94 protein-coding genes, 1 tRNA gene and 1 pseudogene (1 of these 96 running past the window's edge) are annotated in these 115,343 nt (G+C 47.6%); 21 read left to right on the forward strand and 75 right to left on the reverse strand.

Going from position 1 to position 115,343, the window contains the following annotated elements; genetic code table 11:
• Window positions 1-203: 203 nt before the first annotated feature.
• Together ACFSUS_RS21980 and ACFSUS_RS21985 are read left to right on the forward strand one after the other, a co-directional pair.
• The gene (locus ACFSUS_RS21980) at window positions 204-1,712 is read left to right on the forward strand and encodes a hypothetical protein (RefSeq protein ID WP_381525908.1); all 1,509 of its coding nucleotides are present in this window, start codon (window positions 204-206) and stop codon (window positions 1,710-1,712) included.
• Between the two features lie 12 nt (window positions 1,713-1,724).
• The gene (locus ACFSUS_RS21985; protein ID WP_381525909.1) at window positions 1,725-1,919 is read left to right on the forward strand and encodes a hypothetical protein; all 195 of its coding nucleotides are present in this window, start codon (window positions 1,725-1,727) and stop codon (window positions 1,917-1,919) included.
• Window positions 1,920-1,981: 62 nt separating this feature from the next.
• On the opposite strand, the gene ACFSUS_RS21990 is transcribed toward ACFSUS_RS21985, so the two are convergent.
• From ACFSUS_RS21990 to ACFSUS_RS22035, 10 genes and pseudogenes are all read right to left on the reverse strand, one after another.
• Window positions 1,982-4,300, reverse strand: coding sequence for an N-6 DNA methylase (locus ACFSUS_RS21990; protein ID WP_381526070.1), 2,319 nt, complete (start codon window positions 4,298-4,300; stop codon window positions 1,982-1,984).
• Between the two features lie 12 nt (window positions 4,301-4,312).
• The gene (locus ACFSUS_RS21995; RefSeq protein WP_381525910.1) at window positions 4,313-4,606 is read right to left on the reverse strand and encodes a hypothetical protein; all 294 of its coding nucleotides are present in this window, start codon (window positions 4,604-4,606) and stop codon (window positions 4,313-4,315) included.
• Between the two features lie 5 nt (window positions 4,607-4,611).
• The gene (locus tag ACFSUS_RS22000) at window positions 4,612-6,459 is read right to left on the reverse strand and encodes a hypothetical protein (RefSeq protein WP_381525911.1); all 1,848 of its coding nucleotides are present in this window, start codon (window positions 6,457-6,459) and stop codon (window positions 4,612-4,614) included.
• A gap of 175 nt (window positions 6,460-6,634) precedes the next feature.
• A complete protein-coding gene (locus tag ACFSUS_RS22005) occupies window positions 6,635-8,833 on the reverse strand; it encodes a DEAD/DEAH box helicase family protein (RefSeq protein WP_381526072.1) in 2,199 nt (732 codons plus the stop codon).
• A pseudogene (locus ACFSUS_RS22010) lies at window positions 8,819-9,172 on the reverse strand (type I restriction enzyme HsdR N-terminal domain-containing protein); the annotation flags it as partial. The pseudogene ACFSUS_RS22010 and the gene ACFSUS_RS22005, both read right to left, overlap by 15 nt.
• A gap of 53 nt (window positions 9,173-9,225) precedes the next feature.
• Window positions 9,226-10,623, reverse strand: a complete 1,398-nt coding sequence (locus ACFSUS_RS22015) for an MBL fold metallo-hydrolase (RefSeq protein WP_381525912.1) — start codon at window positions 10,621-10,623, stop codon at window positions 9,226-9,228.
• 55 nt (window positions 10,624-10,678) lie between these two features.
• Window positions 10,679-11,476: a sulfite exporter TauE/SafE family protein gene (locus tag ACFSUS_RS22020; protein ID WP_381526074.1), complete on the reverse strand. Its 798-nt coding sequence runs from the start codon at window positions 11,474-11,476 to the stop codon at window positions 10,679-10,681.
• Window positions 11,477-11,590: 114 nt separating this feature from the next.
• Window positions 11,591-13,096: an APC family permease gene (locus ACFSUS_RS22025; protein ID WP_381525913.1), complete on the reverse strand. Its 1,506-nt coding sequence runs from the start codon at window positions 13,094-13,096 to the stop codon at window positions 11,591-11,593.
• A gap of 174 nt (window positions 13,097-13,270) precedes the next feature.
• A complete protein-coding gene (secDF, locus tag ACFSUS_RS22030; protein WP_381525914.1) occupies window positions 13,271-16,363 on the reverse strand; it encodes a protein translocase subunit SecDF in 3,093 nt (1,030 codons plus the stop codon).
• A gap of 138 nt (window positions 16,364-16,501) precedes the next feature.
• Window positions 16,502-16,903, reverse strand: a complete 402-nt coding sequence (locus ACFSUS_RS22035) for a hypothetical protein (RefSeq protein ID WP_381525915.1) — start codon at window positions 16,901-16,903, stop codon at window positions 16,502-16,504.
• A 139-nt stretch (window positions 16,904-17,042) separates the two neighbouring features.
• On the opposite strand from ACFSUS_RS22035, the gene nadC reads away from it, so the two are divergent.
• Window positions 17,043-17,891 (forward strand): carboxylating nicotinate-nucleotide diphosphorylase, encoded by an 849-nt coding sequence (gene nadC, locus ACFSUS_RS22040; RefSeq protein ID WP_381525916.1) that lies wholly within the window; start codon window positions 17,043-17,045, stop codon window positions 17,889-17,891.
• A gap of 18 nt (window positions 17,892-17,909) precedes the next feature.
• Here the strand turns inward: nadC and ACFSUS_RS22045 are convergent, their stop codons facing one another.
• Window positions 17,910-18,269, reverse strand: a complete 360-nt coding sequence (locus ACFSUS_RS22045) for a hypothetical protein (RefSeq protein WP_381525917.1) — start codon at window positions 18,267-18,269, stop codon at window positions 17,910-17,912.
• Window positions 18,270-18,463: 194 nt separating this feature from the next.
• Entirely contained in the window at window positions 18,464-19,444 is a 981-nt protein-coding gene (locus tag ACFSUS_RS22050; protein ID WP_381525918.1) for a pyruvate dehydrogenase complex E1 component subunit beta, read from the reverse strand.
• A 316-nt stretch (window positions 19,445-19,760) separates the two neighbouring features.
• Between ACFSUS_RS22050 and ACFSUS_RS22055 the strand changes: the two genes are divergently transcribed.
• Window positions 19,761-22,250: a TonB-dependent receptor domain-containing protein gene (locus ACFSUS_RS22055; protein WP_381525919.1), complete on the forward strand. Its 2,490-nt coding sequence runs from the start codon at window positions 19,761-19,763 to the stop codon at window positions 22,248-22,250.
• A gap of 153 nt (window positions 22,251-22,403) precedes the next feature.
• Here the strand turns inward: ACFSUS_RS22055 and ACFSUS_RS22060 are convergent, their stop codons facing one another.
• The 5 genes from ACFSUS_RS22060 to ACFSUS_RS22080 all read right to left on the reverse strand — a co-directional run bounded on the left by ACFSUS_RS22060 (window position 22,404) and on the right by ACFSUS_RS22080 (window position 27,382).
• Entirely contained in the window at window positions 22,404-22,964 is a 561-nt protein-coding gene (locus tag ACFSUS_RS22060; RefSeq protein WP_381525920.1) for a nucleoside hydrolase, read from the reverse strand.
• Window positions 22,964-23,365: a nucleoside hydrolase gene (locus ACFSUS_RS22065; protein WP_381525921.1), complete on the reverse strand. Its 402-nt coding sequence runs from the start codon at window positions 23,363-23,365 to the stop codon at window positions 22,964-22,966. The genes ACFSUS_RS22060 and ACFSUS_RS22065 overlap by 1 nt, the downstream gene beginning before the upstream one ends.
• Before the next feature lie 27 nt (window positions 23,366-23,392).
• Window positions 23,393-24,376, reverse strand: a complete 984-nt coding sequence (locus ACFSUS_RS22070) for a phosphotransferase (RefSeq protein WP_381525922.1) — start codon at window positions 24,374-24,376, stop codon at window positions 23,393-23,395.
• 86 nt (window positions 24,377-24,462) lie between these two features.
• Window positions 24,463-26,652, reverse strand: coding sequence for a type IX secretion system anionic LPS delivery protein PorZ (porZ, locus tag ACFSUS_RS22075; RefSeq protein ID WP_381525923.1), 2,190 nt, complete (start codon window positions 26,650-26,652; stop codon window positions 24,463-24,465).
• A gap of 106 nt (window positions 26,653-26,758) precedes the next feature.
• Window positions 26,759-27,382 carry a thymidine kinase gene (locus ACFSUS_RS22080; protein ID WP_381525924.1) on the reverse strand — a complete coding sequence of 208 codons (624 nt, stop codon included), beginning with the start codon at window positions 27,380-27,382 and terminating at the stop codon, window positions 26,759-26,761.
• Window positions 27,383-27,552: 170 nt separating this feature from the next.
• Here ACFSUS_RS22080 and ACFSUS_RS22085 point away from each other — a divergent pair, with 170 nt between their 5' ends.
• Together ACFSUS_RS22085 and ACFSUS_RS22090 are read left to right on the forward strand one after the other, a co-directional pair.
• Window positions 27,553-28,818 (forward strand): hypothetical protein, encoded by a 1,266-nt coding sequence (locus tag ACFSUS_RS22085; RefSeq protein WP_381525925.1) that lies wholly within the window; start codon window positions 27,553-27,555, stop codon window positions 28,816-28,818.
• 195 nt (window positions 28,819-29,013) lie between these two features.
• Window positions 29,014-31,104, forward strand: coding sequence for a ComEA family DNA-binding protein (locus ACFSUS_RS22090; protein WP_381525926.1), 2,091 nt, complete (start codon window positions 29,014-29,016; stop codon window positions 31,102-31,104).
• 4 nt (window positions 31,105-31,108) lie between these two features.
• Here the strand turns inward: ACFSUS_RS22090 and ACFSUS_RS22095 are convergent, their stop codons facing one another.
• Both ACFSUS_RS22095 and ACFSUS_RS22100 read right to left on the reverse strand, forming a co-directional pair.
• Window positions 31,109-31,855, reverse strand: coding sequence for an ABC transporter ATP-binding protein (locus tag ACFSUS_RS22095; RefSeq protein WP_381525927.1), 747 nt, complete (start codon window positions 31,853-31,855; stop codon window positions 31,109-31,111).
• A 51-nt stretch (window positions 31,856-31,906) separates the two neighbouring features.
• Complete coding sequence (locus tag ACFSUS_RS22100; RefSeq protein ID WP_381525928.1) at window positions 31,907-32,638, reverse strand: MlaE family ABC transporter permease; 732 nt, start codon at window positions 32,636-32,638, stop codon at window positions 31,907-31,909.
• A gap of 158 nt (window positions 32,639-32,796) precedes the next feature.
• On the opposite strand from ACFSUS_RS22100, the gene ACFSUS_RS22105 reads away from it, so the two are divergent.
• Together ACFSUS_RS22105 and ACFSUS_RS22110 are read left to right on the forward strand one after the other, a co-directional pair.
• Window positions 32,797-33,471, forward strand: coding sequence for an SDR family oxidoreductase (locus ACFSUS_RS22105; protein WP_381525929.1), 675 nt, complete (start codon window positions 32,797-32,799; stop codon window positions 33,469-33,471).
• Between the two features lie 130 nt (window positions 33,472-33,601).
• Window positions 33,602-34,516 (forward strand): ROK family protein, encoded by a 915-nt coding sequence (locus ACFSUS_RS22110; protein WP_381525930.1) that lies wholly within the window; start codon window positions 33,602-33,604, stop codon window positions 34,514-34,516.
• 52 nt (window positions 34,517-34,568) lie between these two features.
• Here ACFSUS_RS22110 and murB read toward each other — a convergent pair whose 3' ends face one another.
• Window positions 34,569-35,594 (reverse strand): UDP-N-acetylmuramate dehydrogenase, encoded by a 1,026-nt coding sequence (gene murB / locus ACFSUS_RS22115; RefSeq protein ID WP_381525931.1) that lies wholly within the window; start codon window positions 35,592-35,594, stop codon window positions 34,569-34,571.
• Window positions 35,595-35,715: 121 nt separating this feature from the next.
• Here murB and ACFSUS_RS22120 point away from each other — a divergent pair, with 121 nt between their 5' ends.
• Together ACFSUS_RS22120 and gmd are read left to right on the forward strand one after the other, a co-directional pair.
• Window positions 35,716-36,312 carry an SPOR domain-containing protein gene (locus ACFSUS_RS22120; protein WP_381525932.1) on the forward strand — a complete coding sequence of 199 codons (597 nt, stop codon included), beginning with the start codon at window positions 35,716-35,718 and terminating at the stop codon, window positions 36,310-36,312.
• A gap of 80 nt (window positions 36,313-36,392) precedes the next feature.
• Complete coding sequence (gene gmd / locus ACFSUS_RS22125) at window positions 36,393-37,505, forward strand: GDP-mannose 4,6-dehydratase (RefSeq protein ID WP_381525933.1); 1,113 nt, start codon at window positions 36,393-36,395, stop codon at window positions 37,503-37,505.
• 103 nt (window positions 37,506-37,608) lie between these two features.
• Here gmd and ACFSUS_RS22130 read toward each other — a convergent pair whose 3' ends face one another.
• The 5 genes from ACFSUS_RS22130 to ACFSUS_RS22150 form a co-directional block, all read right to left on the reverse strand.
• On the reverse strand, window positions 37,609-39,132 hold the full coding sequence (locus ACFSUS_RS22130) for a Do family serine endopeptidase (RefSeq protein WP_381525934.1): 1,524 nt from the start codon (window positions 39,130-39,132) through the stop codon (window positions 37,609-37,611).
• Window positions 39,133-39,356: 224 nt separating this feature from the next.
• The gene (locus tag ACFSUS_RS22135; RefSeq protein ID WP_381525935.1) at window positions 39,357-39,806 is read right to left on the reverse strand and encodes an Hsp20/alpha crystallin family protein; all 450 of its coding nucleotides are present in this window, start codon (window positions 39,804-39,806) and stop codon (window positions 39,357-39,359) included.
• 235 nt (window positions 39,807-40,041) lie between these two features.
• Complete coding sequence (gene rnc, locus ACFSUS_RS22140) at window positions 40,042-40,803, reverse strand: ribonuclease III (protein WP_381525936.1); 762 nt, start codon at window positions 40,801-40,803, stop codon at window positions 40,042-40,044.
• A gap of 3 nt (window positions 40,804-40,806) precedes the next feature.
• Window positions 40,807-42,057: a beta-ketoacyl-ACP synthase II gene (gene fabF, locus ACFSUS_RS22145; RefSeq protein WP_381525937.1), complete on the reverse strand. Its 1,251-nt coding sequence runs from the start codon at window positions 42,055-42,057 to the stop codon at window positions 40,807-40,809.
• Between the two features lie 187 nt (window positions 42,058-42,244).
• On the reverse strand, window positions 42,245-42,484 hold the full coding sequence (locus ACFSUS_RS22150) for an acyl carrier protein (protein WP_080237456.1): 240 nt from the start codon (window positions 42,482-42,484) through the stop codon (window positions 42,245-42,247).
• A gap of 413 nt (window positions 42,485-42,897) precedes the next feature.
• Here ACFSUS_RS22150 and rhaT point away from each other — a divergent pair, with 413 nt between their 5' ends.
• Window positions 42,898-43,932, forward strand: a complete 1,035-nt coding sequence (rhaT, locus tag ACFSUS_RS22155) for an L-rhamnose/proton symporter RhaT (protein ID WP_381525938.1) — start codon at window positions 42,898-42,900, stop codon at window positions 43,930-43,932.
• 15 nt (window positions 43,933-43,947) lie between these two features.
• Here the strand turns inward: rhaT and ACFSUS_RS22160 are convergent, their stop codons facing one another.
• The 8 genes from ACFSUS_RS22160 to nadA all read right to left on the reverse strand — a co-directional run bounded on the left by ACFSUS_RS22160 (window position 43,948) and on the right by nadA (window position 51,189).
• The gene (locus ACFSUS_RS22160) at window positions 43,948-44,796 is read right to left on the reverse strand and encodes a TIGR01459 family HAD-type hydrolase (RefSeq protein ID WP_381525939.1); all 849 of its coding nucleotides are present in this window, start codon (window positions 44,794-44,796) and stop codon (window positions 43,948-43,950) included.
• Window positions 44,797-44,802: 6 nt separating this feature from the next.
• A complete protein-coding gene (locus ACFSUS_RS22165; protein ID WP_381525940.1) occupies window positions 44,803-45,843 on the reverse strand; it encodes an aminoglycoside phosphotransferase/kinase family protein in 1,041 nt (346 codons plus the stop codon).
• Window positions 45,844-45,948: 105 nt separating this feature from the next.
• The gene (locus ACFSUS_RS22170) at window positions 45,949-47,334 is read right to left on the reverse strand and encodes a glutamine synthetase family protein (RefSeq protein ID WP_381526076.1); all 1,386 of its coding nucleotides are present in this window, start codon (window positions 47,332-47,334) and stop codon (window positions 45,949-45,951) included.
• A 391-nt stretch (window positions 47,335-47,725) separates the two neighbouring features.
• On the reverse strand, window positions 47,726-47,926 hold the full coding sequence (locus ACFSUS_RS22175) for a nucleic acid-binding protein (protein ID WP_381525941.1): 201 nt from the start codon (window positions 47,924-47,926) through the stop codon (window positions 47,726-47,728).
• Between the two features lie 19 nt (window positions 47,927-47,945).
• On the reverse strand, window positions 47,946-49,565 hold the full coding sequence (gene nadB, locus ACFSUS_RS22180) for an L-aspartate oxidase (RefSeq protein ID WP_381525942.1): 1,620 nt from the start codon (window positions 49,563-49,565) through the stop codon (window positions 47,946-47,948).
• Window positions 49,566-49,575: 10 nt separating this feature from the next.
• Entirely contained in the window at window positions 49,576-49,962 is a 387-nt protein-coding gene (locus ACFSUS_RS22185; protein WP_381525943.1) for a type II toxin-antitoxin system VapC family toxin, read from the reverse strand.
• Between the two features lie 2 nt (window positions 49,963-49,964).
• Complete coding sequence (locus ACFSUS_RS22190) at window positions 49,965-50,183, reverse strand: DUF2281 domain-containing protein (RefSeq protein WP_381525944.1); 219 nt, start codon at window positions 50,181-50,183, stop codon at window positions 49,965-49,967.
• 16 nt (window positions 50,184-50,199) lie between these two features.
• Entirely contained in the window at window positions 50,200-51,189 is a 990-nt protein-coding gene (gene nadA / locus ACFSUS_RS22195) for a quinolinate synthase NadA (protein WP_381525945.1), read from the reverse strand.
• A 148-nt stretch (window positions 51,190-51,337) separates the two neighbouring features.
• On the opposite strand from nadA, the gene ACFSUS_RS22200 reads away from it, so the two are divergent.
• Window positions 51,338-52,399 carry a 2Fe-2S iron-sulfur cluster-binding protein gene (locus ACFSUS_RS22200; protein ID WP_381525946.1) on the forward strand — a complete coding sequence of 354 codons (1,062 nt, stop codon included), beginning with the start codon at window positions 51,338-51,340 and terminating at the stop codon, window positions 52,397-52,399.
• 14 nt (window positions 52,400-52,413) lie between these two features.
• Here ACFSUS_RS22200 and udk read toward each other — a convergent pair whose 3' ends face one another.
• The 4 genes from udk to atpD all read right to left on the reverse strand — a co-directional run bounded on the left by udk (window position 52,414) and on the right by atpD (window position 55,818).
• A complete protein-coding gene (gene udk, locus ACFSUS_RS22205) occupies window positions 52,414-53,034 on the reverse strand; it encodes a uridine kinase (protein ID WP_381525947.1) in 621 nt (206 codons plus the stop codon).
• 114 nt (window positions 53,035-53,148) lie between these two features.
• The gene (gene atpC, locus ACFSUS_RS22210; RefSeq protein WP_381525948.1) at window positions 53,149-53,394 is read right to left on the reverse strand and encodes an ATP synthase F1 subunit epsilon; all 246 of its coding nucleotides are present in this window, start codon (window positions 53,392-53,394) and stop codon (window positions 53,149-53,151) included.
• Window positions 53,395-53,476: 82 nt separating this feature from the next.
• Window positions 53,477-54,181, reverse strand: a complete 705-nt coding sequence (locus ACFSUS_RS22215) for a hypothetical protein (protein WP_381525949.1) — start codon at window positions 54,179-54,181, stop codon at window positions 53,477-53,479.
• Between the two features lie 110 nt (window positions 54,182-54,291).
• Window positions 54,292-55,818: a F0F1 ATP synthase subunit beta gene (gene atpD / locus ACFSUS_RS22220; protein ID WP_381525950.1), complete on the reverse strand. Its 1,527-nt coding sequence runs from the start codon at window positions 55,816-55,818 to the stop codon at window positions 54,292-54,294.
• 374 nt (window positions 55,819-56,192) lie between these two features.
• On the opposite strand from atpD, the gene ACFSUS_RS22225 reads away from it, so the two are divergent.
• A complete protein-coding gene (locus ACFSUS_RS22225) occupies window positions 56,193-59,213 on the forward strand; it encodes a tetratricopeptide repeat protein (RefSeq protein WP_381525951.1) in 3,021 nt (1,006 codons plus the stop codon).
• A 174-nt stretch (window positions 59,214-59,387) separates the two neighbouring features.
• Window positions 59,388-60,110 carry an ABC transporter ATP-binding protein gene (locus tag ACFSUS_RS22230; protein ID WP_381525952.1) on the forward strand — a complete coding sequence of 241 codons (723 nt, stop codon included), beginning with the start codon at window positions 59,388-59,390 and terminating at the stop codon, window positions 60,108-60,110.
• A gap of 85 nt (window positions 60,111-60,195) precedes the next feature.
• Here the strand turns inward: ACFSUS_RS22230 and ACFSUS_RS22235 are convergent, their stop codons facing one another.
• The 3 genes from ACFSUS_RS22235 to ACFSUS_RS22245 form a co-directional block, all read right to left on the reverse strand.
• Complete coding sequence (locus tag ACFSUS_RS22235) at window positions 60,196-61,374, reverse strand: Gfo/Idh/MocA family protein (RefSeq protein WP_381525953.1); 1,179 nt, start codon at window positions 61,372-61,374, stop codon at window positions 60,196-60,198.
• A gap of 134 nt (window positions 61,375-61,508) precedes the next feature.
• The gene (locus tag ACFSUS_RS22240; protein ID WP_381525954.1) at window positions 61,509-61,991 is read right to left on the reverse strand and encodes a GyrI-like domain-containing protein; all 483 of its coding nucleotides are present in this window, start codon (window positions 61,989-61,991) and stop codon (window positions 61,509-61,511) included.
• 116 nt (window positions 61,992-62,107) lie between these two features.
• Window positions 62,108-62,833, reverse strand: coding sequence for a YqjF family protein (locus ACFSUS_RS22245; protein ID WP_381525955.1), 726 nt, complete (start codon window positions 62,831-62,833; stop codon window positions 62,108-62,110).
• Window positions 62,834-62,938: 105 nt separating this feature from the next.
• Here ACFSUS_RS22245 and ACFSUS_RS22250 point away from each other — a divergent pair, with 105 nt between their 5' ends.
• Window positions 62,939-63,211, forward strand: coding sequence for an acylphosphatase (locus ACFSUS_RS22250; RefSeq protein ID WP_381525956.1), 273 nt, complete (start codon window positions 62,939-62,941; stop codon window positions 63,209-63,211).
• Window positions 63,212-63,264: 53 nt separating this feature from the next.
• On the opposite strand, the gene ACFSUS_RS22255 is transcribed toward ACFSUS_RS22250, so the two are convergent.
• The 31 genes from ACFSUS_RS22255 to pbpC all read right to left on the reverse strand — a co-directional run bounded on the left by ACFSUS_RS22255 (window position 63,265) and on the right by pbpC (window position 103,357).
• On the reverse strand, window positions 63,265-65,064 hold the full coding sequence (locus tag ACFSUS_RS22255) for an acyl-CoA dehydrogenase family protein (protein WP_381525957.1): 1,800 nt from the start codon (window positions 65,062-65,064) through the stop codon (window positions 63,265-63,267).
• A gap of 219 nt (window positions 65,065-65,283) precedes the next feature.
• Window positions 65,284-66,462 carry an acetyl-CoA C-acyltransferase gene (locus ACFSUS_RS22260; RefSeq protein WP_381525958.1) on the reverse strand — a complete coding sequence of 393 codons (1,179 nt, stop codon included), beginning with the start codon at window positions 66,460-66,462 and terminating at the stop codon, window positions 65,284-65,286.
• Between the two features lie 105 nt (window positions 66,463-66,567).
• Window positions 66,568-67,434: an alpha/beta hydrolase family esterase gene (locus ACFSUS_RS22265; RefSeq protein WP_381525959.1), complete on the reverse strand. Its 867-nt coding sequence runs from the start codon at window positions 67,432-67,434 to the stop codon at window positions 66,568-66,570.
• A gap of 73 nt (window positions 67,435-67,507) precedes the next feature.
• Window positions 67,508-68,062 (reverse strand): NADH-quinone oxidoreductase subunit J family protein, encoded by a 555-nt coding sequence (locus tag ACFSUS_RS22270; protein ID WP_381525961.1) that lies wholly within the window; start codon window positions 68,060-68,062, stop codon window positions 67,508-67,510.
• A gap of 36 nt (window positions 68,063-68,098) precedes the next feature.
• Window positions 68,099-68,665, reverse strand: coding sequence for a NuoI/complex I 23 kDa subunit family protein (locus ACFSUS_RS22275; protein ID WP_381525962.1), 567 nt, complete (start codon window positions 68,663-68,665; stop codon window positions 68,099-68,101).
• Between the two features lie 59 nt (window positions 68,666-68,724).
• Entirely contained in the window at window positions 68,725-69,894 is a 1,170-nt protein-coding gene (nuoH, locus tag ACFSUS_RS22280) for an NADH-quinone oxidoreductase subunit NuoH (protein ID WP_381525964.1), read from the reverse strand.
• A gap of 27 nt (window positions 69,895-69,921) precedes the next feature.
• Window positions 69,922-71,004, reverse strand: coding sequence for a 2Fe-2S iron-sulfur cluster-binding protein (locus tag ACFSUS_RS22285; protein WP_381525967.1), 1,083 nt, complete (start codon window positions 71,002-71,004; stop codon window positions 69,922-69,924).
• A 65-nt stretch (window positions 71,005-71,069) separates the two neighbouring features.
• Window positions 71,070-72,410, reverse strand: coding sequence for an NADH-quinone oxidoreductase subunit NuoF (nuoF, locus tag ACFSUS_RS22290; RefSeq protein ID WP_381525968.1), 1,341 nt, complete (start codon window positions 72,408-72,410; stop codon window positions 71,070-71,072).
• Window positions 72,411-72,417: 7 nt separating this feature from the next.
• A complete protein-coding gene (gene nuoE, locus ACFSUS_RS22295) occupies window positions 72,418-72,918 on the reverse strand; it encodes an NADH-quinone oxidoreductase subunit NuoE (protein WP_381525970.1) in 501 nt (166 codons plus the stop codon).
• Window positions 72,919-72,934: 16 nt separating this feature from the next.
• Window positions 72,935-74,173, reverse strand: coding sequence for an NADH dehydrogenase (quinone) subunit D (nuoD, locus tag ACFSUS_RS22300; RefSeq protein WP_381525972.1), 1,239 nt, complete (start codon window positions 74,171-74,173; stop codon window positions 72,935-72,937).
• Window positions 74,174-74,253: 80 nt separating this feature from the next.
• Window positions 74,254-74,754, reverse strand: coding sequence for an NADH-quinone oxidoreductase subunit C (locus ACFSUS_RS22305; RefSeq protein ID WP_381525973.1), 501 nt, complete (start codon window positions 74,752-74,754; stop codon window positions 74,254-74,256).
• 65 nt (window positions 74,755-74,819) lie between these two features.
• Complete coding sequence (locus ACFSUS_RS22310) at window positions 74,820-75,365, reverse strand: NADH-quinone oxidoreductase subunit B (RefSeq protein WP_381525975.1); 546 nt, start codon at window positions 75,363-75,365, stop codon at window positions 74,820-74,822.
• A 64-nt stretch (window positions 75,366-75,429) separates the two neighbouring features.
• Window positions 75,430-75,801, reverse strand: a complete 372-nt coding sequence (locus ACFSUS_RS22315) for an NADH-quinone oxidoreductase subunit A (protein ID WP_381525977.1) — start codon at window positions 75,799-75,801, stop codon at window positions 75,430-75,432.
• A 202-nt stretch (window positions 75,802-76,003) separates the two neighbouring features.
• Window positions 76,004-78,154, reverse strand: a complete 2,151-nt coding sequence (locus ACFSUS_RS22320; protein ID WP_381525979.1) for a T9SS type A sorting domain-containing protein — start codon at window positions 78,152-78,154, stop codon at window positions 76,004-76,006.
• 172 nt (window positions 78,155-78,326) lie between these two features.
• Complete coding sequence (locus ACFSUS_RS22325) at window positions 78,327-81,302, reverse strand: T9SS type A sorting domain-containing protein (RefSeq protein WP_381525981.1); 2,976 nt, start codon at window positions 81,300-81,302, stop codon at window positions 78,327-78,329.
• A 67-nt stretch (window positions 81,303-81,369) separates the two neighbouring features.
• On the reverse strand, window positions 81,370-82,377 hold the full coding sequence (gene obgE, locus ACFSUS_RS22330) for a GTPase ObgE (RefSeq protein WP_381525983.1): 1,008 nt from the start codon (window positions 82,375-82,377) through the stop codon (window positions 81,370-81,372).
• 53 nt (window positions 82,378-82,430) lie between these two features.
• Window positions 82,431-83,009 (reverse strand): adenylate kinase, encoded by a 579-nt coding sequence (locus tag ACFSUS_RS22335; protein ID WP_381525985.1) that lies wholly within the window; start codon window positions 83,007-83,009, stop codon window positions 82,431-82,433.
• Window positions 83,010-83,171: 162 nt separating this feature from the next.
• Window positions 83,172-84,950 carry a tetratricopeptide repeat protein gene (locus ACFSUS_RS22340; protein ID WP_381525987.1) on the reverse strand — a complete coding sequence of 593 codons (1,779 nt, stop codon included), beginning with the start codon at window positions 84,948-84,950 and terminating at the stop codon, window positions 83,172-83,174.
• Window positions 84,951-85,037: 87 nt separating this feature from the next.
• A complete protein-coding gene (locus ACFSUS_RS22345) occupies window positions 85,038-85,970 on the reverse strand; it encodes a PstS family phosphate ABC transporter substrate-binding protein (RefSeq protein WP_381525989.1) in 933 nt (310 codons plus the stop codon).
• Window positions 85,963-86,184, reverse strand: coding sequence for a hypothetical protein (locus ACFSUS_RS22350; RefSeq protein ID WP_381525992.1), 222 nt, complete (start codon window positions 86,182-86,184; stop codon window positions 85,963-85,965). Before ACFSUS_RS22350 ends, ACFSUS_RS22345 begins: the two co-directional genes overlap by 8 nt.
• 7 nt (window positions 86,185-86,191) lie before the next feature.
• A complete protein-coding gene (locus tag ACFSUS_RS22355) occupies window positions 86,192-87,016 on the reverse strand; it encodes an energy transducer TonB (protein WP_381525994.1) in 825 nt (274 codons plus the stop codon).
• Between the two features lie 4 nt (window positions 87,017-87,020).
• Window positions 87,021-87,557: an ExbD/TolR family protein gene (locus ACFSUS_RS22360; RefSeq protein ID WP_381525996.1), complete on the reverse strand. Its 537-nt coding sequence runs from the start codon at window positions 87,555-87,557 to the stop codon at window positions 87,021-87,023.
• A gap of 82 nt (window positions 87,558-87,639) precedes the next feature.
• Window positions 87,640-88,266 carry an ExbD/TolR family protein gene (locus ACFSUS_RS22365; protein ID WP_381525998.1) on the reverse strand — a complete coding sequence of 209 codons (627 nt, stop codon included), beginning with the start codon at window positions 88,264-88,266 and terminating at the stop codon, window positions 87,640-87,642.
• Between the two features lie 40 nt (window positions 88,267-88,306).
• The gene (locus ACFSUS_RS22370) at window positions 88,307-89,140 is read right to left on the reverse strand and encodes a MotA/TolQ/ExbB proton channel family protein (RefSeq protein ID WP_381526000.1); all 834 of its coding nucleotides are present in this window, start codon (window positions 89,138-89,140) and stop codon (window positions 88,307-88,309) included.
• Window positions 89,141-89,706: 566 nt separating this feature from the next.
• A tRNA-Pro gene (locus ACFSUS_RS22375) sits at window positions 89,707-89,780 on the reverse strand.
• A 105-nt stretch (window positions 89,781-89,885) separates the two neighbouring features.
• Window positions 89,886-92,297 (reverse strand): M1 family metallopeptidase, encoded by a 2,412-nt coding sequence (locus tag ACFSUS_RS22380; RefSeq protein ID WP_381526002.1) that lies wholly within the window; start codon window positions 92,295-92,297, stop codon window positions 89,886-89,888.
• 165 nt (window positions 92,298-92,462) lie between these two features.
• Window positions 92,463-93,077 (reverse strand): HupE/UreJ family protein, encoded by a 615-nt coding sequence (locus ACFSUS_RS22385; RefSeq protein WP_381526004.1) that lies wholly within the window; start codon window positions 93,075-93,077, stop codon window positions 92,463-92,465.
• A gap of 64 nt (window positions 93,078-93,141) precedes the next feature.
• Window positions 93,142-93,657 carry a gamma carbonic anhydrase family protein gene (locus ACFSUS_RS22390; protein WP_381526006.1) on the reverse strand — a complete coding sequence of 172 codons (516 nt, stop codon included), beginning with the start codon at window positions 93,655-93,657 and terminating at the stop codon, window positions 93,142-93,144.
• Window positions 93,658-93,765: 108 nt separating this feature from the next.
• Window positions 93,766-95,049, reverse strand: coding sequence for a hypothetical protein (locus tag ACFSUS_RS22395; protein ID WP_381526008.1), 1,284 nt, complete (start codon window positions 95,047-95,049; stop codon window positions 93,766-93,768).
• A 191-nt stretch (window positions 95,050-95,240) separates the two neighbouring features.
• Window positions 95,241-100,814 (reverse strand): alpha-2-macroglobulin family protein, encoded by a 5,574-nt coding sequence (locus ACFSUS_RS22400; RefSeq protein ID WP_381526078.1) that lies wholly within the window; start codon window positions 100,812-100,814, stop codon window positions 95,241-95,243.
• Between the two features lie 179 nt (window positions 100,815-100,993).
• Window positions 100,994-103,357, reverse strand: coding sequence for a penicillin-binding protein 1C (pbpC, locus tag ACFSUS_RS22405; RefSeq protein ID WP_381526009.1), 2,364 nt, complete (start codon window positions 103,355-103,357; stop codon window positions 100,994-100,996).
• 152 nt (window positions 103,358-103,509) lie between these two features.
• Here pbpC and ACFSUS_RS22410 point away from each other — a divergent pair, with 152 nt between their 5' ends.
• On the forward strand, window positions 103,510-104,919 hold the full coding sequence (locus ACFSUS_RS22410) for an MBL fold metallo-hydrolase RNA specificity domain-containing protein (RefSeq protein WP_381526011.1): 1,410 nt from the start codon (window positions 103,510-103,512) through the stop codon (window positions 104,917-104,919).
• Window positions 104,920-104,980: 61 nt separating this feature from the next.
• On the opposite strand, the gene ACFSUS_RS22415 is transcribed toward ACFSUS_RS22410, so the two are convergent.
• Window positions 104,981-105,184 (reverse strand): hypothetical protein, encoded by a 204-nt coding sequence (locus ACFSUS_RS22415; RefSeq protein WP_381526012.1) that lies wholly within the window; start codon window positions 105,182-105,184, stop codon window positions 104,981-104,983.
• A gap of 97 nt (window positions 105,185-105,281) precedes the next feature.
• On the opposite strand from ACFSUS_RS22415, the gene ACFSUS_RS22420 reads away from it, so the two are divergent.
• Both ACFSUS_RS22420 and aroC read left to right on the forward strand, forming a co-directional pair.
• Window positions 105,282-106,736, forward strand: a complete 1,455-nt coding sequence (locus ACFSUS_RS22420) for a BatD family protein (protein WP_381526014.1) — start codon at window positions 105,282-105,284, stop codon at window positions 106,734-106,736.
• Between the two features lie 36 nt (window positions 106,737-106,772).
• Complete coding sequence (aroC, locus tag ACFSUS_RS22425; RefSeq protein ID WP_381526015.1) at window positions 106,773-107,852, forward strand: chorismate synthase; 1,080 nt, start codon at window positions 106,773-106,775, stop codon at window positions 107,850-107,852.
• A gap of 69 nt (window positions 107,853-107,921) precedes the next feature.
• Here aroC and ACFSUS_RS22430 read toward each other — a convergent pair whose 3' ends face one another.
• Window positions 107,922-108,119 (reverse strand): hypothetical protein, encoded by a 198-nt coding sequence (locus tag ACFSUS_RS22430; RefSeq protein ID WP_381526017.1) that lies wholly within the window; start codon window positions 108,117-108,119, stop codon window positions 107,922-107,924.
• Window positions 108,120-108,214: 95 nt separating this feature from the next.
• Here ACFSUS_RS22430 and ACFSUS_RS22435 point away from each other — a divergent pair, with 95 nt between their 5' ends.
• A complete protein-coding gene (locus ACFSUS_RS22435) occupies window positions 108,215-109,171 on the forward strand; it encodes an FAD:protein FMN transferase (protein ID WP_381526020.1) in 957 nt (318 codons plus the stop codon).
• Window positions 109,172-109,182: 11 nt separating this feature from the next.
• Here the strand turns inward: ACFSUS_RS22435 and ACFSUS_RS22440 are convergent, their stop codons facing one another.
• Entirely contained in the window at window positions 109,183-110,532 is a 1,350-nt protein-coding gene (locus ACFSUS_RS22440) for a Gfo/Idh/MocA family protein (RefSeq protein WP_381526022.1), read from the reverse strand.
• 385 nt (window positions 110,533-110,917) lie between these two features.
• Between ACFSUS_RS22440 and ACFSUS_RS22445 the strand changes: the two genes are divergently transcribed.
• Window positions 110,918-113,923, forward strand: a complete 3,006-nt coding sequence (locus ACFSUS_RS22445) for a TonB-dependent receptor domain-containing protein (RefSeq protein ID WP_381526024.1) — start codon at window positions 110,918-110,920, stop codon at window positions 113,921-113,923.
• Window positions 113,924-113,998: 75 nt separating this feature from the next.
• Here the strand turns inward: ACFSUS_RS22445 and ACFSUS_RS22450 are convergent, their stop codons facing one another.
• Window positions 113,999-114,649, reverse strand: a complete 651-nt coding sequence (locus ACFSUS_RS22450; protein WP_381526026.1) for a hypothetical protein — start codon at window positions 114,647-114,649, stop codon at window positions 113,999-114,001.
• Window positions 114,650-114,804: 155 nt separating this feature from the next.
• Here ACFSUS_RS22450 and ACFSUS_RS22455 point away from each other — a divergent pair, with 155 nt between their 5' ends.
• A protein-coding gene (locus ACFSUS_RS22455) for an APC family permease (protein ID WP_381526028.1) crosses the window boundary here: on the forward strand, window positions 114,805-115,343 show its 5' portion. The gene runs 934 nt beyond the window's last position; the window shows 539 of its 1,473 coding nt (coding positions 1-539); its start codon is at window positions 114,805-114,807; its stop codon lies off the right edge, out of view.

Consider the following 115,343-nt stretch of genomic DNA (forward strand, 5'->3'; position numbering starts at 1 on the left):
TGGAAGAGCTAACAGTAATTGTTTTGGAACAGATTAACCTACTAGAGAAGAATCGAAAGTTAATCCAAGTCTTCTTCCGAAAGAAGGAAGTCGCTTTCTTTACAGACTAATTCACGGATCAATAAGTATGCTTTTGGTTACTTCCATTTTTTAACGTTGAACAAGGTGTAAATTTTGTACACCACTATCTACCCTAACCCTTTATGTTTATTGAAACACAAGTTTTACCAATACATAGTTGTGTTGAACCCATTACCGATTTAGCCGAACGCTTCTTTGAACTCAATGCCGAACAATGTGATGATTTTCGTCGGGTATTACAAAGCCACATCAACCGATTAAACGATTCGCTTTATGTTTTTGTCGAAGGGCCTTACGTGGATAGGGTGTATCGGGATAGTTATTACCATTATTTTTCTACAAAATTAGGTAGTTATCCCAAACACTGCCTTCGCTTGTCATTCTTCAGCACAAAGATTGACGGCGGTTCATTTCGGGGCAGTGTTGATAAAAATTCTTTGCAGAAGCACTATCTGGGCTTTGTTGTGTTGCGGCCAACTATACCACAGGTGATAGGTCGAAGTGTTTTATCGCCCCATGCGTTGAAGAATCGTAACCTGAACATTTGTGTAACGGACGTTCCGGTAACGGTTAATGCGATTAAGCTAACGGCAACCGGATTTCCCCACTCTTCGCAAGATACCGAAACAATTACCTGCGCCGAAACCACCGTCTGGGCTCTAATGGAGTACTTTGGTCATCGCTACGCAAACTACCGGCCGGTACTTCCTTCTGAGATTATATCTGTGCTGCGTTCGCAATCATACGAGCGGCAGTGGCCGTCTAAGGGATTAGCTGTTGATCAGATTTCATTCGCCCTGCGCGAGTTGGGTTTCGCCACGCGCATCTACTCTAAGCAAGCACACGGGTCTGATTTTTATGAACTCCTCAGTTGCTATGTTGAAAGTGGTATTCCAATTGCTGTAACGATTGATAATCACGACGGCATTGCTCATGCTCTGCTGTGTATTGGCCGCGAGCCAATTAACGCCAGTCAGGTACCCACTACGCCACCGCGTGTATTAGGTCGTTCCATTCGTATTGTCGATAATGACCGGATTGCGCGAAATTTTGTGTTCATTGACGATAATATGCCCGCCTATGTAAAAGCGGATCTGACGCTACCGGCTGCTAACTACCCTAACGAGGATTGGCAACGATGCGAAATCGATTACTTCATTGTGCCTTTGTATGGCAAAGTCTACCTGGAGGCCTTTGAAGCTAAACGACTTGTTGAAAATTTCCTGGTGGTGGGTCCGTACCCCTTGCCGGAGGGATACGAACTGTTCTTACGCTTTTATCTCACGTCGAGTCGTTCCTACAAGGAATACGTAGCGACGCAGGCCGGTATGCAGTCTGAACTACAGACGCTTATCCTGGGCATGGCACTGCCGAAATTTATATGGGTAGCGGAACTGTCCACGAATGAGCTTATTGAACATAGCCAGGCGAATGGCGTTATTATATTGGACGCTACAGAAGCTAACGTGCTCTATTACAAGCCTATGGTGTTTGCGGCTTACCAGAACAAATTGTTTACCTTTGCCGAAGAGAACACGAATGCCACTCGTATTCAGGCAATTAATTTTGAATTGACGACGTTCTCTATTTACGAGAATAACTTGAAACCCTTTTCCGACCAGCCTTATTGACCAACCATTACGATGCAGGACACGAACGAACTGAAACAATTGATGGAGCGGTTCCGGCAGGAAGACCGAATCCAACCGCTCGACCCGGAGGTAGCGCAGGAAGCAACCCGGCAGATGAACATGCAGATGGAGGAGGTCCGTCGTGAGTATCGTCGCCGTGAACGGGAGTCGCAGATAAATGCGGCTAAGGTCGTCTTAACCGCTTAATGTATCTCGTTATAAAGAGGAACGCCCGACCAATTGGCCGGGCGTTCCTCTTTTATCATCAATCATTCTTCTGCCACCATCGCTACTTCCTCATCGACAAGGGCGTAGGACATCGGCACTACCGGCGTTTCGTTGGCTTCCGGCTTCTTGCCCCAGACAGCCGCAACCCGGTCTTTTATTTTTTGCTCAAACAGCGAAATCAACTCTTTATTGGCGTTTACCAACGCCTGCTCCCGTTCGATCTCGGCTACAATTTGCTGCTGCGTTTTGAGTGATGGAAGAGGAATTTGAATAGATAAATACTCTTTTTGATAAAGTGCTGCTACACTTGTGGTTCCCGCTACGAGACTACTAATCTTAGCTTTTCCAGCGGGAGAATTCATGTAATAATTAGCGTAGTCGGCTATCAAGTCGTTTGTGAATCGAATTCGGAGAATGTTATTATTAAACAGAAACTTATTTGGTTCGCCATGGAAAACCGTAGACTTACCAACTAAGTTAGGTGCATTTCGAGTGTTGTAAATAAAGTCACCGTCCTTCAATGTATTTCTGGAAAGTTCATCAGCTGTTGACTCAACGAAAACCACTTTATCCAAAAGCAACTGGCCATCGTAAGTGATGTTTTCCATTTTAATGTATGGAAACGTATTTTCGGTTACTTCAATACCCTGCTCTCCTTTTCCTTTAGTCAATCCAAGTTGAGTTGATTCAACACAGTTTCCCAACGCCACCATTTCCCAACTTGGGTCAATTTGAATTTGGGGTTTGTAGGCTTCGACGACCTGCCGCGCTCCGTCGATGATGCGCTGATAACCCTCAATCTCGGCCACAATCTGCTGCTGAACGGCCAGCGGAGGCACGGGGATTTCGAGATTAGCAACATAATCCTTTGCAACGCGCTGTTGGCCTGCCGAACCGGTCATGTTAAACTTACCAATTCGTTTAAATTCATGGGATGATATGAAGTAGTATACCCATTCAGGCAAAATCTGGTCGCCTGGCCGGATAACGTAATACTCCGTTGAGCCGAAACCGATGCCATTCTTCAATCCACGAGCAATACCAGCTTTTCCGTTTTCAAAGCAAGGGGTGATTTTGGCCAGTAGCACATCATTATCTCTGAAAAAAGTATAGCCTTTCATTACCTCGTGTAATTGGCGAATTTCCTTTGGCTGGAAAGTCATACGGTTCTCCTGCAAATCACTCATTGGTAGAAAAGTGACTTCTGTTCCAGGTTTAAAATTTCTTAATTCAGCTTTTCCCGGATTAATTTCGCAAACATCGCCCAAACGTACTTTGGGATAGTCGCTTGATTGGCTGGCGATAGCAGCCTTGTACCGTTCCCCACTCAAATTATATTCCCCGCTTCCGACAATACGTTCCTTCTCAACCACAAGGCCCATATCGTCATGGACGACAAACTCACTGCTTACGTTGGCAACTGTGCCGTTTTGGATGGTTTGTCGATAAGCGGTCAACAGTTTAAGCGCATTCGGCAAATCGTTTTTGTCAATCGGGCGTCGTTGGGCACCGAGGTCATAACCATCGGCTTTAACCTTCACAAACAGCACCGAATCAGTTTTCGGCGCCAACGTCCGGTCGAGCAGCAGTATACTCGTTTTTACGCCCGAGTACGGATTGAAGACACCCGCCGGCAGACTAACCACCGCCCAGAGGTACTTGTCTACCAGCAACTTTCGCAAGGCTTTGTAAGCCGTGCCGCTCTGAAAAATAATCCCTTCAGGCACAATCACAGCCGCCCGGCCACCCGGTCGTAAGTGCTCGGCGATGTAATCAAGAAATAGTACTTCGGAGCGGTTGCTCTGGATACTAAACCGGCGGTGAGGCTTAATACCGCCTTTAGGCGACATGAACGGTGGATTCGCCAGAATTACGTCGAACCGCTCGTTCCAATTGTCTTCACTCGTCAGCGTATCATATTCCACCACCTGCGGGTTAGTAAAGCCATGTAGATACAGGTTCACCAGTGACAGGCGAACCATGTCCGGGCTAATGTCATACCCTTTTATGTTCTCAACCAGCCGTTTCCGGTCGTCGGGTGTTAGTAAATCACCTTTGTTTTTACTCGTATTCTGGTTGCGGATGTAGTTGTACGAGGATACTAAGAAACCAGCCGTGCCACAAGCGGTGTCTGCTATGGTTTCGTGCTTCTGCGGCTGCACCACGTTCACCATAAAGTCGATGATGTGGCGTGGTGTACGAAACTGTCCGGCATCGCCCTGGCTACCCATCACCTGCAATAGATATTCGAACGCATCACCAAGGTCTTCGGAGTGATCATAGGCAAAGCCATTAATCGTTTTCAGAAATAGCTTCAGCGTTTCGGGGTCGCGGTACGGCAGAAAGGCATTCTTGAAAATATCACGAAATAGTTACGGAATATTGGGGTTTTGGTTCATCCGCACGATGGCCTCGGCGTAAAGCGCCAGCACTTCATGTCCGCCCAATTGCGGGGCAAACAGCTTCGACCACGCGTATTTATCGAATTCTCCGGCAAAAAAGGTTGGTTCGCCCCCAAACTCAATGGCCTCCTTGTCCATATCATCCATGAACTTATAGATCATGGCAATGGTGATTTGCTCAACCTGGCTTTTGGGGTCGGGTACTTTACCTACCAGAATATCGCGGGCGGTGTTAATGCGTTGTTTCGTTTCGGTTGTCAGCATGATTGTTAAGAGCCAAATACTTCCGTAGCACTTTTAACAGCCAAAAGTCCAGCCAGCGGATACTGGCTACGTTCAAGGCTTTTAAATTTTAGTTCTTGGCGAATGAAGAAGTCGTCAATAGTTATTCTTCCGTCCTGGTCTGAGTCAATCGGCTGAGAGGCCAAATAGTCAAGCAGGCTGTTCAATACAAATGTCAGGTAGTAGCGTAGATTACCCGTTACGACTTCGATGTTGCTATTGATGGCAGCTTCATGAACAATCTCGTTGCGGATACGGTAGCAGCGTGTCAGGTGCCGCGTAAGATTTTTCTGGTGTTCTACGATGTACGTCTGCGGCTGCTTAGTCCCGAAGATGCGTTGCTTATACTGATAAGCCCGATAACCTAACAGTGGGTGAGTCTCCATAAAGTGTTCGATGACGAACACATATGTAGCTTCCCGGCTTAGATACACTAAATCATTGTTGTAACCTGGGACTCGTTTATACACCTTGGCTCTTTTCAGCAGGTGATGAAATTCGAGCAGATTACGTTTTACATAAATAAGCGCATGACAATTTGTAAAATGTTCCTTCATGCGGAAGATGGTCCGTTCGGTGATGTCATAGTTTGAAAAAATGTATTCCAGGCCAATCCAATAGTTCACATATTTCTGCTCCAGTTCAAGTGATTCACTACCTAGACGAAGATAACGGATGGCCGACGTGATCTTATTACGTGTTTCTTTAGCTATATCTCGGTTTTCCTGAATAATGGCTACTTTTTGAGTAAGGTCTTCGTAAAGTGTTTGGGCGTTCTTATAAAAACCATCCTCTTGATACATCATTCGATGGACTTGTGTTTTATCAGGTTCCAGGGTGCCGCATACCAAAGCATCATTGTAGACGTTCAGGTTTGCTTCTGAGAATCCTAGATGTAAACGATCCAACTCAGCATTTAGCTGTCGGCGAGCCTTCTTAAGTACGGAAAAATAGTCCAGCCCCTCTACCTGTACGTATACAAGCTGAACCTTAGGGTCTATTTCAGTAAGAAATCTTTCCGCCTGCGCATTGGTTGTGCATAAGCTGCCTTTCACCTCGTCGGATAGCAACAGAGAGCCATTTAGGTTTATTTGATGTCCACCTGAGATTTTTATCTTGAATACAACCTTATAGGCTTCTGCCTGTCGGGTGCAAAGTTGTTCAACGAAATTAAGGGCGTAATCAAAATCGGTCTGTACATCTTTGCCAAACAGCTTCTGTCTTACCAATGGGTAGAGATAGGACTTAGCGTAACCCTGCTGGAGCAACTCACTAACTGCGTGTTCGGTCAATCGGCTCAATGTATCGAGATTACCTGGCGAATTTTTTATGTCGGTATCCTTTAGACGTAGTATCTCATTACGTATGCTGGCCACGAGCGAACCGGCGTACAATTCGTTGTCTTTAAGCACAATTCGCAGGGCATATATTAATTGGTTAGTGGCGATTAACTTTCGTTCTTTAACTGCATCTATGCCCGTACCTTCAGCCGCGTCTGTTTTGCTTTTCTGCGAAGGTTTACCTTTGTGGCCTAGGTACTCACCAATTAGCGAGGTTAAATAACTTTTACTAATATCACTGAATACAAGTTCGTTGTCTACTTTCAAAAGAGCATCCGCTTCCTCTAGAAGAGCTTCGATGGTAGTAAAATTTTTAATCTTATTTTGAGTAGAATCAATCAGAACCTGGCTTAATTCTTGCAATATACTTCGAGGGTTATTCAACCTTACACGAAACGAGTCGAGTGTCCGTCGGTGAGTCAGTTCTAAGAATTTCTCTTTAAAATAGCGTTGACTGATGCTTAATAATTTAATCGGCGTAGCGCTTGAATTCATGTAAACTTTTAATACGTTTGCAACGTTTTTGCTTTAGAAGACAACAATTATACTGATATACTGAAAATATTGGAAGGAGAGTACTGGCAGATTGGCAAGAGACTTCATCGTCCGCCTTCTGTTTCCCCTCTCCTGACAGTGACAAAAACCCGGCTCACGAGCCGGGTTTTTCTATTTAGGCCATGAATTGGTTCAATGAAATGTTATCCTTAATGTATTCCGGTATCTGTTTGCGCAGCTCGGGCGGCAGATGCCGGAATGAGTCACCGTTGGGATTCGTGTTGAGTAGGCTGTACTTGCGAGTCTCAATAATTTCGCGCAGGTCGCCATCAGTGACGTAGCTCTTGAAGAAGTTTTTCGCGGCCGTGAAATACTCCTCGTTGGGCAGGTACCGGCTGTCGAATTTATCAAATTCGTCTTCCAGCAATTCTTCTTTCGACTTGAAATACGGAATCAGACCCAGCACCTTCTCAACAATCTCACGCAGGCTAATCCGGCGGTCTACCTGAGCCGCCCGCCGAAGCTTGTCCAGGTTGTAAAACTCGGCTGGCTTATCGAAATACGTATCAGCTACGTAAGCCAGCACGGTGTCCCAGTCGCCGGTTTGCAAAGTATTTTGCACAACGGGGTCTTGCTTAACACGCTCCTCAAACTGGTCGAAGTACATGCGGTCGATCTTCATCCCATCCAGGCCAACAATCTGCTCCTGCACGGTATGAATGCGGTCGGTCGACTCATTTTCGTAAGCTCCTACGTCGGGTAAAGGCGTCAGCAGCCCACCTGTCGGGTCAGCATCGGGCTTGTTGATGGCGGGCAGCTTAATTACTTCGTCATAGTTAAACTTCTCTTCGAAGTATTCGCAGTTGGCAAAGAAATCGAACAGTTTGAACGTCGTCTTCTCTACATCACCGAGCTGGTTGGCCAGTGTTCGGTCAGCCAACGTGTCGCCGGTAAAATTGTGTTTTCGAGTACCTCGCCCCTTCATCTGCACAAATTCCGAAGGCGAGAACACCGGCCGCATTAGGCATAAGTTCAGCAGGTCGGGGCAGTCGTAACCAGTGGTCATCATACCAACCGTTACGCAGACGCGTGTTCTGCTCGTCCGGTAGTCTGGATTGTAGTTGCCCGAACCACCCAACTGATTGTTGGCAAAATTGATGGTCATCTGCTGGGCATCGGTTACGTTCGATGTCACCTGCACAGCAAAGTCAGACCGATAACGGCCCGGAAATAGCCGGTGTGCCTGCTCATTAAGTAGTTGCGTTACCCTGGCCGCGTGGTTCTGGCTAACGCAGAAGATGATCGTTTTCCCAACCTCGCCACTGACCGGATCGCGTAGCGCGTTTTTCAGGAAAGTCTCGCAGAAGACGTAATTGGTCGTTTCAGAGAAAAACTTTTTCTCGAAATCGCGGTGTACAAACGACGCTTCGGTTTCATTACCATCTTTGTCCTCTACCAGCACGGCATATCCTTCCTCAGACAAGAGCTGCGTGGTAATGCTCGTCCGGGCATCAACAACGGTTGGGTTAACTAAATACCCAGCCTTGACGCCATCCAGCAATGAGAAACGAAAGGTAGGGATACCGTTCTCACAACCAAACGTCGTATAAGTATCTAACAGCATCCGGCGTTCCAACTCGCGCGGGTCACGTTGCTGAAGCTTCGCCGTATTTACCTTCTTAAGGTAATCTTTCGGAGTTGCGGTTAGTCCGAGTTTGTAGCCGACGAAGTAATCAAACACGGCCCGGCTGTTACCACCAATAGACCGATGCGCTTCGTCGGAAATGACCAGGTCAAAATCGTCGGGCCGAAACAGTCGCTTGTATTTGTTGTGATGAGAAAACGATTGCACCGTCGAAACCACAACTTCTGCCTTACGCCAGTCGTCGCGTTTTTCTTTATAGATGACGGTGATGTAATCAGGCTTCAGGTACTTGTCAAAGTCTTTCTTCGCCTGATTTTCCAGCTCAAGCCGGTCAACCAGGAACAGCACCCGCCGGGCGTTACCTGTCCGCAAAAACAGCTTTACTACGGCCGCTGAGGTTAGCGTTTTTCCCGTTCCGGTGGCCATCTCGAACAGAAACCGATCTTTGCCGTCGGCCACAGCTTCCTGCAACTTTTTAACAGCTTTTAGCTGGTAATCGCGCAGGAAACGAAGGCCCGATTCGCGTTTGAAGCGTTCCCTTTGCGCTTCATAAATCCAGCGTGGGTCGGCCTGGTAGTCTGGCCTTTGGGTCAGCGCAATGTAATCAACGTCAAGCGGCTCGTTGGCTAAGCGTTGCGGATCGGCATGAAAGGCGTTGAGATGCTTGAAGCTATCCGTCGTAGGAAACGTTTGAATAGGTTGCGGATTTCCTCGCTCTAAATCCCACAAAAAATGCAGGTTACCGTTCGACAAAATAACGTAGCGACAGTTTTGGCTGACGGCATATTTGCGCGCTTGTTCCTTGGCGCTGAGTGGGTGGATGTGCTCAGCTTTAGCTTCCAGCACCACTAACGGAAAACCTCGACCGTCAAGTAGTAAGAAGTCGAGAAACCCACTTTTAGTTTTCTCAAAATTTTCACCTAAATCGTTAAGTTCCGTCGTGCTGATTTTGGTATGGTGTTCGAGCGCAATATTAACCGGGCCATCGTCAGTGTCGAAGAAGCGCCAACCTGCTTCTTCGAGGAGTTTGTTAATCTTAATTCGTGCTTTCGCTTCTTTTTGTGCCATGTGTCGAGCAAACCGACTGGCAAGATAGGCACATAACGCAGGTCTTGCAATGCTTACGCCCTAGCTTCCTGGCTAACCGGTACGGCTGTTTTTTTGATGGCGGCAATACCGCCTTCTACATTAATCACATTATCGAAACCGCGCGCTTTCAAAATAGAATTGGCCACCATTGAGCGATATCCACCGGCGCAATGCACGTAGACTGGTTCGTTACGGGGCACTTCAGCCATGTGATCGTTAAGGTTATCAAGTGGTAAGTTTTCTGCGCCTTGGACATGTTCAGCCGCGAACTCACCGGGTTTGCGGACGTCCACAACAGTTAACAATGGATTGGCTTTCCATCGTATAGAAAACTCTTCGGCGGATATAGATTCAATATGATCTACTTCTTTGCCCGCTTGCTGCCAGGCGGTAAAGCCACCATCGAGGAAACCAATGCAGTGGTCATAACCGACGCGGGCGAGCCGTAGGATGGTTTCTCCTTCCTGACCAGCCGGCGTAACGAGCGCAATTGGCTGCATCAGATCGGGAATTAACGCGCCAACCCAGGGAGCGAACTGGCCATTCAAACCAATGTTAATAGAATTCGGAATAAAGCCTTTGGCAAAGTCAACCGCTTCGCGAACATCAAGCACTAATGCGTCCGTTTCGTTGACCGCAGTTTCAAACTCTTCGGGCGATAGAGCCTGACTACCACGCTGTAAGACCTGATCAATCGGCTCATATCCTTCTTTATTAAGCCGGGCGTTTTCCGAGAAATAAGCTGGCGCCGTTGTTAATCCATCAAGTATTTTCTCGATGAATTCCTCTTTTGATTTAGCCTGAAGCGCATAATTAAAGCGCTTTTGATTACCGAGTAAGTCCGTTGTCTCTTTACTCATGTTCTTACCACAGGCTGAACCGGCGCCGTGAGCCGGATAAACAATTATCGTATCGGCCAAAGGCATAATCTTCGTTTGTAGGCTGTCGTACAACATACCGGCCAGATCATGTTCTGTCAGATCGCCTTTGATCGCAAGGTCTGGTCGTCCGACGTCGCCAATGAAAAGAGTGTCGCCGGTAAAGATGGCATGATCTCTTCCGGCCTCATCAATAAGCAAGTAAGTTGTCGATTCAAGCGTATGACCTGGCGTATGTAGCACTTTGATCAATACGTTACCTACTGCGAACGTCTCGCCGTCTTTGGCATGATACACGTCGTAACTCGTATTGGCATTGGGACCGTAGACGATTGTAGCTCCTGTCTTTTTCGCTAAGTCTAGATGCCCCGACACGAAATCGGCGTGAAAATGTGTTTCGAACACGTACTTAATTTTAGCACCGGCTTTTTCAGCTTTTCGAATGTAGGGTGAGGTTTCGCGAAGTGGGTCAATGATCGCAGCTTCACCAGCACTCTCAATGTAGTAGGCTCCTTGCGCCAGGCAGCCTGTGTAAAGTTGTTCAACAGTCATAATGTAATGCAGGTGGAAACCCACTATTTATGAGCAAATGCGGTTTTTACCCGCATTACAGCAGTTCTTTGATAATCATGTACCCTGCCACCATCAACACAAACCAGCCAAAACCTTTTTTAAGTTGGTCGGGAGCTATGTAACGGGCTAAGTACATGCCCATGAAAATTCCAATGATAGATAAACCCGTAAACGGCAAAAGAAAATTCCAGTTGAGCGTACTGTGATGAATATCACCAAGGAATCCCACAAATGAATTAACCGCAATAATTAATACTGACGTTGCTACAGCCCGCTGTATGGATAAACCGGCTAGTAGTACAAGCATAGGAACAATCAGAAAGCCACCGCCTGCTCCAATGGTTCCGGTCAATAGGCCAACGGCTAATCCGTCAAGGGCCAGCGTTTGATAACGTGGGCGACCATCTGCGGCTTCTCCCTGCTCTGGTCGGTCGCTACGGATCATAGCCCGAGCGGCCAGAATCATGACTATGGCGAAGAAATACAGAACAGCATCGCTTTTCGACAACGTAAACTGCTCAACTTGGAACATAGGATCGGGTAAGGCCGGGACTAAAAAGCGCCGGCTTAGATAGACAGATATGAACGAGGGTAAGGCAAACGCTAGGGTTACCGGGAGGTCAACTCGTTTCTTCCAAACATGATTAATCGAACCAACTAACGACGTTGACCCAACTACAAACAGCGAGTATGTGGTTGCCATTACGGTTGGAATGTTAAAGACGTACACAAAAATGGGCACTGTCAGAATTGATCCACCGCCACCAGCCAAGCCAATGACTAAACCTACTATAACCGCTGACGCATACCCTAGCAACTCCTGTCCACTCATTGAGGACAAAGCTACAATTGAAAGAATAACTTTTTGATAACCTCGAGTAGTAACAAACGCAACGGCCCCCAGCAGAGTGCCAGGGGCCGTTGTGGAACAGTTAAACGAGAATTTCTATTCTTCTGGATTATTCAAATTGCTGTGCTTCCGGCTGTACAAGAAGTACACAATGATGCCTAGCGTACACCAGATAACGAATGTCAGTTTGGTATCGTCGCGTAGGTTGTACATTAGATACAGGTTAGCGCAAATACCCAAGGTTGCAATTACGGGCAAAGCAGGCGTTTTATAAGGCCGATCCAGATTTGGTTCACGAACGCGTAGAAGCCATACCGCTCCACAAATCATAGCAAAAGCAAGTAGTGTACCCGAGCTACACAATTCTGATACCTTATCGATCGGCGTTAGCGCTGCTACTGTTGAAACAATGCCGCCGACTAAAATCGTGCTTTTCCAGGGGGTTTTAAACGTTGGGTGAATGGCCGCAAACAAGTTCTTGGGTAACAAGCCGTCCTTAGCCATACCCAGGAAAATACGGGTTTGCCCCAGCATCATTACCAGCATAACGGAGGTTAAACCGGCAATAGCGGCAATTGTAATCAGATACACGGCCCAGGTAAGTCCCTGGTCAGCAAAGGCTTGTGCTACAGGAGCTTTGAGGTCAAGAGCGTCAAATCGTACCATACCAGTCAATACCAGTGAAACCAGAATGTACAAGGCCGTACAAATAACCAACGATGCAATAATGGCGAACGGTACGTCTTTACGAGGGTTAATGGCTTCCCCTGCCTGCGTTGAAACCGCGTCAAAGCCGATGTAAGCGAAGAAAACAATACCCGCTGCTGTTACAATGCCATCAAAACCATAGTGAGTCTGCCCTGATTTGTCAACAATCGGGTCTGGAATGAACGGTGTCCAGTTTGCCGTATCAACATAAAACGAGCCGGCAATGATGACGAAAATTACCGTAGCTACTTTCAGAATTACAATCAGGTTGTTGGTGCTGGCAGCCTCTTTGATTCCTTTGACAAGTATATAGGTTACCACCCAGACAATTAAGAAGGCGGGTAAATTAACGGCGAACGTAAAGTCTGGAATAGACTGTCCGGCAGCTCGTAAGGCTTCGGCTTTTTCCTGGGCCGTTACGGGGTCATTCATTAGCCACAGGGGAGGGTCAATGCCAAACAGGTGCATCAACTTCTCAAAATAACCTGACCAGCTGACGGCTACCGTTGTTGCCCCCATCATGTACTCAAGAATGAGGTTCCAGCCGATGAGCCAGGCAAACACTTCGCCAACCGTACCGTATGAATAGGCATACGCAGAGCCTTCAACGGGTAGGATAGACGCAAACTCAGCATAACATAAAGCTGCAAACGCGCAGGCAACTCCAGCCATCATGAACGATAGCGCCAGTGCCGGACCCGCCCACTGATTGGCGGCAATGCCCGTTAGCACGAATACGCCCCCGCCAATAACGGCCCCGATACCAAGCGAGGTGAGCCCCCAACGGGTTAATACCCGTTTGAGTTCACTTTTTTTCATATCAGCTTCGTAAGCTGCAAGGGGCTTCTTACGCCATATGCTGGTTGTATCGGCAGGTCTTACTTTTGTTTCCATGTAGGAAATAATAGTTTGGTGATTAGGTTTCTTAGAAAATATTCTTGGGTAAAATGCAGTGAAAGATACGAAATAATAAAGAGTGGAAAAGAAAAAAGAGCGAAAGAGTGAAACAGCAAGACACTACCACGGGGCCTATACTCTTTCGTTCTTCCGCTCTTTCACTCTTTTATATTACGACTGCGATGGACGAATTAGGGGCGTTTTTGCCTTCTTCTCCTTCTTTGCAGTAAACTCCTCAGGTGTTGCCGGAGCAGCACTGGTAAAGTCGGCCGGAACAGCGTCAAAGCCCGTCTTCTTTTCGGCGCTTGTACCGGTCGGTGTGCCAGCGTCTTTCTCCTGATCGCGGCTTAGTGAGTCAACCACAATAGGCGTAGCGACGAACAGGGACGAATACGTACCAACAATGACGCCAATCAGCATCGCGAACGAAAAGCCCCGAATGGTTTCGCCCCCAAAGATAAAGAGGACTAATAACACCAGAATCGTCGAGAAGCCCGTTACGGCTGTGCGGCTCAAGGTGCTGTTGAGGGCGTTGTTGATAATCGTCGGAATGCTTTCTTTCTTACCCCGGTTTTCATTCAGGTACTCACGCACTCGGTCGAAGACCACAACCGTGTCGTTCATAGAATAACCCATAATCGTAAGCAAGGCTCCCACAAACGCCTGATCGACGTCGAGCGAGAAAGGAAGCAGGCCGTTAAAGATTGAGAAGATAGCCAGGATAATCAGTACATCGTGGAACATAGCGACCACGGCACCATAACCAAACGCCAACCGCTTGAACCGAATCAGAATGTAAACGAATACCACGGCAACGGCCAGCAGAATTGACCACAGAGCCGATGTCAGAATATCATAAGCAATGGTTGGTCCTACTTTTTGCGAGCTCTGGATACGAGCAGGGTTACCCTTCAGGCTTGATAAGCCCTTGTAAATTGTTGCTTCTGCCCGCTTATCGGCCGTAGGTGAATTGTCGTCGATCAAATATGGTGTCGTTACCTTTACCTGATTGGCACCGATACCCGTACCACCATACGTTTTTACTTCCGGAGCGCTGCCCAGCACACTAGCCAGCGAAGTACGGACATCATCCGTGCTAACCGCTTTCTCAAAACGTACCACATACGAGCGGCCCCCTTTAAAGTCGACGCCTAAGCCGAACCCTTTAAAGATGATTGAAATGATACCTAAGCCAATAATTACCGATGAAACCGTGTAGTACAGCTTCCGACGTGATACGAAGTCGAAGTTTGAATCTTTGAACAGGTTCTTCGCCCATGACGATGAAAAGGTCAGCGTCTTACCATTCCGGATATAGTACTCCAATATCAGCCGGGTGATGAAGATGGCTGCAAACAACGAGGTCAGAATACCAATGATCAGTGTAGTAGCAAAACCCAAAATCAGACCCGTACCGAAAATGAACAGGATGATACCCGTCAGGAAGGTCGTTACGTTCGAGTCAATAATCGACGAGAGCGCGTTCTTGAAGCCATCGCCAACGGCTTGTTTAAAGCCTTTACCTTCAGATAGCTCCTCTTTAATACGTTCGAAAATCAGTACGTTGGCATCAACCGCCATACCGATGGAAAGAACGATACCGGCAATACCGGGCATGGTTAACACCGCACCCAACGAGGCCATTACGCCCAATAAGAAGAACAAGTTTACGAACAGAGCCAAGTCGGCAATCAGACCAGCGCGGTTGTAATAGAACACCACAAACGCTAACACCAGCAAGATACCTACTACCGACGACAAGACACCCGCGCTCACGGCTTCAGAACCTAACGTGGCACCGACAACGCTTTCTTCAACAATGTTAGTTGGAGCGGGTAATTTACCGGCTTTCAAGACGTTAGCCATGTCTTTGGTCTCTTCAACGGTGAAGTTACCCGAGATGCTCGAACGGCCGTTCGGAATTTCGTTCTGCACGTTTGGCGCCGTATACACCAAGTTATCAAGCAAAATAGCTACGGGCCGACCAACATTGGCAGCCGTTAAGTTTTTCCACTTACGGGCACCCTCCGCATTCATGTTCATGGTTACCTCGGGACGACCCCGATCATCGTAATCGTTAGAAGCATCCGTGATTACTTCACCTTCAAGCGGAGCGCGACCACCGGGCTTCTTCAGGAAATAGAGCGGTAAAATCTCTTTGCCATCCGTTGCCTTGAATGTCTTACGATCCCAGGCAAACACGGCATCCGCCGGGAACAGGCCCCGTACCTCAGGAGCGTTCAAAACGGCCTGCGCACGAGCCGTATCTTTTAGGTACACACCCAGTTGGTCCTGGCCAATTGGCAAGAAAAGCTGAGTTAGGGCAGTGCCCTGGGCCGCTGCAGCAGCCGTGTCTTTAGCGGCTGTCGAATCCTTCTTACCACCCTGTGCTAATTGCGACTCCAGGCTGTTGTTTGCTTTTGCCGCTGAGCCTGAAGCCGGAGCTGTGGTGGTGCCGGTTGTTTTCAGAGCAGCTTTGCGGGCGGCTTCCTGAGCAACGAGATAGGCGCCCATACCTTCAATAGCTGGTGCTAATTCATTTAAGCGATAAACTTCGGTAAACTCAAGTTTAGCCGCTCCGGTTAACAGACGACGTACACGCTCGGGATTGTCAACACCCGGTAATTCAATCTGAATCCGGCCCGAACCTGGTAAACGCTGAATGTTTGGGTTTGCCACTCCAAATTTGTCGACGCGAGCCTGAATGATCTGGTAAGCGCGGGCGATGGAGCCTTCCACTTCATCGTTCAGCATTTTCCGGACTTCGGTGTCCGAGGACTGATAGTTGATCTTGCTCCGATTAGCACTCGTTGCAAATACGCTGGCCAGCTTAGTATCCGGCGCGATCTTCTTGAAGTTATCTGCAAACAAGTCTACAAAGCTTGTGTTGCTTGTCTTCTTGTCTTCGGCGGCTTGCTTCAACGCCTGATTGAATTTTGGATCGCGGTTGTTACCCGACAAACCCCGCAAAATATCGGCGGGCGACACTTCGAGTACGACGTGCATACCCCCTTGTAAGTCTAGGCCCAACCCTAATTCGCGTTCAGAAACTTCCTGAAGTGTGCTACCTAAATAAACAGGCTCTTTCCAGAGCGAATCAAGGTAATGTTGTTTTTTATTCCGGTCAACCTGACCTTGCTTGTTAGTGGCGTAAGCCTCCGCATCGGCTTTAATGCTTCGGGAGACGAACGTAAACGACAGAAAGTAGATGCAGATGGCTGCAATTACACCCGTCAGAATGAGAATACCAGTTCGGTTTTGCATTACAAGTGTACGGGAAGAAAACCCGTATTAGGGAATAATGAATATGAAAGTTAAATATTAGAAAGCTTTGCTCGATGGCAAAAGCATGGTGTGTAGTGCACGGCAATTATCCGTGTTCGTACTTGGCCGTAGTAAGACTTAAGGCGCGTTGGGCGCTATGGCATGACCAAACACATGCCTGAAATAAGAAAAGTAGTAATGGGGGAGGGTAAAATGCCGTAGTAAAGGAACGCTCAGCAGCAACAATAGGATGAGCGTTGGCGCTGGCAGCAAAAACGCGGTTTGACTACCTACGTCAATTGTCGTGGCTGGAGTAACAACAGCTTCAAACTGGCTGGCGCTCAGTTGCGCATCCGACGAATGAGAGTCTGTGGCCTTACCCGACTTTGTTGATTTGGCTACAATGCCTGACTGAACCGCTTTTTTTGTCAGCGACGCCCGTTGCTGGAGCAGCCCTCCTTGTCCCCATGTTGCCGTGAACAGCAGAAGGGTTGCCAGGAGCAAGCTCGAAAAACGTTGTATGACACGCGGTTGCTTCATAAATTTCCTTAGCGGATGACAAATTTCGTACCATTTTTGGAAGAATGCAAGTACTTCTAGCCTACTATTTTTATAGATATTTTACGTAAGCGAAAAGCTTCCAGCGTATCATTTTGTGAGAAAGGCTTAACTTTCGCCCATGAATTTAAACGAGTTTATTCAACTAGCCTTAGCCGAAGACATCGGCGATGGTGATCATACATCCTTATCTACCATTCCGGCTGATGCGCAAAAACGCGCCCGCCTGCTAGTTAAAGAACCAGGAATCGTGGCCGGCGTTGATGTGGCCAAAGCCATTTTTGCCGTAGTAGATTCGACGTTCACTGTCGACGTGCTGCTACCAGACGGGGCTAGTATCATACCAGGCGATATAGTGTTGACTGTTAGCGGGAATGCCCGTAATATCTTGACGGCAGAACGGTTAGTGCTCAACTGCATGCAACGCATGAGCGGCATTGCCACCTACACGCGCCAGTTGGTCAACTTGCTGGAAGGAACGAGAGCTAAGCTGTTAGATACCCGGAAGACCACGCCTAACTTTCGCATTTGTGAAAAAATGGCGACCAAGATTGGCGGAGCGGTCAACCACCGCTTTGGCCTGTATGACATGATCCTGATCAAGGACAATCATATTGATTACGCGGGAGGCATAACAGCCGCTGTTACGCAGGCAAACGCTTATTTGAAAGAAACCGGTCGGTCGTTGCGGATCGAGGTTGAAACGCGTAACCAGGCTGAAGTAGAAGAAGTGCTTCGTATAGGAAAAGCCGAACAGACGCGGGTAGACATAATCCTGCTGGACAACTTTAAGCCAGAAGGTATTCGCGATATGGTTCGACTGATTGACGGCCAGTTCGTAACCGAAGCATCAGGTGGTATAAACGAATCAACATTGCGTGCCTACGCTGAGACAGGTGTTGATTATATTTCAGCGGGGGCGTTGACGCACCAAATCAAAAGCCTTGATCTAAGTCTGAAAGCATACTGATATCGAGCTTTTAGTAGGCTATGGTGTCGGATTCTCGTCAATGCCTAGTCTTGGCAGTGCTGGATTCAACACACGGGGAACAACCTTGATTCGGAAAACGCGCGTTCCGGCCACTTCAAAATCGCAGCTGTAAAAACCTCGTTGCTTCACTCCTCGATAGACGGCTGTGTAGTTTACGCGGGGAGGCCAGTTGTTCAGGGCTAACTCAGCGGTAATAGCGTCTACAGCTTTACGTAGGTTTGAAAAAAATATAACTGAAGGTTCCCGTTGTCGGAGCGCGTTTAATGAACCGACATGATGAACCGTAATTTCATATATAATCCGGCCACTTAACCGGATTCTAGGTTCTTTTGCTCTAATATCAGCTTGCTCGTTCATTCACAACAAAAATATGGAAAATAATACCGCTATTTTTCATTTTATAAACTAAAAGATAGTAACAAGCGTTTACACAATAACTACGCCAACAAAAGCTCGGTCACTCCAGTGGCTGAGCTTTTTTCATATAACACAAAAAGCGTCGGCTACTTTCGGTGGCCGACGCTTTTTGTGTCAATCAGTACCATACAGTGCTATTTCTTATACATGACTGTATCTACAGCTTGTAAGGTACGCTTCACGTTTGGAAGGATAGCCTCAATCAAGGTTGGCGCGTACGGTAACGGCAAGTCCATGCTGTTTACCCGAACGACAGGTGCATCTAGGTAATCAAATGCATTACGCTGAATATTGTACGTTAGCTCAGAAGAGATAGCTGCTAATGGCCAGGCTTCTTCAACAATAACGCAGCGGTTAGTTTTCTTAACCGAGTTAATGATAGTTGCATAGTCAATCGGCCGGACCGAACGAAGGTCAATAACTTCCGCAGAAATGCCATTCTTTGCTAATTCGTCGGCAGCTGCCAGAGCTACCTTCATAATTTTGCCGAAAGACACAATTGTTACGTCATTACCCTCGCGAACAAGGTTGGCTTGGCCAATAGGAATCAAGTACTCTTCTTCTGGAACCTGACCTTTATCTCCGTACATTAACTCTGACTCCATGAAAATAACAGGGTCATTATCGCGGATACAAGTTTTAAGGAGCCCTTTGGCGTCGTAAGGGTTCGAGGGCACAACTACTTTCAGGCCAGAGGTATTGGCAAACCAATTCTCAAAGTTCTGGGAGTGCTGCGAAGACAGCATACCGGCATTGCCAGTCGGGCCTCTAAACACAATTGGGCAGGAGTATTGCCCACCCGACATTGACATCACTTTAGCCGCTGAGTTGATAACCTGGTCAATGGCGACGAGCGAGAAATTGAAGGTCATAAACTCAATGATAGGGCGTAAGCCATTCATGGCCGAACCAACACCGATACCAGCGAAACCTAGTTCGGCAATGGGGGTATCGATGACGCGCTCCGGTCCAAATTCGTCTAGCATACCTTGGCTAACTTTATAGGCACCGTTATATTCAGCGACCTCTTCGCCCATCAAATAGACTTTAGGGTCCCGGCGCATCTCTTCCGACATGGCCTCTCGCAGGGCTTCGCGGAACTGTATCTCTCTCATGCTGAATGCGTTAAAGTTCGTTTATTGCCCCTCTTAAGGGCAGCTTGTCATTAGCCTAATTCGCTAAAAAACAGCCAAAATTAGGTAAAATGAGCTGATTCATCAAACGACAGGTCGTTCGTAGGCGGCAACTTATCCGACGCTTCACTTAACATAAATAAAATATGAAGCCAATGCAACCCGAACCTAAGCCCCTGCATCATTACGTAGTGTGCGTTTTGTCCACGAGCGACTGCTTCTGTTAAATACTCTTAACTGCTCATTCTCCGGAAAATCTCGCCTTAGTTTTGCCTTCGGAACCTAAATCTTCCCTTCTATGAAATTTTTACTCTACGTTATGCTTTGCCTTAATGCATTCGTGGTAGGTGCTCAAACTACATCTGGTTCTGAATCCACTCCTCCAGCGGAGCGGTCCGGGGCAGCCATGGTGGGACGAATCAGCGGAGTCCTTGCCGATTCGGCAACCGCTAAACCTGTTCCTTTTGCTACAGTTGCCCTTCAAAGCATCGATGGCAAATTAATTACCGGTGCTACTACGGACGACAAAGGGGCATTTATGCTGGAAAAGATTGCGGTTGGATCATACAGACTGGCTATTTCGTTTGTTGGTTATCGAACCAGAGTAGTTGACAAAGTAGTGATTTCCGCCGAAAAGCCGGAGCTTGAACTCGGGCGGATTGTGGTTTCGGCGGATAGCCGAAACTTGAAAGAAGTGGAGGTGGTTGGCCAGAAGACCTTAATAGAAGATAAGGGGGATCGCTTGGTGTACAACGCCGAAAAAGATATCTCTAACGCGGGTGGTACGGCCGTTGATGTGTTACGTAAGGTGCCGATGCTCACCGTTGACTTTAACGGAAATGTGCAAATGCGGGGTAACAGCAATATTAAAGTGCTGGTGAATGGAAAGCCATCATCCATAATGGCTCGCAATCTGGCCGACGCTTTAAAGCAGATGCCAGCCAACATCATAAAATCGGTAGAGGTAATTACGAGTCCTGGCGCAAAATATGATGCAGAAGGAGCGGGTGGTGTCATTAACATTATTACTAAGAAGGCGTTGCAGGGAGCCAATGGAACCGTAAATGCAACGGTTGGTAACTTCAACCGGGGGGTAGGGACGAGCCTGAATCTTAAAAAGAAAAAAGTCGGCTTATCGCTGTCGACCAACGTATATCAATACCGGAATATTCAACAGAATCAGTCAACACGAACAGCGCTGGTAGATGGCGCGCCAGCTAGTATTCTGACGCAACGAACCAGCATGGACAATACGGGCCTGGGCGGCTATGGCGAAATGAGTTTTGATTATGATCCGGACTCAACCAGCCGTATCAACTTTGCCGCGAACGTTTGGGGGGGGAATTTTCCTAATAACAGTACCGTAATTAATCGGTTGACTAAACCTGACGGTGAAGAACTACAGGCGTTTCGTAACGAAACTCGCTTTCGCAATCCCTATGGTAACGGTCAGCTCGACCTGGGTTACACAAAGACCTTTAGAAAGTCCGGCGTGGAGTCGCCGGAGCAGGAGTTCTCGTTTCTGACTCAATATAGCCGTATGCCCGATAACTACTTCTATGACACCGACCGCTATGCAATGTCGGAAGTCGTTACGTATCGTGAGCGTAGTACCAACTACAGTCGCAATAATGAATTTACCTTCCAATCTGACTATACGCATCCCCTCAAGTTTAACGGCCGAAAAGATACCACTAGTCTAAAGTTAGAGGTAGGCGCAAAGGCGATCTTACGGTATATTGGAAGCGAATTTCGTGTCGAGCGTTCTGACGATGGAGGGCCCGGGTTCACACCAGCTCCGGAGCTGTCGAACGATTTTACGTATACGCAAAAGGTGTATTCGACCTACGCATCGCTTCGGTTAGATACTAAGCGCAAATGGGGTTTAAATGCCGGGGCAAGACTGGAGCGTACCGATATTCAGGGCGATTTTGTAACGACGCAAACGGCCTTTACCAGTAATTATAATAACCTTATTCCAAGCATAACGCTGTCGAAAGGGATTAAAACGCACACGGTTAAAGTAAGCTATACGCAACGCATTTCACGGCCGTTGATCTGGTATCTGAATCCCTGGGTCAATGCGGCTGACCCTAAAAATTTAACCACTGGTAATCCCTTCTTATCACCGGAGCTAAGTCATAACACCGAATTATCGCACAGCATTACCACTAAGAAAGGCGTCTCCATTAATTCGTCGTTATACTGGCGGCAAACGAATAATGCGATTGAGTATCTGTCGACAGTAAACGCAGAGGGCGTATCAACAACAAAACCCCAGAACATTGGTCAGCGGGCCAATTACGGTTTGAGCCTAAACGGATCGGGTCAGCCCAATAAAGACTGGAACCTGAGCGGTGGCATCGATTTACGTTATGTCGACTTCACAAGCCCAGCGCTCAATTTGCGCAATAGCGGTTGGATATGGAATGTCAATATGAACACCAGCTATAAGCTGCCTAAGAACTACACCATCCAGGTTAACGGCAATTATGGTTCAGGCTGGATCAACTTACAGGGCAATTATTCGGGCTGGTACTGGTATGGAATCTCGGCTAAGCGTGAGATCTGGGACAAGAAAGCTAGCTTAACCTTGGGCATGAACAGTCCGTTTAATCGGGGAGTCCGGCAAACTGGGCGGCAGATAGCTCCGTCATTTACGTCGGAATTTAATGCGCTCAACGTAACGCGAGCCGTGCGGTTGACCTTCGAATGGCGCTTCGGTCAAATGAGCAGTGGAGGTGGTAAGCAAACCAAAAAGATTAATAACGATGACCGCAGTCGGTAGGTATTAGGTGTAGCCTGGACGGCCACGTCCGGGAGTAATATTCTTTATCTTACCCGGACGTGGCCATCCAGGCTACGTTTAGCCAACACTGAGATCTGGTATCTTTTTACTGACCACTAGCAGGAGAGGGAAAGATGTAAAAGTAAAAGGTCTTCACTCAGTGCGGTTTCTCATCGACGCCCGCTTTATATCCTCAATGACAATCTCTTCAAAGCCGGGTAACGTTTTGTAGGCATACGTTGCCCGCCAGTTTGTGTCTGTATAATCGTAAGAAACCTCTAAATAAGGTTTGTCGCCAGTGGTGTTTTCGGCGTCGTTTTCCCGCATGTTTATCTTAACCGGGATGTCGTGATAGTATTTAAAATAATTAGGATGAGTCAAATAACCCAGGGGAGTTGTGTCCCAGGGCACGAAACCGTCAACGCCAAACAGCTCTTCGTTGAACTGTTGCCAGGCACGTAGCTGAGTATACACCCATTGGTCAGACTCGGTTGAGTTGTTCAAGAACTCGATGTCTGTCTTGCCCAGAAAGGTGTAGATGCTGCACTCGTAGCCCGAAAGAACCATTCTGATACCTGCATCGAATAGAATACGGAACGATTCTGGGTCCATTTCGAAGTTGTAGTCGCCTACTGAAAGCAGTTCTAACCCTGGTCTGAAAGGTAAGCCTGGCGTTCTACCTGCGCAAACGACTACCTCTTCAATCTGTGACACTAATTCAGAATGGTTTTAACAACTGTCGCTACGTTGGTAACGGGCCCAATGGCCAAAATTGGCATTTTCTCGTTCCGTAGTGCATTTGCTAAAGCCCGAGTTGCGTCGTTTTCAGTACCAACGTCTTGAGCTGTATCTGAGCCACGATATACAGGAATTGACCGACCGGTTTTGTTATACCAGTGCAAAATCTTTTGGGCTACTTCATAACTGTACTCGGCGTACGTAATAGTACTAATACCTACCAGCTCGACTTTGTCAGGGTGTTCGAGCGCCATAATAAGCGCGATGGCGTCGTCTACTTCACGCGGGGTTTTGTCGTTCATACCGATCATAATGTCGGTGTCGAGCCATATGCGACGGGGTTTAGGCGTGTCGGGCGCGAGGATAGGTGAAGTCATGGAAACCAGCAGGCGGAAGGGTAAGATTTATTGTAGCATGGCATGAGCCTCTTTGAGCAATGACTGCTTTTGTTCGAGTGATAAACTTAACGGCAGTTGGGCTAACCCAATGAGTCGACGCATTATCTCAACACCCGTAAACTGTTGACGAAGCGTTTCATCGAAGCCGTCGGGCTGTTCGTAATTTGCTTTAACCAGTGCTAACACCGACGATGGTTGCTGAGCTAGCAGAAGGTGAGCCATCATGACACCCAGGTCAAATTCAGCCGGGCCATAAAAACAGAACTCGGGATCAATCACCTTGGCGCCAGTGGCCGTTTTAAGCCAGCTTCCCGGGTAATAGTCGCCATGAAGCAGCGTTTTGCCGTTAGCGAGGTAATGAGCCCCCAATCGATTGACTACTTTTCTTAAGTGAGCATCGCTTTTGTAAGGTATAGCTAGCTCCTGCAAACCAGGTTGTACAGCGTTTAAGTCGACCCCATTTTCGGCCAGGAATGGGTAATTGAAAATATGCTCGTAATTCAACGCCCGCATCTGATGGTTTGCAAGAGCGGGTTCAGGCGTTTCGGTTGTAAACTGGTGATGAAGCTCAGAGAGGTAAGCCGTTAACGTCTGAGCATCCTCTTCATCGAATAACTGGCCAGGTTGATACAGGAACGTGTAGTCGCTGGACTTTCCTAAATCTTCAAGAATTAAAATGTTGTTTTCTTCATCCGTGCCGAGTAGTTGAGGCATATAGTTCGCTAGCATCGGAACGGCCTGCGCTTTCTTGTAAAAACGACCTTCAATAACGGCTCGATCGGCCGGGGCTGGGATGGTTGGGTATTTTTCTACGTAAGCGCGTGACTGCTTTATGATAAGCGTCCGCAGGGGGGTGGTAACACGAAGGGTATAATTCATGTTGCCTTCTCCCGGTTTCTCGACCGAAGAAACGACTTCTTCGGTATCGAGCCAGCCTCGTCGGCGGAGATAATCTTGCAGAGCGTTAGTTTGTTGACCGTCTAGAAGCATGGATTTAATAAGCTAGTGTGGTACGTATACGCTACGTAAAGATATGCAGATTGTAATCTGAACCTGTCAGGTTCCAATTAATGTCCCTAACGAACTACGGCTAACTTACCAACGATCCCTTCTACGCCATCGGCAGTGACGGCGACAACCAAGTAAACTCCCGTTTGTGCAGACCGGCCCCGGTAGTCGCGAAGGTCCCAGGTAGCTGTTCCTCCCTGCGATCGTGTTTCGTAGACTAATTGCCCGCCCGCGTCGAGAATTTTCACTGTTACGTTTTCCTTTAGGCCGTTGATGCCGACTGTTCCTATAAAATCTGGCCGTACCGGATTGGGGAAGATGGTTAGCTTACTGAGTGTTTCAGCCGGTTCGGTGGCCGTTCCGCCGTAGGAAACCAGCTTATCCGGATAATCTTGTGGTCCAGTCAGAATAAATACTCGGCCACTGGTTGGCTCAATGGCCAATTGTTGAACGTTGTTATCTGGCAATGGGCTATTCGCCGAGGTGAACACATTGAGCAGTTGTGATCCATCGGGAGAAACCTGATACAGTCCGTTTGCCGTACCCAGCCATTTGCGGTTTCCGCCATCAACGGCAATGGCTTTTATAACTTCGCTGCTTAGTAGTCGACGACCGTTTTGTAAGGGGGCCTGAGGGGTAAATCGCGTATCGAATGCATCGGCGGGGCTATCAAATACCAGAGGGCCACGATCGGTACCAATCCAGACAACGCCCGTTCTATCTGTTGCCAATGACCGCGGAGAGATGAAAAACGACCGTCTGCGGTTTGTCTGCGGATCGAAGACAACCAGTTCATTGCTAAGGGAAATCAGCCAGATGAACCCATTGTCGTCAGGTATCACTTGCGTAACTCCATACTGATTAGCGCTCAAGTATCCTTCAACTGTTCCGTCGGCCCGCCGAACGTACAAAGCAGGCCGCTGGCCGTTGCTACTTCCGGTTCCTATCCACAAGTTGCCCTGCTGGTCGGTTGCTAGACTAGTAATATTCAAGTTGAGTCCTATTGTACTGGGCAGTGAAACGGGCGTGGGCAGTTGTCCATCCGCTTGACTCCACAAGCCACTAGAACCACCTAAATACAGATGTTGATCAGTGGCAAGATACGCGGCTGTATTAAAAGTGGTAGACTGAGCGCCTACCTTTACATGCTGCCAACGGCCATTAGGTACTGAATAAAATTCTAAGTTAGGGCCGTCAGAAGCCGACGACGGTAAAGCCACAAGTGTTTGTGGATAAGCGAATAAAGTCTTGAGTCGCTCTTGTGTAGGTCCTTCGGGAGTAATTCGTTCAAACTGACTCATCCTGCCGGCTAGCAGGCCACTTTTAGCATCCGCGACCCACACCCCATCCCCATCTACTAGTACTTCTGAGGGATCGGTGAGTAATGGGCCGACAATTGTTGCTGAATTGGGCAACGTAACGGCTTGCTCAGTGGCTATTACAAGCCCCTCCGAAGCCGGAAACAAACGGACGGCTTTGTTGGGTACCGCTCGTGTCAACACCCAACTACCATTTTGGCGTTCATAAACGCCTTTGTTGTCAACGGATACGTACAGGCGGTTCCGGTCAGAAACCAACGAGCGCATGAACACATCGGGCTCCGGTATTGGCCGCCAACTGGTGGGAGCTGCAATGTTGACGTTCGGAGCCAGCCGAACGGCCCGGATTCGATACCGAAACTGATAGTCTGAATTACTGCCTGTCGGACTTGTAAGGGCGTATAAACTGTCATTTGCGACGGCTGTGGCGTACGTAACAACTTCGGGCTCGGTGAAGTAGGTGTCCCGGATTTCATCTCTCGTAATGTCGAGCACGACTAACCCAAAACTGGTACTTAAATAGACCAAATTGCCAACGCGGTTGAGGTGATTAATAGCACGGCCTGCGGGCAGGTTTGGCGCAGTAACAATCGTGTTAAAATTCTTAACAGCACCCGGTTCGCCAGCCACTGATAACGTAAGGAAGTCAATGTTGCCTGACCTATAGGCAATCAGTAAACGGTTCTGATCGGCAAGGTAGAGCAGACGGCTGATGCCAATGTCGCTCAGGCCGTTCTGCTTGGCCAGTGTGGTTGTTTCGTTCGTCTCTTTGTCGTAGCAAAAAAAGCCATTATACGTAGCACAATAAACTTTATTACCCGCCACTGCTACTGACCGGCCTGACTGATAACTAAAGTGCGATTGCCAGGTGTTGAGTTGGGCAAGCGCAGAGGGCCTAAGGCAAAGGATAAAGAGAAGTAAGCATAGGGTGAGGAGCATGGGGCGAAGGGTCGAGGACAGAGGAAAGGTAGAAATATCGCCTTGCGCGCTGTGTGTAGCCCAATACCTTTTGCCCTTAGCCCCTAGCCCCTGGCCCTTCGCCATCCTACTCATCTTCGTCTTCATAGACCCATTCCTTCTGCCCAGCTTCATCGCCCAGGTTAAAGCAGCGTCGGCAGCGAGCTTCGTAACTATCTGTTTCACCGAGCAGAACCCGCTCCTGCGAAGGTACCAGGCGATATGAATACTGAGCAATGTCGCCACAGACCACACAAATGGCGTGAACTTTGGTAACGTATTCGGCGATGCTCATCAGTTGGGGCATACAACCAAAGGGTTTACCGGCAAAATCCATGTCCAGCCCGGCTATAATGACACGCTGCCCCTGATTAGCTAACGTGTTGCAAACTGCCACGATTTCCTGGTCAAAAAACTGAGCTTCATCAATACCTACCACATCACAATCGCCCGCCAGCGCCACAATTTGGCCCGCTGTTTGCACAGGTGTAGAGTGAATCGTCAGCGCAGAATGAGAAACAATGTCTTCTTCGTGATAACGTGTGTCTAAGGCAGGTTTGAAGATCCTAACCTTAAGCCTGGCGATACGGGCACGAGTGAGTCGGCGAATCAACTCTTCAGTTTTTCCGGAGAACATAGAGCCGCAGATAACCTCAATCCAGCCAGTGCGGAGGTGGGGCGGTTCGCGTCGTCGCGTAGGTTCAATAAACATAGGTGTCGTCGGGCCGCTTGGGCGGTTGTTCAAAAGGCTGGTTGCCTGCGCTGGAGACCGCCAGCCATTGGCTTGATTTTCTGCCGCAAGCCGCTTTTTTTGATTTATTTATAACCAAAAAAAGGTTTACAGCTGAAAGCTATATCTTTACAAAACAAAGACTTTTCCTGATGTCGAACAAGTTTAACGCCAACGCTCTTACCGAATATAGCAGGTCCTATGCTCGTCGGGTAGCAGCCGACTTTTACCAGCAGCATTCTACAATTAGTGGCCAGCAAATATTATCCTTGACGCCAATAAGTCAGGTTAATTTGTTTGTCATCAGTAGTTTGTCTGATAAGTGGCGAGCCGACGCGGAGAAGTTTCGTAGCCCCTTCTTTGACTTCTCAAATGCCGACGTGCAGGAGGCTTTACAAAATTTCATGAACATCGTGTCGCAGCACATTTTTGTTCGACGCGAACACCTCGAACCCTTGCTGGCTGATGCCGTCCGGCGAACGATCGTCATGATCTTTGACCCGCGGGCTTACTTTGACGAAATTTTGCGAAGCCAACCCGAATTCACGCTGACTGGTGAAGCTCTTAAACAAATTACCCGCTACACGAAAATTAACCAGTACATTCCGTTGCATATAGCACAACGGATGAATGGGCGGCCATTTGTTTATGTTAACCAGGCGTTGAATTATTTAGACGAAGCCTTAACGCAACGCGGTCACGAATTAGAGCACTACGACAAGTTTGTTGGCTTATTTTCCGAGAAAGTCCCCATGGATGTGTCGGCTTTGCTACGTAGCCATGTACCGGACAGTATTCCGCCAGCACCCAATCGATCGTTTTTTGACACGGCAACGGAGCCTAGTATTCCGCCAGCGCCTTTAGTGCCTGCAGACGCGACTCCGGAAGCGGTGGCCCCGGCTATTCCTCCGCAACCTGATCCTACACTCAAGCCTACATCAGAAGAGGACATGGCTTCTGGCGGACCAATGTTTCTAAACGGAAGCGCTGGCGCTGGTCCGGAACCTGTTGCGCCCGTTAGTCAACCATCGCAATTGCAAACGGGGGCTATTAGTCAGCCATCCATTACAGATACGGATACGTCAAGTGGCTTGGTTGATACTGCTCCCTCCTTAAACGATACATTACGTGAGTCAGCTACTGCCGAACCAGCCACCATTGCTGAAACATTCCATCGGGCGCCTATCGAAAGCATTGCTCGCAGTATTTCACTAAATCAAAAGTTTCGGTTTATTAACCAGCTCTTCAATGGCAATACGAGTGCGTATAATCAGGCCATCGAAGAGATTGATACATTAAATAATTATGGGCAGGCTCTCGACCTGATTTCGTATCGTTATGCCTCGCAGTATTTGTGGGACATGAGTAGCGATGAGGTCAGTGAGCTGGTTGAGATCCTGAAACGCCGATTTTCTTAACGTTAGAACCGGGATTTATATGATTTGAAGGATTAGCAATATTTTGTTTTCGAGACGCGAACTGCAAAACCCTATTAGTCTTTTAAATCCCACAAATCTCGGTTCAGACAATCAACGTTCGTAAAAACTTCTTTTCAACCGAGCTGAATGCCCCGGTTAGATAATGGCATTCCCGTAACTTGAAAGAAGACGATTTTGCGTACTGTTTACCTGTTAGCAGTGGCCGGGTGGCTCGCTGCGCTTCCTACATTTGCCCAGAGCGATACCCCCTCAAGTGGTGCAGACCGCTCTGCCGACATTAGCCGTTATTTGCAGGATCTCTTTCCGGTGCAAACAGAAGGCATAGACTATGAATCGGTTTACGATGCCTTAACGCAGTTATACGCAAATCCGCTTGACCTAAACACCGCTTCTCGAGAAGAGCTAGCTGCTACGTATTTACTGACCGAACGGCAACTGAGTAGTTTGTTGACTTACCGTACAGATTTCGGCGAGCTGTTGTCCGTTTATGAACTACAGTCGGTACCAGATTTTGATGTGCCTACCATTCGAAGGTTACTTCCTTTTGTAACGGTTGCGGGCAACACGCGTTTGTTAGGAGCGCTTCCTACCCCAACCGACAATTACCTTATTGTACGCTATGAGCAACTTATAGAAGAACAAAAAGGCTTTTCGGAAGCTACACCCGATAAAAAGGGTAATTTACCAACCCGCTATTTGGGCAGTTCCGGTCAGTGGTACGCCCGCTATCGATTTAGTCGCCCCCGCGCGTTTAGCCTTGGCCTGACGATAGAGAAAGACCCCGGCGAAACAATAAGCTGGTTACCATCGAAGCGTCGTTTTGGGGCAGATTATGTGTCGTTTCATGCACAAATACAAAACAGAGGTCGGTGGCGTAACATCCTGCTGGGTGATTATCAGTTGCAGGTAGGGCAGGGGCTAGTGTTGTCGGCCGGCTTTGTATTAGGGAAAAGTGCCGAAACAGTACAAACTGTTCGACGTCCCACACTGGGTGCCCGGCCGTATACTTCCTTGACGGAACATGGTTACTTTCGGGGAGCCACGGCTACGTATGGGCTCCGTCTGAATCTGGACGTAACGTTGATGGCGTCCCGGCTCCGGCGTGATGCTAACACAACTGAGGGCAGCGAAGAAGGTACAATTGCAACCTCACTGCAAACGTCAGGCCTGCATCGTACGCCATCTGAACTTGATGATCAAGCTAGTTTACTCGAAACTAACCTTGGTGGCCACGTGCTTTATCATAATCGTCAGCAGCTACAAGTAGGGCTGATTGTTCTTCACACGGTATTTGACCAGTTTTTTCGCAGGCGCAATTTGCCTTATAACGAATACGAGTTTACTGGAAAGCAGAATACCTTAATTGGAGTACACGGTGGTTATGTCTGGCACAATTGGAATATATTCGGAGAGCTAGCCCGAAGCGCAGGTTCGCAGACAAACAGTGGCGGTATTGGCGCCGTAGGCGGAGCACTGATCAGTATAACAAAAAAGATAGATGCAGCGCTTACGCTACGGCATTACGACCGAAACTTTCATAGTTTTTATGGCAATTCGTTTAGCGAAGGAAGCCGAACTATCAACGAAACGGGTGCTTATGTGGGCCTGAAGTACACCGTTTATAGAAGGCTTACGCTAGGCGGCTTTGTCGACTATTACCGCTTTCCCGGGTTGAAGTACCTGGTCGACAAACCATCAAGTGGATTCGATTATCTGCTGCAGATTCGCTACACGCCTAATCGACAAACGGCGTTCTACGCCCTTTATCACGAAGAACATAAAGAAAAGAACTTGCCCAGCAGCAAGACAAAAGAAGTGGTCGGAACTACGCGCCGGAGTTACGCCCTCAATGCAGAATATTTGTTGGTACATGGGTTGTCCCTGCGTTCCAGAGTGCAGTGGGGTGGATTTAGCTACGCCGGCCAATCAACATCGCGGGGGTTTGCGCTAGTGCAGGATGCTACGTTGGATTACCGACGATTTAGCCTGAGTGGACGTGTGGCCCTGTTCGGCACAGATAATTATGATAGTCGTCAGTACGTTTACGAGCGCGACGTGCTCTACGCGTTTTCGTTTCCGGCCTATTTCAACCGGGGTGTCCGACACTATTTGTTAATACAATATAGCGTTAGCCGCCATTTAGACATTTGGGCCCGCTGGGCCAGAACCGACTTAACCAACCAGGAAACAGTAGGATCAGACCTCGATCAAATCAGCGCTCCCCACAAATCAGAAGTAAAAATACAAGCGCGCTGGCGATTCTGATGGTTTACTTTTCCATTTCCCGAATCAGTTTGTTGGCGTAGATGAATTCGTTGAGCTCTTTTACATTCGAGTGAGTCAGCGTGCCGCTGTCACCTTCCCAGAGCTTGTGTCCTTTGTAGAGAAACATGATTTTCTCGCCAATCTCCATCATCGAGTTCATATCGTGGGTGATTACAACCGTCGTAATCTGATATTCATCCGTAATTTCTTTGATAAGTTGGTCGATTTTGATTGATGTCAACGGGTCAAGACCCGAGTTGGGCTCGTCGCAAAACAGGTATTTCGGATTGAGTACGATGGCCCGGGCAATGCCAACCCGTTTTTTCATGCCTCCGCTAATCTCTGACGGCATTCGATCGGTAGCTCCTTCCAGACCTACCCGACGCAGACATTCCTGCGCCCGGTCTACCTTCTCGCTTTCTGACTGCTCCGTAAGCATATCAAGTGGAAAGCGCACATTTTCCAACACCGTTTTAGAGTCGAATAAGGCCGAGCCCTGAAATAATACGCCCATTTCGCGTCGGATGGCTTTCTGATCGTCTATATTACTAGTCAGAAAATTACGTCCGTTGTAAAGAACTTCACCCGAATCAGGCTTAACAAGGCCAATCATGCACTTTAGCAATACGCTCTTCCCCGTACCGCTACCGCCAATGATTAAACTTGTCTCGCCCGGTTTAAATGTACCATCAATACCCGCCAGCACTTGACGGTCACCGAAGGTTTTAGTTATATTTTTAATGCTAATCATGCGAATTGAGCATTTGATTATCTAAGAGGATGCTACTGAGTAACTCAACAATTACGTCAGCAATACTTGAGTTAGGATGAAATCGGCAGCTACAATAGCGATACAACTGTTGGTAACAGCGGCTGTTGAAGCATTACCTACTTCGAGTGCTCCCCCTTGTACATTATAGCCCTGATATGCCGAGATGGTTGATACAAGAAAGGCAAATACCACTGTCTTGATAAGCGCAAACGTTACGCCAAAAGGTTTATAATCCAGGCGAAGACCGGATATGTACTCTTCTTGCGTAACAACCCCAGACAAAACGCCGGCAATATAGCCGCCCAGAATGGATAGAAAAGCGGCCATGATAACTAGTAAAGGAACCATCAGCATAGCTGCAATTACCTTTGGCAGTACCAGGTAGGAGCTTGAATTGATACCCATAACTTCCAAAGCGTCAATCTGCTCAGTGATCCGCATAGTGCCTAACTCACTGGCAATGTTCGAGCCAACCTTGCCGGCCAACACAATGCAGGTAAGTGTTGGAGCTAGTTCCAAAATAGAGCTATCTCGTACGATCAGGGAGATTATGCTTTTAGGAACAAAAGGGTTCGTGAGGTTATAGGCTGTCTGAACGCAGGTAACGGCCCCGATAAACGAGTTGACAAGCGCCACAATAAAAACCGAACCGACACCGATAGATGTGCATTCATTCAGAATAAGACTTAAATAAACCCGTAATTTCTCTCGATTGCGAAAGAGTGTACCCAGGAAAATGAAGTAACTACCTAATCGTGACATATAAGCGCGTAGCGAGACGAACGGCTACCCACAAAACGAGTATCCATTTGGGAGAACCCCGGCAAAGATAGAATGGTTTCTGGCGTAACTTGCGCCGTTTCCTAAACCATACCGTTCCTTGGCGCTTATAGGAACAAGAGTTATAAAACGTATACAGAATGAATCCATTAATGGTTGTAACAGGCGGGACAAAAGGCATTGGGCGTGCCATTGCAGACCGGTTTGTTACCGAAGGCTTTGATGTTGTTATCTGTGCACGCTCGGTTGAGGGCGCTGAAGGGCCTGGCTTGTTGCCGTTTGCGGCAGACCTTTCTGACCGGGCAGGCATAAACGCGTTGCTTGAGTATGTGCATTCCCTTGGCCGCCCTGTGGAGGTGTTGGTTAATAACACCGGTGTTTTTCAACCGGGTCAGATCCACAACGAAGCCGAGGGTGTATTCGAGCAACTGATAAATACTAATGTTGCTAGTGCCTACCATCTGACACGCGGTCTGGTTGGCAAGATGATCGACCGGCGGCAGGGGCACATTTTCATGATGTGTTCTACGGCGAGTATCACAGCTTATACAAACGGAGGATCGTATTGCATCTCTAAATTTGCATTATTGGGCATGAGTCGGGTATTACGTGAAGAGCTTAAGCCGCATGGCGTGAAAGTAACGGCTATTTTGCCGGGGGCAACGCTTACGGCGAGCTGGGAAGGAACCGACTTACCCGAAGAGCGTTTTATGAAGCCCCAGGACGTAGCGGATAGTGCCTGGGCTGCCTATGCGCTTTCTAAAAGTGCGGTTGTTGAGGAAGTGCTTATCCGCCCGCAATTAGGTGATTTATGAGCAAAGAACGTTGTCACGAAGCGTTAGCTTATTATACGCTCTTTGTCGTTTGGTCTTTGGCTTTGTAACTTGCGGCTCATTTCATCCGCCCCAATAGTAAATTACAACTCGTAAATCCTACATCAAGTACATGTCTTCCGTTGAGTATTTGGGTATCGACGTCGGCGGCACGAACGTCAAAATGGGTATCGTTGACGCCACTACTGGCAAAATCTCCAATTTTTATAGCCACGACACAACCAGCTGGCGACAGTCGGGACACTTCGTCGAGCGCTTTGGCGATGCCGTTGCCTTACAGCTGTTTTCTAATAAAGATGTCAAGCAGGTAGGTATTGGTTTACCCGGTATGCTGAATCGGGAGCGTACTGTTCCGCTAGAAATTACGGCCATTCCCGAAATCAACGGGGTTCCTATGGTGGAGCTGCTGATGAAACGCTTTCCCGGCATCCAGTTTTTTCTGGAAAATGATGCAAATGCCGCAGCGCTGGGCGAGTATTACTTTGCAGAAGAGAAAATTACCGAGAACTATATCTTCATTACCCTGGGTACGGGGGTAGGCGGAGCCGCTATCATCAACAAGCGCATTTTCACCGGTGGTGATGGTAACGCAATGGAGCCAGGGCACATTCCATCACGGAACGGCCGGGTACTGGAACGGAACATTGGTAAGAAAGAACTGCTCGACTTAGCGAACGAACGCCGGAGCGAATATCAAGGTGAAACGCACCTGCCTGGCGATGGGAGTATTTCGACAACGGGGCTTGTAGCCGCAGCGGCCGAGGGCGACGAACTAGCCTTGCAAATTTGGGCCGAAGTAGGTGAAATCTTAGCCGAAGGCTTAGCGTCTCTCATCAAGATTCTGGACATTAAGCAGGTGCTAATTGGCGGAGGATTATCGGCTTCGTTTGATTACATCTTACCTGCTGTCAACAAAACGCTCGATTACTGGCTTAATCCTTACTATAAAAATGGATTGAGTATTAAACGAGCTACCCTAGGTAATGACGCTGGTTTGTTGGGAGCAGCATCTCTTTGCTTTGAGTAACATAAGCGGAAAAGCAGAGAAAGGATGCACATCGATACCATTCTTTCTCTGCTTAAATGACATTAACCTCAGGTGTAATTATCACACCGAACTTATCCAGAACCGATTCTTGTACTCGTTTAGCCAGTGCCAGGATGTCAGGACCCGTAGCACTGCCATAATTAACCAGTACCAAGGCTTGTTTGGTATGAACTCCAGCATCGCCTGAGCGGTACCCTTTCCAGCCTGCCTGTTCAATTAACCAGCCCGCCGGAACTTTCACTTTGTCTTCGCCAATGGGATAGCCCGGTAACGACGGATATTCCGCTTTTAGCTCATCAAATTGTGTTTTTGCGATCTCTGGGTTTTTGAAAAAACTGCCCGCATTGCCAATCTGTGCTGGATCGGGTAGCTTGCTGCGTCTTATACGAATGACCGCCTGACTGATGGCGCTGATAGATAAGTTTTCGTCGGTTACCCCCATTTCAGCCAGTGTTTCCTGAATAGCTCCATACCGAGTATGGAACGTAGGATGTTTATCTAATTGGAACGTAACGCTAGTGATGATATACTGCCCTTTGAGCTCGCGCTTAAATGCACTCTCGCGGTAGCCAAAGGCACAGTCGCTGTGCGTAAACGTCTTCTGTTCGCCGGTTGGAATATGAACTGCGGTAAGAGATTCAAACACTTGTTCAAGTTCAACACCATAAGCACCAATGTTTTGCATGGGTGCTGCCCCAACGGTACCCGGAATCAAAGATAAATTTTCTAAGCCTGCGTAGCTGTGAGTGACGCAGAACATAACGAATTCGTGCCAATTAACGCCCGCTCCAGCCCTTACGTAGATATGATTTTCATCTTCTCGAATAACATCAATCCCCTGAATGCTTATCTTAACCACTAATCCATCAAAGTCGTGGCACAAAAGGACATTACTGCCACCGCCTAGAATCAGTTTCGGTGTATCAATAAATTCGGTTAACTGAAGAAGGGTTTTTAAGTCTTCTTCGTGGCTGACATCGACCCAATATCGAGCGTTTGCGTTAATGCCGAACGTATTATAAGACTTAAGCGAAACGTTGCTTTCCAGATTCAACATGTACTGTTCGTAATGAATGCTCAAATTTAGCCAAATCCACGTTGGGTTTGAGCGTTCATCCACTTGCTTCCTGTATAAGAAAGACAAAATGGTTATTTTTGTTAGCTTATTCAACTTCAACATGCGATTCCAACTTGGCTGGTCTTTAGTTTGGGCGACTCTTATCCTGGCGGGCTGCGCAAGTAGTCGACCTGCTGCAACTACTTCTGGGCGATCCGCCGTGGATTATAATAGCTATAATGAAGATTTGTCTTCAACTCGGCCGGTTTATAATGCTCCACTAACGAATGTAACTCCGGTAACTCGTTCTGCTGCTCCATCAGCCACAGCACCTGCTCCTACAGCCACCCGTAAAAACGAAATACGCAAGCCAAACCCTCCAATTGAAGCATTGCACGTTAACCGGGAGCTTGACCTTATACTCGATACTATTGCTATAAAAAATCGCACCGTTCGATATGCTCCAGGATTTCGAATTCAAGTGTATGTAGGTAATCAACGACAAGACGCCGATGCCGTGAAGCTGTTGATCTATCAGAATTTCCCTGAGCTTAGTCCGTATTTAAGTTACAACCAGCCAACGTATAGACTTAAGGTTGGCGATTTTATGCGTCGCATTGATGCTGAGCGGTACTACGCTTCTATCCGGCGGCTGATCTCGTCGGCGCAGTTGCAAGCCGATAAAGTTGATATCCGTAGAAGCCTATTAATAAAATAAGTTATATAATTTGGCAGTAATAAGTTACTTTTGGTTGTTTTAATACAACTAAGGCGTTTCCTTTATACGTATAGCCTTCTATGAAAAAAGCGTTGATTACCGGCATAACCGGACAAGATGGGGCTTATTTAGCCGAATTACTGTTAGAAAAAGGATACGAAGTACACGGCATTAAGCGCCGAAGCTCACTGTTCAATACGCAGCGCATTGATCACATGTATGAAGATCCGCACGAGAAGAATGTGCACTTCAAGCTGCATTATGGTGATCTGTCTGATTCAACGAACGTTATACGTATTATTCAGGAGGTGCAGCCTGACGAAATTTACAACCTGGGCGCCATGTCGCACGTGCGGGTTAGTTTCGACGAACCCGAATATACCGCTCAGGTAGATGGTATTGGAACGCTTCGTATCCTGGAAGCAGTGCGCCTACTAGGCTTAATCGAGAAAACCCGTATTTATCAGGCGTCAACGTCGGAGCTGTACGGTGGTGTGCAGGGACATGCTCAATCGGAAACAACACCGTTTTATCCCCGCTCGCCTTACGCTGTTGCTAAGCTTTATGGCTACTGGATTACGGTTAACTATCGCGAAGCGTACAACATGTATGCCTGCAACGGTATTTTGTTTAACCACGAATCACCCTTGCGGGGTGAAACGTTTGTGACGCGTAAAATTACTCGCGCCGTAGCCCGGATCGGGCTGGGCCTGCAAGACAAGGTGTACATGGGTAACCTGGATTCATTGCGCGACTGGGGCCACGCTAAAGACTATGTCGAAGCTATGTACCTGATTCTACAACAAGAAACCCCTGAGGACTTTGTGATTGCGACGGGTGTAACAACCAGCGTGCGGGATTTCATCCGGATGTCGTTTGCTGAAATCGGTGTTGAGTTGGAATTCAGCGGTGAAGGCGTTTCTGAAGTTGGCCGAGTGGTCAGTTCAACGAATCCAGATTTTCCGGTAGAAGTTGGCAAAGATGTTGTTTGCATCGATCCGCGTTATTTCCGTCCCACAGAGGTAGACCTGCTGCTGGGTGATCCAACGAAAGCGATGTCAAAGCTGAACTGGAAGCCGAAATATGATCTGCCAGCGCTGGTGAAAGACATGATGAACGCTGATATTGAGCTTTTCCGTCGTGATCAGTTCCTTGCGAAGAGCGGCCATCAGATTCTTAATTACTTCGAATAAAGCTCTATTTGGCTTTTATATTAACAAGCTGATTAGATAACATACCAAAAAAGCCACCAGATGTCTGGTGGCTTTTTTGGTATCAATTGTATGGTATGCTGAATTACACAGGCACAGCATAGTAGTACATCCGCGAGCTGTTAGGATACATTCCAATCAGCATCAGGCCTTCGCCTTCTTTCACCGATGACATAATAGACTGCAGGTCTTTCGTTGTCTTGACGTTCTTACCGTTTGCTTTCACGATAATAAAGCCTTCTTCAACGTCCGTTTCGGCTAGTTTACCGTCTACAATTTTCTTTACACGAACGCCACCGCTAACACCCAGTTGTTTAGCATCTTGTGCACTAAGTTCTTCAAATTCTGCACCGAGGGTACTCAACGCTGTATTAGAGGCCGTAACGTCTGACTTCTTAATTACGTCGCGACCGCCATTACGATTGCGAAGCTCAACTTTAAAGTCGCGCTCGGTGCCATCGCGGTTTACGGTAATCGTTACGGCATCCCCCGGACGACGGCGACCAATGATTTCACGCATCTGCGCATCTGAATCAAGGGGCTGGCCTTCCATCTTCACGATAACGTCACCTTTCTTCAAACCGGCTGCTTGAGCCGCACCGTTTTCAACGACTTCGTCAACATAGATACCCCGGCCAACTTTTGCGTTTTTTTCCTTGGCAACTGAGCTGTTTAACTCAATTGGCCGGATGCCGATGTAACCACGCTGTACATTGCCATACTTAAGAAGGTCTGCTGACACTTTTTTCACGAGCGATACTGGTACAGCAAAGCCATAACCACTATAATAACCAGTTGCCGATGCAATAGCTGAGTTAATACCAACTAGTTCACCACGCAGGTTTACCAACGCACCGCCCGAGTTACCAGGGTTGATAGCGGCATCCGTTTGGATGAACGCTTCAATTGGTGTATCCGCTTTAGGGTCGTTTTGCTTTACATTCTGGTTCAGGATACCGATACCCCGGCCCTTAGCGCTCACAATACCAGCGGTTACCGTCGATTCAAGATCAAGGGGATAACCAACCGCCAATACCCATTCACCTAATTTTAAAGCGTCTGAGTCACCAAGGGTGATGGCAGGTAAGTTGTTAGCCTCTACTTTGATTACCGCAAGGTCAGTCAGAGGGTCCGTACCAATTACTTTAGCTTTGAAGCTGCGCTTATCGGTCATAATAACTTCTACCTCGTCGGCATCTTGCACAACGTGGTTATTCGTTACAATGTAGCCATCTTTGCTAATGATAACTCCTGAGCCAGAAGCCTGGCCTTGTTGCCGACGTGGTCGCCCCTGGCTTCCACCAAAGTCATCACCAAAGAAGTCCCGGAAAATATCAGGTACTTGTTGCTGGCGCACTGTTCGGGTTACTGTTGTGCGAATGTGTACAACGGTGGGCGTTACGGCTTCAGCTGCGGTAGAGAAATCTCCTGGGGCTGCCGTTGGGCCATTGCCAGTCAAAGCTGCCAGGCGACCCGTAATCGTCGGGGTTGGCGACGACTCGTTAAAAATCACGTCCCGCTTATTGAAGCCGAGCAGGTTGTAAGCGGCCAGCGTCACTACACTTGAAAGAAGTGCCATTAACGCCAATAGTTTCCAGTTGCTTTTCATGGTTAGATGGAAAAAATCAAATTTGCTGTCTCTTGTATTGAACGGGGACTTATAAGTCTGCCAATATAACGGAAAGTAGCTTGCGAAAAATCCGGTCTATGTCCGTCCTTAACAAAATTTAACAGGCCTTTGTTAGGTGGTTTTTTTAAGCCGGAAGCCCGTAGCAGATGCAATACGGGCTTCCAGTAATCTGATGCGTAAAAGAAAGATAGCTAACAGATTGTTTAGCCACCAATCTCGATCTGACGAGGAGGTTTTACTTTAGCTTCTTCCCGCTTCGGAATCTCAATTTTCAGTACGCCATCGGTGTAGTTGGCCTGAATGTTATCGGCATCTACTGATGTGGGTAATGTGAATGTCCGTTGGAACGATGAGTAGCTAAACTCGCGACGAGTGTACTTCTCATTGCTCTTATCCTGCTCTTCTTTCTGAGTTTCCTGATAAGCGGAAATTGTCAGGTTGTTGTGGTTGAGGTTCAGTTTAAAGTCTTCTTTCTTTAAACCTGGTGCTGCTACCTCAATTCTGAAACCATCATGATGCTCCACTACGTTCACCGCTGGAACATTACTGATGGCAGGCGCATTGCTGTTAAAAAAGTCGTTCATGTCGCGGCCAAAGAAATTTTCAATTAGCGACGGAAGTTGGTTGTTGTTTGAACGAATTAACGAGTTCATAACAGTAAGTTGGTTTGTGTTAGAAAATAAGTTAACAGGTTCTATGCACTGTTTTTCAATTTCTGTACCAAGCCGCTTCTGAGCCCCAATTAAGACACAGTGTCATTGTTTGTCATAGCTTACACAAATAATTATGACAAGATGTCGCATTATAAACAGAGAGTCCTTACCTCTATCAGCATAGGTAAGGACTCTCTGTTTATAATAAAGCACAAAAGCTGTAAATGCTTATAACTTATTGCGCACTAATAATCTCTAAAGCCTTCTCGGCGGCTGCTTGTTCTGCTTTCTTTTTGCTGTAGCCGCTGCCTGTTGCGAACGGCTCATCGCCCATCATAACCTGGGCAATAAACTCTCTAAAATGACTATTGCCCTTTTCAGAGACAATCTCAAAGCGCACGTCTTTGCCCTCGCGTTGTGCCCACTCTATTAAGCGGCTCTTAAAGTTACCGTTATTCTGCACTACCGACTCAATGTCATAGTGCGATAGCAAGTCTTTCAAAATAAACTGGCGCGAGAACCGAAACCCTTTATCCAGATAAACCGCTCCGACTAAGGCTTCAAGAGCATCGCCGTACATAGAGGTACGAGCAGGTAGGCTGCGTGTCCGACTGCCATCATATTCAATGAGCTGATCGAGGCCTATCTTTCGGGCAATGCCGTTTAAAGTTTCCCGGTTAACAATTCGAGAACGGATCTCGGTGAGAAAGCCTTCATCTTTGTAGGGATACTTCTTGAAGAGATATTCCGCGATAACCATTCCTAACACAGCGTCGCCTAAATATTCGAGTCGCTCGTTCGATTCCCGAAAGCCTTCGATTGCCGTTGCTTTGGATGCAGAAGTATGCCGTAAAGCTAACTGGTATAATCCTAAGTTAGACGGGCGCGCTCCGATAATATGCGCAATGGAACGGCGCAAATTCTTACGCGGATCAGCGTTGCCAGGCCGGAACCAGTCAAGAGGGTTAAACAAACTACGAGGCAGAGCGAGTTGCACGGCTCAGCTAAGTTTACGAAAGATTACAATAGCATTGTGGCCCCCAAACCCGAACGCATTGCTCATAACAGTCGTTAGCGAACGGGCCTGAGCCGTATTGAATGTTAAGTTAAAGCGCGGATCAATTTCTTCGTCATCGGTGACGTGGTTAATTGTCGGTGGCACCAGCTGATGTTCGATCGCTTTAATACAAGCAATGGCTTCAACGGCTCCAGCCGCCCCGAGTAAGTGCCCCGTCATGGATTTGGTTGAGCTAATATTCATCCTGAACGAATGCTCACCAAACAATTGATGAATGGCTTTCAGTTCCTGGGGATCTCCGATCGGAGTTGAGGTGCCGTGCGTATTAATATAATCGATCTCGGTAGGAGAGATACCTGCATCGTCGAGTGCATCCTGCATGCCCAGAAAAGCCCCGAGCCCATCGGGGTGAGGAGCCGTAATATGGTACGCGTCTGACGACATACCACCTCCGATTAATTCAGCGTAAATCTTTGCACCCCGTGCCTGAGCATGCTCAAAATCTTCCAGGATCAACGCTCCCGCTCCTTCACCCAACACAAATCCGTCGCGGTCTTTGTCGTACGGGCGGGATGCGGTTTCAGGAGAATCATTACGTTCCGATAACGCTCGGTTGGCATTGAAACCGCCGATGCCGGCCCGCGTAACGGCGGCTTCCGAGCCACCCACCACGCACATGGTCATGCGCCCTAATCTGATGTAATTGAAAGCGTCGATGATGGCATTATTGGTGGAGGCACAGGCTGAAACCGTTACGTAGTTTGTGCCACGGAAACCATAGCGCATTGAAATCTGACCCGATGCGCTGTCGGCAATCATCCGAACAATGAAGAACGGATTAATGCGGGGAGTGCCGTCGCCTTTGGCATAGTCAATCATCTCGTCTTCGAACGATTTCAGACCGCCAATGCCGGAGCCCCAGATTACGCCAACTTTATTTTTGTCGATTGTATCAAGATTGACTTCCGAGTCCCGAATGGCTTCATCCGTAGCGATGAGCGCATAATGGGTGAAGGTATCCATTTTGCGGGCTTCCTGCCGGGGAATGTACTGGGTGACGTCTAGCCCTTTTACTTCGCAGGCGAAGCGCGTACGAAACTTGCTTGCGTCAAACTTTGTAATGGGACCGGCACCGCTTACGCCTGCGGCTAAGTTGCTCCAATAAGTGGACACATCATTACCAATCGGCGTCAATGCACCAAGACCGGTCACTACTACTCGCTTGAGTGTCATACAGGTTTACTGCGTGATGAAAAAAGAGAAACAACGCCGAAGCTTACTTCTCGGCGTTGGCTTCTGGTGTAATTAAGAGCTATGCCAGTTATGTCAGGTTTCGGTTTACTCAGGGGTATTTATGACCTGCCGGCAATCGTTAACTGTTGACGCACTAGTAATAGCTATGAAGACAATGTGTCTGGGTTTACTTACCGATGTGCTTTTCCAGATACTCGATGGCTAAACCAACCGTAGCAATTTTCTCAGCCTCGTCGTCAGGAATTGGCAGATTAAATTCTTTCTCAAATTCCATGATAAGCTCAACTGTATCAAGTGAGTCGGCGCCTAAGTCGTTGGTGAAGCTTGCTTCTGGCGTAACTTCTGACTCTTCAACACCTAATTTCTCAACAATGATATTCTTTACTTTCTGTGCAATTTCCGACATTTTAGTAGTCCGTTGGGGTTAAAAAACTGCGCAAAGAAACAGATTTACCTTTGGATTGTCAAACAATTTTTTGGGCAGAGGCACCTTCAGAGAGGTAATTAACTGCTACATAAATTGTTGTTAGTCAAAAAATTACGCTACTAAAGATATTTATATACAGTTTTTGTAGAGAATTGCTTCTGCTCCTGCTTACTGAGACGGAATGGTAACAAAAAGCCTAAATATTAATCCAACAGTACGAGGATTGTGCTTCAAACGCGGCTTAATGAAGCATTACATAAATGGGACAAAAAGTAAAATTAAGAAGTATGAACAAAGCGCACTATTGGCCAATTGTGTGGGAAGGTATGGGTAAGAAGTAACAGACAGTACGCTTTAGTTTGTTTGTACTAAACCATTCTATAAAAAGCCTCATGGCAGTTATTTGGGGAGTTGTTCTACATGCTCTGGGCGGTTTCGCTTCGGGGAGTTTCTACTTGCCTTATCGCAAGGTAAAAGGTTGGGCCTGGGAAAGTTATTGGCTTGTTGGCGGTTTGTTCTCCTGGTTAGTTGCCCCTTGGGTGTTGGGGTATTTAACCGTTCCGAACTTAGGAAGGGTGCTGGCCGAAACACCTACTGAGACACTGGCCTGGGTATATTTTTGGGGGGTCTTGTGGGGAACGGGCGGTCTGACGTTTGGGCTGGCGATGCGATACCTCGGGCTTTCGCTGGGCATGGCCGTTGTGCTGGGACTATGCGCCGTGTTCGGTACGCTGGTACCACCGATCTGGTCGGGCCAATTTGGACAGTTGATGAGTACCTTGTCCGGGCAAGTGATTGTAGCAGGTCTGGGTGTATGCGTCTTAGGCATCTGTGTCTGTGGAGTTGCGGGCATGATGAAAGAGAAAAGCTTGCCCGAGGCAGAAAAGAAAGCAACAGTAGCCGAGTTTGACCTACGGAAAGGTTTCCTGGTGGCCGTATTCTCCGGTGTGATGAGCGCCTGTTTCTCGTTTGGCTTGACGGCTGGGCAATCGATCTCTGATCGAGCCGTCAAATACGGAGCCGACCCGCTATATATGAATAATGCTGCACTAGTGGTCATCCTGCTGGGCGGCCTAACGACTAATGCCATCTGGGCAATTTACCTGAACATTCGTAACCGCACGTATACTGACTATACCAACGTATCGACGCCCATCCTATGGAACATCCTCTTTTGTGCCATGGCAGGGGTAACCTGGTACTTTCAATTCTTTTTCTACGGCATGGGCGACAGCAAAATGGGCGAGTATCGCTTCTCAGGCTGGACGCTCCACATGGCGTTCATTATTGCCTTTAGCAGCTTCTGGGGACTGTACCTGCACGAATGGCGAGGGGCCAATCGGCCAACCATGCGGACTATTACGTTGGGTATTCTGATCGTTGTGTTTTCAACTGTGATTGTGGGAATAGGTAACTACTTAGCGTAGTTACCTGGTTATCGCTTAAATAACCACAGATTCACACACGTAAGTTGGAATGATGCCGGTGCTCTGTATGCGAAGTTCGGCTTCTTCGGCGGCTATGTTACCCGTTAAGGCCAGCACCGTGTCTAAGCCAAATTTATTACCGCCAAGAATGTCGGAGCGGAGCGTATCGCCAACCATGACGATGTCGCGCTTGCTAATTGTTGGTAGCTGTTCTTGTACCCGTTCGTAAGCGAACATAAACAGCTGAGCGTCGGGCTTGCCGAAGCGAATGAACTGCTTACCAACAATTGATTCGAGCATATCGGCGATGCCACCAATGGCAATGGCCAGGCGGTTTTTCGATACGGGATACGTAGCATCGGTGTTGGCGACAATGACTGGGATATTGCGTCGGCGAAGCAGATTAACGGCTTTGTTAATGTCAGTATTCCAATCGAATCCTTCATCGTCCAGAAGCACAAGAGCACTCACTTCGGCAATGTTTTCTAATGTGAGTTCACTGATTGATAGCGTTCGAAGGCCAGCTGACTCAATGTAATGGGCCGAGTTTTCGGTACCTAAATAAGCCACAGTTCCCTGAGTAACCTTCAGTTGTAAGTACTCTCGCGCTAACATACCCGATGAAATAATCATATCGGGCGTAATGTCATGTAAGCCAAGCCGCCAGTAGGATTCGGCCAGTTGCTGCGGGCTGCGCGATGCGTCGTTCGTTAAAATGTAAACCGGTTTTTGCTGTTCTCGCAGGTAAGCAAAGGTGTCGCCTACGCCCGGAATCAATCCTTTGTAGTTTTTCAGTACGCCGAACGCGTCGAAGAAAAAGACTTGGTAACGATCGGCGATTGTTGCAAAAGGTTCAAGTTGCATTAGGTTTTACAAGTTAAGATGGCGCAGGATCTTCTCCGCGTCGAACTGCTCAATGGAAGGGAAATACGTCTCGTAAGCCTCGCGCTGAAGCTTTGTAGCGTAGGTTCGGTGGAAAAAGTATCGACCGTATTTTATGACGTAGTTGAGAATAAAAAACCGGTATGCTTCGGGCAGAAACCGAATTTCGCGCTCAGTTAACGGATAAATTTTGTGGTACTCTTCCAGAAACCAGCCGAAGCGCTCTTCCATGAGTGGCCCAATTATATAGGAAAACACAGTTCTGTCACCCACATCGGAACAAACTCGACTGAAAAAATAAAAATCCATTACCCGGTAACTGATCCTGAACCAGTCGTAATCCCAACGGGAGAAAAGCTTTAAATCATCGGTAACGGAAAAATTGCCAATGTTCCAGTCGACAAAGACAGGCATCGTTTCGACAACTTTCGCCACCAGCTTTTGCCGGTTTTCTAAGAACAAATGGCATTGACGTCGCAGCTCGGTAACGTGTTGCCTGTGTTCGTATTTGCCCGTTTCGGTATCCAGTAAATCGAGCAGCCCCTGAATGTCTGAGCGCAACGTTTTGGCATATTTCGGCAAAACGGTACTCGCGCGAGAGCAAGCCAGGTGAAACCGGGCCACTTCGGCACCGAGCTTCCGAATGTGCACTTCGTCGAGTCGGCGTGGTAAGCGATTTTGTGTCCGGATCGGATTATAGAAAACTACCCAAGCGTCGACTGCCCCTTCCTGATGTCGATAGGTGAAAACCTGCCCATTCTTCGACAGCGAACGCGCCAGTACGTTCTCAAAAGGATAAAGCAGGTTATTGGCCAAGGCTTGAATAATGCGGTGATCATCACGAAAGTGCTCAAACTTGCCGAAATAAGATAGCTTGGCAATAACCCGATCGCCCGAATCTAACGTTATCCGAAAGACGTGGTTCGTTGAAACGCGAGCGCTGATGTCTTCGACAGACTGTACCGTTTGGCTAGGATCGAAAGCCGCCCAGGCGCTACGTATTATACTGGGGTAATCAATTAAACGCATAAGTAAGTGGACATTCGATAGGCATTGGTGGTCATTCAGAGTCATTAATTATAACAAACGACAAATGACACGGAATGACTACTTAATGACCATTGAATGACAGTTCTATATAATCTCAAAATAGCGCTTTAGCTCCCAGTCGCTGACCTGCCGGGCGTACTGTCGCCACTCCCAGTCGCGGGTACGGGTGAAATGGTCGACAAACTCGGTCCCGAATAGCTCGGCGGCTACTAATGAAGTGGCCATTGCCTGTGTTGCTTCGGCGAGATTGGTTGGTAGCACGCCATTTCGTTTATCGGCATAACCATTGCCAACGGATGCGGGTATGTCTAATGTTAGTTTATGGCGAATGCCATACAGTCCTGACGCCAGCGCAGCTCCAATTGCCAGATAAGGATTTGTGTCGGCCCCCGATACCCGATGCTCAACCCGCGTGTAAGCTTCTCGTTGGTTCAGCACACGTATCGCCGTTGTCCGGTTATCGAGCGACCAGGTTACGGTCGTAGGAGCCCAGGCGCCTTCTACCAATCGCTTGTAGCTATTGATTGTCGGCGCAAACATGGGTGTGATATGAGGCAGACAATACAATTGGCCGGCTATATATTGTCTCATCAACTCACTTATGTGGTTTGGCTGCGCAGTATCAAAAAACAGGTTTTTCGTCTGCTCCAGGTTCCAAAGGCTTTGATGAATATGACCGCTGCAACCAGGCAGATCGGCATTCCACTTAGCCATGAACGTAGCCACTAAGCCATGACGATACGCTATTTCTTTAACAGCCGTTTTAAACAGAACGGCTTTGTCGGCGGCTCTAACGACTTCATCGTGCATAATAGCTGCTTCATATACGCCTGGTCCGGTTTCGGTGTGTAAGCCTTCGAGCGGTACGTCGAACTGGCTCAGCAGATCAAACAGGTCGTGGTTGAAGGCGCTTTCAAGCGACGGGCGCAGAATCGAGTAACCAAACATACCCGGCGTTAGCGGCTGGAGCTGCCGGAAGCCCTTTTCCTGTAAGCTATCGGGCGTTTCCCGGAAATTGAACCACTCAAATTCCTGGGCAAACTCAGCATGGAAGCCCATTTCACGGCATTGTTCGGCAACCCGTTTGAGTAAACTGCGTGGGCAGGCGGCCAGGCCATAATCCGGTTGATTTTCGTTTGTTTCGTTCCGTTGGCTGATACTAAAATCGGCCAGAAAGAAGGGAATATTGTCTTCCCAGGGCAATTGCCGAAACGTGCTTATGTCAAGCCGGACTGGGGCGTCTGGGTAACCCGAGTGCCAGCCCGTGACGCGTCCATTGTCGTATGGCGTATCGGTCGAATCCCATCCCCACACTACGTCGCAGAAGCCAAAACCATCGATCAAACCATCTAAAAACTTCTGGCGGTGAATAATCTTACCTCGTAGAACGCCGTCAATATCAGTAAATGCATACTTGATTTTCGGGTTGTCGCTCTGATTGATAAAGTCAATGATGGCTTGTTGATTCATGTGATCCATAGTAAGAATCGGCTCGTTGGCCAAACGGTCTGGCAAAGCTACTTATTCTTCATTGAACAGGCGAAGATCAAGTTCAGAGCCGGCGCTTAATTCACAGACTTCAGTAGTTTCTTCCCAAGATGGTGAAGACTAGATGAGAATGAGTTGCAGTAGGTAGAACCTAATGGAAACTACCTGACGTTTGAGGAAATCAGAAAGAAAACGCTGATCTACACAACAATCAGCCAACCTGCCGCCAGTGAGCAATTTATGCGGGTGCGCAAATCGAGTGCTGTTTCGCTCAGACGCATCGAGAGATCGAGCGTCATCAACTCACATTGATAAGAGACAAATTCTGCTTAACGGTTCTTAACAGGGTAAACGCCAGGATTGGATAAAATAGTTAGCGATAGCCTTTCTGCCAGTATTTCCAGAGCCGAGTAGCATCTTCAATGAAGTGTTCCACATAACCGCAGGTACCGCAAACAGCTACCCGTAGTTCGGCGCTCTCGTTGGCGCGAAACTGTAAGGCGCTGGTTTTCGGTTCCGTAACTTGTACAAATGTATAGCCTGCTCCTCCTGTGAGCAGCCGCAATGGTGTCATGATGTTAGTTGAATCGCACTTAGGACATTGAGTCATCTTGCTTTACGTTATCCAGGTTAAAATGCAGACCCCGGTTATCGCGCCGGGACATAGCAGCTTTAATGACTAAGTAAGCCACTTCAATCATATTGCGGAGCTCGCAAATACGTACCGATACCTTCGATTGGCGATATAATTCTTCGTGTTCCAGATACAGCAGTTCGAGCCGGTCCATTGCCCGCTTCAACCGTCGGTTCGACCGGACAATGCCTACGTAATTGGACATGATGGCTTCTAACTCCCGCTGAATTTCGGTGACCAGAATCAACTCTTCGGGGTGGCTGGTGCCCGCGTCGTTCCAGTCAGGAATGTTATCTGGCACGGCCGATTGGTCGAGTTTTTCAAGCGTTTTTAAATAGGCCCGGTGACCAAATACGACCGCTTCTAATAGCGAGTTGCTGGCCAGACGATTGGCCCCGTGTAGGCCAGTACAAGCGCATTCGCCAACCGCGTATAGATAATTAATGTTGGTTTGCCCCCATTCGTTTACCCGAACACCCCCACACATGTAGTGCTGTGCCGGAACCACCGGAATAAAATCCTTCCGTAAGTCTAAACCAAGGTTGTCGCGGCAATAGGCTGTGATGTTAGGAAAGTGCTCCACAAAGCGTTCATAATCGCAGTGCGTTACGTCGATGAACACGTGAGGGTCACCCGACTTCTTGATTTCGGAGTCGATCGCCCGGGCTACAATATCGCGGGGAGCCAGCGACAAGCGAGGATCGTAGTTCTCCATGAAGGTCTCGCCCTTCATAGTCTTGAGTACCCCGCCAAAGCCCCGTACTGCTTCCGATATAAGGAAGTTTGGTTTCTTGCCCGGTTCATAAAGCGCCGTCGGATGGAATTGAATAAACTCCATATCCTTGCAGATACCTTTAGCACGGTAAGCCATTGCAATACCGTCACCCGTGGCAATGCTGGGATTGGTTGTATTCTGGTAGACGTTGCCAATACCACCCGTTGCCAAGAGTGTAGTGCGGGCCAGAAACTTTTCGACCTTGCCTGTTTGCGTATTCAGCACATATGCCCCATAGCAGACATTATCGGTATCATACCGATGAACGGTTTGACCGAGATGGTGACGCGTAATAAGTTCAACGGCGTAGAAGTGGGTGAAGATCTCAATTGACTTCAACGAGTGCGCTTTTTCGAGCAAAGCCCGCTCGATTTCGGCACCAGTGATGTCTTTAAAGTGCAGAATTCGGTAGTCAGAGTGACCTCCTTCTTTAGCCAAATCATAATCTGTACCGTCGTGCTCTTTATCGAATCGAGTACCATATTCGATCAGTTCGCGAATCCGGCCTGGGCCTTCGTTCACGACTATTTCGACAATATGACGGTCGCTCAAAAAGTCGCCCGCTATCATTGTGTCTTCAATATGCTTCTCGAAAGAGTCATCTTCCGACCACACAGCGGCTATACCACCCTGTGCGTATTTGGTATTCGTCTCATCGGCCTGCACTTTCGTAATGACGCCAATGCGAACCGGGGCCATGTTCGACGACTGTTGTTGGGCTTCGAAATACATTGCCAACTTGGTGGCATAACTTAGGCCCGCAATGCCGGAGCCGATAACTAAAAAATCGAATTGGTGGGGCATTTTTACATTATCAACTCCACAATATCTCTACAGGATATAATGGGAAATTGGTGTCTTTGCTGACGATGATATAACTTTCTACTAATGCCTGGGCAATAATAATACGGTCGAACGGATCTCTGTGATGAAACGGTAACGTTTCAACACGAAGGACATGGTCCGGCGTAATGGGTAATAATTCAATGGACAGTTTAGGCAATTCGTTAACGAGAACTTGAGTCGGTTGGTTTATATCCAACTTACCCAGCCCGCGTTTAATAGCTATTTCCCAAATACTAGCCACACTTACCTGAAGTCTACTCGCCGGGTCCTTTAATAGGGATAAGGTCGCTTTGGGTAGTACTGATTCGTCGTTGAGCAACCACAACAGCGTATGAGTATCCAGTAAATACTGCATTTCTACATGTATTCCTTAAAGTCGTTAAGGGGAGCGTCAAAGTCATCGGCCATATATGTAATTAGGCCCTTTAACGTTCCAAATCTCCTTTCATGCGCTTGATCGTTGGGTAGAGCAGTGTCTAGTTCCAGGACCTTCTGAATACGTCTACGCTGTTCTGAAGGCAGCTTTTTTATGGCTTCTACCAATTCATCAAACCCAATCTCAACGGTTATCTCCATGTTCTGAATGTTTTCCTTACTTACTCATCTCCAGCATCCGCGCTACTGACTCGTATGCCTTTAACCGTACATCTTCTGGCACAATGATTTCGGGCTGCTCATACAACATACAGTTGTACAGCTTTTCGAGTGTATTCATCTTCATGTAAGGGCATTCCGAGCAGGCGCAGGTATTGTTCTGGCTGGCCGGAGCTGGAATAATTTTCTTGTGAGGCACAGCTTGGCGCATCTTGTGCAAGATGCCTGCTTCCGTACCGACGATGAATGTTTGCTCTGGGCTATCTACTACGTACTTGAGCAAAGCCGTGGTTGAACCAACGTAATCGGCCTGGCTCAGTATGTGTTCCTGACACTCGGGATGCGCAATAAATTTCGCATCAGGATAATCGTGACGAAGCTTATTGAGTTTATCCAGCGAAATATCAATATGGACAATGCAGGCACCGTCCCACAGCACCATGTCGCGGCCAGTTTTCTTCGATACGAAGCGACCCAGATTGGCATCCGGCGCAAAGATAATCTTCTGGTCTTTCGGGAGACTCTCCACAATTTTCAACGCATTCGACGATGTCACGATGATATCGGACAAGGCCTTGATGTCAGCCGAACAGTTGATGTACGAGAGCACGATATGGTCAGGATACTGCGCCTTGAAAGCTGCAAACTTGTCGGCCGGAGCGGAGTCAGCGAGTGAGCAGCCCGCGTTTAAGTCAGGTATGACTACTTTCTTCTCCGGCGATAGAATTTTAGCCGTTTCTCCCATAAAGTGCACGCCACAGAATACAATCATATCGGCGGGCGTAGCAGCCGCTTGCTGCGACAAGCCGAGGCTATCACCGATATAGTCGGCTAGGTCCTGAATGGCTCCATCTACGTAATAGTGGGCTAGAATAACGGCGTTCTTTTCTTTCTTGAGCCGGTTGATTTCGGCTACTAAATCTATATTGTCAGCGACCGGTTCGTTAACATAACCTACACGCTGTACTTCTTCCAGTAATGCTTCCATTAGTTATTGCTTGGCAATTTTTAGATAAACAACGAACAGGCAGTAAATGTCACAAATCCGGTTGCCAACGGGCGAATTTCAATAAACGTTTCGGGGTTTCAAACAACGACGGGTATTTGCTTTGTTTTAACGACAGACCCTTCTTCTAATGACTGACGACTACTTAAAACTTCGCGTTACTCATATCAAACAGGAAACACCTGACACGAAGAGCTATTTTCTGGAAAGTTTGGATAAACAACCTGTTACCTATCGAGCCGGTCAATTTTTGACGCTCATCATCCAGCATAACGACGGAGCAGGTACGGTTTCTCAATTGAATGTTCATGAGGTTCGTCGTTCATACTCTATCAGCTCTGCACCGGGTGAGCCGTTACGTTTAACCATTAAGCGCGTTCAGAACGGCGAAATCTCTCGCTATCTGCTTGACACCCTGCACATCGGTGATGTACTTAAGTGTCTACCCCCAGCCGGTCGATTTACACTCGATGAAACGTCCGCAAACTTAGTTCTGTTAGGGGCCGGGAGTGGCATTACGCCTTTACTTTCTATTTTGAAACAGGCTTTACAAACAGGCCGCCAGGTAACCCTTTTGTATAGCGCTCCCAGCGAACGGAATACTATTTTCCGAGAAGAGCTAGAAGAACTTCATCAACGATTTAAAGAACGTTTTCGGTTACTATACCTGTTAAGTAACCCCAGCGAGGACTGGAATGGCCTACGAGGCCGGTTGAATAACGTAATGCTGGAGCGGCTTCTACCAACGCTCGTCGGCGACTCAGACCGAGAAAGCCTGCAGTTTTACGTATGTGGCCCCGGCGATTACATGCGTATGGTGCAGTTTACCCTTGTCTTTAGCGGAATTCGTCCGGAGCAGATTCGCCGGGAAAATTTCGTGATTACCCCCGTTACACTGACTCCTCCGCCTGCACTGGCTGTCGACCGAACCGTGCTGCTGAAGTTTCGTAATCGTGAGGTCGAAGTACAAGTACCTGCTTACAAGTCTATTTTGCAGGCCGCTTTGGATGAAGGGGTGCATTTGCCGTATAGTTGCCGTGGTGGGCGTTGTTCAACCTGTATAGCCCGTTGCCGCTCGGGCAGTGTTCACATGACCATTAACGATGTCCTGACCGAACGCGACTTAGTCGAAGGCTGGGTGCTCACCTGTACAGGTTATCCAGAAACTGATGGGGTTGTAATTGAAGTTTAGAGACTGGCTACTCGTTACTGAATTTTTGTCTTTAAGTAGGCAATTAGAACATCCAGCCCTTTTTTATAATGAACATTATTGGGAATGACCAAGTCGGCTTCGTCTTTATGTGGTTTCACGAACTCCCGATAGGCGGGCCGGACATGATTCTCCCACTGATATTGTATCATATCCACCGTTAGCCCCCGCTCGGCTTGATCACGAGTAATGCGTCGGTTGAGTTTGACTTTATTTTTAGCCGAGATATACACTTTCAAATCTAGTTGACTCGCTACGTCGGGGAAATGAAAGACAAACAACCCTTCGACAATGATGATAGGCGTAGGGCGGTAAATCAACGTTCTAGGGATAGCGTTCGGATTATTGAACGTGTATTCAGGGGTTTCAACGGTTTGTCCGGCATGAAGCTGATTCAGATGCTCGGCAAACCGTTCGTGATTTATCGTTTCCGGTAAGTCAAAGTTGTATACACCGTTTGAGTCTTTTGGAACGTACTCAAGGGTTCTGTAGTAATTATCCTGCGAGATAAGACAAATCTGATCGTCAGTAAATGCATTGAGAACACCCTTTAAGAATGATGTTTTACCTGAAGCGCTGCCGCCAGTAATACCGACGATAAACGGTTTGTTGATCATGCCTGCAAAGGTACGGAGGAAAGCAAAAAGGAAGAATTAAACGGGCGTATTAGCCATATAAAAGCGGTCCGCTTAGTATAAGCGGACCGCTACATTTCTTAATGTGTATAGTTCCTAGGCAACCACTGCCTCAGCCAACACCAGCACTTTGTTTTTAAGTACTTCGACTACGCCACCATCCACAGTAAAGCTTTGTTGGCCCGAAGCCGTCTGAACAATGATTGGGCCACGGGCTAATGTACTTACTAACGGAGCGTGATCGTTGAGAACCTGAAATTGACCTTCGCTGCCTGGAAACGTAACAGCACTGGCTTCGCCGGAGAAGACCTTGCGGTCGGGGGTAATGATATCTAATGTCATGTATTGATGTGCGAGTTACGCATTACGATTTATTGCCGACGCACAATTCGCAAACCGTACATCGTAAACTGTAATTCAAACCTCAGATCGCTTTTTTTACAAAACTAAGGAGGCTACCTATCTCAGTCTTAACGGCGGGTTCAGCGGCTTTAGCTACCACACCGCCCTGATCTAACTTACCCACGGTTGACAAGGCGGTCGAGATTAGCGATTTACCCGCTGACTGCGTACCTCCACCCAACGCCGACATAGCACTACTTAGGCCGGATAAGCCACTCGTTAATTGACTGGCCTTACCAATTAGAGACCCCGCTGAGATTAAGTTTTCCAGCCGACCGGCACCCGAGGCAAGCTTAGTTAAACCAACCGCTTTTCCTAAGATACCAGCTCCCAGGCCACCACCTGTAATCAGAGGGAGCAACGTTTTTAGCTTGCTTACCTGACTAAGTATCTTGTCTTTGAAAGAGCTGGGCTTTTTCTGGACCTCAGCTTCCAGGCCTGAAATGCCCGTTTGCAACTCTTGCGCTGAAGCAGTTTTGTCGCCTTTTTCTAAGGCCGCAACTGCTTTGTCTAAATGACTATCCGGCAAACTATCGGTGGCTACTGACGTAGCGCTGGTTGCCGATACTCCTGGTGTGATCGACGTATCTTTAATGGCACCCATTGTAGGGGTTTCCATTGGAGCTGTCGGCGTTGATGGTGTGGTTACCTGCGCTGTTGCGACCGTTGCAGCTAATAGCAGAAGCGCTACCCAGGCTGCTTTCCACTCAAATCGAATTGTTTTCATAAAAACAGACGTTTTTGCAAACCGTAAAGATTGAGTGAATTATTTATGAATATACGGTTTACGGTTAGTCCTGTAATAACTCTATAACCGTAAACCGTATACCTAAAACCTTACTGTCCGGCTTCTTTCAGCATCCGCTCACCTTTGGCAACCGCATCTTCAATCGTACCAACGAGGTTGAAGGCCGCTTCGGGTAGATGGTCGTATTTACCATCAATGATTTCGTTGAATCCTTTAATGGTGTCTTCAATCGGAACAAGAACGCCTTTCAAACCGGTGAACTGCTCAGCCACGAAGAACGGTTGCGACAAGAACCGCTGTACCCGACGCGCCCGGCTTACGATCAACTTATCGTCTTCCGACAATTCTTCCAGACCAAGAATAGCAATGATGTCCTGCAATTCTTTGTATCGTTGCAGAATTTCTTTCACGCGTTGGGCAGTGTTATAATGCTCATCGCCAAGAATTTCGGCGGTCAGAATTCGTGATGTAGAATCAAGAGGGTCAACAGCGGGGTAGATACCTAGCTCGGAGATTTTCCGGCTCAATACCGTCGTTGCATCCAAGTGAGCAAACGTTGTGGCCGGCGCAGGGTCAGTTAAGTCATCGGCCGGTACGTAAACCGCCTGTACCGATGTGATCGAACCCCGCTTGGTCGACGTAATACGCTCCTGCATTACACCCATTTCGGTTGCCAGTGTTGGCTGGTAACCCACGGCTGATGGCATACGACCCAGCAGAGCTGATACCTCTGAACCGGCCTGTGTAAAGCGGAAGATATTATCTACGAAGAACAGGATGTCGCGGCCAGCGCCTTCGCCATCCCCATCGCGGAAGTGCTCGGCAATCGTCAGACCTGAAAGCGCTACCCGAGCACGTGCTCCCGGTGGCTCGTTCATTTGTCCAAACACGAAGGTCGCCTGGCTTTTGGTCAGCTCTTCAGGATCTACTTTAGTCAGATCCCAGCCGCCTTCTTCCATGGAGTGCTTGAATTCGTCGCCGTAACGGATGATACCCGCTTCGATCATTTCACGAAGTAGGTCATTTCCTTCACGTGTCCGTTCGCCTACACCGGCAAATACAGACAGACCAGCATAAGCTTTAGCAATATTGTTGATCAGTTCCTGAATCAATACAGTCTTTCCTACACCAGCACCACCGAAGAGGCCAATCTTACCACCTTTTGCGTACGGCTCAAGAAGGTCAATCACTTTGATACCCGTGAAAAGTACCTCGGTTGAGGTAGCCAGGTCTTCAAACTTGGGAGCTGATCGGTGGATTGGCAGTCCAGTACCGGTAGTTTTAGGTTGAGGAATGCCATCGATAGCATCGCCAACCACGTTGAAAAGACGGCCACGAATGCCTTCGCCGGTCGGCATGGTAATTTGGTGACCAAGATCCGTAACGTTCATACCGCGGAATAATCCGTCGGTTGAGTCCATGGCAATGGCTCGAACGCGGTCTTCGCCAAGGTGCTGCTGAACTTCCAGAATCACCTGTTGTCCATTAGCTTTAGTTACTTTGAGGGCGTCCAGAATGGCGGGAATCCGCGAGCCTTCGCCCTCGAAACTCACGTCCACGACCGGCCCGATTATTTGCGTAATCTTACCTGTATTGACTGCCGTTTCCGTAATCATTTGTATGTGATGTAGCTGATTGAAAAGTTGCCCATTGTTTGGGACTGCAAAAGTAGGAGAAAAACAGCGTAAGGTCAAGGATGCCCTTGCTCATTTTATGGAGGGTCAAACATGGAATTAGTTTGGCAGTAAGGTTTTTAGGCGTTCGGACGGAGCTATGCAGTCTATAGTAGATTTGTACAAAATGTAGTTTGGCATCTTATTGTTGAACCGATATTCGTCATAACTCTGCCATTCAACGAACTTGATTAAAAAAACGATTTATACTTAGGCCCTAAAGAATAGGTCTATAATGAATATGTTGAATGCGAGAAAGATAGATCTCCGTACTAAGTGAAAAGGCACTAACCCGCTATCCAGTACGTTTCTTTTGCATGTCACCTCTATTATTCTGGAAAGAATGGAGCCGCGTTTATCGGCTTACCTACTTAATCTGTCTTGTCTTATTTGTTTGTAGTCTTATCTTATTTGCTATTGCCTGGGCGCAGGGCTTAAATAATGTTGTTCGGTGGGATGTTCTGAGCGAATTAAACGAGTTACCCATTACTCTTCACACCTTTACTGACGGCCTGCTCGATTATGCAGTCAGCGGCAAAGCCTATGCCGTTTCCGAACAGTTTGTTGCCTCTGGCATGCAAGTACGTCCTGGCGTTGCCAATGCATTTCTGGTTGGTGTAAGTGTTGCGTTTGTATTATTGATGAGCGCTATTACAGCATTTGATCGGATACGCTATTTAGTCGGTATGATCGCTTTGATCGTAGGATTAGCCTTTTTTCGTTGGGAGATGCTGGAAGTGCCGGGCCTGGAGGGTAACTACTTATTCCTGGTGTTAACATTCCTGTTTGGGTCAGTTAGTTATTATTTCCACGCGTTTCGCCCTGACTTCTCATTTCCAATACGGATGGTCGCATTTGGGTTATTAACAGGTTTGGTTGCTACGGGGCTACGTGTATTATCACCCGTACTGTTTCCTGGCTTAACACTTGTTAGTTACGGAATGCCCGTATTACTGGCGTTTAGTGTCGGCTTCATCTTTTTTATTGCGGCCGAAATTATTGCCGCTTTAGTATGGCTTACTTCAACCGGCCGGTCCAATGATGACGCTTCGCCAGATGGTTCACGCCGGGCATTGGGTATCAATAACTTTTTGCTTATCAGCGCTCTATATCTAATCAATCTGACGCTGATCTGGCTGAAAAACACGAAATCGATTGATTGGGATGTGCTGGCGATTAGTCCCTTTCTAATCTATCTTATTTCTATCATAGTAGGCATCTGGGGATTTCGGCGGCTCGTAGAGCAGCAGGACGTAGTCTCATTTCGAGATTCTGGGGCTTATCTGTATGCCGGGCTAGCGTTGCTCACAACGCTGACGATGGCTTATGCCTTTGCAACAGCCAACGACCCATTAATAGAGATGTTTGAGGACGTTATTGTGTACACCCATTTAGCGATGGGCTTGTTCTTTGTCGGGTACATACTGCTAAATTTTTGGCCGATGTATCGTCAGAACCTACCCGTTCATCGCATTATGTACAAGCCCAAACGGTTAGAGCTGAGCTTATTCAGAGTAGCAGGCGTCTTTGGGGTAGTTGTTCTGCTGGCATCTGGGGGATTGATCACTTTCAGGCAGGCCGTGGCTGGTTATTTCAATGGTCTTGGTGATTTATATGTGGCCAGTAATGAGCCGGCGTCAGCCAACGCGTTTTACCAGCTAGCGCTCGAACAGGAGTTTCAAAATCACAAGTCGAATTATGCGCTGGCCTCGTTAGCGCTGTCACAGAACAATCAGACGGCAGCTGCTTTTTATTTTCAACAGGCCACGTTGAAGCAGCCTAATCCACAGGATTATATCAGCCTTAGTCAGACGTACTTACAAACGGATCTATTTTTCGAAGCCGTCAAGACGTTGCAGCGGGGTATTCGCGTGTTTCCTAACAATGGCGAGTTGCAAAACAACTTGGGGTACCTTTATGCCCGGACAAGTGTTGCTGATTCGGCTTATTATTACCTGAAATCAGCGACGGGTAATACGTCTCGTGACGAAGTGCCAGAGTCAAATTTACTGGCCTTCTACGCGCGTAATCCAAAGGTTTTGGCGACTGATACAACCTTGGCGACGAACACCTCTCGGTTTACGTATGAGTCGTATCAGGCTAATGCTTTGGCGCTTCGACTACTCGTCAATGCCGATACAACTCAACCCAGCCAACCCGAGTGGTTAACAGGTGATCGAGCTAAGGATGGTCTAAGTGTTGGGCGATTTGCCAGCCTTTATAACTATGCACTTGCTACCCCAAGGCCCGATACCATTTTGACAAGTACGCTACAACGTCGGTCGGCTGAACCGGTTAACCAGGATTTTACAGATGATCTCTTATTAGCACGCGCTGTTGCTGAATATAACTCGCACAACCATCAAAATGCATTCGGGCTGATTAGTCAGCTAGCCGAGGGCGATGAACAAAATGGTTCGGCTTACCGCTCTATTGCTGGGCTCTGGTTACTCGAGCAAGGGTTGTATCGCCTGGCCGCCGAGCAATTTGGCAACAATACCGATACTACGTCTACATATTACCAGGCCCTGGCTTTAACAAAAGCGGGCGATCCAGCCTTGGCGCAGTCGCTTTGGGAAACGGCCTCCAGAAATGATCCGGCTGTGGGTGCTTTTAAGCAAGTGCTGTATGATGAGCGCAAGCCACAGAGTGATCTGGAAAAAGCCTTTTATGTGACTTATCGACCTGATGATCCCAACCGGGGTGCTTACTGGGAAACAATACAGGATGCAAGTTTGAAAACCGTTGCTGGCGTTGCGCTGGCCAATGTGTATCTCGACCAGTTACAATGGCGAAATGCTCAACTAATGCTGTCCGGCTTACCAAATACAGGACAGATAAGCGATGTTGCCGTTTCGTTACGTAACGTTGCTGCCGTACGATTGTCCGCTTTTCGGCGGAGTGTCGGGTCGGCTGAAACTATGGCTAAACAGCCTATTCTGCCACAATACGAAGCGCTGCGGACTTATTGGCTTGGCCAGGCTTATGAGCGTACCCGACGGATTGGCGAGGCAAAAGCAGCTTATCGTCAGGCTTTGCAATTGGCTCCTCTAAATGCTCAGATAGTAACGGCAATTGCACAAATAGAACAGCAGCAGAAACAAGCCAAACAAGCTTATGACTTAGTATTGACAGCCTTACCATTCAATGAAGATAACGCTGACTTATTAAAAATGTACATTTCGCTGTGCCTCGATCTGAGTTTACCCGATTATGCCAGTGATGCACTTGGTAAACTACGGGCAGCTACAACTCCCGCCGACTATCAGGCGTTTATGGCAACTTATCAGGAAAAACTGGCGTCGATCGAAAACAGTAGAGAGAAGTTTCTCCAATAACTTAGCTTTGTTTGTGGGCTTACGTTCAGTGTACCGAGTAGAAGCTAATTTGAAAGCTTAATTGGTGAAAAAGCCACAAATAAGGTCTACAATGTTATATTGGCAGACCTGTTGTCCGAAGTTATTTCCAACGTCATCAACTCGCTACATAGCCGTTAGCTAATCAATCGTAAGATGAATATCATTGAAACCCGCAATATCGCTAAACGATACGTAATGGGTACGGAGGTGGTTGACGCCCTTAAGTCCATTACAATCAACATTCAAAAAGGCGAGTACGTTGCGTTTATGGGGCCATCGGGTTCTGGGAAGTCCACCCTGATGAATATCGTTGGTTGTCTTGATTCACCAACGTCGGGCCAGTACATACTCAATAATCAGGATGTAAGTGGTATGGGCGAAAATGAGCTGGCTGAAGTTCGAAACAAAGAAATTGGGTTTGTGTTCCAGACGTTTAACCTGTTACCCCGTCAGACGTCGTTGGAGAATGTGGCCCTGCCCCTCATTTATGCTGGATTTAGCAAGGCCGATCGTACCGAGAAGGCGATGCTGGCCCTGAAGAACGTTGGGCTGGAGAACCGGGCTGGGCACCGACCGAACGAGCTGTCGGGGGGGCAGCGACAACGGGTAGCGGTGGCACGGGCGTTGGTCAATGACCCTAGTATTCTCCTGGCGGATGAACCCACCGGTAACCTCGATACGAAGACGTCCTACGAAATTATGGACCTCTTCGACCAGATTCATAGTAAAGGCAATACGGTGATTATGGTTACCCACGAAGAAGACATTGCCGAATACGCCCATCGTATTATCCGCCTTCGCGACGGCCTGATTGAAACAGACCGGGCCAATACTAACATCCGCAAAGCCAAAGCGTTGATGCAGTCAATCGAATAACGGGTTACGGTATTCGGTTTACGGTATTGCGCTGACAGGAAGCGCCAGCCCACCGTAAACCGAGTACTGTAAATCATTCTTACCCTTACGCTTTCAAATCAATCTTCCGGCCGGTTTCGGCGGCTCTGTAAATGGCTTGAAGGAGTCGAACGTCGCGCAGGCCTTCTTCGCCCGTGATGTGATCGGGCAGCTTTTTGCCGTCTATTAAATTTTTACAAACGCCATCCATGTGCATAGCCTGGTGATTCACGACAGGTTGCTCAATGGGACCTTTGCTGGTACGTCCCTTAAGTGGGCCGTAACCAAAAGCAGGCGACAGTTCAAACCAACCATTCTGGCAGGAAGCGTAAAGTCGTTCGACACCCGCTGTGTAGCTGGTTGTCGAATTGCAAACGGCTCCGCTCGGAAACTGAAACTGCCAGAACAAGGTCTCTTCAACATCTTTAAACTTCTGAGGTTCGGTTTTAGGCGAGAATTGAGCCGTGACCGAAATGGGTTCTTCTCCCGTTACGTAACGGGCGCCCTGAACGGCATAGATACCTACGTCCATCAAAGGTCCGCCACCTGCAAACTCTTTCTTCATACGCCATTGGGTCGGGTCGCCAATTCGGAAGGCATCACTACTTTCCATGAACTTAACCGGACCAAACACTTTCTCCTGGCCCAAGCGCATTACTTCTTTGGTGAATGGTTCATAGTGTAGCCGATAACCAATAGCCAGCTGTTTGTTGGCTTTTTTGCAGGCGTCAATCATGGCCTGGCAATCCTTTTCGGTAATGGCCATTGGCTTTTCGCAGATGACGTGCTTGCCTGCCTGAGCTGCTCTAACAACGTACTCGCGGTGCATCGAATTCGGCAGAACCACATACACTACGTCGATGTCTTTGTTGTCAGCAATACGGTCGAAGGTTTTATAATCGTACACATTCTCTTTCGGAATGTTGTACTTCTTCATCCATTCCTCTGCTTTTGATGGTGTTCCCGTAACGATACCAGCCAGGCGGCAGTTTTGCGTTTGCTGCAAGGCTGGAGCCAGCTGATTCTTGCTGTAGCTACCCAGGCCAACTAACGCAATGCCTAGCTTGCGGCCGGGCTGGAATATACTTGTTGATTCGGGTTTTGCTAGTAATGAATGGATGCGGGCGTACTCGTCCTGATACCCTTGGGCGCCTGCCGAGCCAATCAGGGGTATGCTCGACAAACCAGCGCTGAGGGCTGAGAGCCTTTGTATAAAATCTCGGCGAGAGAAGTCAGTGTTTTTCATGAATAGGAAATGAGCGTGTAGGAGACGCGTAAAGCTACAAAAAATGTATTACGCACCAGGGCCATAAAAAAAGTACCGAAGACAGGCTTATCCTAGGCTTCGGTACGATGTTATGGATTGCTGATTGGGGAATCCTATGTAATACTAATCTGAATTTCGGTTACGCAATTTGCCGGATCTTCAAAATCAACAACAGTGTAAACCTCGCGAACGATACTGCCCCCCTTATACCCTTCCCGATGAAACTGAGCGAACAACATGTTGTACAACGCAGGAAAGTCGCTCCAAGGGCCAACGTGGGTATATGAAACGCAGCGAAATGACCTAAATGTGGTGTACGTAAAGCCATTTGGGATTCCCTGCGTATCACTAACGGGCAAAGCAATGCTCAATTGGAATGCATGGCCAGAGTCGCCGTTTACATCTGTATAGATGTATTGAATGGCACCTGTAGGGGTAACTCCTAGTCGCTGGGCCTCATTGTAAAGTTTTTCAGGAACCGAGTTGTACTGTTCTAAGGTTTGGAGCGTTGCCTGCGTAGTAAAAGTAAGGGCTGTAAACGGTGTTACGTCTTTACTAATTAGGTCAATAGCGAGAGCTGTTTGCTGCGTTGTCATGGCTTGTTGGGGTTTGATGAATGACCATAACAAAGATCAAAGTCAGTAGTGACAGCTGTATGTCAGTAGGCTTTGGACTATTGATCAGTTAGCTAGAAGTGTAGTAGTAAGGTAGGTTACAGCCGCAATTTTCTGGCGATCCTGATAGTGACATCCGACCCATCGGCGTAAAAAGCGGAGTAAGGCTGTGCGCGTAGATAAGGGCTAAATGCCTCACCATACAGAGCTGTTACGTCAGCGTCAAAGAAAGCGTTGCTCGTATCTGCGATCTGCCAGGAAACGTGCTCGACCTGATATTCATGGGTAGTGCGGCCGCTTAGTTTATTATACCCCCAATAGTGCTCAAAAATGAACGCTTCAGCGCTGTCTGGCAACATCGGCCGGAGAGTGTTGCTGATAGTCGCGCCTAAAGCGTTCCAATGCCCTTTATACTTCCATTCATAGAGAACACTTGTGCTTTGGTCGTTCAGACGAGAAATATCGTGCCGTACGGGCATGGTTTTGTAGCGCTCGTTATACAATGTGTTAGCGACAAGGGCAATCATTGGTTTTGGAACGATCTCACTAACAAAGACCGCTCCTCGTTTCCAGGTCGCCCCGTCGAAATGCCGGACGTAGAAGCGAAGATTAACCTCGTCGAAATTAACGTGCCAGGGCCACTTTATGCCTAAGACTTTCGTCTCTAGAAACCGGAAGCCTACCATGCTTACTAAGGCTTTGCCCTGCCACAAATCCAATTCAGTGGTCGGTGGGAGATAGGGCTGCAGGATGCTCGGGTCTACTTCGTAATTGAGCATTAATAGATTTCGCCACTGGGCTGTCAGGAAGCTACGTTTTTCCATAAGTGGCCAACCACCTGTAGTAGTCAGAGGTTTTGTCTGCCATCTTAAACCTCGTCTTCCAATCTGGAGTTAACCCATCAAGCAGTAAACTAAAGACAGCCGACAATGAAAAAGAACCACATAATATATGTAACCGGGCAGTTGGGGGGTACGCTGTTTCGTCAAGAAGTCCGACAGCACGCTGAGAAACTCGGCTTAATGGGCGTTGCCCGTATTCAGTCGAATGGTGAACTACGCATTGAAGTAGAAGGCGAGGAAGAAGCACTCGAAGCGTTTGAGAGTTGGTGCAAGATCGGTCCCGAAGGCACAGATGTTCAGAGTTTTGATGTACAGGATGGACCTGTGCAAGAATACGACCGCTTTATGGAAATGCGATAAACAAAAGAGCCAGCCTTATTTTAAAGCTGGCTCTTTGCATTTTACTACTTGAATTAAAAAATGTATTTATTCTCGGCGATCATTGCATCTGCAATTTGTCGTCGCGCATCTTTAAGGTTCATCGGATCAATCTTCGTGAAACGCTTCAGACCCATTAACATACCACGTAGTTCGTCGCCTTCGGCAAACGATGTAATGGCCGCCTTACCGGCGCTGTTGACCTTCTCAACGGCTTCGTGTAAATACACCAGTGCCATCTGCTTCTGCAAGGTAACCGCTTCTTCGCCTTTGATGCCAATTAGCTTCTCCACACGGAGCAATACGGATTCCGCTACATAAATCTCGATAACCATGTCTGCAATGTTCATCAGAATCTCCTGCTCATTGGAAAGGTTCGTCATAAACTTTTGCACAGCCGCTCCAGCAACCATCAACGCTGCTTTTTTCAGATTACGTAAGACTTTCTTCTCCGTAACAAACAAGCCTTCTTCCTCTTCTGTGTTGAAGTCGGGAATCGACATGATCTCTTTGGCAACCGCCATGGCTGGACCCATGAGGTCTAATTCGCCTTTCATGGCGCGCTTTAAGAGCATGTCCACAACCAGCATTCGGTTGATCTCGTTGGTACCTTCGAAGATTCGATTAATCCGGGCATCGCGGTAAGAGCGATCCATAGGAGCATCGGCCGAGTAACCCATACCTCCATATACCTGGACGCCTTCGTCGACAACGTAATCCAGCGCTTCGGAGCCGTGAACCTTCATCATGGCACATTCGATAGCAAACTGCTCCAACGCCTTCAGCTTGGCCGGACCATCTTCCATGCCTTTCTCCTTTAGATCCTGAATCAGATCATCGATGTTCTGACCGGCGCGATACGAAGCTGTTTCCGAAGCATAGACTTTAATCGCCATTTCTGCTAGCTTGTGCTTAATAGCGCCGAATTGCGAGATTGGCGTTTTAAACTGCTTCCGTTCGTTAGAATAGCGGATGGCGTTGTTGATTACCTCTTTCGAACCACCAACGGCCGCTACACCGAGCTTAATCCGGCCAATGTTTAAGATATTCACGGCAATCTTAAAACCATTGCCCCGCTCAGATAACAGGTTCTCAACCGGCACTTTTACGTCATTAAAGAAAATCTGACGCGTATCAGACCCTTTAATGCCCATCTTGTGCTCAGGCTCATTCATCGTAATGCCTTCGTAGCCGCGCTCTACAATAAAGGCTGACAAGTTTTTATCGGTGTCTACCTTCGCAAAAACAATGTAGATATCAGCAAAGCCACCGTTGGTGATCCACATTTTCTGGCCATTGAGTACGTAATATTGGCCATCCTCGCTTAATGTAGCTTTCGTTTTACCGGAGTTAGCGTCCGACCCGGAATCTGGCTCCGTTAAGCAGTAAGCGGCCTTCCATTCTCCATTGGCTAACTTGGGTAAGTACTTCGACTTTTGGTCGTCATTACCATAATATACAATTGGTAACGTACCAATGCCGGTATGAGCTGACAGTGCCACTGAGAACGAATGTCCAGCGCCAGTCACCTCGGCTACAAGCATTGATGTATTGAAATTCATGCCAAAACCACCGAACTCTTCAGGCACCGATGTGCCTAATAAGCCAAGTTCACCAGCTTTGTCCATCAATGACGAAATCAATTCTGGCGATTTTGCATTGTCAATCTCATTTAAACGCGGCCAGATCTCACGCTCCAGAAATTCACGGCTGCTGGCCGCAATCATCTGCTGCTCTTCTGTAAATTCTTCAGGAATAAATACTTGGGCAGCGTCGGTTTCTTTAATCAGGAATTCGCCACCTTTAATAGAGGCTTTCGGTTCTGTCGCAATCATAGATAAGATCGTTTGTTATGCTTGCATACTATTTTGTAACAAAAGAAATACATAAAAAAATAGTATGCAAGCATACTAATAACATTTTAATTGGCAAATTAATCTTGGATACTTTACAATTTAATAATGCGCCGGACCAGCAGTTTCAACTCATTTGCCGACAAACGAAAAGCGGCCAGAAAAGTCTGGCCGCTTTCCAAAAATAGTTTGACAATATCGTTAATTAATACGTTCGAAAATTCCGGCTACGCCTTGTCCACCACCAACGCAGGCAGATACCATGCCGTATTTCTGGTCGCGACGGCGCATTTCGTTCAACAGCTGTACTGATAGGCGAGCACCTGTTGAGCCCAAAGCATGGCCAAGGGCAATAGCTCCGCCGTTTGGATTAATCTTATCCCGATCAAGGCCAAGCTCTTGAATGACTGCCAACGACTGAGCGGCAAACGCTTCGTTAAGTTCAATCAGCTCAATGTCGTCCTGCTTCATACCGGCTTTCTTAAGCGCAATGGGGATGGCGGCTACTGGTCCGATACCCATAATCTTGGGCTCTACGCCAGCGGAGGCATATGATACCATACGAGCAATTGGCTGCAAACCCAGCTCGTTGACCAAGCGCTCAGACATGACAATAACGAAAGCCGCGCCGTCCGATGTCTGAGACGAGTTACCGGCCGTAACGGAGCCACCGGCCGCGAATACAGGCTTGAGTTTAGCCAAACCTTCAGCACTCGTGTCTTTACGTGGACCTTCGTCTTGTGCAACGCTCCATTCGCGGGTTTTCTTTTTGCCCGTTTCGGCATCAAAATAGGTTTCGCTAACTTTAATAGGTACTATCTCATCGGCAAATTTACCCGCAGCCTGAGCCGCTAAGGCTTTTTGGTGAGACTCATAAGCAAACTCATCCTGAGCATCGCGGCTAATATTAAATTGTTGAGCTACTTGCTCAGCCGTGAGGCCCATACCTATGTAGTAATCAGGATGTGCTTTAGCAATTTCGTAATTCAAGGCTGTTTTCCAGCCCATTACCGGTACCAGCGACATTGACTCCGTGCCTCCCGCAATCATACAGTCAGCCAGACCAGCGTGAATCTTAGCGGAAGCTATAGCAATGGCTTCCAGACCAGAGCCGCAATAGCGGTTAATGGTCATCCCGGGTACGCTTTGAGGTAAGGAAAGCAATGATATGTATCGTGCGATCTGCATCCCCTGTTCGGCCTCTGGTACGGCATTACCAACAATAAGGTCTTCGACCCGTGCAGGATCAAGGTTAGGGACTTGGCTCAATAAATGCTTGATTACTTCAGCCGCCATGTCATCAGGGCGGGTTAAACGGAGACCACCACGAGGGGCTTTGCCCACTGCAGTGCGATAACCGGCTACAATGTATGCGTCCATGTTAAGACTGTTGGTTACTGGTTAAGCAAAAAACTCATTGCAATAACTTATTTTTTGCGGGAATAATTACAGAAGGAGCATAAAATATTATGCAAGCATACTGTTTTACGGATTCAGCTGTCTTTGGAAAAATGCCCATGATTCTAGATAAACGTTTATGTCGTTTGGATAATCATGTTTACCACCCAGTACTTTCAGAAGCGTAATCTCGGGTTTGCCTTTTTGCTTGTATGTGTACTGTTCAATCGTTTTGCCATCTGCTGGATCAATATCCGGAAGTTTCTTTACGGCTAGCTTGTTAGTATATCCTGCCAGATTGGCCCAATAATGAAATGTTCGATCCGTTGACCGTACTAAGCCTAAGCTGATATTACCAGTAATGACCTCTCCTCCATTATATGGATTAACTTTATCGTCGGTACCGTTCGTGATCATGACAGGAATGGGTACCCGCTTTTCAGGGCAATCTATATTGTTGGTATCTGGTAAATTGGCAATTATGGCTGATATAGCCCGAAATTTTTCTGGCATGGTTAAAGCCAATTTATAAGCCATGTGGCCACCGCCTGATGTGCCAATGGCAAAGACCTGCTTTGGATTAATTTGATACTGGTTCTGGAAATAGCGTATCATACTCTCGAAAAAGGCATTGTCATTTATGTTTTCGAGATTGGCGGCCGAGTTAGCTGTCTTACGACACTCATTCCAATAGCGTTTGTAGCCGTCTGGATACACTAGCAGGATGTTTTCTTCAGGAGCTATGTCCTCCAATTTTTTAGCTCCGCTTCTAATGCCCTCTCCATTGCCGCCTGAGCCATGAAGAATAAAGATTAAGGTTGCCTGTTGCCGGGCTGGTTTCAAAAAATGAAACGTTCGCTGATGCCCTTCAATAAGCACAGAATCGTTGATCAGTTGAGCACTGGTGGATCTCACCGCGATTGTGAATAGGAAGAAAAGTAGGTATCGCTGCATAGACAGAAATAAGAAAGCCGCTCATTGAGCGGCTAAAAAAGGTCAAAGTCAAAGATAGTCAAACATATTTTGGTTAAAAGTGCCGATCCCCCGCTTCTCGCTTGCCTAGCATGACGGCCCCTACCATCGCTACTAAAAATAACACAGAAGCTAGTTCAAATGGTAGAATATAATCACTATACAGTAGCCTTCCTAAGTTTTCTACCAAACCTGTCTTTGCATTAAACGCCGTTGGGCTATAGGTTGGCACTTGCGCGCTTTTGGCTCTGAAGATAGTAATCAGCATAACCATCAACATACCGCCAACAACTACAGACGCCATTTTGGTAAGGTTCGTTTTCGACTCCTCATCTTCCTTACGCAAGTTCAGGAACATAATGGTGAAGAGAAATAATACCATAATGGCTCCCGCGTAAACGATAATGTTGACAGCGGCCAGAAACTGAGCGTTTAACAAAATATAATGACCCGATAGGCAGAAGAAGGTGCCGATTAAGCCCAGGACGCTGTATATCGGATTTCGTGCGGTAACTACACTGATAGCGCTGAACAGTGTCAAGGCTGTAAGCGCTAAAAATAAATACCCAGTGGGTGTGAGTGTCTTAAAAAAACTTAAAATTTCATTCATGGCTTGGTCGAATGGTGAACGCGAAAAAAGTTTGGGCTACGTTGCCGCCCGTGTTAAACTAGGTTCGGTTGGCGTAGCCTTTACCTCTGAATTGGCAACACGAACGTAGCGATCATCCATCTTCTCTACCAGACGATCTTTGCCATAAATCACTTGGTCTCGTTCCTGGAACACGGGAACCATACGGTCATGTCGCAAGTAAATTGCTTGTTTAGGGCAAGCTTCTTCGCACAGGCCGCAGAAAATACAGCGCAGCATGTGAACTTCGTACACGGCTGCGTATTTCTCTTCTCGGTAAAGGTTTTCTTCTCCCTTTTTGCGTTCCGCGGCAACCATTGAAATAGCTTCGGCTGGGCAGGCAACGGCACATAAGCCACAAGCGGTACACCGCTCACGACCTTGCTCATCCCGTTTTAGAACATGGTGGCCACGATAGATCGGCCCCAGGTATTTTTTTACTTCGGGATATTGTATCGTTGGCTTTTTACGGAGAAAGTGGCGAATTGTAATAGCCAGACCACTAACAACGGCGGGCAGATACATCTTCTCCGCCAGCGTCATCTCTTTATTACTGACTTGTTTGGAGCGATTAGTTAATTGCATGTTTTTCAGTTTTCAGCTCTCGGCCGTAGTTTCAAGCTTATGGCCGAGAGCTTGTTAACTTAAACTGTTTGCTGTGGGACGACTCGACGTTTGGGTGCACGAGCCGTTGACATAACAGCCAGTACGATCATTACGATGGCAATCAGCCAGGTCGAATACTTGAAATCGAAGAGCAGACCAGCGCCGGTTACCACAACGTTTAAGATAGACAATGGAATAAACGTCTTCCAGCCTAAGTTCATAAGCTGATCGTAGCGGAAACGGGGTAATGTCCACCGCACCCACATGAAGAAGAATATGAAGAAGAAGATTTTCCCGAAAAAGACTACTACACCAATTGCCGTTGCTACGTTATGACCAGCGACTGCTCCCAGTGAGCTCTCCAGGGCACCGTTTACTAGATTCATGAATGGGTAGTGAAAACCTCCGAAATAGAGCGCTGAAATAAAAGCAGACGACACAAACATGTTGATGTACTCTGCAAACAGGTAAAAGCCCAGTTTCATGGAGCTGTACTCAGTGTGATACCCTCCAACGAGTTCAGTCTCACATTCGGGTAAATCGAATGGGGTACGGTTACACTCAGCAAAGGCACAGGTCAGAAAAATAACAAACCCAAGTGGCTGCGTAAAGACGTTCCACTCGAAGAAAGTAGCCTGTTCATTAATAATAGCCCGTAAGGAGAGCGAGCCCGTCATCATCAGAATTGTGATTAACGACAGGCCTAAAGCGATTTCGTAACTAATGTTTTGAGAAGCAGCCCGAATGGCGCCTAGCAGCGAAAACTTGTTGTTAGACGCCCAGCCGCCCACCATGATACCATAAACACCCAGTGAAACAACACCAAAGATGTACAGGACACCGATGTTAATTTCGATAGCCTGGAAAGGCACTTCGTAGTTAACATTGTCCCAGGAAAATCGAATGCTATCGCCAAACGGAATCACCGCACTTGACATCAGGGCAGTTAATATGGCTAGACAAGGGCCAAGAATGAAAAGCCACTTACTGGCCTGTGCTGGAATAAAATCTTCTTTAAAGAACATCTTACCCGCATCAGCGAGGGGTTGTAATAAACCCCACGGGCCTGCCCGGTTTGGACCGAGCCGGTCTTGCAAAAATGCAGCTACCTTACGCTCTGCGTAGGTAGAGTACATCGCAATCAGGAGCGTTATCCCAAAAATGACCAGGATAATAATTCCTTTAGTAATTAATACGGTTAGATCCACTTTAATTTAGTAGTTGAGGTTCAATGTTCATGGTTCTGGCTCCATAGCCGAAGGAAGCTTAGCGAATCGCTCGGGTGGTAGCTGCTGAATGCCTAGTTGCGACGTGTCTCGTTCGTCGTGAATGGGCTTGTATTCAGCAGCAGCTAACCGTTTGCCAAAGCTAGGCTTAATCTCATCTTGGCGGTATTTATTTGCTGAAATGACCGAGCTACGCGAAACTTTGGTTGGGCCTTCAATTACCCAATCGCTGGTTTTCTTTTTGTCGAAGCGGCAAGTGTTACAAATAAACTCAGTAACCTCGTTCCACTCATTCTTGCGGGCCGTTACGCGAATAACTTCTTCGCCACGGTACCACAGCGTTACCTTACCCGAACAGGTTGGGCAATCGCGATGAGCGTCAACCGGCTTAGTGAACCATACTCGGTTTTTGAAGCGGTATGTTTTATCCGTTAATGCACCGACAGGGCAAACATCAATAACGTTTCCGGAGAAGTCATTGTCGATAGCCTTCTCAATGTACGTACTGATTTCAGAAGCATCGCCACGGCCTAGCACGCCGTGAACACGTTTTTCGGTGATTTGATCGGCGGTATACACACAGCGATAGCATAAAATGCACCGCGTCATGTGTAACTGAATGTATGGACCGATGTCGCGTTTTTCAAACGTACGCCGGTCTTCTTCGTAACGTGTGGTCACCTTGCCGTGGTCGAAGGCAAAGTTTTGCAAATCGCACTCACCCGCCTGATCACAAACGGGACAATCGAGCGGGTGATTTAGCAGGAGAAATTCTACTATGCCGTTACGAGCGTCAACCACTTGTGGGTTTGTCGTATTCTCAACCACCATACCATCCTGTACAGCTGTTAGGCACGAAGCAACGAGCTTCGGCATTGGTCGTGGGTCTTTCTCAGAGCCCGCTGCTACTCGTACGAGACAGGCCCGGCATTTACCACCGCTGCCTTTCAAGGGTTGGTAGTAACACATTGCTGGCGGAGCTACTTCAGGACCTATTTTACGAGCGGCCTGCAAAATAGTCGTCCCCGGTTCCACCTCAACCTGGATACCGTCAATGGTAACTTTTAATAATTGCGGCTTTATGTCTTCCATATATCGTAGTGCGGCTGGAGAGCCGCAAGTCAGTCTCAACTAAGCGGCTTCTCTGCCGCACTATGTTAAACCAGTGCCATATCACCCCGATAAACTGCACCAGGTTGTGTAGCTTCGGCTGGGTTGTCAATATGCCACTGAAACTCATCGCGGAAGTGACGGATAGCGCTGGCAACTGGCCAGGCAGCAGCATCACCCAGCGGACAAATGGTATTTCCTTCTATTTTCTTAGCAACGTCAACTAGCAAATCAATATCCTGCTGATGGCCGTGACCGTACTCAATGCGGTGCAGTACCTTCTCCATCCAGCCTGTACCTTCGCGGCATGGACTGCACTGACCACAGGATTCATGATGGTAAAAGCGTGAGAAATTCCAGGTGTTACGTACAATGCAGGCTGTTTCGTCAAAAACAATAAAACCGCCCGACCCCAGCATAGTACCCGTCTGGAAACCGCCTTCTGATAATGACTCGTACGACATAAGCCGCTTATCACCGTTGGCTAATGTCAAAGCGAGATTGGCGGGAAGAATGGGAACTGACGAACCTCCAGCAACTAGGGCTTTAAACTTATGCCCTGGCCGGATACCTCCGCACCACTCATCAGCGTAAATAAAATCTTCAACCGGAACGCCTAACTCAATTTCATAGACCCCCGGTTTGTTAATGTGGCCAGAAGCTGAAATTAGTTTTGTACCTGTGCTACGGCCGATACCAACGGCGGCATAGGCATCGCCCCCATTGTTAACGATCCAGGGGGTTGTCGCAATTGACTCTACGTTGTTTACTACCGTCGGGCATTGGTAAAGCCCTTTCACAGCCGGAAATGGTGGCTTATTACGTGGATTTCCCCGCTTGCCTTCCAGTGATTCGAGTAACGCGGTTTCTTCGCCACAAATGTAAGCACCACCACCTGGCTGAACGACCAGTTCTAGGTCATACCCACTCCCTAGAATATTTTTTCCTAAAAATCCTTTGGCGGTAGCTTCGGCAATGGCTTTTTCGAGGATGTGAATGACGTACATCAGCTCCCCCCGAACGTAGATGAATGACTTGTTAGCCCCCAATGCGAACGATGAAATAATCATCCCCTCGATAAGCAGGTGAGGAATGTTTTTCATCAAGTAATGGTCTTTAAACGTACCTGGCTCAGATTCATCGGCATTGCAGACCAGGTAACGAGGAACTCCCTCTGGCTTGGCCAAAAAGCTCCACTTCATACCCATTGGAAAGCCCGCTCCTCCACGACCGCGAACGCCTGCTTTTTTTACCTCTTCGACAATGCCCTCAGGAGTCATTGTCTTTATCGCTTTTTCGACGGCAGTATAGCCGCCTTGTTTCCGATAAACATCAAAGGTGTCGATGCCTGGAACGTCGATGTGTTCGGTTAATATTTTGATAGCCATGAGTGAGTTATTTTGACAACTCGTCAATAATTTCGTCCACGCGCTCGTTCGTCAGATTCATATAATATTTTTCTCGAATCTGAAAAACAGGTCCCATCCCACAAGCTGCTAAACATTCGACTTCCTTGAGGGTAAACTGACCATCTACTGTTGTCTGTCCTGTATCGATGCCGAGTCGCTGCTTTAAGTGGCTCAGCACCTCTTCAGCTCCCATCAAGCAGCAAGGGCCCGTCCGGCAATATTCGATCACGTGTTTACCGACCGGCTGTACGTGATACATTGTGTAAAATGTAGCCACCTCATACACTTCAATGGGCTGAATATCAAGTAGGCGAGCTACGTAATCCATGCCCTCAGGACTTGTCCAGCCTTCCTGTTCCTGTAAAAGATGAAGTAATGGTAACAAAGCGGACTTTTGACGGCCCTCCGGATAACGAGCAATGATTGCCTGTGCTTTTACCAGGCGTTCGGGCGTGAATTGTATGGTGTTATTCGTTTCGGTTGTCATACGTTTCGGCGAGTTTTTATGCGTCCAGCTCTCCAGCAATTACATTCATGCTGCTCATGATCACGATAGCATCGGAAAGCGTCAAGCCCTTACACATCTCAGGATAGGCCTGGTAGTAGATAAAGCAAGGACGTCGGAAGTGTAACCGGTATGGTGTGCGGCCGCCATCACTGATGAGATAAAAACCTAATTCGCCGTTGCCTCCTTCTACAGCATGATAAACTTCGCCAACAGGAGCGTCTATTTCGCCCATTACAATCTTGAAGTGATAGATGAGGGCTTCCATGTTTTTATATACCTCCTGCTTCGGCGGTAAATAATATTGAGGAGCGTCGGCGTAGTATGAACCCTCAGGCAGGTTGTTGATAGCCTGCTCAATAATCCGGAGACTCTGCCACATCTCTTCGTTACGAACCATAAAGCGGTCATAGGTATCGCCACTTTGCCCGACTGGAATATCGAACTCAAAGTCTTGGTACGAAGAGTATGGGTTCATTACCCGGACATCGTAGTCCACGCCCGCAGCACGAAGATTAGGACCGGTGAAGCCGTAACTAAGCGCCCGCTCGGCCGAAATGGCTCCAACATTCACGACGCGATCCATAAAGATTCGGTTACGGTTGAAGAGGTTTTCAAACTCCCGCAATACTTTCGGAAAGCGCACTAACAATTCTTTAATCTTACGAATGGCAGTAGGGGAGAGGTCGCGCTCCATGCCGCCAATACGACCCATGTTTGTGGTCAAACGAGCTCCACATATTTCTTCGTAGATCTCATATATGTTTTCCCGCTCCTGGTATACGTACAAAAAGCCAGTAAACGCGCCCGTATCAACCCCGAGAATGCCATTGCAAATCACATGGTCGGCAATACGAGCCAGCTCCATCAAAATCACCCGAATGTATTGAGCCCGCTTAGGTACCTCGATGCCTAATAGCTTTTCTACTGTCATATGCCAACCCATATTGTTAATGGGCGACGAACAGTAGTTCATTCGGTCGGTTAAGGTCGTGATTTGGTAAAACGGCCGACGTTCGGCTATCTTTTCAAACGCCCGGTGGATATAACCGATGGTCTGCTCGCCCGAAACAATCTTCTCGCCGTCCATCTGAAGAACGTTTTGGAAGATACCGTGGGTAGCCGGGTGGGTCGGCCCAAGGTTGAGCGTCGTTAATTCGTTGACGTACTGGACAGGGCCGTTATCGTTACGGGCCGGTACGTTCTTGTTGGCTATATCGAGTTCTTCGGAAACCATATTCAAAGAGTGAAAGAACGAAAGAGTAAAAGAGTGTTAACGGCCTAATTATCGCTCACTCATTTGCTCTTCCCCCATTTTTATCGTCCAAATAGCGCGTCAATTTTATCTTCCCGCGTTTCATCTTCGAGAGGATACTGCTTCCGCATAGGGTGGTAATCCATCTCCTCCATATTCAAAATGCGACGGAGGTCCGGATGGCCGTCGAATACGACACCAAACAGATCAAACGTTTCGCGTTCCATCCAGTTCGCGCTAGCGAAAAGAGGGGTTACTGTTGGGATATGGATATCGTCTTCTGACAGATAGACCTTAATACGTAAGCGGAGATTGTTTATTAAGCTATGAAGGTGATAAACTACACAAAACTCGCGGCCTGGTGAGTCAGGGTAATGTATAGCTGTAATATCCGTTAAGAAGCCAACTTGTAACGTTTTATGCTCTTTTAGATATTGAATCAGCGGAATGATTTGCTCCCGGCTGGTCGTGAAGGTCAGCAAGTCATAAGGGTCGTCAAAATCCCCTACCGCTTCGCCAAACTGATTAATAATTGTCTGCGCAACTTCTTCGTTGATCAGCATTGTTGAAAAGTGAATGGTGAACAAGCAAAGCTGAATCAGCAAGTTATTCAGCTTATTAAACGCAATTATTGAATGCTATACGAGTTTAACAACTTCTGGTACTCGTCTGTATTACGACGGCGTAGTGACTCATTTTTGGCTAGTTCCTGTATTTGCATCACTCCATCTAAAATCTGTTCGGGACGAGGTGGGCAACCGGGTACGTAAACGTCAACAGGAATGATACGGTCAATGCCCTGCAGAACACTATAAGTATCAAAAATGCCGCCACTTGATGCGCAAGCTCCAATGGCTACTACCCATCGTGGTTCGGCCATTTGCAAATACACTTGCTTAACAATCGGCCCCATCTTTTTGGCAATTGTACCCGCTACGAGCAGCATGTCGGCCTGACGCGGAGAAAAGCTAGGGCGCTCTGATCCAAATCGTGCTAAATCATAATGCGAGGCCATGGTAGACATGAACTCAATGCCGCAGCAGGAAGTCGCAAAAGGAAGTGGCCAAAGCGAATTAGCCCGGGCCAGACCAATGATTTTATCGAATGAAGTAGCTGAAAAACCAGGACCGTCGTAACTCGCCGGAGCTTCAGCCAGCTTGATATCAGTTGCCATAAAATACGTTGTAGTTGCTTAGTTTAACAACGAATATGAATGTTTAATAATTCATTTGTTAAACCTATTCCCATTTCAGAACACCCTTACGTATGATGTAATAAAACCCAGCAAGGAGCAAACCCATAAACAGAACCATTTCAATGAATCCGGTCATGCCTAACCCCTTAAAGTTAACCGCCCAGGGGTACAGAAAAATCACTTCGACATCGAACAGCACGAACAGAATAGCAATCAAAAAGTATTTGATTGAGATAGGTGTACGAGCGTCACCTTGTACTGGAATACCACACTCGAAAGGATCGTCTTTCTTTTCACTTTTGCGCTTAGGGCCAATTGAATGAGTAACGATCATTGTCGTTACGATAAATCCTAAAGCTAAACCGAGCTGAATTAGTACCGGCAAGTAGTCGGCCGGTAAGTATGATGTATTCATACAGTTGGTTGAAAATGACGGTGCAAAGGTAGCGATAAAACAAATAGACCAATGAGGTTGAATTAGTTGGCTATCTGCACCAATTGTATTTCAAAGATACAATATACACCTTGTTTTATCAACAGTTGCTGATTAGGCGTTAGACCAAAAAAGCGTCTTCCCGGCTGGAAAGACGCTTCTGTGAAATACTCTGTGTAAACCCTTACCGATTGATGATGATACGTCTTGATATATCAAAGCCCGCTGAGCGTACTCGTATGATATAAACTCCTTGGGCTAAACCAGAGAGGTCAACGGTTTTGCGCTCATTTAACTCAGGAATTTTAGTGGAAAAGAGCTGTTGGCCGCCTAGCGAAAAGACATCTACATCAGCGTTGTTGAAGTTTTCAATTGTTTCAATGGTAACTGCTCCGTCGCGTGATGGATTCGGGTAAACACTTAGTCCTCCGTTCGATTGGTCAAACGTAAATGCTTTTGGAGAGCTAAAGTCCGAATAGCAAGTCAGACTATTGGCGTTATTTACAGTAAACGTTGTTTTAGTACGGGCCGAATAAGTAGACGTCACGATGACCTTAACTACGGCGCTGTTCTGCGGAATCAATTCCGCTCCCCGTCGCCAGTCAAACAAATCAGGTTGCCCTCCTGTAGGCGTTGGTAATACGGCTTGTAAAGTGTACGTACCAATTTGTTCAATAGTGGGTGCTGGTACTCTGGGACGAACCGTTAAAGTAATAGCAGACGACTGCCCCGACTTACAGCCATACACGTTTACCGCTTGCAACGAGTAGCTGCCCGATTGATTTACAGTAAGGGACTTGCTGGTTGCGCTGGTGCTCCATACACCAGTGCTGTTTGCAGACGTGTTAGCCACTAATAACAGCGAGGAATCGGCACAAATCTGCTGCTGATTAGCTGCTGCTACCGTCGGTTGACTCGCTAGCGCAATGGTTGGTGTTGTCGGCTGAATAGGATCTGATACGTTGACCGTAGGCGATAAATAGGTGTTACCATTTCTGTCCTTAAGAATGGCCCGATAAGTACCCGGTCGGGTGGTTGTTATGTTTTGCGTAGTTTGCCCAGTGTTCCAGGTATACGATTTATACAAGCTAGGCAGGCTCATTGTCAACGAATTGTTGCTGGGTGCGCAAGCAACTGTCAGGGTTGGTGGGGGTAGTGGTGGCAAGGGTCTGGAGCTAGCAAAGAAGACAGCATTCAAGCTTTCGAACCATGCCTGTCCTAATTGTTTGAGCCCCTCACCACCAAAATGCACATCGCCTTCGTATCGCGGAATTTGAATGTTATCCGTGAAGGGACCAGAAAATACGTTGTTATTATAGGTATTAATGACATCATTCTGAGCCAGGATAATGTCTTGACTTATCTGACCAGCGTTATACGACGATTTTGCCAAAACCCAGGCTGGATAGCGCTCAGTATCAGCCCGTGTTTTATTAATGATATACTGCATGTCATTCGCGTAGGCCTGCCGAGTAGAGTGTAAGGGTACGTTGTCATTTTCACCCTGCTGCCACAGTACAGCGCGTAAACCTTGAAGGGAACAGTAATAACGAAGGGCGATGATTAAATTTGCATAAGGCATACCAGCCGGAAAGTTCTCGTTTGGCGTGCCCATAGCGAAAATGTTTTTGGTAATCACACCATCCGCACTTTCACGCCAGTTCTTGATCACAGTTGCCTGCCAGGCGGTGTTAATGAAAAGAACTGGTACCTGATATTGCTTCACAATCAGATCACCTAATGTACCCCAGCACCAGGCACTTTGCCCTCGTGGCCCAATTAATGCATTAGCGCTTAACTGCTGAAAAGTAGGAGCTGGAGGGTCATTTAGTGAATTTGCCGTACTATTATCGTACGACACGCAATTTACTCGATCGTCGGTAGCGCCTGCTCCACCAAAATTTTGAAATCCCTGCGCGTTGGATTGGCCAGTAATAATAAATACTTCACCTATTCCAACTTTACGAATTTCATCGCTTCCAATCACTACGCCACCAGCTAGTACCTGTACTTGAAGCCGATACCAACCTCCTTTCGCGCGTAACGAGCCTTGAAAAATTCCACCTTTGGGATTCCGCTGAATCGTTACCCAATCAGTGGCAAAGCCTTGGCCTGCCTCTTCTACTTGCACCCTCGCCTGAACACTGTCGGTAGGTTGGCTGAAGTTGCCAGATAAATAAATCGTGCTCGTATTATCCGTTTCGCGCTGAAAAACTGCCCGGCTCTCAGGATATGTAATCTTAACTACCTGCCCGTTACTTTGTGCTGATACCTGAAGACTGGTAGTGATTAAACAAAAAACTAGCAGTCGAAGTCTAAAATAGTGATTCTTCATTCGTTGGACATTAACAACCAATTCGACCAAATGCTATTCATTTAATAATAAGTAGCATTAAGCACAAAAATTAAACCTTTTCAACTTCTACTGAAGAGAAAATGCACGGTTCTAGGTAAAGTGCAAATTTAAGGCTAATTTCTATGATTGAACGGTCAGTTTGGGGTTAATATTACAAACCAAGAAGGATTCGTTTAGAAACGTCAAAATTAGCGGCATTAACACGAATAATGTAAGATCCCGAAGACAACCCAGTTAGAACTAGTTGTTTTCGCTCATTAAATTCAGGCACTCCTACTGTCAGGACTTGTTGGCCATTTAAGGTGTAGATTGTTACAGTTGCATTCAAAAGATTTTCTTGTGTTTCGAGCAACACAATCTTGTTCGGATTGGGATTTGGATAAATGCTTAACCCTCTGTTATTCGGATCAATTGTAAACGCAATAGGCGCAGACGGCAAGGAGAAACATGTGAGTGTTGGCGAATAAATGATTGATGAGCGGGCCGTGTAGTTACCTGACTGATTGGCTTTAATGATCGACGTTTGTACGGCAAGAGAATCGCTACCGCGGTACCAGCGGAACACAGTACCGTTCGTTGAGCTAACGGCTTCTAGTGTGTATGTGCCAATAGCATTGATCGTTGGAGCTGGAGGAAGTGGCCTTAGTTCAACAGTTGTTGAGCCTGCCTGTGCTGATATACACCCATTTACATCGCGTACTCTGGCTGAATAATTACCAGCCGATCCCGTGGTGATACTTTGGGTAGAGTCGCCTGTATTCCAGAAAACTGTATAAGGGCCATCAACTCTTAATGCAATTCGGTCTCCTTCACAAATAATTGGCGGCCGATTGGAGAGAATCGTCGGGGTAGGTGGTAACGGATTAACCTTTACCGCAATGATCGACGAGAAAGGTGACAAACAGCCATTTTGATCCCTAGACTGTACCGTAAAGTTCCCCGATGTTGTAACCGTAATTGATTTTTCAGTTTGCCCACTTGACCACAGCACATCTAAAGGGCTGCTTGCGTTCAAGGTAACCTGATTCCCGTCGCAGAAGGTTGTTGCGCCAGCGGCTGAGACAGAAGGGGTTTGTGGTAAAGGATTGACTGTAAGGCTAACCGCATCGGATTGGGGAGATGTACACCCAAACTGATTAGTGGTCCGTACCGAAAAACTACCTGACTGGTTTAGAGTAAGGCTGCGGGTTGTTTGGCCACTGTTCCATTGATAGGTGGCATCTTCTGGTGCTGTTAACGTAATAGTACGGTCAGCGCAAAAGGTGGTTGGCCCACTGGCAGCAATGACAGGTTTAGCCGGCACAGGATTGGCGGTTACCACAATCGTATTGGATTGAAGAGATGTACAGCCATTCTGGTCTGTGACAGTCAGAAAGTATGAGCCAGACGCACCAACCGTAACTAATCGATTCCGTTGGCCATCGCTCCAATTATATTGAACATTATTACTCTCGGTTCTCAATATAGTGTTATCACCCTGACAGAAGGTAGTAGGTCTGTCATTGACAATGCTAGGGGTAGGCGGTAATGGATTGATTGTGACATTAACTACATTCGATGTAAAATCACAATTACTAACGTCTCGATAACGAACAAAATAGGCACCCGCTGTTGTCGTTCTAAATGTTCGCGTGGTCGCTACGTTCGAATTATTTTGTTGGTTAATCCAGGTAACATTGTCATAGTTAGCTGTTAACCCAAGATCGCTTCCAATGCATACTGAAGGGGGCCGGTTGTCGACTACTGAGGCTACGGGGGCATCCGGAACACGAATCTGACCCGTAAATAATGTATTGCCCAAAGCGTCTTTTACTTTAGCGCGATAGGTACCTCCCCCTTTAGTGATACTATTTCCTGACTCGCCGGATTCCCATTGGACATTGGCAAAGCTGCCATTCACGGATAAGGCGAGGTTGTTATTAGATGCGCATGCTACCGATACGGTAGGGGAACTAGCCGGGCCTACTGGCGTTGAACCTTGGAAAAAAGCATCCGTTAAGCTGCCATTCCAGGCATTCGCAACTTCAATTAAGCCATCAAAGTCAAAGTGCAAGCCGTCAACATCGTTAAGAGGGGGACGCTTACGTGGTACCTGGATATTGTCCGTAGACGGCCCTGCAAACACGTTGGGGGTACTAGCAATCACTTGATTTTGTGCTCCAATAATTGCTGGATCCGTACCCCCAATAAAATCTCCATAACTAACTCTAGATACTACCCAAGACACATTCCGGCCATAATCTTGACGGCTTTGGTTGATAACAAACTGAAGTTCATTTACGTAACGGCTTGTTTCCGTATTAATCAGGTTATCAGCTTCCCCTTGATGCCAAAGCACCGCCCGAACACCTAATTGGTTAGCATAAAACTGAAGGGCGATTTTTAGATTTATGTAAGGTTGTCGTCCAGCATAAGCTTCTCCAGTATATACACCATAAGCCGTACCGCCCTCTGGAGCACTTTCTCGCCAGTTCCGAACAGCTGTTCCTGTAAAGGCTGCGTTAAAGAACATGATGGGTACATTCAGGCGTTTTACGAGAAGGTCGCCTAGTTGCCCCCAACACCAGCTGCCTACTCCTCTAGGCGCAACTGTAAACCCTGGAGTATTGTCTAACTGAGTAAATACAGGTGTTGGTGGATCGTTAGGAAAGCCATTGTCAGGATATCTGTAATTAACACAGTTTACGCGGTCATTGAGAGGGTTAGGGGCATTTTGGTGAACACCCTGCGCATTAGACTGCCCAGCAATTACAAACACTTCGCCTACACCTACCCGTTCAACAGGAAAGGTATTACCCACCTGCTGGTCACCGTTCATGCCGCGTACTTCTAAATTGTACCACCCACCTTGACCAGTAATGTCTCCCGCAAATACACCACCCGACGGATTTCCTTGGATAGTGGCCCAGTCAGTTGATGCCCCTTGCCCATCGCGTGCTAACAACCTTGCCTCAACGCGAGTTATCGGCGATGTGTAATAGCCTGTAACCCTAATGGTGGCCTGGTTAGCATTATTTCTTTGAAATACAGCTCGGGTGGTTGGAAATGAAACCTGAATCTGTGCCAAGGTTAAGAAAGGGAGCAATAATAAAGCTGCCGTACTAGAAACTACGGAAAAGTATTTCATGATGTTTTTATATGTAGTCAGCCGAGCTTTTTGACTACATATGTGTATTGATTATGTATTGATTCTACTAGGCTGGCTCGGGAGTAGCCGTTAGATTTTGCCAAATTATATCTTTCAATTCATCTAAGCCGCGCTGGCTAACCGACGAAATAAACGCAACAGGTACTTTCTTAGGTAAATTCTTTTTGATCGATTCTAATGTAGCCTCATCTACTAAATCAATTTTAGTGATGGCTAGTAGCCGAGTTTTATCCATTAGTTCTGGATTAAACTCTCGCAGTTCATTTAATAGTGTATTGTATTCCTGTTTAATATCGTCACTAATGGCCGGAACTAAGAACAAAAGCACAGAATTCCGTTCAATATGCCTAAGAAACCGTAATCCCAAACCCTTACCCTGCGATGCTCCCTCAATTATACCAGGAATATCGGCCATTACAAACGACTTAAAATCTCTATAAGCTACGACCCCTAAATTAGGTACAAGGGTTGTAAAAGGATAATCAGCAATTTCCGGTTTGGCTGCTGATAAAACTGAAAGTAATGTAGATTTTCCTGCATTTGGAAAGCCTACTAAACCTACATCCGCTAATAATTTAAGTTCTAATACTACCCACTCTTCAACCCCTGGCTCACCAGGCTGAGCGTATTGAGGAGCTTGCAGTGTGGGTGTTTTAAAGTGGTCGTTCCCTAGTCCTCCACGCCCCCCTGGAAATAAAATTACCTCCTGGCCGTCTTCCGTAATCTCAGTTAACGTTTCGCCCGAGTCCGGATTACGAGCAATTGTACCCAAAGGGACGTCTAAAATGACGTCTTCACCCTGCGCCCCACTACGTCGGCCACCTTCACCTGCAACGCCGTTTCCGGCTTTTACGTGCTTTCGATATTTTAAATGAAGTAATGTCCAAAGCTGAGCATTACCTCGCAGAATAATATGACCTCCACGCCCTCCATCTCCTCCATCGGGTCCACCCTTGGGCGTATGCTTCTCCCGGCGAAAGTGAACCGAACCCGCTCCTCCTGCTCCTGAGCGGCAATTTATTTTTACGTAATCAATGAAGTTTGATGAAGCCATAATTGTTCTTTACCTCGTCCGCTATGAACTCGTTAGCCCATCAGTAACGTGTCTTAATCTTTTGATTCTTCGATGCGTTGACATATTGCGTTAAAAATGTCGTCAATATCACCAATGCCATCAATCGCTGTGTACTTATCTTGTAGACTGTAATAGTCAGCAACCGGTTTCGTCTCTGTGTTATACACACTAACCCGTCGACGGGCTGTAGCTTCGTCTCTGTCGTCAGGGCGCCCTGACGTCTCACCTCGTTTTAGTAGTCGGCGAATTAGCTCTTCATCGTCTACGACTAATGCTATCATTGTCGTAATTGCGGTGTCATACTGAGCTAAGAGCTGGTCTAAAGCTTGTGCTTGAGGAACAGTACGGGGAAAGCCGTCAAATATAAACCCTGCGGCCGATTGGTTTTCCCGCAGTTTGTGATCAATCATCCCGATAACGACTTCATCTGGTACCAATAGCCCTTGATCCATCAATTGTTTGGCTCGTAAACCTAGCTCAGTACCGGCTGCTATCTGAGAACGTAATAAATCTCCGGTTGACAAATGGACTAGGTTATACTGATGAATCAGTTTTTCGCTTTGGGTTCCTTTCCCGGCACCCGGCGGGCCAAACAGTACAAGGTTAAGCATACGGCTTTTTGAGGGTAGTGTCGTTCAGTCAAAAAATTGCGCCCGCAAAGTTACAACACCCCTCGAAAAATAATAGCTACCGCTGTTGACAGTCACAGGTTTTTATTTTTAGGTAAAAAAAAAGCACAGGCTGTAGCCTGTGCTTTTCGTGTGAGATTAACGTCACCTACTGGCAGTTGCTTTTTTAGCGGTCGCTTTAGGAGCGGCCTTAGTACCAGGTTTGGGCGTAGGTGTAGCCGCTTTGGGCCCTTCTAGCGCTTTAAGAACATCAGGGTCATTTGGATTTATCTCCAAAACTTTGTTGAAATATTCTTTAGCTTTTGCGTCATCTTTCTTCGCCAAATTGTAAGAGGCTAAGAACTTATAAGCAGTAACTAAATTTTTCTGATAGCTCTGCTTTTTAGCAGCATCAGGCTCAGCGTTAGCCAGTTCTATAAACTTCTCGTAATAGGGTACCGCTGTTCCCGTTGACAAAGACACTGTTGATGGATAAGCATAGTAATTCGATTGAGCACGATAGTAATAAGCAAGCGGATACGTCTCTCCAGCCGTTTTTTCTACCTGCTGCGCCATCTGAGCGAAAGCTGAATCAGCGCGTAAGAAGTACTGCTGCTTAACCAAACGAATTTGTGCCGTATCTGTAATAGGGTTAAGCGAATCACGCCCTACTCTAAAACCATACTGATAATTAGATAAGCCATTGTACAAGAAATCGTTATTAAGTGGCTTTTTATCATTTTGAATGGTCTTAGCATAATAAACAGCTGCCTTGTCATACCGTTTGGTATCATAGTATTTCTTGGCAATCTCACGATACAAGTTTTCAGTTGTATCATTTGGAGCTGCTTTCTCCAAGTTTACGATGCTCAGCGAATCGCCTTCTGGAGTACCTAGCTGGCCATAAGCCCGGCCCAAATATTTGTAATCGTCAGGGATAACTTTTTGAGGAGCATCTTTTGTAAATTGCTCCAGTGCTTGAACAGCTTCGTTATTCTTACCAAGAGCGGTATACGCCCAGCCGTACATCCGGTTGATGATTGGGTTGTTAACTTTACCTTTCAACTGATCAAGATAAGCTGTTGCACCTTGGTAATCTTCTGCTAAGAACTTATAACGAGCTACATCCAATAACAATTCTGGGTCCTGCGTACCACTTTTCTGCACATACAGTTCGTAATTTTGAGCGGCACTCTTGTAAGCCCGAGAGTTGGCCAAAGCATCAGCATACGCCCGATATGTTGGAGCAAACTCCGCGTCATTCTGGATCGCTAGCTTAAAATACTCCTGCGCTTTTGCATAGTTCTTGCCACGTAGGTACAAACGGCCAATCTTGTAATTTGCTTCGGCAAGATTCGGGCTGATAGCAAGCGCGTTTTCGTATTTTGAGATAGCGTTACCACCGTCGTTTTTCAAGAAGTATGCATCGCCCATCAACATTTCGATCTCGGCGTTTTCGTTCTTCTTATCCTTCTCATCGGCTATAGTCAATAGCTCCAATGCTCTGGCCGGATCGTTGGTCTTTTCCGATAGGGTGAACATCTCGGCTCCCCGAATCAGCACATCCTGATTTTTGTTCTTTGTGGCAGCAACGGCGTTATTAATAAGCGTAGTACCACCTGCCCGATCGCCTTTCACTAAAGCTACACCACCTAACCCCACGTTGTTAAGCTGGTTTTTGGCATCAGCCGCTGCGCCTTTTTCAAACGCGGCTTTGGCCTGGTCAACTTGTCCGCTTCTGAGATAGTAGTAACCAAGGTAAAACTGATTCTCAGCCGTTGGCGAACTAGTCGCTAACTGTGTGAGAGTTTGTCCTGCTTTGGTGAACCGCTCGGCCTCTATGTCCTTGATAGCTGTTGGAAGGTCCTGCGCCTTTAAAGGAGCAAGAGCGGTTGCTCCAACGAACAGGATGGTCAACAGCGATTTCTTCTGATCGTTCATCATGTATTTCAGGTTGGAAATTGAGAAAATTGTTAATGCTTATTAAACAGTCGACAAAACTAAAAAATTGCAATTAAACCAAAAAATTGCCTAATCTGTAAGATTGATCTCCCTATTATATGGGATTGCAGGCCATAAGCCTAATTTTCTAATGATAAGTGAACCAGCATCACGCGCCACATAATTAATCAACCCTCCTCCCAGACCAGGGTGTGCTTCTCGACTCAGAATATACACTGGTCTCCTTAATGGATAACGCTGCATCCCTAAGTCCTCCTGAAACGGTTGAAAATAATCATCCCGTTTGGTTGGGTTTTGTTTAGGCGACACGCCCATTACGCGTAAGTCTTTGGCCAGTTCAACTGAAAGTGGTTCGTCACCATCACTGATCCAATTAACGCCTATAAACCCAAGTGCTGAAGGATTCTTCCTAACAAACTCAATAACCTCACGGTTTGAGCGCGTTGTGAAGATTCGTAGCCCTTTTACATCGTCAACATTAAAAGTTTTTAATACAAACTCTAAATTGCTGGAATTGTTATTGTCGAAAACGAGGGTGATAGGGCCACCCTGATTGCCCCCTTTTAACTGAGACCATTGTGTAATCTTTCCACTAAAAACGTCGCGTAGCTCATTCATTGTAACCAAACTATCAACATTTGCTTTGTTGATAATGAGAGCTACTCCATCATTCGCAATCTTCTCCGTCGTTCCTTTAATTTTACGCTGGTTCAATACGCCTTGCTCTTTTGGGGTCAGCTTTCTTGTTACAAAGGCTAACCGGGCGCTATCTCTGAGCATCATGTTGATTGCTTCCTGCTCTGGCTTATAAACGACTTTAAAATGAGCGTCGGGGTATATGCCTGAATAAGCCGAAGTTAGCTGAGTGACCAGTGGTTGAAACGATTCATCGGCTGCGATGACAATACTACCCCGGGCTGGATTGTCCAACGGAGGTTTATCGCTACCACAGCTCAGCAGAGTAATGCTTATACCTGCTATCCAACTAATTCGTTTAATCATTTTCTTGGAAACGTTGATAAGCACGGTACGCCCGAAAACTTCCATAAATCAACAGCAATGCTGCCAGTCCGTACCGAAGCACACCTGGTTCAGGAAACACGCCAAAAGACTGAGAGGAGGCAATCAGTGCGATGCCTCCTCCCAAGTATGCCAGCGAAGCCAGTACTGAAATATACAGTGTCAGCTGCGCCGGACCTCGATTTTGTCCGCGCATAGATAAATTACTCCAGCGTGAAGTTGATCGGTAGATTATATTTCACCCGAACAGGTCGGCCTGACTGCTTACCAGGTCGCCACTTTGGCATGCTCTTGATAACACGGGTTGCTTCTTCGTCAGTACCAAAGCCAAGGCCTTTGAGCACTTGTACATCCTGAATACTACCATCCGTATTAACTACGAAGCTGACGAACACACGGCCTGAAATGTTAGCTCGCTGAGCAGCCGCTGGATAACGCAGATTCTTACTCAAGAACTGGCTCAGTGCTGCCATACCACCGGCAAATTCAGGCTGCTGTTCTACCACCGTAAAGATTTCTTCTTCTTTCGGGGCTGCTTCAACGGCAACTTCTACCTTACTAGGGCCTGCTGAGGCTTCTGGAGCGGCAATTACTTCTTCCGCGTTAGGGTCGCCTTCCTGCGTTTTTTCAGCAGCAACCGCTTCTTTCAGTTCCTCAACGGCTGGTGGTGGCGTTTCTTCCGGCACCTCTTCGTCAGGCTTTACTTCAGGCGGTAAGAATTTCACCGTGTTCACCTTCGGTACTTCAACCGGTGGCGGTGGTGGCGGTGGTGGTTCATTAGGGTCAATAGGTGGCGGTGGAAGCTTCATTAAATCCACCTCTACCATTGCCTGTTCTTCTGGTTCCGGAGTCAGAGCCGTAATGATGGTCGGAGTTAGTACGCCAAGCGTAAACAGAATGCCACCAATGATAAGGGCTCTGGTTACAGTCTTAGGATACTCTTTCCGTAGCGAATAGGCACCATACGCCTGGTTCCGGTTCGCAAACACGATATCATCGAGTGTTGCGTTTTGAGGAGTTTCTGCCATGGTGTTATGCGTCAAATTTGGCTTTGTCTTTCAAGATCTTCTTCTCATCCGGCGTTAGCTGGTCGACTAAGGCGTATCGCTTGGTCTTCGTAATGGCCATTTCGTCCAGGACATCCACCATATTTTTGTATGTGGACTCTTTTGTGGGCTTTATGACAACAACGAATTTGTCACCAGGAACCTTACGAGCGTTTTCTTGAATGGCTTTACGGAACTCGTAGCCGTAGCCAACAGTCTTAAGTTCAGGATCTTCGTTGGCAGCCTTACCAAATATGTAATGTGCCTTATTATCCTTCCCTAGAAAGACCGTCATTACGTTAGACGCCTTGATAGGCTCCGTTTCTTCTTTCTTAGTTTTGTCTGGCACGTTGAGCGTCATCGAAGATGGCTTGCTCAAGGTAGTGGCCAAAATGAAGAAGGTAATCAGAAGGAATCCAAGGTCTACCATCGGCGTCATATCAACGCGGGTAGACTGCTTCTTGGACCGTACCTTACCACCGTCATGTTTACCACCACCACCGCCAGTGTTAATTTCTGCCATAGCTTTAGTGATTTACGATTTACGAATTACGATTTGCTAGTGATGGCAGAGCCAATCCGTACATCGTAACTCGTAAGTCAGATTAGTCGGCTTTCCAACCAGCTGGAGGGGCTTCTGTGCCCGTAATCAGGTTGAATTTGTTGATATTCTGCGCTTGAAGCGTTGCCAGTACGTTCTTGAAATTTGGGAATTTGGCTAGGTTATCGCCTTTCAACGCAATTCTCAAGTCGTTATTGGCCTTCCGAGAGTTAAATACCCATTCTTTCAGTTCGTTCGTTGCACCAGCTCCAGTCGAATCGGTTGGAATACCAGGCTGTTTGATTTTTGCCTGTTGTTCCTTCGGCAAGCTGAGGTACGACTTCAACTGATTGATTGGCAGACCAAAGTTGGACATAAGAGCGAACTCTTTTTTCTCCTTGTCTGAGAAGGTGATGCCTTTGGCTGCTGCTACGTTATCCAGCATTTCCATACGTTCTTGCTGGTTATCGATGCCAAAGTAAACTTTACCTTCCTTATCCAGACCAATGGTCATGATGTTCTTATCAGGCACTTTGATGCCGGAGATAGATGAGGGCGTTTCGATAGCTGCCGCATCTTGAGCCCGGAACTGGGCCGTCAGAATAAAGAACGTCAGCAATAAGAACGCCACGTCAGTCATCGCCGTCATGTCCACTGAAGAACTCGCGCGTTTAATTTTAACTGCTGGCATACAAATAATCGTTTCTGTGAGCTTGCTTCAAGCTCGTTAATTAATAGTGAGCAGCAAAGTTCTGCTGGATGCTCAGGCCGATTTCGTCGATGTTGTATGTTAACACGTCAATCCGGCTGGTGAAGTAGCTATACATAATCGTTGCGATAGCGGCTGTACCGATACCAAGGGCCGTGTTTACAAGAGCCTCAGAGATACCCGTTGACAGAGCAGCGGTGTCAGGCTGACCGGTAGCACCCATGGCTGCGAAAGCCCGGATCATACCAAGTACCGTACCAAGCAGGGCGATCAGCGTCGAAACCGAAGCTAGCGTAGCAATGATTGTCAGGTTCTTTTCCAACATTGGAAGTTCCAGCGTCGTTGCTTCTTCAACTTCTTTCTGCAGAGCAACTAACTTCTGCTCTTTGCTGAGTTCTGTATCAGTCGATAGTTGCTGATATTTTAACAAAGCAGTTTTCACAACGTTACCGATCGAACCTTTCTGACGATCGCACTCTTGAATAGCACCCGCTACGTCGTTACGATCGAGTTGGCCTTTCACTTTGCGAACGAAGTCATCGATTGAGCCCGAACCGTTGGCCCGGCCGATGGTAATAAAACGTTCAATCGAGAATACCAACACCGTCAGGAAACAGGTAAACAGGATAGGTACGATGAATCCTCCCTTGTACACGGTACCGAAATAGTCGCCGGGGATGGGTTCTTTCGTGTTATCTCCGTCCTGAAAATGGCTACCATCGCCGAAAACGAACATGTACGTAAGAATTCCAATCAACAATAAAACGGGAATTACTAACGCTGGGTTCAGACCGCCCGACTTCTTCTTAGGTGCCGCTGTTTTGGCTGGTGCTGGAGAGGGAGTTTGTGTTTTCATTGGAACTGGACTGTAGGGTTAAAATTAAAAGTTGGTTTGCCCGGTAAAAAAAGTGAAAAATTTAGACTCTTTCGGTTTGTCCATCTAAAAATTTGATGGAAACGCCTTGAAACCTCCACAAAACTATGGCTTTTCTGGCTAAAACCACACAAACCGATACGCCAAATCTTTCGTATTCATGGCAATCCATTAATAATAAGTTGGATATATCTGACTCTGCTAGTTTACCGCTTTACGGTAACTGCGTAAGATAAACCCTTGTTTTTCAAGTGTCCCGTAGAAATCCTCTCCTGTCGGCTCTGGGTGCAATGGCTAATGCTATGGAGGTGCGTTGCTCATAAAATTATTGTTAATGTTATTTAATAGATCAAAATGCGTCGGAAATTCGATTCTGAATAGTAGATGCATTAAGGAAATAAAATGCATAAAGAATAGGCTAAAATTTCTTAGCTGAATGAAAGCAAGGTATGTACTCCTTAGCTTAGACATGAGAAAGCCTGCTCGATGAAGCAGGCTTTCTCATGTCTGAAAAATGAAAGAGCTGACCAATTTGGCCAGCTCTTTTGTCGGGAAGGCGGGATTCGAACCCACGACCTCTTGCACCCCATGCAAGCACGCTACCGGACTGCGCTACATCCCGAGTGGTCTGCAAAAATAGTGTATTAAATACAATGAACAAGGCGAGCACACTAAAAACCTTTTTTTATGTGCTCGCCTTGTTCATCATCCTAAGCTACTTTATCAACTAGTTTCTACCACTACCCTGCGTAGCAGGTGGTTGGTTGGTTCGTCGTTGCTGTTGCATCGGGTTTTGTCCCTGCGTAGCAAATGGGCTTTGGCGTTGTTTAAACAATTGGAATCGCGTTGGTTGCGATTGACGAGGGAACGAGTTGTTCTCTGTGTCAATATCAGCGATTTCGTAGAATGGGTCAAGCGTCCACTGTGTAACTTTCTTACTAGTGGCAATGACTTTCTTAATGGATACGTCGTTAAACCGCCAGATCTCAGCCGGAAAACGAGCAACTGAATCTGTTCCATCTTCAAACTGCATACGCACAATCACTGGCATTGGTACACCGCCCTTATTCTTTAAGGAGAGGGTATATAAGTTCGTACCAGCGCTTGTTTCAAGGGCTTTACGTTCATCTGGGGTTAGGGTCGCCAAATAATCTTCATACTTCTTGCGGTCGGCGTCTGTAACAGCGTATGGGTCATAGCCGTTATAGAAATCTTTCATCGTAGAGTCTTTGGCTACCACAGTTTCTGCTTGAGTAGCAGCATCACGTTGTTTGCTAATCGTACCTGCACGACGCTTGGCTTCGGCCCTAGCCGCTGCTTTCGTAGTTTCTGGGTTACCTGAGTCAACCTGATACCAGTCAACTTCTACCAGATCCTGATCGACCGGTTCGACACCATAAAACCAACCTTTCCAGAACCAATCCAGATCTACACCCGATGCATCTTCGAGCGTACGGAAAAAATCAGCTGGTTCAGGGCTTTTGAACGCCCACCGACGCGCATATTCTTTAAACGCATAATCAAACAGCTCGCGGCCCATAACCGTTTCGCGCAAGATGTTTAGCGCTGTAGCCGGCTTTGCATAGGCGTTAGGCCCGAGGCTGATAACGTTATCCGAAGAAGTCATGATTGGCGACAATACCGACTTATCAGATTTCATGTAGTCGGTAATGTACTGAGGTTCGCCCCGGCGGCTTGGGAAGTTATAATCCCACTCTTTTTCGGCCAGATACTGGCAAAACGTATTTAAGCCCTCGTCCATCCAAGTCCACTGACGTTCATCGGAGTTGACGATCATCGGGAAGAAGTTATGACCAACTTCGTGAATGATTACGCCGATCATACCCGCTTTAGTCTGTTCTGAATACGTGCCGTCGGCTTCTGGGCGGCCACCATTAAACGAAATCATTGGGTACTCCATACCCCCTCCCGCTGTTGCATGACAGGAAATAGCTACTGGATACGGGTATTTAATGGTACGGTTACCGTATGACTTAAGTGTGTGCTCAACAACTCGGGTTGAATACTGTCCCCACAGAGGATTTCCTTCTTTCGAGTAAAAAGACATGCTCCATATTTTCCGTCCATCGCCATATACGTCGGTTTGCATAGCATCCCATATGAATTTACGGCTGCTGGCAAAGGCGAAATCGCGAACATTATCAGCCTTATAAATCCAGGTCTTCTTGCCTTTCACATCAGCAGGCTTCGCTTTTTCGGCAGCCTCTGCTTCGGCCTGGGTAACGATAACAACTGGCGTTTTAGACGTAGCTGCCTGCGCCAGGCGCTTTTGTTGGGTAGCGCTCAAGACCTGCTTGTAGTTTTGGCATTCGCCCGTTGAACCAACAATGTGGTCGCTAGGAACGGTGATGGCTACTTTGTAATTACCAAAAATAAGGGTGAACTCACCTTGACCTAAGAATTGCTTATTCTGCCAGCCGTTGACGTCGTTATAAGCGCACAAACGGGGGAACCAGTGAGCAATGAAGTAGTTTGAGTTGCCATCTTTGGGGAAGAGTTCGTAACCGCTACGGCCGTAATACTCAGTGATGTAATAGTTCCAGTCTACGTTAAATGCGTAACTCGCACCGGGTTTAAGCGGAGTTGGCAAGTCAATGCGCATCATCGTCTGGTTGATGGTGTACTTTAACGCAGTACCTGATTTTGCGTCTTTAACGGCGGTGATTTTATAACCGTATTTATCGGTTGCCTGCTGGCTGCTGCGTTCCCGAACCGATGTCAGGTTTTGCAACTGCCCAAAGCTCATACCGCTTTCGTTGATACCACCTGTGCGCGTTACGCTACCAATAGAGCCTTTTGCAAACAGGTTTTGATCAAGCTGAAGCCAGATAAAGCGTAGTTCGTCGGTTGAATTGTTATGGTACGTTACGGTTTCTGAGCCGATAATTCTTTGGTTTGCGTCATCTAGCTCTGCTTTGATGTCATAATCAGCGCGGTTCTGAAAGTAATCACGGCCAGGTGCACCCGCAGCGGTGCGGAATGTGTTTGGTGTCGGTAGCATTGGGCCGAGTTGCTCAAAGCGTGTGTTGGCATTCTGCGTTGGGGCAGTTGGGGCTTGAGCCTTTGCTAACCCAGTTGAAATGGCCAAACCTACTGCCAGCAGAATTATCTTTTGCATAAGATAGGTTGTAGTTGTTGATTTAAGTTGGTAAAAATACAGAAAAAGCAGTTTGTATTTTTTATTACAGCAATGGTAAAGCTTTTTGGTAGGAAAATTTAATTGCCATCGGGCCGGATGTTCAGGGTTACATCTCGAAATTATAGCAACGAGCATCGATTGTAGTTAAATTAGTTCGGCTAGATACTCATTGTTCAAAATGAGCGATATGGCCATACCGGCTACAATGCCAGAGATAATGAGCGTCCAACGGAGTCGGCTACTACGTAGAATGTCTAACACGACATAAGCCAGCGCTAATACAAGGCTCACAATCACCAATTGACCAACCTCTAAACCTATATTGAAGGCGAGCAAAGGCTTAATGATGGTAGCTTCGCGCCCTAAAAGACTACGCAGGTAATTAGAAAAGCCCATTCCATGAATTAGACCGAAGGTCAGCGCTAAACCATATCGCCAGGAGGTGTTGGTTTGCCGGGTGGTAGACGATAATCTTGATTTAGGCTCCTGATAGAAGAAGTTACTGATGGCAGTAATCAAAATTGTAATTGGAATAAGCAACTCGATCAACTCAGTTTTGTAATTGATAAGTTGTAGCGTAGCAAGAGCAAGCGTAATTGAATGCCCTACCGTGAATGCCGTCACCAAGAGTAAAACCTGCCTCCATTGTTGTAAAGTATATACAGCACAAAGGGCTATAACAAATAAAATGTGATCGTATCCGCTCGGATCCGTAATGTGGTCGAAGCCTAAGCGTAAGTAGATCAAAAAATCATCCATTGGTTAGCAACGTAAAAAATAAGTGCTGGGGTAAGAATAAAGCTGCCATAAAGTACGCTTGGCTTTACTCAGTTTTGAACCAATCGGCATACATAACATAATTATTTGCCGTGCGCATAAATATGTCGGCTTGTTCGGTGGAGACCGCTTTGAGGAACCGAGCCGGGTTACCTGCGTAAATTGAGCCGGGCGGAATCACCGTGTGTTGAGTAACTATAGCACCGGCGGCAATGATGCTGCCCGTACCAACAACGGCTCCATCCATAACGATTGCCCCCATTCCAATCAATACTTTATCTTCTATTGTGCAGCCGTGTACTACGGCATTGTGAGCAATTGATACGTAATTGCCAAGTTGGGTCTTGTACTTTTGGTAGGTACAATGAATGACAGCGCCATCCTGGATATTACAACGATCGCCGATTGTGATAGAGTTGACATCGCCCCGCACGACGGCATTGAACCAAACGGTACAGTCGCGTCCCATCATTACTTCGCCAACGATGGTAGCATTGTCGGCGAACCAGCAGTTCTCGCCAAAAGTAGGAGCAATTCCACGAACAGGTTTAATGAGTGCCATGCTGCAAAAGTAAGGTGAAGTCTACGTTTCTTCACGTAGGAACTTAACTGCACAAAAAACAGCGGCTGGTTTGTTAAACCAGCCGCTGCCTGACAATCAATAATTAAGCTATTTCTTGGCCTTATCTACCAATTTTTCTATAGCCTCCTCGACATCATCGACCGTCCGATTAGCTTCCCGTTTTACTTTCTTAAAATCATCTTCGCTCGACCGCTGCACTTTATAATACGAATCGGATAGCTGACGACGCTTATCTTCGAGATCTTTAATCCGGTCTTCGCGGTCTTTACGATCCTTACGGCTTTCGTTTTTTACTTCTTGTTTAGCATCGTCAATCTGCTCATCGAGCTTGTCCATTTGCTCTGCAATGCGGTCAGACAGATCACGCCGATCACGTTCCGTTGCTCGGTTGCTGTTCCGGTCATCGCGGTCCCGATCGTCATCCCGACGGCTGGTGCGGTCATTACGGTCGCGGTCGTCATCACGGTTGCTTGAACGGTCGCTTCGGCCGCGATCATCATCCATACGGCTGTTGCGATCATCGCGATCTCGGTTGTCCCGGTCACGGTCATCGCTCCGGTTAAATAAGCCAGATAGTCCACGCCGTTCACTACGGTCGTTATCACGATCGTCGTCTCGGCGATCGTCGCGATTATCATACTGGTCCCGATCGCGGTCATCCCGATTGTCTCGGCCATCACGATCGCGATCATCGTAGCGGTCGCGTCGATCGTAGTCTCGATCATCGCGCCGGTCCGAATCTCTCCGGTCGTTATAGCTGTACCGATCGTCACGATTCCGGTCGTCGTCGCGGTCACGGCGGTCGCGGTCACGATCATCATACCGATCCCGATCTTCTGAACGACGATCATACCCCTGGTCTCGGTAACTATTGTAGTCGGAGCGGTCATTGTACGAATCACGATCGCTGTACCGGTCGCGGTCGTCCGATGAATAGCGATCGTCATACGAGCTGCCACCCGACATCCGACTTGGACGATCGTCGCGGTCATCCGACGACCGGTATGAGCTGCCGTAGGGATTGCGATAAGAATCTGATGAATTATAGTCGCGTGAGTCGTTCCGCGATCTGTCGTTGCGGCTCATGCGTTCGTCATCGCGGTTACGAGGGCTGAACAAGCCGCCCTCACTACGACTGTCATCTCGTTCATCACGATCCCGACGGCTGAATAAGCCTTCCCGATCATCATTATTGTTACGACGGCTCCGTGAGTCACGGTTGTCGCGCGAGTTGTTCGTACGATCCTCCTGTACTATATCTTCCCGACTGTTCTTCGAGTCTTTATATAACCAACTCTCGAACGAAGCGCAGGATGATAAACCGACTGTGGCAGCTAGTAATGCCGCTACCACCCATGTTTTCCTTTTCATAACGTTGTTTCATTTGTTAATAATGACAGTTAAAAAGGCTCAAAAAACGTACCAGTGCCTTTTTAAGGTAATCAACAAACGAACACCGTAAATGTTGGGACTCCATTCCACACGATTTGTAGAGTAAAGTCCCAATAAATACTATTGGGAATGACCTTATTGCAATAATAATGGCCGGTTCAGACGAGGCTCTAACGAATTACCACCATTCCTGCACCGTGGTAGCTGCGATAATCTCCGTTGTACATAGCGTCAGCTGATACGGGGCCGATCACAAACCGGCCTTTTGATACTGCCCGTGCCAAGTAGTAGAATGTTCGTTCTGTGCCACTTGCGGAGGTGTAGAAGTTGATTCGGTCGTCGCGGAGGTCGAAGTGATCCGGCTGCGTCGGCTTTTTAATCCAGGCTAAATCCCGCTGGTTCCCGCCCGATGCGTCAAGCAGACGCGGGTTTTCGACCTCTAAGCCCGCTGGTAATAAGTCGGTAACAACGACGTTGTCGACGTTGAGGCCATTCGTGCTGACCAGCGTAATCTTGACAACGACCAAGTCATTCTGCCGGAGATTGTCGATCGGTTGTCCATCACGATTTAAGTATTGCCGACGTACTTGTAAGCCGTTATCCTCTTCGGCTATCTGACTACTAACGGGAACACCCTCACTTTGTCCGAAATAATATACAGTGCCAGACCCTTTAGCTGCTACCAGTAGTGGCAAGTTAGTGGGCACTCGTTTGAGACTTAACGACGCATTATTCATAGTGCCTAGCGATTTGCCATTTGCTGTTAATGTAGCTGTCGCCGTGTTGCTCGCGTTCTGACGGGCCAATTTGCCTAAAGCCAGAAACGCAAAGGCCGATTCCTGGGTGTTCAGATATGTCGACTGTCGCAAGGCATTCGATAGTTGCCGGGCGAGTTGAGGAATCTGAATATTATCGCGGTCGGTGTCGACAAGCGCTTCGAGTACTAGAGCCAGGTTGCGTAGGGGAGAGGCATAACTGCCGCCCGTTTGCCGCCCGGTTGTGTTGTCGGTAAAGCGTTTAGGCAAGAGCGACGCATAACTACGTGTGTCGCCGATTCGCATAAAGGCCGTTGCCAGTAAATAGCGACTGTCGGATGTTAGCAAGCCTATGTTCTGCTTATAGTAATTCATGGCCGGGCGATTCGGCTTACCAGCCGTTGCCAGGACATAGAGGCCATAGATACTTGTTCGGCTCGCTACTGAGCGTGCTGTTCGCCCCCCTGATTCGTCAAACGCAACCTCGTTTTCGGTAACGGGATTGCTGGTAAAGGTTGTCAGATAATCTAACGCCGAGCTCAAAACCGACGAGCGTACTTCAAAGCCCGCTTCCTGGGCTTCTGTCAAAAAATGTACCGCGTAGGCGGTCGCCCATGGATCTACTTGTGCCTGGCCTGGCCACATGCTAAACCCGCCGTTTGCCGATTGTAATCCTTCAACCGTTTGAACCGCCTGGCGGACGTTGGTGGTAGGGTTCATGTCACTATCTCCCGAACGGACAAAGTACGTACCGGACGCTATCTGTTTAGTTAGATCAGCGAAATAAAGCTGCGGAAACGCTTTCGAAATCGTTTGCTCTATGCAACCGTGTGGATAACCTAGTAGATACGATAACTCGCGGCCATATTGTGCTACTGGCGAGCGGCTTAGGGTAATGCTGGCCCGCGCTGTACCGGGCAGGAAATTGCCTGCCAGTTTTAACGTTTGGGTTTGGCCGCTAGCTACTGCTCCTGCCAGGGTGGTTTTTTGTAAAGAAGCCGCCGGGCGTACCGTTACGTCTGTTTTCTCCGTGAACGTTTCTCCCAACCCATTGACCGTCACGACGACTGCTCCAGCGCCAATGGCTTGTTTAGCCGATATTCTAAAAATCATACGGCTTTCCCGACCAGGCTGAATCGTTACTCTCTGCATGTTCAGGCTATCAACAGTGAGCGGGCCAGACACGGTTAGGCGGGCAGTGACAACGGCAGGTTTACTGGTTGTGTTGCTGAGGTTAACGGGTAGTTCAAGCTGATCACCCGGCGTTAAGAAACGCGGAACACCTGTGCTAATGACAATGGGGTCGGCCACTTTCATATTGCTGTTCGACGTACCGAATGCGTTATCTTTGTAAGCGACAGCCATAACCCGTAGGTCACCCGAAAACTGAGGGATGTCAATCGTAAATTCTGCTTCGCCGTCTAAGCCTGTGTCCAGAATGCCACTCCACAGCGCCACTAATCGAACCCGACCATTGCTAAGCGGGTTAACCCGCCGTTCGAGATCGTAACCATCGCCCCCAACACTCGACTGCGAAGACCGTAGAGACAGTTCAGGATAGAGCAAGGCGTACAGATCGTGGCTGCCAACCTCTAAGGCCCGCTTCTGATAAAAGAAACCGTGTGGATCAGGTGTTTTAAAGTTTTTGAGTTGCAGAATACCTTCGTCAACCACGGCAACCGTTACCTGAGCGTTACGAGCGGTTTTTATACGAATAGTCTGCTTAGTTTTTGAGCGTGATTGGGTAGCGGCTGTAATGGTTACAGGGAGCTGCGTGTAATTATCCTGAACAGCTACAGACGCAAATCCGTGGGCTACTGTCAAGGGCAAGTTTGCATCAGCGCGATTGCCAGGGTCGATGGCTCGGATAAGCGTTGCCGTAACGTATACGTTAGGCAGGTGCTCATCGCCAACGGCAAAGCTCCACTCGGCTGATTTGTTCGTAGTTGTCAGCCAGTGGTGTTCCAAAACGCGATTTCGCTCAATAGTCACCAACAGCTTACCTTCAAAAGGTGCCTTGAACAAGACATTAGCTTTGTCGCCGGTTTCATACATTGGTTTGTCGAGCGTCATCAGAACCTGCCCTTCCTGACTAACTTCAAAAGATGAAGCCGAAGTATTGCCGTATCCATACGCGTAGAAGCCAGTGGCGGTGTAATGAGCGGCTAAAGCATTGGGGCTTGCGGCTTTATATACTCGAATTTCGTACTCTCCCGAAACGGTTGGTACGTAGCGGAATCCGGCTCTGCCTGCTTTAAATGTAATCGTGTTGGTGTAAACCTGTTTTTCGCGTCGTTTCGTAGTGTACTTAATCGGGCCATTTTCTCCTTCTGTCCCCTTTTTTTCAATAACAGTTTGATAGTCATACCGTATTACTTCAACGGTTGCCGAAGCCGAAGGGCGTAGACTTCCGGTTGGATCGAGGGCGACCAATTCGGCGGCAATGGGTACGTTCGTTGTAATGTAACGATCTGGCAGCCGAACACCAAAGAACGTGTCCTGGGTTAACACATCAAAGCGACGAAGCCGGTTAACGGGGCGTCCATTCTCATCAAAAACAGTTATAAATAGCTTAACTTCCAGTAAGCCAATATCTTGATATACGGCTGGAATCTGGAACCGCTCGGTAGCCTGCCCATTTGCGTTGGTACGTCCCTGGCGAAGATCTTTGGGAAACGAGGCCGGATCGCCGGACCGTTCAGTAGGTATGTCAAAACTGTAGTCTTCATAACCTTTGGGAGCAAAGACTTTCCGTTTCAACTGTAACTCCATTTCATAAGCCCGGTCAGAAGCCGGTGGGCCAAACAGATTCAACGCCGTGGCTGACAGAGTAATGGTCTGACCCGATTTGTAGCTGGTGCGGTCGGTTAGCACATCGACTTTGATACGGTCAGGAATAAACTCTTCGACGCTGATTGCTTGAGAGGCTAACAAAACGTTATTGGCGTTCAGCACCTCAACCGTGTAGCTGCCCGTAACCGCGGCCGGATCGAGTACTACGTCTGTCGTGATGGCTCCCTGCGCGTTGGTTGTTTTACGAAAGGCGCGATACTCACGACCATTGGGTAGCAGCACTCGAATCAGCACCGGAATTTCGCCCGGCGTGGATAGTCCCGGCGTGGACAGGCCCGGCGTGGTTTTATCGGTATTCAATCGAGATTGTGTCCGGACAATGGTGTTAAAATGAATCGTTTCGCCGGGGCGATAAATGTCACGGTCGCCGTATACGAAGGCATCAAAGCCCGATTCGTTGTCGCGTTTACCTTCTACCTCAAAGCGCGAGGTTTCTACCTGTGTGTCATTTAAGAATAAGAAATTGAAATCATCGTCGGTGCGAGCCGTCAGCAAGGCAATGGTAAAGCCGGGCGCTTTCTCGCTTACTTTCTCAAATTTAACAAAGCCAGCGCCATCGGTTGTTAAGGTGTAAACCGACTGGTTATTGCTACTGACGAGGGTGATCTCAACGCCCTGTACCGGTTCGGCCGTACGAATCGAATTGGCCCATACCAACACTTCATCCTTTGTTTGCCGGGCTATCAAACCGATGTCAGACACCGACACAAGCTGGCTGGCTTGTAAATACGCTTCGTTTTTAGATCCAACTGACACCAGATAAATTCCACGAAAGTTATTGTTCTGGTCAGGCAAGGATACGTTCAAGGCTGAAACGCCCCGTACTTTAGGCAGATCCGCTGTTTCAACCGTTTTATTTACGAGCACGTCACTTAAATCACCGGCCTGGTCGCTGTCGTAATTGTAAGTCCCATTGGGCCTCCATTCTCCGCTGGCTGTTTCCGCGTATTCTTCATAGCGGTTAGAGCGGAGATAACCCAGGATATTATTCTCGTACAGTTTTGCAATTTTTACTTGCACCTTCGGTACATTGACAATATTCAGTCCAATATTTCGCGCTCCCTTCGACGATAGATAAAGCGCCTTCTTGTTTGCAAACTGAATGCTGGCGGGCATCTTGCCAAAGAATAAATCACGCGTTACGGGCTCATCAAGTTTGGTGTTCAATACGCCCCGGATTTGGTCAGTGAGGGTAAGAACATAGGTGTCTGTCTCGTTGAAGTTGCCGCGTATGATAAAGCCGTTTTCGGTTAACTCAGCGGTTGTTTCGGTTTGGGGCTGAACGGTGTAATACTGACTAAGGTTGCCGGGTTGTAGCTCCTGCGTGGTAATGACCCGCACTACTCCCTGAAGACCGGTGGCCTGACTGTTCTCAAAACTCGTTTGAACATCAGCGATCTCAACCTTATACCGGGAAGGAATCGTGCCGGTTGCTTCAATGGCTTCTTTACTTGTAAAAGCCGTATTCGGCACTTTCAACCCCCCGTTAACCTTTACGGCTAGGGGCTGCTCGTTCTTAATGGCGGGGGCGTTAGATAGGGTTAACGAAACATTGTTCTGTGCTTCATTTTGTGCTACCTGAGCGGTTAAAGGTTTGTCTTCTGTAGAAATCGCTAATTTTTCTGATACCTCTGCCGACCGAACCGGGTAGTTAAAGTTGAGCCGTGCCTTCGCTACAGGTTGCCCGGTTTGCGGTGAGCGGGCCCACCAGCTTTCGAGATTAGTGAGTTGCAGATAGGGCGTATGAAACGCAATCACATCGCCCGTTACGTTCAGGTCTTTTTGATCGGTTCGCTGCAGCAGATCGTTCGTTAGTTCGGCCCGGTAGTCGGTTGCTGGTTCAAAGGCGACGGCAGGCGAGAAAACCAGCTCGTTTGGGGCTGTCCATTTAAATTTTCCACGAACAGCCGGCTTAAATTGAATGTATTGGGTAGAGTCCCACTCATCGAACTGGCTAGTCGGTCCTACGTTTTTGTTGAACGTAAACGTTAAGTTTTGGGTCTGTTGAACTTCATCGTCGAAATTTCGGCCCACAACTGACAGCTCGTTGAAGGGCAAGCGTTTGCAACCAAAAAAAGAAAGAAAAAGGCCACAAACTATTAGCCCGCCAACAGGGTGGTATTTAGGAAAGCGCATTTTCATGAGTGAAGCGGTGAGCAATCAGATACAAATAAAAAAATCAGCCAAAGTTGATAAGCAAGTTGGCTTTTCAATACATGACTTAGTAAGCGGTAGTCAGTTCTAAAAGTACGATTCTGGCTATGGTCCCTTGCCGGAATCGTAATCTTATGACGAAACCCTGAACCAACAAACGGCTATTCGTTTTTAATCAGAATTCGTAAATCCGTGTTGCGCCCTTTGTCGTCAGCGCAGGAGATTTTTAGTGCACCAGCCCTCGGTTTGAAGAATACCGCTTTGGTTGGACTGGCTTTGCAATAAAGCTTGTCGTTCAGGTACCAAAACACCGTTTGCACATCGCTGGCAGCCTGGCAACCCAGTTCCATTTCTACTGATTGCTTAGGATTGATATAATATTCACTGCCATTATTTAAGCTCGTGATTTGTGGACCAGCATTGCCAAACACCCGCTCGCAAGCTGGATTATGAGGGGGCGCTACGTCGTACGGAATGTGCTTGCTCTGGTAGAACGCGGCAACCTCGGGGGATACGTTGGCGTAAAACCGTCGAACAGGACGTAACGTACCAGCGTCATCGTCGGGACGACAGTGGGCGCAGTACGATAGCGTTCCGGCAGGATTAGTAAAGACCGCTTTTCGATGCTGGCAGCGTCGGTGCCGCGAGACGCCCATGATGTAGTAGTCAGTTACTGGGTTGTCGCAAGACTCATCAGGTATATCGCCACTTTCCGGGCAGATAAGGCGCATCGCCAGTTTTGATGAAGATTTGGTCTTGGACGGCTGCAATCGGCGATTGGATGAGTTATAATCGAGGGCGTTGAACAGTTGAAATAATAATGGAGTCGCCGTATTAGCTCCGCTTAACTCGGCTATACCTACGCCCGAAAAGTTGCCAACCCATACGCCAATGGTGTAACGTTGATTGTATCCAATACTCCAGGCATCGCGTCGACCGTATGACGTTCCGGTTTTCCAGGCAATTCGGGGGAGGTGATAACTGTTGTCGAAATTGTTTGGTAAGTCAGGGCGTGTGATTTTGGATAAGGTTTGCGTGACGAGGTAAGCTGCTTCGGAAGAAAGCACGGTTACGGCTTCAGTAGAGCTAGAAGCTCGGTTAGTTTGTAGAATTTCGCCACCAGAGCTTGTCTTATCCGGGACAAGGAAGCGTAGCGGTAGAATAGTGCCTCCGTTGGCAAAGCCAGTATACAGCCGGGTCATTTCTTCTAATGTGACCCCACAGCCACCTAAAATCATCGAAAGGCCTAGCTCCTTAGCTTGTCGTTTAACAGTCGAAAAGCCAGCTTTACGTAAGGTGGCTACTAAAGTTGGTGTTTCAATCTCCTTCAGTAAGGCAACCGCCGGAACATTAAGTGAATTCGCTAAGGCAAACTCAGCGGTCACCGGACCGTTAAACTTGCGGTCGTAATTATCGGGTTCATAACCGCTGAAGTTGGTCGGCACGTCCGACAGCTTGGTTTTTGGGGTAATGATGCCGGCGTCAAAAGCTAAGCCGTATAAAACGGGCTTCAACGCACTGCCTGGCGATCGTATGGCCTGAACACCGTCGACCTGACCACCGTCGAAAGCATCGGTAAAGTTGGCCGAACCTATGTAAGCGACTACTTCCTGCGTTTGGTTATCCACAATCAGAACGGCCGAATTGTGGATATTCAGCGCCCGAATCCGGTTTGCGTAGTTCTGCACCAGCCGCTCGGCGGTAGCCTGTACGTTTGGGTGCAAACTCGATTGAATAACGGGCAGGTCTGGGTTTTCGGCCCGCAGCCGACGTGACAGATGCGGAGCCAGTTGCGGAGCGTCGTGGCGGTAAGCCGTGAGCGGCTCGTTGAGAGCGTCGCTAATGGCTGCATCGTCGAACAATTCTGACGAACGGAAGCGATTCAACCAGCGATTTCGCTCCTGAACGACTAATGAGTTGTTACGCCCTAACCTCAAGCTTGATGGACGGTTTGGTACAATCGCTAGAGTGGTTATTTCTGCCAGACTCAACAAAGTGGGCAACTTGCCGAAATAAAGCAATGAGGCCGATTTCAAACCTTCAATGTTGCTGCCGTATGGTATCAGATTTAGGTATAGCTGTAAGATCTCATCTTTAGAATAGTGAACTTCGAGTTGTAACGCCCGGAATAACTCAACGATTTTGCTCCCATACGTTCGCTCACGAGGCTCTAACAACCGCACTGTTTGCATCGTGATCGTTGACGCGCCTGATGTCCGCCGACCTGTTAAAAGGTTACGGCCTGCAGCGCGCAGCATAGCAATCGGATTAAAGCCAGGGTGATAATAGAAATATTTGTCTTCTTTGTGCAGGATAGCCTCGCGAAGTGTAGGGGTAATTTCAGAAAGCTCGGTATACAATCGCCACTTATCGTCCCGACTGAGGAAGGCATGAAGGACCGTGCCATCGCGGGCGGTAATTAGCGTAGAATAGGAAACTCGTGTGTGGATAGGAAAGAAAATATCTAGGCATATGAACAGTAACAGGAAAACCGCTACCCCCTTCATTAATCGGGATTTTCCCATTCGTTGTGCCGCTAAACGAACGTTTTTTACAATTGACTTAAACATTTTCGTCTCCTTCCTGCCTTCTTCGCGTTCTTTGTAGTACTAACAGAGTATCTGGGCGATGCAAATGTCTGTTAAATCCCTTAATCAACGAAAGCACAGCTTACATCATGACTCTTCAGTTTTTCGGAGCAGCCCGTACCGTAACGGGAAGCAAACACTTACTCACTACAACGCAGGGAACCCAGATCCTACTCGATTGCGGGTTGTTCCAGGGCATCAATACCGACGAGTTAAATCAGCAGTTTGGCTTCGATCCCGCTACCGTAGATTACATGGTGCTATCGCATGCCCACATCGACCACACGGGGCTGATTCCGCGCCTTGTTCGCCAGGGTTTCAACGGGCCTATTTACACGACCTCGGCCACGGCAGACCTCTGCGAAATTATGCTGATGGACAGCGCCCGTATTCAGGAACGTGATTTGGAGCGGGTAAATAAGCGACGGCGTAACCGGGAGCAACCTGAGTTGGAGGCTCTCTACGACGAAGATGATGTGCGGCAGGCGCTAGACCAGATGCAGCCGGTTGAGTATAATAAACCATTTGTCATCTGTGATGAGGTGACGGGGCTATTGACCGACGCTGCTCACTTATTGGGAAGCGCGTCGGTTAGCCTGACAATCCGGGAGAAGAGCTCGACCGGTGCCATAGCAGAGAAACGCTTATTTTTTAGCGGTGATATAGGTCGACCCGACGACAAGATTTTACGTAAGCCTGATCCGTTTCCTCAGGCTGACTACATCATCTGCGAATCGACCTACGGCGACCGGCTCCACGAAGCCGAGCCCGACATGAAAGCGCATTTGTTACGGATCGTACGAAAGACCTGCGTCGAAAAACAGGGTAAGCTTATCATCCCTGCCTTTGCCGTCGACCGAACGCAGGAATTGATTTATGCACTCGACCAGCTATCAAGCGAAGGCCGCCTGCCACGTTTACCCGTCTACATTGATAGTCCTATGTCGGTGAAAGCCACGGACGTTATGCGCCAGCATGAAGAAGATTTCAACCCGGAGATTCTGGCCTATGTTCGTAAAGATGGGGATGCCTTTAATTTCCCAAACTTACACTATGTAGCTGATGTTGAAGCCTCAAAAGCCATTAATACTAAAACCGAGCCATGCATCATTATTGCACCATCGGGTATGGCCGAAGCTGGACGAATAAAACATCATATTAAAAACAATATTGAAAATCCGATAACAACAATTCTGCTGGTAGGCTATGCCTCGCCAAACAGTTTAGGTGGTGCCCTAAAGCGGGGAGACAAAGAAGTCAGTATTTTTGGCGAACGATATGAGGTAGCAGCCCGGGTCGAGGTTATGGACTCGTTTTCGGCGCATGGCGACTATCAGGAAATGTTACATTTCTTAAGCTGCCAGGACCCTGCTCAAGTCAAGACTGTGTTTCTGGTACATGGTGAGTACGACAAGCAAGTGATCTGGAAAGAGAAGTTACAGGCTGCCGGATTCCGTCATGTTGAGATACCGGAGATGCAGCAAAAAGTAGAACTATAAATAAAATACCCCGGCTTATGCAACCGGGGCTGGATACTTTCAGGAAAGTCGGGTAGCGTCGTCAGGCAAACCTGGCGCGCGAAAAACAACGGTTCAACACAACGCGATACACTTTACCAAACTGGGCGTAACACCAGCGTTTAAGTTGCTTTACTTCGTCGGGGATAAGCATTTGGATAGCTTTGGCCAGTTCTTTTTCGAACAGTGCTTTATCAAAACTTACCTTCTGAAGGATGGTTTTGATGTACTCAAGCATGGAAAGCATGGTCTGTCGTAATTATGGTTAAAGAAGCTGATGATAAATGAAAGAGGTATACAGGTTCGTTAATGCTATAATAACTAAAATCGTAACGGCTTGTTCTGTGATTTGTTGCAACAAAATAACAATCAACTTTGCAGTATTCCGCAACTTTCTTGTATTATTTTACTGCTCTTGTGGTTTTGTTTTTTCACAATCTGTTGATAATCTTGTATCTATCGAATTAAGCCAACCTACTTTTCCGATTGAACGGCCTTTCACTATATCTGTTATAATTTCTAAAAGTGACAGTCGCCCGACGGTTTCTTTTCCCGACATTCCAGGCTTCTCGAAAAGAGGAACATCAGCAAGTGTAACAACTACTGACGTAGCCGGAAAAATGGTTACTAATCAGATTATTACGCAGAACTATCAGGCACGAGCCCCAGGGCGTTTTTTGCTAGCCCCGTTTGAAATTACAATCAATGGCGAGGTTGTCCAGTCAAAAGGAGCCTTATTAGTCGTTCAGCCACCCACGACAGCTTCAGCACCGACGAATGCAACCCAAATAACGGTGTCCAACGATGCTGCATTTGTTTCGTTGCGAACGTCGAAAAGCTCGATATTCGCTGGCGAAGGAATTGCGTTAACCCTGTCGTTCTTCGTCGCCGACAACTATCCTTACGAACTTAGTTTTAAGTCCCTCGATCAGCAGTTACAAAACATCACGAAAAGCATCCGACCTACCAATGCCTGGGAAGAAAACCTGGCAATAACCGAGCTCAAGCCGATTTCTATTTTAATCAAGGGGAAAAAATACCGGGAGATTCGGCTGTTTCAATCAATATTCTTTCCGCTGTCGAGCCAGCCATTGCGATTACCTGCCGTATCCATATGGCTAACACAAACCCGGACACCAGCCTCCCAGGCTGAGAAAGTTGTTTTTACCAGCCGACCTGTTACCGTTGCGGTTCGGCCGTTACCTTCTCATCCGTTGCGAGGTCGGGTACCGGTTGGCGCTTTTAGATTAGAAGAAAGTCTTGAACGGCATCGGGTTGGAGTTGGTCAAAGTACCCGTTACACCTTTGCCATAACCGGAGAAGGTAACATAGCTACCTTACCCGCTCCTACCCGGCTAGAAGAAACGACTAGCGTTGATGTGTTTCCACCCGAAGAACGCCAACAAATCACTCGTTCTACTGATGGTGTGACCGGGCGTAAAACATTTGCGTATTTTATCGTGCCCCGCCAAAACGGAATACTTTCACTGGCAAATCAATTTCAATGGATTTACTTCGATCCTGAAACTGCCCGGTATGACACACTTCACCCAAACTTACAGTTGCAGGTAGGTGGTAGTCTGGCCGTTGTAAACAATACGTCTGCGTCGGTTAATGCGGCTGATACGGATGGAGATGTTGCGTCCGTAAGTCCTATCGGCAACTCTCTTTACCAAGGTATTGAAGCACTTGATAGCACTCATCAACCAATCAGTATTGCCGTTTTAGTCAGGTCTATTGCTAATGTGGTACTTGTATTGATGTTGTTAGGGATGATTTTTGTATTTTTTAAGAAATAACGCTTGTCGAGGAGATACAGCGAAAAACGAGTAAGCATGAGCAGTACCTACGGAATACTATTTAAGATTTCTACGTTTGGCGAGTCACATGGGCCAGGTATTGGAGTGGTCATTGACGGTTGCCCGGCGGGTTTAACATTCGACACAGATTTCATTCAGCATGAATTAGATCGGCGGAAGCCTGGTCAGTCGCGCATTACAACCCAACGGCGCGAGGCTGATGAGTTCGAGGTCTTGTCGGGTGTGTTTGAGGGACAAACACAGGGTACACCTATTTCACTACTCATTCGTAATACAGACCAACGGAGCAAAGACTACGGCCACATTGCCGAACAATTTCGGCCATCGCACGCTGACTACACGTATCAAACCAAATACGGTTCGCGGGATTACCGGGGCGGAGGCCGTTCGTCGGCGCGTGAGACTGCGGCCCGGGTGGCTGCCGGAGCTGTTGCTAAATTACTGCTGGCGCAACAAGGTGTTCAGATTCAGGCCTATGTCTCGCAGGTTGGTAAACTGCGGCTCGAAAAACCTTACCAAGAACTTACCCTGGCTTTGGCCGAGGAGAACGCGGTACGTTGCCCCGACCCAGAAACGGCCGAGCGGATGTTCCAATACATCGACGAAACCCGGAAACGAGGTGACTCAATCGGAGGTGTTGTCGATTGTGTGATAACAGGCGTTCCGGCTGGGTGGGGTGAGCCCGTTTTTGACAAGCTTCATGCCGAACTAGGTAAGGCGATGTTGAGCATTAACGCTGTCAAAGGCTTTGAGTATGGCAGTGGTTTTGCAGGCGCGGAGCTATACGGCTCAGCGCATAATGATGAATTCTATACCGATGCCGATGGGCACGTCAGAACCAAAACTAATCACTCGGGCGGTGTTCAGGGAGGGATCAGCAACGGCGAAGATATTTACTTTCGCACAGCCTTTAAACCCGTTGCGACCATCATGCAGGACCAAGACAGCGTAGACGTACATGGGCAACCCGTAACCGTTTCCGGTAAAGGGCGTCATGATCCGTGCGTAGTTCCCCGAGCCGTTCCGATTGTAGAATCGATGGCGGCATTGGTGCTGGCTGATATGTTTCTGCGGAACAAAGCGTCGCGGGTGTAACACACGCTTGATAAGCTGCTTCTGTGTAGGAGAAGCAGTATCATTGCTGACCTGTTCTGTAGAAGGTTGTTACTTCTTCTTAAATACAGATTGCATAATCGCGAAGCCAAGAAACCCGAATCCCAGCGCCTGGGCAATGATGCCGATAGTCAGTAACGTACCGGCCCAGGTGGTGCTTTTGAGGGCAGCGCCAAGAAGCAGTAAAACAATACCACCAAGCCAGAATCCGGCAGCCAGTACTATGTATTTGTTTCTGATTGTAATCATGTCTGCTCTTAATTAAAATACCGTAGCGTTGTTAAAACCCGTTGATTATCGATTTGTCTTTTCGCCTTAGTTCACAAATTCTATTCCTAACCCTTTTGCCAATAGTATCTGTTGGCCAGGAAACGCTCCAGCGTTTCTCGTTTAAGCGAGGATTGATGGGCACACAATTTAATGTGCTGATTTACGCGCCTGATAGTTCAGTTGCCAATCGAGCTAATGCGGCTGTCTCCGCACGAATGGATTCTTTAAATCAGATTATGAGCGATTACCTGGACGGCTCCGAAATTAATCGACTCTCGGTAACATCGGGCTCGGGTAAATGGGTAAACGTATCGCCTGAGTTGTTTGAGGTATTGCAAAAGGCTAAACAGATTGCCCGAATTTCGCATGGTCGCTTCGATCCAACAATAGGTCCCTTGTCGTTGCTTTGGCGAAGGGCGGTTCGACGGAAGGAGTTCCCTGGCGCCAGGGAGCGCCGACGTGCCCACCGAGCTGTTAGTTATAAATTTATGGACCTGGACAGTACATCACGAACCGTACGGCTGCGTCGACCAAAGATGCGGTTGGACGTTGGCGGCATTGGACAAGGATATGCCATTGACGAAGCGCTAAAGGTGTTGCATCGTTTTGGCATTCAATCCTGCTTGATTGATCTCGGGGGCGATGTGCTGGCGGCTGATGCGCCACCTGATCAAGCCAATGGCTGGCGAGTAAGCATTGGTTCGCTTGAAACTAACGACACGGCGACAATCTCGCTCAAAAACGCAGCGATTACCACGTCCGGCGATACGTACCGGCACTTCGATTATAAAGGCCGACGTTACTCGCATATTATGAATCCACGCTCTGGTTTGGGGTTGCGTCACTTCGTACGGGTAACCGTGTTAGGACCGGATGGGTATCGGGCCGATGCCTTGACTAAACTGTTCAGCGTAGCGGGTTGGCGAAAAAGCCGAAGATTACTGACCCGTTTTCCCGGCGTAGAGCTGTCTATCCTCGAAAACAAGAACGGCCGACTACGCAAATGGCAGTCGGCCGGTTTTCCGAACTAATATAGAGTTTGTTACACTGCAATTGTTTTTCCCGGTACCGCAATCTGATACAATCCGTTAGCGTCTGGCTGGCTCTTAGGTATGGCGTCCCAGGCTAGTTTTTCGGGAAACAGATCAATTTGCGAGTTGAGTGCTTCGTCCCACTTAATTACTTTGCCCGAATAGGTAGCCATCCGGCCCATGATAGCTGTCATAGTACTTTTGGCACCGTTTTCAGCATCTGCAAATTTGTACTGTCCCTTCGCAATGGCGTCGAACAGCTCGTCATGCTCAATTTGGTATGGGTTACCATCTGCCTTGCTGTTATGCGCATAAATAGGCTGGCTGCTGCCATACGCCATAAGAGCGCTCTTTGCGCCAAATGTATCTATCTTTCCCTTCGTGCCAAGAAACATTTCGTCTACCTTACTGTAGGTTCCTTCATAATGGCGACACTGGCTATTGATGGTTGTGCCATCAGCGTAGGTGAAATCTACAATGTGGTGATCAAAGATTTCGCCATCGTCTTTGCCGTTCCGGACCTGGCGACCGCCTGTACCCTGACAAGAAACGGGGTAGCCTTTCTTCACCCAGTTGGCTACATCGATGTTGTGAATATGTTGCTCGTTAATGTGATCACCACAGAGCCAGTTGAAGTAATACCAGTTTCGCATCTGGTAATCCATTTCAGACTGATTCGGTTTACGTGGTTTATGCCATACGCCACCACTAATCCAGTAAACCTGACCGCCAACAATGTCACCAATGGCTCCGTCGTGAATGCGTTTGATCATTTCGCGATAAACCGGCTGGTAGTGCCGTTGCAAGCCGACAACAACATTTAGCTTTTTCTTTTTAGCCTCTTCGGCTACCGCCAACACTTTCCGAACGCCCGGCGCATCGGTAGCAACTGGCTTTTCCATGAACACATGCTTGCCCTGACGTATGGCTTCCTCAAAATGACTAGGCCGGAAGCCCGGCGGGGTCGCCAGAATAACAACGTCGGCTAAAGCAATGGCTTGTTTGTAGGCATCGAAGCCCACAAATCTATGATCTTCTGGCACGTCTACTTTGGGTGTGCCATCGGCGGCTTTCAGGCTACGTTCAGTAAGGACTTTGTAAGCGTCATCTAACCGATCCTGATAGGCATCGGCCAGGGCTACGATTTTGATGTTCTGCTTTGTGCTGAGCGCTTGTTGGGCAGCGCCCTTACCGCGCCCACCACAGCCAATAAGGGCTACTTTGATGGTATCGTTGGCCGAAAAATGATAGCCTGCTGTCGCTCGTGCACCAAACGGCAAACTACTTAAAATGGCTCCGCCGGTTAACAGACCCGAAGTTTTCAGAAACTCGCGACGGTCCTGGTTCGATTCGTTTGTCATGTAGGTAAAAGTATCGGTTGAAAGATAAGATGCTGTTTACGGAAAGACAGCTGCTGATCGAATTTACCCAGAACATGAGCAAATTATGGTTATCAATAGCCTGCAAGTCAGGTAAATCTTTACTTAGCAGCTTGGTCTTGGATGGCCTATAATCTACGCGTTACTACCGATACTTTATAGGAATAAACGTATACTTTAACTGGTATCTACCCTTGAATAACTGGCATAGGGTTAGTCAAAATGACTTTTTTAGAAGGAACAGTTGAAAATTGTACCAAAACTTTTTAGTTAATCGCAAGAAATTTTTGCACTAAACCCAGGATTATCCGTATGTTTAGCGCACAACTAAATGGTGTCATATAACCTACGTTTAACTTGGCTATCTATGCGTAAAACAATTACAAATTCACTATTATACTCTTGTCTGTTCTGTTTAGTGAGCGCTGTAACATTTGCTCAAACACGTATTGATGGGAAAGTAACCGACGAGTCTCAGAATGGATTGGCTGGCATCAGCATAGCCATTAAAGGTAGAGTTGCCGGAACCATTACCGATCAGAAAGGCGCGTTTTCACTAACGACAAGTACACCTACTCCCTTCACTATCGCCGTAACCGGAGTCGGTTTTCAGACACAGGAATTTACCATCAACGGTAACCGGACCGATTTGAATGTCAGCTTAAAAGAGCAGGTTACACTAGGACAAGAGGTTGTGGTGGCGGCTTCACGCATGGCTGAAGATGAGCTTAAATCACCGGTCAGTATCGAAAAGATGGATGTTCGGGCGATTCAATCGGCCGCAACACCAAGCTTTTATGATGCATTGCGTAATCTGAAAGGGGTAGAGGTTAGTCAGCAAAGCTTGAACTTTAGCTCGGTCAATACACGAGGGTTCTCTGGTAATGGTAACGCCCGATTGGTGCAGATGGTTGATGGTATGGACAACCAGGCGCCTGGGCTGAATTTTTCGGTAGGTAATATTGTGGGTATATCCGAACTGGATCTTGAAAGCGTTGAAATGTTACCCGGTGCCGCTTCCGCTCTTTACGGTCCCAATGCTATTAACGGATTATTGTTGATGAATTCCAAAAGCCCTTTCCTGTACCAGGGGCTTAGTGCACAGGCCAAATTAGGCGTTATGAGCGCTACCAATCGTACAACAAAAGAAGGAACTCCACAAATCAACACGCCTTACTATGACGTAGCTATTCGATACGCTAAGGCTTTCAACAACCGATTGGCGTTTAAACTAAACGCTAACTATCTAACAGGCCAGGATTGGCAAGCGACCGACTATCGCGATCAGAGCTTTTACAATGGATTTACCCCTTCGACTGGTAACCGGCAAAATAATCCTGGTTATAACGGTGTAAACATTTATGGCGATGAGAATTCGTCGGGTGTCAATCTAGGCAACTTACAGCCAGCTTTACAGGCGCTTTTGGCATTAGGGTCAACACCCGCTGGGTTAGCGGGCTTACAAGCGTTTAACCCGCAACTCGCCCAATTAGTGGGTGGCATTAATCAGTTTTCTGCTTCTACGCGCATTCCGACTAGTCAGCTAATCAATGATGTGCTGTTGCCAAGAGGTAAAATTGTGTCCCGTACGGGGTATACTGAACGCGACCTAGTAGACTATAATACACATAGTTTGAAGTTAAACGGAGCGCTTCATTACCGGTTTAACGACCGTGTCGAAGGCATTTTGCAGGCTAACTGGGGCAGCGGTACAACCGTCTATACCTCTTCAGACCGCTATTATATTAATAATTTCCGGTTAGCACAGTATAAGGCTGAGTTGCGTGGAGCTAACTTCTTTCTGCGGGGTTATACCACTCAAGAGCGATCTGGCGATGCTTATGCCGCCGGTTTGCTTGGGTCATACATTCTGGAGGCCTGGAAACCCAGTGCTCCAGCAGACGCTAGCAATTTGGCATCTGTAGCGGGTGCCTGGTACCCTCAGTACGGCTTAGCCTATGCAGGTGGAGCCTTTCAAGCATTTTTCCCTGCTTTTCAACAGGCGCTAACTTCAAATCCAACCAACCCGGCTGCGGCCTATCAGGCGGCTGTTGCGGCCGTAAGTGCACCAGCCGTGCAAGGTCAGTTAGGGGCAGTCGCTTTGGCAGCTGCCGACAATGGTAAACCTGTTCCAGGCTCACCAACTTTCAATCAATACGCCGACCCCATTAAACAGACTCCTATTGCGCGAGGAGCGAAGTTCTTAGACCGTACCAACCTTTATCATTTCGAAGGGATGTATAACCTAAACAGTGTCATCGATCCTAAAGTAGTGGACATTACGGTGGGAGGGAACTACCGCATCTATGACCTGAACTCAGGCGGAACGTTGTTCCTGCAGAAGCCCGATGGCGGTGAGTATAACATCAAAGAATATGGCGGTTATGTACAGGCCATCAAGTCGTTTCGGGATGTGTTGAAGCTAACCGGCTCTATGCGTTACGATAAGAATGAAAACTTCCAGGGTGTGTTTAGTCCACGTATCTCAGCTGTGTTGACCGTGGCGAAGAATCATAACTTCCGGGCTAGCTATCAGACGGGCTTTCGAATACCAACGACGCAAAACCAGTATATTAACCTGAATACACCCGTATCTCTTCTGATCGGTGGTTTGCCTATCGTCAGAGACCGGTATAATCTACGCGATGGCCGCACAACGATCTTCGGTACGACGACGGCTTACACGTTTCCTGAATTTAAGCCTGAACGCGTGCTGACCTATGAAGTAGGCTACAAAGGATTGATTTCAAATAAGCTCCTGATTGATGCTTATTATTATAACAGCCGAATGCGCAACTACATCGGTGCTGTTATTCTTAGTAACCCGAGTGTTGGTGTGCCTATTCAAACGCCCCAAAACTATGATAAGGACATTAACTACCAGGGTTTTGGCTTGGGACTGGATTATTTGCTGCCTCGTAATTTTACGATAGGCGGTAACATTTCTAATACTACGTTAAAAGCAGGTGGGGTAGGATTGTTTGACAGTAAGAAGAACCTGAACGTACTTGACGATGGTTTCCAGATCGGGTTTAATACGCCGAAATACCGGTATAACGTAACTGTCGGCAACCGGAACATCAACGGAACTGGTTGGGGCTTTAACGTTACCTGGAGACACCAGGACGCTTTCTTGTGGCAAGAATTAATCCAACCCGTGCAATCTCGTACGCTGGAAAATAGCCTTCAGGTAATTATTCCAGCGGTTAATACCCTGGATGCCCAGGTGAGTAAGAAAATTCCGTCTATCAAATCTATCCTGAAAGTAGGCGGTAGCAATATTTTGCGTAAGCAGTATACCACGGGTTGGGCCAACCCAACCATTGGCGCCATATATTACGTTAGCCTGACGTTTGATCAGCTGCTTAATTAAAAGTATTAAGTAAACTGCTCCAACAAAAAAGGGTCACTTACACGAGTGGCCCTTTTTTGTTGAAATACAATAGGCTTACTGATTGCTGCCGCTGCCGCTACTGTTACCGTTGCCACTGCCGCTACCCGTTTGTGGGTAGCTGTTACCTTTGGCCGACTTTCCTTTGGCATTACCCGAAGGCGTACCGGGTTTGCCGGGCCCAGTTGGCTGCGGATACCCCGTGCTTACGTTCTTATCACTCGTATTAGCTTCCTTCTGCGTTGCTGCCGTTGATGTTGGCCGTTTAGAGCCGCCAGTTGCGCCCGAGGTTGACTTTGTGTCTACTTTAGCACCATAAGTAGGTGTTCCGTTACTGGTCAACCCGCCATCAGAAGCCGTACCATTTTTAGTGCTTTTCGGACCGTTTGATGGTCGAGATTCGCTCACGCGGCTTCCTTTTGCTCCACCGTTTGATGGAACACTAGCGGAACCCTGCGAGGTGCTCCCCTGCGTATTGGTTGGCGAAGTCGGCGAGAGATTACTATTGCCATTTCGCGTAGCGCCCGAAGCCATCTTACCGCTTCCTTTACGCTTCATACCCTCTACCGAACTGGTATTTTTGTTAGGCGTCTGCCCCTGCTGTGACACTACCCCGTTTGTAGTGAGCTTACCACCCTGGTTCTGGGCATAGCTGTTAGCGGCTAAACCCATCATTAGGGTCAGACTAAATATTACTGACTTTTTCATAACGTTTTGCTGTAAGTTCATTCAATTCATAGATTATCAACCTTTGTCTATAGTATTTGTTCGGAAATACTCGCCAAATGGTATAGTGGCTTAATAAAGGGGAGAAAACGGTTAGAGCGGTGTATAAAATCGAACTTTTCGGACGTAGCAAACCGTTGGCAAATAGTCTCGCCATTGACTTATTGTCTCCGCAATCCGGTACGCTATTGATTGATTCTACGTCTTCTCAACCGCCTTCTAATGCGTCGCCCGATTCGTCTGCCTTACCCCGGCGCTTAAATCTACTCCAGGGTACCGCGCTGAACATGATCGACATGGTAGGCATCGGCCCATTTGTAGTGCTACCTCTGGTCATCAAAACCATGGGCGGACCGCTGTTTCTATGGGCGTGGGTACTAGGAGCGGTGGTGTCATTGATCGACGCATTTGTGTGGGCTGAGTTAGGTGCCGCTTTTCCGCAAGCCGGAGGCAGCTACAACTTTCTGAAAATTGCCTACGGCGAACGCCGGTGGGGACGACTCCTATCTTTTCTTTACGTGTGGCAAACGCTTATTCAGGCTCCATTGGTAATGGCGTCGGGCGCTATCGGCTTTGCGCAATACGCGTCTTACTTGATGCCGCTAGACGAGTGGCAACGCAAAGCAGTTTCGGGCGGAGTAGTGTTAGTGATCATCGTCTTACTATACCGCAAGAT

Source organism: Spirosoma soli (assembly GCF_042684525.1).
GTDB classification, from domain to species: Bacteria; Bacteroidota; Bacteroidia; order Cytophagales; family Spirosomataceae; genus Spirosoma; species Spirosoma soli.

Bases quoted from the DNA above. Each gene is read 5' to 3' on its own strand.
- ACFSUS_RS22110 (WP_381525930.1), top strand. From the start codon at position 33,602: ATGTCTTCCGTTGAGTATTTGGGTATCGACGTCGGCGGCACGAACGTC.
- porZ (WP_381525923.1), bottom strand. From the start codon at position 26,652: ATGCTCCTCACCCTATGCTTACTTCTCTTTATCCTTTGCCTTAGGCCC.
- ACFSUS_RS22165 (WP_381525940.1), bottom strand. From the start codon at position 45,843: ATGCGTTTAATTGATTACCCCAGTATAATACGTAGCGCCTGGGCGGCT.
- ACFSUS_RS22240 (WP_381525954.1), bottom strand. From the start codon at position 61,991: ATGACAACGCAGCAAACAGCTCTCGCTATTGACCTAATTAGTAAAGAC.
- aroC (WP_381526015.1), top strand. From the start codon at position 106,773: ATGAGCAGTACCTACGGAATACTATTTAAGATTTCTACGTTTGGCGAG.
- ACFSUS_RS22035 (WP_381525915.1), bottom strand. From the start codon at position 16,903: ATGAAGCAACCGCGTGTCATACAACGTTTTTCGAGCTTGCTCCTGGCA.
- ACFSUS_RS22270 (WP_381525961.1), bottom strand. From the start codon at position 68,062: ATGAATGAAATTTTAAGTTTTTTTAAGACACTCACACCCACTGGGTAT.
- ACFSUS_RS22390 (WP_381526006.1), bottom strand. From the start codon at position 93,657: ATGGCACTCATTAAACCTGTTCGTGGAATTGCTCCTACTTTTGGCGAG.
- fabF (WP_381525937.1), bottom strand. From the start codon at position 42,057: ATGACACTCAAGCGAGTAGTAGTGACCGGTCTTGGTGCATTGACGCCG.
- ACFSUS_RS22400 (WP_381526078.1), bottom strand. From the start codon at position 100,814: ATGCGCTTTCCTAAATACCACCCTGTTGGCGGGCTAATAGTTTGTGGC.
- ACFSUS_RS22175 (WP_381525941.1), bottom strand. From the start codon at position 47,926: ATGACACCATTGCGGCTGCTCACAGGAGGAGCAGGCTATACATTTGTA.
- nuoF (WP_381525968.1), bottom strand. From the start codon at position 72,410: ATGGCTATCAAAATATTAACCGAACACATCGACGTTCCAGGCATCGAC.
- ACFSUS_RS22410 (WP_381526011.1), top strand. From the start codon at position 103,510: ATGACTCTTCAGTTTTTCGGAGCAGCCCGTACCGTAACGGGAAGCAAA.
- ACFSUS_RS22370 (WP_381526000.1), bottom strand. From the start codon at position 89,140: ATGAAAACACAAACTCCCTCTCCAGCACCAGCCAAAACAGCGGCACCT.
- ACFSUS_RS22235 (WP_381525953.1), bottom strand. From the start codon at position 61,374: ATGAAAAACACTGACTTCTCTCGCCGAGATTTTATACAAAGGCTCTCA.
- ACFSUS_RS22365 (WP_381525998.1), bottom strand. From the start codon at position 88,266: ATGCCAGCAGTTAAAATTAAACGCGCGAGTTCTTCAGTGGACATGACG.
- ACFSUS_RS22160 (WP_381525939.1), bottom strand. From the start codon at position 44,796: ATGCAACTTGAACCTTTTGCAACAATCGCCGATCGTTACCAAGTCTTT.
- ACFSUS_RS21995 (WP_381525910.1), bottom strand. From the start codon at position 4,606: ATGCTGACAACCGAAACGAAACAACGCATTAACACCGCCCGCGATATT.
- ACFSUS_RS22360 (WP_381525996.1), bottom strand. From the start codon at position 87,557: ATGGCAGAAATTAACACTGGCGGTGGTGGTGGTAAACATGACGGTGGT.
- ACFSUS_RS22065 (WP_381525921.1), bottom strand. From the start codon at position 23,365: ATGACTTCACCTATCCTCGCGCCCGACACGCCTAAACCCCGTCGCATA.
- atpD (WP_381525950.1), bottom strand. From the start codon at position 55,818: ATGATTACGGAAACGGCAGTCAATACAGGTAAGATTACGCAAATAATC.
- ACFSUS_RS22440 (WP_381526022.1), bottom strand. From the start codon at position 110,532: ATGACAAACGAATCGAACCAGGACCGTCGCGAGTTTCTGAAAACTTCG.
- udk (WP_381525947.1), bottom strand. From the start codon at position 53,034: ATGATCAACAAACCGTTTATCGTCGGTATTACTGGCGGCAGCGCTTCA.
- ACFSUS_RS22245 (WP_381525955.1), bottom strand. From the start codon at position 62,833: ATGGAAAAACGTAGCTTCCTGACAGCCCAGTGGCGAAATCTATTAATG.
- ACFSUS_RS22185 (WP_381525943.1), bottom strand. From the start codon at position 49,962: ATGCAGTATTTACTGGATACTCATACGCTGTTGTGGTTGCTCAACGAC.
- ACFSUS_RS22355 (WP_381525994.1), bottom strand. From the start codon at position 87,016: ATGGCAGAAACTCCTCAAAACGCAACACTCGATGATATCGTGTTTGCG.
- ACFSUS_RS22095 (WP_381525927.1), bottom strand. From the start codon at position 31,855: ATGATTAGCATTAAAAATATAACTAAAACCTTCGGTGACCGTCAAGTG.
- secDF (WP_381525914.1), bottom strand. From the start codon at position 16,363: ATGCAAAACCGAACTGGTATTCTCATTCTGACGGGTGTAATTGCAGCC.
- ACFSUS_RS22345 (WP_381525989.1), bottom strand. From the start codon at position 85,970: ATGATTAAACGAATTAGTTGGATAGCAGGTATAAGCATTACTCTGCTG.
- ACFSUS_RS22200 (WP_381525946.1), top strand. From the start codon at position 51,338: ATGACTGACGACTACTTAAAACTTCGCGTTACTCATATCAAACAGGAA.
- ACFSUS_RS22170 (WP_381526076.1), bottom strand. From the start codon at position 47,334: ATGAATCAACAAGCCATCATTGACTTTATCAATCAGAGCGACAACCCG.
- ACFSUS_RS22130 (WP_381525934.1), bottom strand. From the start codon at position 39,132: ATGAAAAGCAACTGGAAACTATTGGCGTTAATGGCACTTCTTTCAAGT.
- ACFSUS_RS22430 (WP_381526017.1), bottom strand. From the start codon at position 108,119: ATGATTACAATCAGAAACAAATACATAGTACTGGCTGCCGGATTCTGG.
- ACFSUS_RS22100 (WP_381525928.1), bottom strand. From the start codon at position 32,638: ATGTCACGATTAGGTAGTTACTTCATTTTCCTGGGTACACTCTTTCGC.
- ACFSUS_RS22340 (WP_381525987.1), bottom strand. From the start codon at position 84,950: ATGATGAACGATCAGAAGAAATCGCTGTTGACCATCCTGTTCGTTGGA.
- ACFSUS_RS22045 (WP_381525917.1), bottom strand. From the start codon at position 18,269: ATGAACGAGCAAGCTGATATTAGAGCAAAAGAACCTAGAATCCGGTTA.
- nadB (WP_381525942.1), bottom strand. From the start codon at position 49,565: ATGCCCCACCAATTCGATTTTTTAGTTATCGGCTCCGGCATTGCGGGC.
- ACFSUS_RS22350 (WP_381525992.1), bottom strand. From the start codon at position 86,184: ATGCGCGGACAAAATCGAGGTCCGGCGCAGCTGACACTGTATATTTCA.
- ACFSUS_RS22135 (WP_381525935.1), bottom strand. From the start codon at position 39,806: ATGAACTCGTTAATTCGTTCAAACAACAACCAACTTCCGTCGCTAATT.
- ACFSUS_RS22285 (WP_381525967.1), bottom strand. From the start codon at position 71,004: ATGGAAGACATAAAGCCGCAATTATTAAAAGTTACCATTGACGGTATC.
- ACFSUS_RS22335 (WP_381525985.1), bottom strand. From the start codon at position 83,009: ATGCTTAACCTTGTACTGTTTGGCCCGCCGGGTGCCGGGAAAGGAACC.
- nuoE (WP_381525970.1), bottom strand. From the start codon at position 72,918: ATGACAACCGAAACGAATAACACCATACAATTCACGCCCGAACGCCTG.
- ACFSUS_RS22050 (WP_381525918.1), bottom strand. From the start codon at position 19,444: ATGAGAGAGATACAGTTCCGCGAAGCCCTGCGAGAGGCCATGTCGGAA.
- ACFSUS_RS22325 (WP_381525981.1), bottom strand. From the start codon at position 81,302: ATGAAATACTTTTCCGTAGTTTCTAGTACGGCAGCTTTATTATTGCTC.
- ACFSUS_RS22415 (WP_381526012.1), bottom strand. From the start codon at position 105,184: ATGCTTTCCATGCTTGAGTACATCAAAACCATCCTTCAGAAGGTAAGT.
- ACFSUS_RS22150 (WP_080237456.1), bottom strand. From the start codon at position 42,484: ATGTCGGAAATTGCACAGAAAGTAAAGAATATCATTGTTGAGAAATTA.
- nuoD (WP_381525972.1), bottom strand. From the start codon at position 74,173: ATGGTTTCCGAAGAACTCGATATAGCCAACAAGAACGTACCGGCCCGT.
- ACFSUS_RS22120 (WP_381525932.1), top strand. From the start codon at position 35,716: ATGCGATTCCAACTTGGCTGGTCTTTAGTTTGGGCGACTCTTATCCTG.
- ACFSUS_RS22080 (WP_381525924.1), bottom strand. From the start codon at position 27,382: ATGTTTATTGAACCTACGCGACGACGCGAACCGCCCCACCTCCGCACT.
- obgE (WP_381525983.1), bottom strand. From the start codon at position 82,377: ATGGCTTCATCAAACTTCATTGATTACGTAAAAATAAATTGCCGCTCA.
- ACFSUS_RS22015 (WP_381525912.1), bottom strand. From the start codon at position 10,623: ATGACTGTTGAACAACTTTACACAGGCTGCCTGGCGCAAGGAGCCTAC.
- nadA (WP_381525945.1), bottom strand. From the start codon at position 51,189: ATGGAAGCATTACTGGAAGAAGTACAGCGTGTAGGTTATGTTAACGAA.
- ACFSUS_RS21980 (WP_381525908.1), top strand. From the start codon at position 204: ATGTTTATTGAAACACAAGTTTTACCAATACATAGTTGTGTTGAACCC.
- ACFSUS_RS22450 (WP_381526026.1), bottom strand. From the start codon at position 114,649: ATGAAAAAGTCAGTAATATTTAGTCTGACCCTAATGATGGGTTTAGCC.
- ACFSUS_RS22265 (WP_381525959.1), bottom strand. From the start codon at position 67,434: ATGCAGCGATACCTACTTTTCTTCCTATTCACAATCGCGGTGAGATCC.
- ACFSUS_RS22190 (WP_381525944.1), bottom strand. From the start codon at position 50,183: ATGGAGATAACCGTTGAGATTGGGTTTGATGAATTGGTAGAAGCCATA.
- ACFSUS_RS22445 (WP_381526024.1), top strand. From the start codon at position 110,918: ATGCGTAAAACAATTACAAATTCACTATTATACTCTTGTCTGTTCTGT.
- ACFSUS_RS22385 (WP_381526004.1), bottom strand. From the start codon at position 93,077: ATGGATGATTTTTTGATCTACTTACGCTTAGGCTTCGACCACATTACG.
- ACFSUS_RS22255 (WP_381525957.1), bottom strand. From the start codon at position 65,064: ATGATTGCGACAGAACCGAAAGCCTCTATTAAAGGTGGCGAATTCCTG.
- pbpC (WP_381526009.1), bottom strand. From the start codon at position 103,357: ATGGGAAAATCCCGATTAATGAAGGGGGTAGCGGTTTTCCTGTTACTG.
- rhaT (WP_381525938.1), top strand. From the start codon at position 42,898: ATGGCAGTTATTTGGGGAGTTGTTCTACATGCTCTGGGCGGTTTCGCT.
- ACFSUS_RS22275 (WP_381525962.1), bottom strand. From the start codon at position 68,665: ATGCAATTAACTAATCGCTCCAAACAAGTCAGTAATAAAGAGATGACG.
- gmd (WP_381525933.1), top strand. From the start codon at position 36,393: ATGAAAAAAGCGTTGATTACCGGCATAACCGGACAAGATGGGGCTTAT.
- ACFSUS_RS22380 (WP_381526002.1), bottom strand. From the start codon at position 92,297: ATGCAAAAGATAATTCTGCTGGCAGTAGGTTTGGCCATTTCAACTGGG.
- ACFSUS_RS22310 (WP_381525975.1), bottom strand. From the start codon at position 75,365: ATGGCAACTGATATCAAGCTGGCTGAAGCTCCGGCGAGTTACGACGGT.
- ACFSUS_RS22395 (WP_381526008.1), bottom strand. From the start codon at position 95,049: ATGAAAAGGAAAACATGGGTGGTAGCGGCATTACTAGCTGCCACAGTC.
- ACFSUS_RS22070 (WP_381525922.1), bottom strand. From the start codon at position 24,376: ATGCTTCTAGACGGTCAACAAACTAACGCTCTGCAAGATTATCTCCGC.
- ACFSUS_RS22105 (WP_381525929.1), top strand. From the start codon at position 32,797: ATGAATCCATTAATGGTTGTAACAGGCGGGACAAAAGGCATTGGGCGT.
- ACFSUS_RS22305 (WP_381525973.1), bottom strand. From the start codon at position 74,754: ATGCTGATCAACGAAGAAGTTGCGCAGACAATTATTAATCAGTTTGGC.
- ACFSUS_RS22260 (WP_381525958.1), bottom strand. From the start codon at position 66,462: ATGGACGCATACATTGTAGCCGGTTATCGCACTGCAGTGGGCAAAGCC.
- nadC (WP_381525916.1), top strand. From the start codon at position 17,043: ATGAATTTAAACGAGTTTATTCAACTAGCCTTAGCCGAAGACATCGGC.
- ACFSUS_RS22320 (WP_381525979.1), bottom strand. From the start codon at position 78,154: ATGAAGAATCACTATTTTAGACTTCGACTGCTAGTTTTTTGTTTAATC.
- ACFSUS_RS22000 (WP_381525911.1), bottom strand. From the start codon at position 6,459: ATGAATTCAAGCGCTACGCCGATTAAATTATTAAGCATCAGTCAACGC.
- atpC (WP_381525948.1), bottom strand. From the start codon at position 53,394: ATGACATTAGATATCATTACCCCCGACCGCAAGGTCTTCTCCGGCGAA.
- ACFSUS_RS22225 (WP_381525951.1), top strand. From the start codon at position 56,193: ATGTCACCTCTATTATTCTGGAAAGAATGGAGCCGCGTTTATCGGCTT.
- ACFSUS_RS22055 (WP_381525919.1), top strand. From the start codon at position 19,761: ATGAAATTTTTACTCTACGTTATGCTTTGCCTTAATGCATTCGTGGTA.
- ACFSUS_RS22085 (WP_381525925.1), top strand. From the start codon at position 27,553: ATGTCGAACAAGTTTAACGCCAACGCTCTTACCGAATATAGCAGGTCC.
- ACFSUS_RS21985 (WP_381525909.1), top strand. From the start codon at position 1,725: ATGCAGGACACGAACGAACTGAAACAATTGATGGAGCGGTTCCGGCAG.
- ACFSUS_RS22250 (WP_381525956.1), top strand. From the start codon at position 62,939: ATGAAAAAGAACCACATAATATATGTAACCGGGCAGTTGGGGGGTACG.
- murB (WP_381525931.1), bottom strand. From the start codon at position 35,594: ATGTTGAATCTGGAAAGCAACGTTTCGCTTAAGTCTTATAATACGTTC.
- ACFSUS_RS22020 (WP_381526074.1), bottom strand. From the start codon at position 11,476: ATGAGTGGACAGGAGTTGCTAGGGTATGCGTCAGCGGTTATAGTAGGT.
- ACFSUS_RS22215 (WP_381525949.1), bottom strand. From the start codon at position 54,181: ATGAAAACAATTCGATTTGAGTGGAAAGCAGCCTGGGTAGCGCTTCTG.
- ACFSUS_RS22315 (WP_381525977.1), bottom strand. From the start codon at position 75,801: ATGAATACATCATACTTACCGGCCGACTACTTGCCGGTACTAATTCAG.
- ACFSUS_RS22025 (WP_381525913.1), bottom strand. From the start codon at position 13,096: ATGGAAACAAAAGTAAGACCTGCCGATACAACCAGCATATGGCGTAAG.
- ACFSUS_RS22230 (WP_381525952.1), top strand. From the start codon at position 59,388: ATGAATATCATTGAAACCCGCAATATCGCTAAACGATACGTAATGGGT.